Origin of the sequence: Roseitranquillus sediminis (assembly GCF_016918935.1) — a bacterium.
In the GTDB taxonomy this organism is placed as follows: Bacteria; Pseudomonadota; Alphaproteobacteria; order Rhodobacterales; family Rhodobacteraceae; genus Roseitranquillus; species Roseitranquillus sediminis.
This window is the reverse complement of sequence record NZ_JAFFOB010000018.1, coordinates 197,915-310,496: the sequence shown is the minus strand read 5'-3', so window position 1 is coordinate 310,496 and position 112,582 is coordinate 197,915. Positions and strand designations below refer to the sequence as shown.

Here is a 112,582-nt window from a genome sequence, read left to right as displayed (position 1 = left end):
CGCGGTTCGGCGGAACGCTTGCGGAGCGGGACGCGCAGCTGGCAGAAGAGCTGGCCGCAGCGCTCGCGGAGATGGCAGAGGCGGCAGAGGAGGGGGAGGATCCAAGCGCCGCGGCGGCCGAGGCTGCCTCCTTGCTAGCGCGCGCGCGCGAGGTGGTCCTCGACCAGGAGGTCCGCGAGGCGCCGGCGTTCAAGGCCGCGGTTCTGGTGGATCTGCTGTTGGCCGAAGGTGGCGTAGCGGAAGGCTACGAGGAAGCCGTCGAAGAGGTCTGGGAGTATCCATCCGGCTGGACGACCTTGCAGCGGGTCGACCTGCTCTGGGCGGAGATCCAGTCGCTGGCGACGGAGGAGCATCGCGGCGACGCCGAGGAGATGCTGGCAGCTCTTCACGCACTCTATCCCGATGCCGGGCCTCCGGGCTCCGTGGTGGGGTGGAACCCAGAGGAGGCGGAGGCGCCGGCTCAGCGTCTGGCCGGCATAGTCGAGAGCGTCGTCGGTGCCGACCTCTTTCCTGGCCGAGATTTCGCGCGACTGGCCGCGCACCTTGCCGAGACCACCGGCGCATCTTGCGCGGCATACGAGGTCGGAGACGACGCTATCGGCGTGGAGGCCATAATTGCCGTCCACGATCTCTACGAGGGCGAGCTCGCGGCGACCGCTGGTCTGTTTGCGCCAGAGGCGCACGCGGAGGCGCAGGAGCTTTTCCCAACCCTCGCTGAACTCGGCGAAGACGACGACGACGAGGGGGAAGAGGAAGGCGAGGACGACGAGGCCGAGGACGGAGAACAGACAGAGGAGTCGGACACGGCCCCGGCGGACCCGAGCGCGCACGCCGCCGCCTGCGCAGCCCTCTCGGAAACGCTTTCCGACATCGGGAGCGCCTTGGGGGGCTGATTGTCGATATGACACGAAAGAACGCGGTCGAGACAGCAGGTCTGTCTCACCGCTACGGGGACGTTCAGGCCCTCAGTGAGGTCTCACTCGAGATCTACGAAGGAGAGTTCTTCGCCCTCCTTGGCCCGAACGGTGCGGGCAAGACCACCTTGGTCAACCTGCTGATGACGCTGCTGCCACCCGACGGCGGCCAAGCGTGGGTGCTTGGGCACGACGTGGCCAAGCAGCCCGAGGCCGTTCGCCGCCTTCTGGGGGTCGTGTTCCAGGACCCCGCGCTCGACGATCGCCTCACGGCGGTCGAAAACCTCGAGATCCATGCCGTGCTCTATGGGCTGCCGCGCCGTCGCAGAGCCGAAGCGGTGCAGAGGGCAGTTGCCTGGGCCGCGCTCGAAGAGGCGGCAAAGCGGCTCGTGAGGACATACTCCGGCGGCATGAAGCGGCGGCTCGAACTCGCGCGCGCGCTCCTCCACGATCCGAGGCTGTTGATCCTGGACGAGCCAACGATCGGGCTCGACCCACAGGGCCGGCTGAACCTCTGGGAACGCATCTCGAGCCTGCGAGCCAATGGGATGACGGTCCTGATGACCACGCACAACCTGCCCGAAGCTGAAACTTGCGACCGTGTCGGTATCCTCGACAGGGGAAAGCTGATCGCCGTGGGCAGCCCCGGAGAGCTTATCGCCGCGAACGGCGGCGAAGGGGCGACGCTGGAGGATGTGTTCATCGCCCTGACGGGTCGGCAGCTGCGCGACGAGAATGCGACTGCGCGCGACCTCATGGTGAGTTTCGCTCGTCGAGGCGGAGAGCACACGCGATGAATCTACTGCCCGGAATTGCACCTGCGGTCATCCTCGTGATGTGGCGGCGCGAGGTGCTGCGCTACGTACGCGACACGTCGCAACTGTTCGGCGGCATCTCCCGCACCATCCTTTGGCTGGTGATCCTGGGACTTGGCCTCGGCGCCGCGCTGCGGGAAATCGAGGGTTACACATACGCGCAGTTCATTCTGCCGGGCGTGATTACGCTGAACGTGCTCTTCGCATCGATGCAATGCGCGATCGCCCTGATCTGGGACCGGCAGGTGGGCTTGCTGCGCGAAGTGGTGATCTCTCCGGCGCCGATGCTTTCCGTGGCGCTGGGCAAGCTCCTCGGCGGTGCGACCATCGCGCTGGTGCAGGGGATCATCCCATTCCTGTTCACGCCGCTGATCGGCGTTGAGGTGACGCTGGCGGCCTTCCTCCTGGCACTGGTCGTGATCTTCTCGATGGGGATCACGTTGACCGGAGCGGGCATCGTCCTCGCTTCGCGACTCAGGACGTTCGAGGGTTTCGGCGCCATCTCGAACGGCGTGATTCAGCCGCTCTACTTCTTGTCGGGCTCGATCTTTCCGCTCCGCGGCGTGGTCGGTGGCGTCGGTTTCCTCGATATCCCCGAGCATCTGCGGGTCGAGCTACGTCAACTCGGGATCTACGCGATTGGCGGCGGCTGGGTGGTGCAGCTGCCAGTTTGGCTGCAGGTTCTCGTCTATGCGAATCCGGTCAGCTACATGCTCGACACATTGCGGTTCGTCCTGCTGGATTTTCGGCAACTGCCCCTGGCCCTGGATCTCGGCGTAATTCTGCTGTCGCCGCCCCTCGCGGTAATTGCGTCCGCCCACGCCATGAAACGGATGACCACCAGCAGGTGACGTTCCCGCCGGATCAGAACGTGCAGGCGGAGGTCTCGGCCGTGTCGCCCAACAGATCGAGTCGCGCGACGGGATCGACGCCAGGAACAGCCGGGGGCAGGACAGCCGGATTGCCGGCGATCGCGATGCGCGTTGGCAGCGACATCCGCTCCCACACCACCTCCCTGTCCACGGTAACCGCATAGAGCGGCTGCCGCAGTTGGTGGTCCCACTTGCGGAAGGACGTTCCCGGACCCTTCAGCACTTCGAACCCGACCTCGCCTTCGAGCGCGGCTACGAGTTCTTCGCCTTCAAAGTCTCCGGACGACTTGGCCGCGTCGAGGATGATCTTGATCGCGTGGTAGGCGCTCCATGCGGTGGGGTCCGTAGGCTCACCCCACCGAGAACGGAAGATGTCGTTGTAAGGCTCGTCCAGCGTCGTCTCCCAGAGCGCCAGGCGCTGGCGCGGGTTTGCTTTCGGCGCGACGTGTCGTGCGGCGGCGATGTAGTCGCGTGTCTGGGTCAAGGTGTGCGGGAAGCTGAGCGTCGGCAGATCCGAGTTCTCTTCTTCCTTCTGCGTCAGGAATACCATCTGGTCCATCGGGTCGAGCAGAAGCACGATGGCATCGGCCCCCAGGTTTCCGGCAGCGGCGATCTCGGCGTGGTAGGACGGAAGCCCCGCGGGCACTGCCGCGCTTCCGACGATCTCACCATTCGCGGCGATCTTCGCCAGCGACTGCTCCGCCCGTCGCATCAGTGCCGTTCCGCGTGCGTCGTTGGGGTGTACGACGAACCAGCGCGTGTTGCCCTCGACAACCGAGAGCGCCGCCATGGCATCGAGATACATCGCGTCGCTCGCCTCCACATGGAAGGTATAGCGGCTGCAGTCGCGACCCCGCAGGAGGTCATCTGTGGATCCGATGTTGAGGAAGGGGATGCGCGCATCCTCGGCCACCTGCATCAGCACCTCGGCCTGACCTTCGCCGATCCCGCCGACGAGCGCGTCGACGTCCTCGATCTCGACAAGCCGGCGCGCGGCGCGCTCCGCGGCGGCTGCCGTGGGAGAATTGGCGAGCAGCGGGTCGAGATGTATGCCGCTCTCCTCCGCCTCGCTTGCAAGCCGCGCTTCCGCCAGCCGCGCGCCCATCAGCGCGCCTTCGCCGACGTAATCGTTGACGGACGAGACGATGGGAATCTCGCCGGTCCGGGACGGGATGACGACTCCGATGCGCAGAGGGCGAAGGCCCGCATCCTGCGCGAGCGCAGGAGTCGTAACGGCGAGGAGCGCGAGGGCACCGATAGCGGATCCGAACTTGTTCATGGGGCGGCGCTCTCCAGGCTCTCGATCGGTCGGGCAAGCGGTATGGTCGGCACGTCGTACTCTTCGAGCACGGAAAGCACGTCGTCCCACCTGCTGGCGAGGGCGATGTCCAGGCGATCGCGCAGCGCCTCGTCCCCGCGGCGGACGCCGATCACGACGCTGATGAACATGGGCGTGAACGGCAGGTCGAAGTGAGGCGCTTGTGTCACCGTCAGCTCGACCGGCTGGCGTGCCGCATAGTAGCCGCCCACCGGCCCCCAGGGCACCGCGACGTCGATCTCGCCGCTGGCCACGGCCTCGACGAGTGGAGCGAAGGGTCCGTCCTCATCCTCGGGACGGGCGATGAACTGGAGCGCGACGTTGTCGTTGAGCCCGCGTTTGCCGAGCGCGGTGTGGGCGCGATCGTTCGTGGACTGAACGCCCAGTTTCAGGTGCTCCAGATCCGGGTCGTCGAAGCTCGAGATCTCGTAGTCGGCGTCTGCGCGATAGACGAAAACGTAAGGGCTCTGGTAATAGGCGAGGGACGGCAGCAACCCCTTCTGGCTGTCAGGGACGCCCATGATCATGTCGCACTCGCCCTCGCGCAGCATGTCGGTGACCATCGAAGGCACCTGCGGCCACCACTTGTAAGCAAGTTCGGCGCCCATCTCGTCGGCGAGAATGGTCGCGATCCGATTCTCCAGGCCCTCCAGGTCGCGGTTCGAGAAGGGCATGTAGTCCGGGTCGGAGCAGACCCGCATCTCCCAGGCGCTCGCTGCGCCCGCCGCTCCGAAGGCGATGTTGGCCAATGCCAGCAGGACCAGCTTGAGTGCGGAAACCTGCCGCCTCGACTTCAGGACTGTCATCGTCGCGCCTCGCTTCTGACGCCCGTTCGAGACGACGGCCCTCGATGGAACCGCCATGCAGGGCTCTTCTCAGAAAACGGAGCAGGGCCGGACAGCCCTGCTCCTTGATCGTTTGGTCCGAGGCCGCCGCTGAGGCGGCCCCGGCGTTTTTGAGCACTCAGTTCGCGGATGCCATGTCGCGCTGCAGTCCGAAGACGTAGAGCGTGCTGCCTTGCCGCTTGTAGCGGTTGGCGGCGTCCGGCTCGGCGTTCGCCTCGACCTTCTCGTCAGCGCCACGGTTGCTGCCGATGATGGCGACGTGCTGCTCACCCTCTGGAGAGATGTAGGTGACGGGCGTCACTCCGAATCCGGTGCCTGTGCGGAACTCCCACAGGATGTCGCCGTTCGTGGCGTCGATCGCGCGGAAGGTGCCCGCGTCCTCGCCTCCCTGGAACACCAGGTTACCCGCCGTCGCAAGGATCGGCGTACGGTTGCTCTCCATCCACTCGATGCGCCACACGGTCTCGCCGCTGACGGGATCATTGGCCTGGAGCTCCGACTTGTGCTCCGTCGGATTCCCGTTGACGTCGACGTTGTAGGGTTCGCCGACGTACTCCCGCAGACGGTAGCCCTCTGCGGTCTGAGGCACGGTGAACTCGCCTTCCGTCACGCGCATCGTGCGGCACTCGGTCTGCGTCGCAGTGTAGAGCAGGCCGGTTTGCGGCGAATACGCGTCGTTCTCCCAGTTCCTGGCTGCGATGCCGGGGCACCAGGACACGTCCGTGCCCCCGCGGGCGACCTGCTCGGCCTCCTCCTCGGTGCCGTAGAGCGCCGCCTCTTCCTCCTGCAGTGCGATCTCCTCCTCGCTGAGAACGCCGGCCTGAGTGTACTGGCGACGATCCTCCTCGTTGGTGAACATCATCTTGCCGATGTCGTAGAGGGCGCGGCCCGTCTCCTTGTCTACGCCCGTCATGAAGTCGACGTACTGGAACGGCCAGGGGTCGTTGACAATCTCGCCCGTCTCGCGATCCCAGACGTAGAAGTAGCCGTTGCGTGCGGCTTTCAGCGCAACCTTCCGGGTCTCGCCGTTCATTTCGAGATCCACGAGCGGCGTGATCAGGGGCTCGTCGAGGTCCCACTGGTCCTGCGGCGTGATGTTGTACGCCCAGATCAGCTCGCCGGTGGTTGCGTCCCGCGCCAGCTGCGATGCGCAGTAGTTGTTCCGGTAGGTCTCGAGTCCGCCGGCGTCGTCCAGGTCAACCTGACCCCACTCCCGACGATAGTCGGGGTTCCAGGGGCCGCAGTTCCCGGTCGAGTAGTAGAACATGTTCAGGTCGGGGTCGTAGGTGAAGTATCCCCACGATGTGCCGCCGCCGCGCTTCCACGAGTCACCTTTCCACGAGGCCAGGGCCGGGTTCTCGATCTGGTCATCCGCGTAGAACGGCTGGAAGCGGTCCGTGATGCCGACCTCGTTGTTCGGCCCCATGTTGTAGTACTTCCACTGGATGTCGCCGGTGTTGATGTCGAACGCCGTGACCGCACCGCGCGCGCCGTACTCACCTCCGGCGTTACCGGCGATGTAAAGATCACCAATGACGATCCCGTTGCCGACCATCGTCTCGCCGTAGATCTGGTCCGCAGCCTCGGTCAGCCAGAGCTCCTCGCCGGTCTCGGCGTCGAGCGCGATGACCTTGCCGCCGAGCGTCTGCATGAAGAGCTTGCCCTCGGCGTAGTTGAGGCCCCGGGTCTGCGAGCCACAGCAGGCCACTTCCAGCGCAGCGCTCAGCTCCTCGTCCGAGAACGGCGGGCGATACTCCCAGAGGATCTTCCCGTTATCCGTCAGGTCGAGGGCATAGACGTGGTTCGGCTCGGGCGTGATGATGTACATCGTGTCGTTCACGATGAGCGGCGGCGCCTCGAATTCGTCGGTAATGCCGAGCTGGACCGTCCACTTCATGACCAGGTCGTCGACGTTGTCGGTGTTGATCTGGTCCAGCGGGCTGTAGTTCCAGCCGTTATAGGTGATGCTGGGCATCACGACGACGCCCTCTTCCTCCTGAAGGCGCAATACGTCTTCGTTCGCGAGGGCAGAGCCCGCGACGACGCACATGGCCAGCGCCGATGCCGATGCGCACCAACGATTTCTTCTCTTTGTCATGATCTTCTCCTCCCGCGGACCAACGTGGCTTTGTCACGTTTCCCTCCGCCAACGATGTTATCGTAGGGTCAGCGTGAGCCTGCGGTCAAGTTCGCTCGGTGTCAGAAGTCGCGCGCGCTCGTTCGTGTCTGGCTTGCGAGCGCGAAGTGCGCTGCAGCTTCGGGATCGATGGCTGCAGCGCAGGGCGTTTTGCGGTTCGGGGCCGCTCAGCGCCTCAATTCGACGGAGCGCGGGAACACGATCCCGAACTCGTTCTCCCAAGCGTTCCTCACGAAGCTGGTCACGGCAGCGATCTCCCGGTCGGTCATCACGTCCGCAAACGGCGGCATGCCGTGCTCGGAGGAGCCCCACAGCACCTGGTTGATGATGAGCGGCCGCGACTCCAGGTTGACATTGCCGTCGAGCGCCGGAGCGGTGCCGGTGCCTTGCCCTCTGTCGCCGTGACATGCGGCGCAGTTGTCCTGGTAGAGGGGGCGTCCCTCGGCCATGAGCTCGGACAATGACTCATCCTGAGCGAGCGCCGGATTGATGGTGCCAAGGCTCGCCAGCAGCGCCGCCACCAGCGTGGCCGCGGTTGTCTTCGCCCGAACGACTGTTCGCATTTGCTTGTTTCCTCCATGAGTTTAACGCCCGTAGGCCAGCAGTACCCGACTTCGCGTTGCCGCGTCGTAGAGCTCGAAGCGCTTCCGCACGGAGCGCATGTTGCACGCCGATGAGAGTGAAGGAAAGCGGCTCGTCGCTCCACGACAAGTGCGGGCCGCAGTGCTTGACTCAACCCTTGGGATCGGCCCCATCTTCCACCGCCGACTTCATGCCGCCGTGATCCAGCGGCCGAGCGGAAGTGCCCTGCGCGATCTCCTTGAGCAGTTTCCTTCTCATCGCCGACGCATAGTCCGCATAGGACTGCGCAACGACGACGAACGCTCCGGGACCACTTGCCACATTTTCGCGAAGGTAAGCGCTGACGTCCTCAAGCTCCGCTTCGGCGCGAGCGCCGGCGGTGGAGCCCACCACCAGCGCGTTCACCGTCACCTCTTCGAGAGCGCCCGACTGATGCACCGAAATCGGCGACGGGCCATCGTTGTTCTTTCCGTCGGCGGAGATGTCGATCGTGTGCTCCCAGCAGTCGGGCGCCTTGGCCAATAGATCCGCCGCGACGCGCAGGCCCGTACCCAATCCCGTCTCTGTAGGGGCGTGATGCCGGTTCCAGCCGCTGAGCCGGGTCGCGACCTGCGTCACGTCGGCCTCGCTCCTCAGCAGCGTCCAATCCACGATCAGCGACGAGTACTCCCGGCTCGACCACTCGAAGGCGGCAACGGCCATCGGCGCCTCGGGATCGAACAGGATCGCATCCAGAACGTCCGGTTCCTGAAGCGCCCCCGCAAGGCCTTCCAGTTGCTGGCGATATTCCTCGGTGTCCACCGATGAGGAAACGTCGAGGGCGAAAACGAGAGCCTGCCGGCAAGCTGCGTCGGCGGCACTGCCGAGCACGATAGCTGGCGCCATCATCGCCGCGACCCCCGTCAGCCACGGTGTCCGCCGCCGCACCTCGGCATTGGCCCGTGGGTCTTGACCGGCCTGAGACTCGGAGGCCGGAGCCGACGTGCCGGAGCACCCCGCTGCGTCATGCGACACATCATTCCGGTGGTGGCGCCGAGGCGCTCGTGGATTGTTACTCAGCATCGGTCTCCCCCCGAACCTTCCGCAACGTAGCGGCTGTCGCGCCATGACATGACGTTTTCCAAGCGAGAGCAAGCTTTCTTGCCAGATTATCCGGAAGCGCCATTGTATGTTCGCTTCCGCCGGCGCTGCAGTCGCGGGCGGGCGGCAGTCGCCGCGCAGGCGCGACGACGGCACCCGCCAGATGGCGGGCGGAGCAGGCCCCGCGACCGACGCCGCCCCGCAGGATCTAGTAACCAGAGCGCTGTGTGCACCGCCTAGCAGATCAGCCCGAACCGGCACGGCCTCCACCGCATTCGCCAAGACCCAAGCCACCAGACCCGGTAACACTCCACAGACGCACCGGGCGCTTCTTGCAAGTTTCAGAGCGCCTGGCCGGAACGCGAGCGCAGCCAACTGGAGGACGTCGCGGATGGACCTGCCCTGATCCTGCAGCGCAGCCCTTGTTCTGGTGCGTCATGTGCTCAGATCATCAGGCATGCCGTCAGGGGTCTTCGCCCTCGGTGTTGACGGCGGTCCGGCCCTGCTCCGGCAGCGCCCAGGCGATGACGTAGTCTCCCTTGGGCGTCTCCATGAACTCATGACCCCCGGCCATGAGGACGAGGTATTGGCGGCCATCCTCCTCGTAGGTAATTGGCGTGGCCTGCCCTCCGGCCGGCAGGGTGTCGCTCCACAATTCCTCGCCCGTCTCGATATCGAAGGCGCGGATCATGTCGTCAGTCGTCGCGGCAATGAAGATGAGGCCGCCTGCCGTCACGATCGGGCCGCCGTTGTTCGGCGTACCGATGGTGAGAGGCAGGTAGGTCGGGATGCCGAAGGGGCCGTTCTTGCGCGCCGAGCCAAAGGGCTGATCCCAGATCGTCTCGCCGGTCGCGAGGTCGACGCCGCGGATGCCTCCATAGGGCGGCTCCTTGCAAAGGAGACCGGTGAAGAGGCGCCAGCCGGCGTTCACCGATATGCCGTATGGCGCGCCGAGCTGCGGGTCGCCCACGTCGCCCTCGGGGTCGGTTACGGCGAGCATGCCCTCCTCGTCGACTTCGTCGCGACCGAGCAGCCGGTTGAAGTTCGGAACGTCGTTGTAGTTGGCGACGAGGATGCCGCGCTGCTCGTCCACCGCAAGCGAGCCCCAGTCCTGCCCGCCATTGTAGCCCGGATATTGGATCCAACGGGTCTCATGGGTCGGCGGCGTGTAGATGCCTTGGTACGTGGCGCGGTGGTACTGGATGCGGCACCAGAGCTGGTCGAGGGGGCTCATGCCCCACATGTCCTCCGGCTCAATCGGGTCGAAGGCGAGGCTGTGATAGCCCGAAAAGGGCTGCACCGGCGAGAGGTAGTCGGGCTCGACCCCGCCCTGCGGCACCTCTCGCTCATCGACCTCGTGCAGAGGCTCGCCGGTTTCGCGGTTCAGGACGTAGATGTCACCCTGCTTCGACGAGACGATGATGGCGGGCACCGTGCCGCCCTCCATTGGAAAGTCCACGAGCGCCGGCTGGCTGCCGAGGTCGTAGTCCCAGACGTCGCGGTAGACCGTCTGGAAATGCCATACGTCTTCGCCGGTGGTGACGTCGACCGCGACGAGGGACGTGGCATACTCGTTCTCCGCCTCGCTCCGGTTCGACCCGTAATAGTCGACCGCCGAATTACCGAGAGGCAGGTAGACGAGGCCCAACTCCTCGTCGGCGGCGGCGGTTGTCCACATGTTGGGAGTGCCGCGCGTGTAGGTCTCGCCTTCAGGCGGTTCGCCGTTCAGGTCCGGCTGGCCGAGATCCCAGGCCCAGGCGAGTTCGCCCGTCACCGCATCGTAGCCGCGCACGACGCCCGACGGTGAGTCCTCGGCCTCGTTGTCGTTCACCTGGTGACCGACAACCGCGATGCCGCGCACGATGGTCGGCGGCGACGTGACGGCGACCCAGCCGGGCACTGTATCGCCCAGTCCTTCCTCCAGGTCGACCTCGCCGTTCAGGCCGAACCCGGTACACGGCTGCCCCAGACCGGCGTCGACCGCGATCAGCCGCGCGTCGAGCGTTGCCACCAGGACGCGTTCGGCGCAGAGGGCATCGGGATCATCGGCGTCCGGATCGGCGTAGTAGGCGACGCCGCGGCAAGCGGCCGCGTGAGGTATCGCGTCGTACGAGACCTGCGGGTCGAAGCGCCATTCCTCCCGCCCGGTCCGGGCATCGACGGCCAGCACGATGTTCGTGGGCGTGCAGAGGTAGAGGTCATCGCCGACCTTGAGTGGCGTCGTCTCGGGCGACCATGCTACGTCGCCCTCCTCGGGTGGCATGTCGCCGGTGCGGTAGGTCCAGACCCGCTCGAGATCCTCCACGTTCTCGCGGGTGATCTGGTCGAGCGGCGAATGGCGGGTGCCGTGATAGGTGCCGCCATAAGCCGGCCAGTTCTCTCCGGTGGCGAACGCCTCGGCGGCGGCGCGAACGGGTAGGCCGGTAGGCGTCAGTCGCCCTGCGTTCGCTGGGGCTTCCTCGGCGGGCGTACCTGCGGGCGCCGTCAGTCGGTCTGGCTCGCTTTCCGCCGCCTGCTCCTCCGGCGACGGCGCGAGCTGGGCGTCAGGAGCCTCACGCGGTTCCTGCGCGACGAGGGCGGTGGAGTTCAGCGCCAGAAGCGCGGTTCCGCCGATGAGAGCGGTCACCGCAGCGGCCACCGGACCGACGCTCCCGCGCGGGCTGTCCTGAACCTGGCGACGACGGATCGGCGGAATGCAGAGCAGCACCAGGACGAGCAGGACTGTGGGTGCAACGACGCGCGGCACCAGCGGCCAGAGGTCCAGCCCGACCTCCCAAACCGCCCAGATGAGGGTAAGCAGCCAAGTGACGAGATAGACCCAGAGGCCTGCAATCGCGGGCCGGATCAGCAGCACGCCGGCCACCAACAGGCCGCCCCCGGCAAGCGCGTAGTACCAGGAGCCGCCAAGGAGGATGAGCCATATGCCGCCCGCCACGAGTGCCATCCCGATGACCGCGAGGAGGATGCCCACGCCGACGATGTACCAGTATCCAAGCCCGCTTCGAGCGGGCCGCGCGTCTTTGTCCTTCACCTCGGACCTCCGGTCTTGCCTGGCGGTCAGTCGCGCCCGTTCGCACCAAGGCAATCGCACGCCAACGGCCGCATCTTTCTGAAGGAAGAAGCAGACGATCGGCCGAGAGTTCCACGGCAGGCGCTGGTCGTGCGTCGGGAGGGCTGGCCCGCGGCGCGTTGGCCCGCGGGCGGGCCGCGTCGGAAAATTTCCTCCGCAGATTGCTCGACCGATGCTAGCCTGACCCGCGCAACAGTCTGGAGGAGGCGTTGATATGAAGACGACCACGGTTCTGGCGGTTATCGGACTTGCATGCTCGTTGGGAGCCGCCCATGCGCAGGACAGCGCCATGAGCTTCTTCGTGACAAGCGCCAATCCGGGGCAGGGTGGTGACCTGGGCGGCCTCGAAGGCGCAGACGCTCATTGTGCTGCTCTGGCCGAAGCAGCCGGCGTCACGGGCAAGACGTGGCGCGCCTACCTCTCCACCAGCAGCGAGGACGCGCGGGACCGGATCGGCGAAGGCCCATGGTACAACGCCGCCGGAACCGAAATCGCCGCTGATGTCGGATCGCTGCACAGCGCCGACAACGCCATAGGCAAGGAGACCGGGCTCGATGAGACCGGCGCGATAGTCAACGGCCGCGGCGACGACCCGAACCGGCATGACATCCTGACCGGCTCGGCCTCGGACGGCACGGCTGCCGAGCAGACCTGCGAGGACTGGACGAGCAGCAGCGACGACTCGTCCGGGATGGTGGGGCACCACGACCGCATGGGCCTCGACGACTCGGCCGCGTCCCGGTCGTGGAACTCCTCGCACCCGTCGCGCGGATGTAGCCTCGCCGCCTTGCAGGGAACCGGAGGGGACGGCCTCTTCTACTGCTTCGCCACGGACTGAGTCAGGGCCGCAAGTGCGAAGAACCGTGCCGGGCGGCCGCTGGTCTGGAAGGCGGCGGTCACCGGCGCGGCGAGCCGGGTCTCTGAACGTCACGATGGATCGACGTTATGAGGGGGAGAGCGAAGACCGACGTGCTGGCACCCCGGCTCCGGCCTGCCGGTCCGCGGAGAAGGGGCGGCATCGCCCTTTCTCCACGGGGCCGGAAGCGTCCCCCGGCACATTTGCGCCAGAGCTTCTCAGCAGGTCAGCCGTCGTTGGCCGGACGGGCCGCGGTGACCACGACCTCGATCAGCCGGCGGGGGTCGCCCAGATCGGCCACGCCGATCGTGGCGCGGCAGGGCAGGTCCTCGGCATCAAGCCAGTCGAGCCACGCCGCGTCCATTCGGGGTTTCGCCGCCATGTCGGTGATGAAGATCTGCGCCCGGATGATGTGCCGGCGATCGGTGCCGGCCATGCCGAGGATCGTGTCGATCTTGGCGCAGACCTGGCGCGTCTGCCCCTCCATGTCGGTGTCGATGTCGTCGGCGGCGAGGCCTGCGGTGTAGACCGTGTCGCCGTGAATGGTGACCCCGTGCAGCGACTTCCCACGGCGCATCCGTTCCAGCATTGCTTTCTCTCCTTCTTCAGAATCCGACGGCGCAGCCGTCCTTGCGGTGATCCGAGCCGGCGACGTAGCCGGCTTCGGTGCGGGCGATCAGCTGTGCTCCGCCAAAGCCGAAGGCGTTGTCGGGCGCCTCGCGCTTGATGCTGTGGCCGAGGGCGCCCAGGCCGTCGACCGTCTCCGACGGCATTTCCCACTCGATGGCCAGCTCGCGCCCTTCGGTGACGCGCCAACGCGGCGCGTCGCTTGCGGCCTGCGGGTTCTGGCCGTGGAGCGCGGTTCGCACCATCATCTGCACGTGGCCCTGCGCCTGCATCGGTCCGCCCATCACGCCGAAGCTCATGGCGGGGGCGCCGTCGCGCATCACGAAGCCGGGGATGATCGTGTGGAAGGGCCGCTTGCGCGGGCCCACCTCGTTCGGGTGCCCTGGCTCGAGCGTGAAGCCGCTGCCGCGGTTCTGCAGGTGGATGCCGGTGCCCGGCACCACGACACCCGAGCCGAAGCCCGAGTAGTTGGACTGAATGAACGAGATCATGCGCCCCGCCTCGTCGGCCGCGGTCAGGAAGACCGTGCCACCGGCCTTGGGCGCTCCTGCTCCGGGATCGCCGGCGGTGGTCCCTATCAGCGCTGCGCGGCTGGCAAGGTAGTCATCCTCAAGCAGCGCATCGTAGCTCACCTGCATCGTCGCCGGGTCGGACACGTACCGGTCGAGGTCGGCGAGAGCGAGCTTCGTCGCCTCGATCTGCAGGTGCATGCTCTGCACGCTGTCAGGCGCGTGGTCCGCAAGTTGCGTGTGGCGCAGGATGCCCAGCGCCATCAGCGCGGCGATGCCCTGACCGTTGGGCGGGATCTCGTGCAGCTCTGCGCCCGCGAACGAAGTCGAAAGCGTGCCGCACCAATCCGCCTGGTGCGCCGCGAGGTCATCCAACGTCAGCGCCGCGCCGTGCTGCGTCGCGTTGGCCACGAGTGCCTCCGCCAGCGCACCTTCGTAGAGCGCGCGGCCCCGGCTCTCGGCGATGGCCTCCAGGGTGCGGGCGAGATCGGGGTTCCGGAAGAGCTCACCGGCGCGCGGCGCGCGGCCGTCCGGCATGAAGTGATCCGCGAAACCGGGCTGGTCCTTGAGGGCCTCGGCGCCCTTGGCCCAGACGGTGGCGACGGTGGGCGACAGAGCGAAGCCGTCGCGCGCGTAGCGGATCGCCGGGGCGAACAGCGCCTCGAAGGGCAGGGTGCCGAAGCGCTCGGAGAGCTCGATCCAGGCTGCTACGGCGCCGGGCACGGTGACGCTTTCCCAGCCGCGCTGCGGCATGGCTGATCCGCCGGCGAAGCGCGCGGGCGTCCAGCCTGCGGGAGAGCGGCCCGATGAGTTGAGACCGTGGAGCTCCGAGCCGTCCCAGATGATGGCGAAGGCGTCCGAGCCGACGCCGTTGCCGGTGGGCTCCACGACGGTGAGCGTGATCGCTGCCGCGAGAGCGGCGTCGACGGCGTTGCCGCCGGCGTGGAGCATAGACAGCCCCGCCTGCGCGGCCAGCGGTTGCGACGTTGCCACCACGTTGCGCGCCAGCAGCGGCACCCGCCGCACTGGGTAGAAGGTCGAAAAGTCCATTGTCACCATCCCGCTACTGCTCCCGGACGGCGCGGGTCCGCGCCGCCCTCCATGCGTCCGTTCCGCTCGCGCCTGATCGTGCAGACACCGCCGGCGGCGAAGTCCCAGTCCGGCCAGTCGCGCGCGTCATGCCCCAGCGCCCGCAGCGCCTCCCGCGTTTCCACGCCGATCCGCTCCTCGAGACGAAGGAGCCCGGCGAGGAAGGGGTGCGGCACCGACGAGCGCGGATAGCTGAAGGTGGCGAAGCGGGGCGCCTCGACCGCCTCCTGCGGCGTCATTCCGAAGACCTCCATGTTCAGGAAGGCCTGCAGGATCGCCTGCGGCTGCACGTCGTTGCCGGGGCTGCCGATCGGCATGATCCAGTCGCCGTCGCGATGCCGGAAGAGGGCCGGGCTGGGGGTGAGGCGCGGCCTGCGGCCCGGTCCGACGCGCGCCGGCGCGGCCGGGTCGGTGAAGGACTGGACGCCGCGGCCGGACACGACGAAGCCGAGGCCGGGCACCACGGGCCCGCCGGCGGGTCCGTCGCTCGGCGTGGCGGAGAAGACGTTGCCCTGCCGGTCCACCACGCAGACATAGGAGGTGTCGAGTTCGCCCGGATCGCGTTTCTCCGGCTCTCGGTCCGTTCCCAGGCCCCAGTTGCTCGCGAGACCCGGGTCGGGCATCCCCGGATGCGCGCGGTGCGGGTCGATCCGCCCGGCTCGCGCGCGGGCATAGCTGGCCGACAAGAGCGTTTCCGTCGGCACATCGACGAACGTCGGATCGCCGTAGAGCGCGTGGCGGTCGGCGTAGGAGAGCTTCAGCGCCTCGACGAGCCTGTGGACGTAGGCCGGCGTATTGTGGCCGAGCGCGGCGAGGTTGTCGCCGTCGAGCATGGCAAGCGTCTGGCCCAGAACCGGGCCTTGGCACCAGGGGGCGCACATGAAGACCTCGGCCGCGCCGAAGGAGGTGGAGAGCGCCGCCTCGACGTCGACGCGAAAGCCCGCGAGGTCCCCCTCGTCGAGCCATCCGCCTTCGTGGCGCTGGTGCGCGGCGATCCGCTGGGCGATTTCGCCGCGGTAGAAGGCGTCGCGTGCCGCGGCGAGGCCGGCGCTCCGGTCGCCCGCCGCCCGGCGCTCCGCCTCGATGAGAATCGAGAACGTCTCGGCCAAATCACTTTGCACGAAGATGTCGCCGGTCTTTGGCGCCGCCCCGCCCGGGTGCCAGATCGCGGCGGTGCCCGGGAACTGCGTCAGCTCGTCTCCGTAGTCGGCGAGGATCCTCGCCATGAGCTCCGGCACCGGGAAGCCATCGCGCGCGAAGCCGAGGGCAGGGGCGGCCGCGTCGGAGAAGCTCATCGTGCCGTGGAGTTCCAGCGCGGTGATCCAGGCGTCGGGCGCACCGGGGACGATCGAGCGAAGCACGCCCCGCGGGATGCGCCCGCCGTACTCGCGCAGGAAGAGTTCCGGGTCGGTCCGCGCGGGCCAGGTGCCCAGGCCGCTGATCGTCGTCGTCCGCCCGCTCGCCGCGTCGTGGATCATGATCGGAGCGACGCCGCCGAAGCTGACATACTCGCTCTGCACCACGCAGAGGGCGAGGCCCGCCGCCACGCCGGCATCGGTGGCGTTGCCGCCTGCCTCGAGCATCTGGAACCCTGCCTGCGCGGCCAGATAGTGGCCGGCGGCGACCATGTGCCGGGTGCCGATGATGCGCGCCCGCGTCGGGGACACGGCGTTCATGCGGCCACCGCGTAGTCGGCAAGGTCGAAGTCGGGCGACTGCCCCAGCGCCGCCTGCGCGAGAAGCCGGCCGGCAAGCGGACCCATCGTCAGGCCGCCAGCGCCCAGCCCGTTGCCGACGAAGAGGTTGTCGATGCCCGAGACGCCGCCGATCATCGGCAGAAGGCTCTCTGAGTGCGGGCGGAATCCGATCCGCGTCTCGATATGCGTCGCGCTCGCCAGACCCGGCGCGAGGCCCAGCGCGAAGTTCAGCACCTCCGCCTGACCCGCCGCCGTGAGACGGTAGTCAAAGCCTGCGCCGCTCTCGCGCGTCGCGCCGGCCACCACGCGCCCTGCGTCAAAGGCCAGCATGTAGTGGCTCCCTTGTGGCAGCAGCACCGGCCACCGCGACGTATCGGTGCCTTCCAGACGGAGATGTGCGATCTGCCCCCGCTGCGGCGCGACCGCAATCTCGCGGCCGAGCTTTCCCAGGATCGCGTTCGCCCATGCGCCGGCGGTGACGACGATGACGTCCGCCTCAACCGGCGTTCCGTCCACGAGCGCCTCCGCCCCGCTGCCGGCGAGCCGCAGGTCGACGAGGCCGCGGCGCACTTCGGCGCCCCTGCGCCACGCCGCCTCCAGGAGCGCGCTTGCCACCGTCCGCGCCTCGACCCGGGCGCCGCCCGCGATGCGGAGCGCCTGGTAGCCCTCGGCGAGTGGCGGGAACATCTCCCGTGCATCGGCCTCGGACACCCGTCGTACCTCTCCAGCCGTGCGCGAGCCCTGCACCCGCGGCAGGATCCGCGCTTCCGCGGCCTCGAGGCCAGCCGTGTCACGCGCGAGCACAAGGCAACCGACGCGCCGGTAGCCGCAGTCGTCAATGCCCGCTTCGGCCAACTCCTCCAGTAGGCCGGGATAGAACTCCGCCCCGGCGGTGTAGAAGCGCAGGAACCGCGGCTCCTCCTGCTTCGTGGCCCAGGGGCAGACGATGCCGGCGCCGGCCAGGGTAGCCTTGCCCTCGTGCTCCCGGTCCACCACGACCACCTCAGCCCCCGCCTGCGCGAGGGTGTAGGCCGCGCTCGCGCCGAAGATGCCGGCGCCCACAACGACTGCGCGCATGGGGAGGTCTCCTTTCAGGTTGATCCGCGGCGCGGGTCGAGCGCGTCGCGCAGCCCGTCGCCGAGCAGGTTGAAGCTGAGCACCGTGAGAAAGATTGCCATGCCGGGCCAGACGGCGATCCAGGGCGCCCGCGAGAGCGACCGCTGCGCGTCGTTCAGCATCGACCCCCACGAAGGATTCGGCGGCGTCTGGCCGAGGCCGAGGAACGACAGGCTCGCCTCGAAGACGATGGCCGCCGCGAGCGTTAGGGTGGCCTGCACGATGAGTGCCGGCAGGATGTTAGGCAGGATGTGGCGGAGCGCGATCCTCGGGTGCGAGTTCCCAACCGCCCGCGCGGCCTCGACGTAATCCTCGGCCTTGGCGCCGAGCACCTGCCCGCGGGTAAGGCGCACGAAGAGCGGTGCGGCGGAGACGCCGATCGCGATCATCGCGTTTTGCAGGCTCGGGCCCAGCGCCGCCGCCAGCACGATGGCGAGGATCAGGAACGGGATCGCAAGGATCGCGTCGACGAAGCGGCTGACGATGCGGTCGGTCCAGCCGCCGAGATACCCGGCGGCAAGGCCGATGGGCACGCCGATCAGCATGGCGATCATCACCGACAGCGTCCCCGCAAGGAGCGACGCGCGCGCGCCCCAGATGATGCGCGAGAGGATGTCGCGCCCGAGCGCATCCGTCCCGAACGGGTGGGTCCAGCCCGGCGGCTGGCGGATGGCGGTGTAGTCCTGCGCCAGCGGGTCGTACGGCGCCGTCCACGGCGCGAAGACCGCAAGCACGATCATCAGAACGACGAACCCAAGGCCGATGGCCGCCGTCCGTCGGCGCACGATCCGCCAGATCAGTCCGGTGCGGCTGCGCGCCTTCCGCGGCGCACCGGCGCCCGGCGACTGCGAGAGCGCGGTGCTCACTCGCGGAGCCTCGGGTTCGCGAGGATGTAGCCGATGTCGGCGAGCAGGTTGACGAAAACGAAGATCAGCGCCGTCACCAGCACCACGCCCTGCACCACCTCGTAGTCGCGATTGTAGACCGCGTCGACGATCAACTTGCCGAAACCGGGCAGATTGAAGATCGACTCCGTCAGGATCGCCCCGGACATCAGCGCCCCGAATTCCAGCGCGGTGAGGGTGATGACCGGCGTCAGCGCGTTGCGCATCGCGTGGCGGATCACGACTCGGCGCTCGGTCAGGCCCTTCGCGCGGGCGGTGCGCACGTAGTCGCTGTCGAGCGTCTGGAGCATCGCGCTGCGGGTGTGGCGCATGATGATCGCGGCGATCGCGGTGCCGAGCACGATCGCCGGCATCAGCGTGGAGCGGAGCCCGGGCCAGAGCCCTTCGCTGAGCGGCGTGAAGCCCGATGCGGGAAGCCAGCCGAGCCCGACGGAGAAGACGAGGATCATCATGATCCCGAGCCAGAAGTTCGGCACCGAGATGCCGATGAGCGCCGAGACGTTGGCCGCATGGTCCCATCTCGTGTCGCGCTTGACGGCCGAGATGACACCCGTGGTCAGGCCGATGGCGAGCGCGAAGAGCATCGACATCAGCGCGAGCTGAAGCGTCACCGGCAGCCGGTCGATCAGCAGCTGGCCCACGGGCGCGTTGAGCCGCAGCGAGCGACCGAGATCACCCTGCAGGACGCTGCCGAGCCAGTCGAGGTACTGCACCGGCAGAGGGCGGTCGAGCCCGTACTGAGCACGGAGCGACGCGATCAGCTCAGGCGTGGCGTCCTCGCCCGCCATGGCGAGCGCCGCGTCACCCGGCAGGAGCCGCTGCAGGCCGAAGATCACCACCGAGAGGATCAGGAGGGTCGGCACCAGCTCCATCAGACGGCGCAGGATGATGCGGCTCATGGGACGCTCCCGGCATGGAAAGCCGTCATGAGCCGCGCGAGCGCCGGGCTTGGCGTCGCGGCGGGACGAGGGGGCTCTGCGGGAGGCAGACTGTCGCGAAAGTGGCAGGCCGCGGCGGCACCGCCCGCCTCACCGGAAATGAGCGCCGGCACCTCGCGGCGGCAGATGTCTTCGGCGAAGGGGCAGCGCGTGTGGAAGTGGCAGCCGGGCGGCGGCGCCACCGGGCTCGGCAGGTCGCCCTCCACCGGCGGCGAGCCGCGGCGCTTTCCCGGACGCGCCACCGGCGCCGAGGCCACCAGTGCGCGTGTATAGGGATGGCGCGGCGCGTCCAGCACCTCGGCCGCGGTGCCGATCTCGACGATCCGGCCGAGGTACATCACCGCGACGCGGTCGGCCATCTGCTGCACCACGCCGAGATCGTGCGAGATGAAGAGGTAGCTGAGGCCGAGCCGCTCCTGCAGGTCGACGAGCAGGTTCAGGATCTGGGACTGCACCGAGACGTCGAGCGCGGAGACCGGCTCGTCGCAGACGATGATTTCGGGCTCGGCGGCGAGCGCGCGGGCGATAACGATCCGCTGACGCTGGCCGCCGGAGAATTCGTGCGGGTACCGGTCCGCCTGCGGGGCGGCGAGGCCCACCGCCTCCATCAGCTCCGCCACACGGGCGGCGCGGTCCGCCCGCGGCACGAGATCGTGGAGCATCAGCGGCTCGCCGATGAGCTGTCCTGCCGTCATGCGCGGGTTGAGGGCCGAATACGGATCCTGGAACACGAGCTGCGCCTTGCGTCGCACCTGGCGCAGGTCGCGCTCGGAGCGGTGTGAGACCGGCTGGCCGTGCATCTCGACGGTGCCATGATCGGGTGGGATCAGGCACATCACCATCCGGCCGAGCGTGGACTTGCCGCAACCGGACTCGCCCACGAGCGCCAAGGTCTCGCGTGCGCCGACCGAGAGGCTCACATCGTCCACTGCGCGCACGCGGCGTGTCGGGCGGCCGAGAAGGTCCCGGCCGACGACGAAGGACTTCGACAGGCCCTCCGCTCGGATCACCTGCGGGGCGCTCATGCCGCGAGCGCCTCGAGCGGAGTGCGCCAGCAGCGGCTCTCGCGGCCCGGACCGACGGGTTCCATCGGCGGCGGCTCGGCGCAGCGGGCGATGCGGAACGGGCAGCGCCCTTGGAAGCGGCAGCCGCGCGGCATCTCGTGCAGCTGCGGCACCGTGCCCGGGATCACCGGCAGTCGCTGCCGTGCGCCGCCGGCCCGCGCCCGGCGTGCGGGCAGCGCGCCGAGGAGGCCCAGCGTGTAGGGATGCTCCGGCGCCTCGAAGATCGCCGCCACCGGCGCCCGCTCGACCACCTGGCCGGCATACATTACCGCCACCTCGTCGCAGGTCTCGGCAATGACGCTGAGGTCGTGGCTCACGAGGATGATGCCGGTGCCCGCCTCGCGCTGAAGCTCGCCCATCAGGTGCAGGATCTGCGCCTGGATCGTCACGTCGAGCGCGGTGGTGGGCTCGTCCGCGATGAGCAGGTCCGGGTCGCAGGCGAGGGCCATGGCGATCATCACCCGCTGGCGCATGCCGCCCGAAAGGCGGTGGGGGTAGTCGCGGGCGCGCAGCTCGGGCGAGGGCACGCCGACGCGGCGCAGCATCTCGACCGCCCGCGTCCAGGCCGCGGCGGCGTTTCCACCGCGATGGCGTTCCACCGCCTCGGCGATCTGGTCGCCCACCCGATAGGCCGGGTTCAGCGACGTCATCGGCTCCTGAAAGATCATCGAGATCACATCGCCGCGCAGGTCGCGCAGCGCCGTCTCGGGCAGGTCGAGGAGCTCGCGGCCATCCAGACGGACCGAGCCGGAGACCCGCGCGCTGCGCCGGGGCAGGAGCCCCATCAGCGCCAGCGACGTGACGCTCTTGCCGCTGCCGGACTCGCCCACGATGCCGAGGGTGCGGCCGCGCTCGACTGACAGGCTGACGTCATCCACGGCACGCAGCGGACCCTCTGCGGAGAGGAAGTCGACGGCGAGGTTCTGCACCTCGATGAGCGGCTCGGCCATGTCGGGTTCCGGCAGGAAGTCGGGCGGCGGTAGTACCGCCGCCCGTGGCATCATCAATCGGCGGGCCGAACGTCGTCGAGCCGGATGATGGCGTCGGGATAGGTCCGGAAGCCCTCGATATCGGCGTCGTGTGCGTAGGCGGAGCGGGCGTTGTGGATGTAGACCACCGGCTGCTCCTCCATGACCATCGAGATGATCTGGTCGTAGATCGGCTTGCGAGCCGCGTCGTCCGACAGGCTCTTCGCCTCGTCGAGGAGCGCGTCGAGCTCCTCGTTGCAGTAGCCGCCCACGTTGTTGGCGGTGCCGCAGCGGAGCGTGAGCGAGATGTTGAGGTCGGGGTCGACCCGGCCCGAGGAGCCGATCACGTAGGCCTCAAAGTTGCCGTCGGCGGCCTGCTGGCGCATCGAGATGAACTCGGTCGGCAGCACGTTCAGCGTGATGCCGACCTCGCCCACCATCGCCTGCATCATCTCGGCCACGGCAAGACGCTCCGGCGAGGTGGAGATCAGCAGGTCGAGTTCCGGATTCTCGACGCCCGCCTCGGCGAGCAGCGCGCGCGCCGCCTCGACGTCGCGCGCGGGCACCGGATATTCCTCGTTGTACCAGGGGTTGGTTGGCGGGAACATCTGGTTGCCGGCGCTGTAGCGCCCATCAAACACCACCTGATTGATGGCCTCGCGGTCGAGCGCGAGCGAGAAGGCCTTACGGACCTCCGGGTGCTCGGCGAAGTCGGGGTCGGCGCCGGACCCTTCGAGGTTGAACATGATCATCTCGTAAGCCGGCTGCTCGGCGAACGCGATCTCGATGTCGCCATCGGCCTCGAGCGCGGGGAGGTCGGCGGGCGGCACGTTCTCCACCAGATCAAGGTCACCCGACCGCAGGTTCAGCAAGCGCACGTTGCTGTCGGGCAGCGCGACGAAGCGGACCGTGCCGAAGTGGAAGGCATCGGCGTTCCAGTGGTCCTCGAACTTCTCGAGGATCACCACCTCCTGCGGACGGTATTCGGCAACGCTGTAGGGACCGGCGCAGACAGGTGCGCTTTCGAAGGCCTCCTGCGTGCTGTCCTCATAGGCGGCGGGGCTGACCATCATGCCCGCCCGGTCTGTCATCTGCGTGAGCAGCGCGACGTTCGGCTCGGCGAGGCGCAGGACGACCGTGTGGTCATCTACCACCTCCACCGCATCGATCGACTCGAGCTCCGCAGCGCGGCGCGAGCCCTCCATCGTCTTGAAGCGCTCGATGTTCCACTTCACCGCGTCCGCATCGAAGGTCGTACCGTCCTGGAAGGTCACGCCCTGGCGCAGGTTCAGCGTGACGGAGAGCTTGTCGTCGGCCCACTCCCAGCTCTCGACCAGCATCGGGACCAGCGTGCCCTGCGGATCGATGTCGAACAGCTTGTCGCAAACCGACTGCAGCGAGACGCGGCCGACGAAGCTGGCATTGGTTGCCGGGTCGAGCGAGCCCGGATCGTCCCGCATGCCGATGCGAAGCTCCTGCGCGGAGGCGGCCGTGGCAGCGAGCGCCAGCGTCAGGCCGAGTGCGATGGGTGCCTTGATCATGTCATTCTCCTGTTGCCGCGCCCGGTACAGCAGGTGGAACCAAAGCGCCGTTTGGTCCGCCCTCTGCGGCCACTCGAGTGGAATGGAGCCAAAGCTTGTTGACACGTCAAGTGCGATCAGGACCAATGCTCGAGATTTCATCGCGATTGGTTTGGCATCCACGTGCTGGACACGCCGCGATCAATCGAGGCAAGAGAGCTCGATGTGCGGTAGCTCTGATCTTTCCGCGCCACGCGGCAATGGAACGGAAGGCGACGGCGAGGCGAACTCGTTGACCCAGCGTCTCCGCGGCGCCATCGACTCCGGTGAGGTCGTGGAGGGCGGCCGGCTCCTGCCCGAGCGGGAGCTCGCGCAGGCGATGGCGACCGGACGGCGCTCGCTCCGCCACGTGCTTGCGCGCCTTGAGGACGAAGGCATCATCTGGAGGCGGCAGGGCAAGGGCACCTTCGTCTCCGCGCTGCACCCGCCGCATGCCGACCACCTTTCGGACGTGGCGGCGAACACGAGTCCCGCGGAAGTCACCGAGGTCCGGCTCGAGCTCGAGCCGGTCATCGCCCGCTTCTGCGCCCTGCGCGCGACCAAGCCGCAGTTGCAGCGCATCCGCGAGGCCGCCGAGCATGCCGCCGCCGCCGACAGCGCATATGCTTTCGAGAGCACCGATGCCGCCTTCCACCGCAGCATCTCGCAGGGGGCGAACAACTCGCTGTTCCTCGCCATGTTCGAGACGCTGATGTCGGTGCTGCGTCAGGCTGAATGGCGCGCCTTTCGCCGCAACGCGTTCTCTGAGGCGCGGCGGGCGGAGGTGGCGAATGAGCATGACCTCATCGTGCAGGCGATACTGGAGCGGGATGCCCGCGGTGCCGAGACCGCGATGCGCACACACCTCACCTCGGTATATCGGCATCTGCAGTCGCCCGCCGGAATCTGACGGGCGACTGTCAGGGCGACCGTTCCGGCGGGTCAAATCGAACGCCATTTTCGCCGATGCCGGGCCGACTGAAGGAAAGCGAGCGGCCGTGACGCGGACTGCATCTGCCTGCCGACGCGGCGCGGGACTTTTGGCATCACATGGCGCGGCTGCGCCGTCGGAATTCGCTGGGCGACAATCCTGCGCGACTTCGGAACCATCGGGAGAAGTAGTAGACGTCGGTGAAGCCGAGCTCCTCCGCAATCCGGCCGACATGCGCCGAGGTCGAGATGAGGCGCGACTGTGCCAGTCCGAACCGGCAACTCTGCCAGTAGCTCTTCGGCGTCACGCCCCAGCAGGCGCGGAAGCGGCGGTCGAACTCCCGCGGACCCAATCCGGCCTTCGCCGCCAGGGCGGATGCCGTGATGAATCGATCGGCGTGCGCCTCGACGATGCGACGGGCACGGATCATCTCCGGGTCATTGCGCCTCACCGCCGCGTCCACCTGCCCGGCGCTGCGGACGTGCCGCACGGCAAGAGCTACCGCCTCGGCCGCGGCTTCAAGGCGTAGCAGCTCCGAATCTGCATTCCAGCGATGGTAAAGGTCTGTGAGCTCCCGCGGGCCGCCGTCCGGCAGAGGGAATGCGATCGGCAGCAAGTCCCGTTCGTGCAGCGGGACGCCGGCGGGCGAGGTGATGCCGACGTGCAGGTTGACCATCTCCCACCCCACGCCCGCGAGCTTTTCCCAGCGGCACCTCACGAACGGCGGCGGCACGACCACAACGCCCGGTCGCGCCTCCACCCGCACGCTGCCGATGTTCAGCCACCCCGCTCCCGCGATGGTGTGGACAAGATGCAAATCCTGTGTCCACTGCGGCACCGCGTCGAAAGCGTCCCGAGGTCCGTAGGCTACGTGCCGGATCGAGTGCAGGGAGAAGGCCCAGCCATGTCCGATGTCGATCAAGCTCTCCGCCCACTCTGAAGTTGAGGAGAAAAAGTACAAATCTGGAGTGAGCGCGTCCATGGCCCGTCCGGCAGGCTCGTGACAGGAATGGCGGCAGGAGCGAGAACGGGGGGCAGGTGATGCACAGGACGGTCGCGAACTGGACGGACTTTCGCAAGCATTGGGCGGGGCCGACGAACTTCCGGCTGACGGGTGAGGTCGCGGCGTGGGAGTGGCAGCCACCTCCGCTCAACCGGATCGTGGACGAGCTTCGGCACGACGAGGGGGTCACGATAAAGCGCGGAACCCGCTCGGATCGGCTCGACCTGGAGGTCCTGTCGCCGGACGTCTTCCGAGCCATGCCGATTGAGCGGGCGATGGAGGTGCCCTTCGCGCTGGCCCACTTCGACCTTGGCCGCTTCGATGCGCCAGGTCGCTTCCTCCACGGCTTCGGGGAGGCGGTGCTCGATCCCTGGGAGGCGGCGCTCGCCGACGCCGGCTTCACCTGGGAGCGCTGCTACCCCATCGCCTTCGTCAGCGGGCGCGGATGCGCCACGAATTACCACATGGACGTCTCGCACGTGCTCGCATGGCAGGTCTACGGGACCAAGCGCTTCTGTGGCTTGCGCGACCCTGATCGCTGGGCCGACCGGGGGGCGCGGGTGGCGTACGACCCGAAGTCCTTCTCCCGCCCGGACGGGATCCGCGAGGAGGATGCGCTCTGCTACGACATGCGTCCAGGCGAGCGGCTGTGGAACGTGCTGCTGACCCCGCACTGGGTGGAAGCCGGGGACGAGGTCGCGCTCAGCTTCAACATCTCGCACGGAGGGCTGAGACTGAACGGCCGTCTGTCGCGGAACGAGGCCGAGCTGGAAGAGGCGCGCGAGTCCGCGCCGGAGCGCGCCCCCGCGCGGGTCGAGCGCCGCTACCGCTGAGGCGCAGGGCCCGTCGTCCCGCGCAGGACGAGCCTCGTGGAGATCGTCCGCAGTGTCCCCTGCGGGACCGCCCCCGCGATTAGTGCCAGGAGCATTGCAATGGCGCACCTGCCGGCTTCTTCCGAGGAGGTGGTGACGGTCGTCATCGGCGGGTTGGTCCGCGCGCCCAGCACGTCGTCGCACCCCACGAGCGAGAAATCTTTCGGGATCGCGACGCCGCGATGGGACAGGCCCGTCATCAGCCCGTGGGCGGTGATGTCGTCGAAGGCGACAGCGGCGGTCGCGCCGCTGTCCAGCACGGGCGGTGCCAGTTCCAGCCCGGTCTCGTAGGCGGGCTTCGTCACCGGCACCACCGTGAGTGACATCCCGAGCCGCTCAGCCTCCGCCTTCGCCGCCGCGCGGCGCTCCTGTTCCGACCAGGACTTGGGCGGTCCGCTCACGTAGATGATGCGTTCGTGGCCGAGGGAATGGAGGTGGCGGACGGCTTCGGCGACGGCCGGGCCGCTGTCGATCAGGATCCGCGGGATGCCCGCCACGTCGCGGTTGACGAGCACCAGCGGGCAAAGGTCCGCATAGGCGCGTATCCGGTCCTCGTCGAGCCGCGAGGCGATGAGAAGCAGCCCGGAAACCTGGCTCAGAAAATGGCTGACGAGCCGGTCCTCCTGTTCCGGATCCTCGTCGGAGTTGCCGAGGAAGACGCAGAAGTCGGAGCGGTCGGCCTCGACCTGACCCGCGCGGATCAGCGGTGGAAAGAACGGGTTGGCGATGTCGGGCACGACCATGCCGATGTTGCCGTGGCGCCCGGTGCTGAGCGCCCGCGCGGCGCGGTTCGGCCGGTAGCCGATCCGGGCCGCCACCTCGGCGATCCGGTCGACGGTCTCGGGGTTCAACATGTCGGGGCGCGAGAAGGCGCGCGACACGGTGGATTTGGAGACGCCGACGGCCCGGGCCAGGTCCGCCATCGTCGGCCGCTCGCGAGCGAGCGGGAGAGGAGCCGGTGGAGCGTCGTCGCGACTCGTCATCCCGTTTGCCTTCGTCGGAGCCATCCATGCAGTCGCCGCAAGCGAGGCGGGCGTCAAGCAGACGGCTGATGCCGAGCCGCATAGGGTTGACGTGCAACCGGTTGCGCGAGACTGTTCCCCACGTTCGCCGGAGGCAGCGCTCTGGCTGCGGATCAGTGGCAACGAGGTGGGTGGGACAGGAGTGGTACGGTGGAAGTGAAGAGGCGCCAGGTCGACCGACTCGAGATCATCAGCTTCCCCAGCCGTGCCGCAATGGCCGAGACGGCGGCCGCGGACATGGCGGCAGAGCTGCGGCAGCGCCTGGCCGCGAAGCCCGCGGTCCGGATGGTCTTCGCCGCGGCGCCCAGCCAGGAGGATACGCTGGAGGCCCTGATGAACGCACCGGGCATCGACTGGAGCCGGGTGACGGCCTTCCACATGGACGACTACATTGGCCTGCCGTCCGACGCCCCGCAACGCTTCGCCAACTGGCTCGAGCCGCGGGTCTTTTCTCGCCAGCCGTTCGCGGCCGTTCACCGGCTGGATCCAGGGGCGGAACCCGAGCGTGCGGCAAGGGACTACGCAGCTCTGCTGAACGAGGCGCCGATCGACGTCATCGGCCTCGGTATAGGCACCAATGGTCACATCGCCTTCAACGATCCGCCGGCGGACCTGGATGACCCGCTGGACGTCAGGGTCGTCGAACTGGACCGGACCTGCCGCCAGCAGCAGGTCGACGACGCGTGCTTCGCGCGGATCGAGGACGTGCCGCGCCAGGCGCTGACCCTGACGGTGCCATGCATGATGCGCGCCGAGCGGCTCTTCTGCATCGTCCCGACCAAGGCCAAGCGCGCCGCCACGCACGCGGCCCTGCACGGGCCGATCACCGGCGACTGCCCCGCGTCGGTTTTGCGCCGGCACCCGGCCTGCACCCTTTACCTCGAGCCGGAGTCGGACCCCGATGCGTGACGGCGAGGATCTATCGGCCGAATACTTCGACCAAGTCACTGCGCTGATGCGGCGGATCCGGGACGAGGAGGCTGAGCCGTTGGCCAGAGCGGCATCGCGTCTGGCCGACCAGATCGCCGCCGACCGTCTGATCCACGTCTACGGTCCCGGCGGGCATTCGAACCTTGCGGCGCAGGAGATCTTTTTCCGTGCCGGCGGCCTGATGCATGTCAGCGCCATCCTGGACGAAGGAACGCTCTTGTCGAACGGCGCGCTTCGCTCGATGCAGGTGGAGCGGCTGCCGGGCTACGGGAGGATCGTCATCGCCGACCAGGGACTTGGCGAGGGCGACGTCCTCCTCCTCGTGAATGCCTACGGTATCAACGCCGCGCTGATCGATGCGGCGATGACGGCGCGGGAGCGGGGCGTCTTCCTGATCGGCGTCAGCAGCCGTTCGCATGCCGAGAGCACTTCGCCGGATCACCCGGCCCGGCATCCGAGCAAGGCGAACCTGCACGACCTCGTCGACATCGCCATCGACTGCAAGGTGCCAGTCGGCGACGCGCTGGTGGAGATCGATGGGGTAGGCGAAAGGATCGGCGCGGTCTCGACCTTCGCCAACGCTTTTGCGCTGAACAACCTCGTCATCCGGACGGTGGCCGAGTTGAAGACGCGGGGCATCGAGTCTCCTGTCTGGCGCAGCGGCAACGCGCCCGGCGGGGACGAGGCGAACGCCCGCTTCCTCGACCGCTTCCAAGGCAGGGTGCCGCGGCTTTGACCGGACATCTCTTCGGATGCGATCCGGCAACCGGACGTGGCCTTGCGGTCGATGTCGCGGACGGCGTGATCGTCGCGGTGAACGAGACGGCGGAGGCACCAAAGAACTACCTGTCCGCGGGACTTGTCGACCTTCAGGTCAACGGCCACAGCGGGATCGATCTGGCCGGCGATAAGCTTTCGGCCGATGACGTGGCGCGGCTGACGCGCTTGCTCTGGTCACGGGGCACCACGACCTACCTCCCCACGCTGATCACCGCCGCCGAACCGACCTTGATCCGCGCATTGAAGGCTATCGCCGCCGCGCGCGAGCAAGATGCGCTGGTCGCCCATACGATTCTAGGCGTCCATGTCGAGGGGCCGGCGATCTCACCCGATGACGGCCCGCGCGGTGCCCATCCACGCGCCCATGTCCGCCCGCCCGACCTCGACGAGGTGGCGCGCTGGCAGGAGGCCAGCGGCGGGCTGGTCAGCATGATCACCATGTCGCCGCACTGGGACGGCGCGGCGGAGTTCGTCCGCGGCGTCACGGACCAGGGGATCGTCGTGGCCCTCGGCCATACCCATGCGACGCCCGAGCAGATCCGTGCCGCGGTGGACGCCGGCGCGACGTTCTCGACTCACCTCGGCAACGGTGCGGCGGCGATGCTGCCGCGCCACCCGAACATGATCTGGACGCAGCTCGCAGAGGACAGGCTTTCGGCGAGCTTCATTGCCGACGGTCACCATCTGCCGGCCGACGTCCTGACCGCGATGATCCGAGCGAAGGGGCTCGCGCGCAGCATCCTCGTCTCGGACAGCGCGGCGCTCGCGGGGATGCCGCCGGGCCTCTACGAACAGCCGATCGGCGGTCGCGTGGAGCTGCGCGCGGACGGTTGGCTCGGCACGTCCGGGACCGTCTATCTGGCCGGTGCCTCGCGTTCGCTCGACGAGGACGTGGCGATCGCGGCAGACCTCGCCGGCCTGACGCTGGCGCAAGCGCTGAGCCTCGCCACCGTTAACCCCGGCCGGTATGTCGGCCATCGCGGCTGCCTCGCGGTCGGAGCGTCCGCGGACCTCATCCTGTTTGACTGGTCGTCCGGGGCGCGCACGCTGAAGATTCGGGAAACCTGGGTCAAAGGGCAACGGCAATGAGCAAGCTCGTGGCCGGCGCAATGGAGGTCGAGATCACGCCTACGCCCGAGCTGCTGGGTCGTGGCCTGTGCCTCGCCGGCTTCGCCGCCCGCACCGAGCCCGCGACCGGCGTCCATGACCCGCTCGCCGCACGAGCCGTCGTGGTCGAAGACACCGCCATCGTGGTCGTCGACGTGATCGGCCTGCACGAGGAGACCAGCGCCCGCATCCGCGCCCGGTGCGCTTTGCCAGACGCGAACGTCGTCGTGACGTCGACACACACGCATGGCGCCCCAGCCTCGGTCCAGGGGCGGCTGGGCGCGGAGCCGGAAGCCGAATTCCTCCGTTCGATCGAGGACGCCTGCGTCGCCGCCCTCGACGGCGCCTGTGCCGCAAGGCAGCCTGTCACGCTGACCGTGGGGCAGGGGGTCGACCCCGGCGTCGCCCGCAATCGCCGGCATCGAGGCGGAGACGTGGACGGCGCCGTGCCGATACTGCGGCTGCGGAGCGACGACGGCACCGTGGTGGCGGTCATCGTCGCATACGCCTGCCACCCGGTGGTCCTGGGCCCGGACAACCGGCGCATCACCGCCGACTACCCACACTACGTCCGCGAGCGGGTGCGTGCTGCACACCCCGAAGCGGTTGCTCTGTTCCTCACCGGCTGTGCGGGAGATGCCAACACGGGGCACAGCGCGCAGGACTCGCTGTCGCTTCGCGCGACCGACGCCCGCAGCTTTCGCGCCGCCGAGAAGGCGGGTGTGGCGATCGCGGAGGCCGCCCTCGCCGCCTCGGAGAGACCCGCCGAAGGACCGACCGAGGCACTGGACGCCCTTGTCACCCTCGACCTCGCCCGGCGCGAGGCGGACCTTCCGAACCTTGCGCGCAAGTGGCGGGCCGAAGCCGAGACCGCCGACGAGGTTCGGCGCGTCGTGCTGGAGCATTGGATCCGCTGGGCCGAGACCTACGCCGACACTCCTCCGGGTTCCTGGACCGCGCGCGTCTCGGCCCTGCGATGGGCCGGCGTACCCATCGTCGCGTTGCCGGGTGAGATTTTCGCTCAGACGGGTCTTTCCATCCGGGCGGCGTGCGGAGACACGGCGGCTTTCGTGCTCGGCTATGCCGACTCCTTTCCGGGCTACATCCCGCCCGCGGACGAGTTTTCCTTCGGGGGGTACGAGGTCGAAGAGGCGCATCGCTTCATCGGCATGCCAGCCGCCTTTGCGCGAGGCTCGGCCGAGCGGCTCGCGGCGACCGCCCTCGACCTCCTGTCGAGCGGCGGAGCGGTGGCTTCCAAGGAGACGGCAGGATGAAGCCCGATGCGAGGTCAGAGACGGCTACGCAACCGGTTGCGGAAAGGCCGGAATTCCGCCAGCATCCTTCAAACAAATTATAACACAGGAGAGGTCCCGATGAAGTTTCTTGCCAATGGACTGGCCGTGCCACTCAGGAAGACGGCGCTCTTTGCTACCGTGTCCGGGCTCGGGCTCACGGCCGCCAGCGATGACGCGGGCGCGCAGTCGATCCAGGTCTGGAGCGGGTATCCGGAACTCGCTCCGTTCTACGAGCACGTGGCCGAGGGGATGGCGGATGAATACCCTGATCTCGAGGTCACGGTGGAGGCAATCAACCTGCGCGACCACGAGCGCCGCGTCGCCCTCGGCCTGACGTCTGGCGAGGCGGCCGAGGTGATCGAGCTCGCCAGCGCGCTCGCCAGCCGCTACCTCGCCGCCGGACTGCTGAACCAGGCACCCGACGAGGTGAGCGAGTTTGTCACCAACCCAGAGAACTTCAGCGAGTTCTTCCTCGAAGGCGTCACCTGGGACGGCGAGATCTACGGCGTGCCGCTGTTCCGCGGCCAGAGCGCGCTCTACTACAACACCGACATGCTTGCCGAGGCCGGGCTGGACGGCCCGCCGCAGACCATGGAGGAGTTCGATACCTACGCCGAGCAGCTGACGCAGCGGAACGAGGCGGGCGACCCGGTCGTTTCGGGATGGACGCTGCGCCTGTCGGGCGGTGGCGCGGGCATCGCCGAGAAGTTCTGGATCAACATGTTCCAGCACGGCGAATTCCCACTGGTCGAGACGTCCGAGGGCAAGTGGGTCTCGCGCCTCAACACCGAGGCCGGGCGCGCGGCGCTGCAGCAGTACCTGCACAACCTCTACGAAACCGAGACGGTGACGATCGACCTGCCGGCCGACGCCGAGGCGTTCGAGCGCGAGCAGAGCGCGATGCTGATCCGGGAGTCGTGGGTTATCGGCGACATCGCCGCAAAGGCGCCGGACCTGAACTACGCCACCGCAACGCTGCCGGAAGGATCGATTGTCTCGGCAGTGAACCTCTACATCTCGGGCGACGGCGAGGAAGAGCAGGCCGCGTGGGACTTTGCGCTGGCCGCGCAGCAGCCCGAGAACCTGCTCTGGCTGCTCGACAATGTAGGCTGGCTGCCGAACCGTGCCGGCCTCGACTATTCCGAGATCGTTGCCGCAAAACCCGCCTTCGGCGCGTTCGTGGACTATCCGGAGGACTACGCCTTCTTCACCACGCCGGCCATTGGTCCGATCGAAGAGGTGATGGCCCGCATGGCATCCAAGCTGGAACAGGCCTTCGCCGATCCGTCGCTCGCGGGCGACGACGAGGCGATCGGCGCCTTCCTCCAGGAGACGGACGACGAGATCAACGCGCTCCTCGATCGCGAGGGCATCCTCGGCGAGCGGTAACATCAGCGTCCCCGGGCCACGGCCCGGGGACTGCGAGAGGGGGCGAGCGTGCAGCGTCGTCGGTGGCTATTCTCGATCGTGGCGATTTTGCCCGTGCTGGCGATCTTCGCCTATGTGCGGGTCTTTCCCATCGTCGAGATCCTGCGGCTGAGCGTCCACAAGTGGGACATCCTCTCGGTCGCCAAGCCCTTCATCGGCCTCGCGAACTTTCGCGAGTTGATGGGGGACCGCCTGTTTCACGAGGCGCTGCTGAACACCTCCATCATCGCCTTCGGCGTGCTGGCGATCACGGTGCCGCTGTCTATGACGCTGGCCGCCCTGATCTACCATCGCACCCGCAGCCGCTTTGCCGGGTTCTACGAGACCACCGTCTTCATCCCGCATGTCGTCTCGCTCGTGCCGGCGGCGATGGCGTGGAAGTGGATCTTCGACGCCCAGCTCGGCCCGCTGAACGCGCTCCTCTCCGTCTTCGGGGTCGAGCCCAAGGCCTGGCTCTTCGACCCCGTCCTGTCGCTGGTCTGCGTGATCGTACTCTGTTCATGGCAGGCGCTGGGCTACTGCGTTCTAATCTACCTCGTCGGGTTCAAAAACCTGCCGAACTCGCTCTTCGAGGCGGCCAAGCTCGACGGGGCGTCGGGCCTGCAGTCCTTCTGGAACATCTCGGTGCCGATGTTGAAGCCGATCACGCTCTACGTCTCGGTGATCACGCTGGTCACGTCGTTCAACGTCTATGCGCAGGTCTACGTCCTCGCTTCCGACGCGCAGGGAGCGCCGGGCCGGCAGGTGCGGGTGCTGGTCCTCGACATGCTCGAGAACAGCTTCCGCAACTACCGCATCGGATACGCGGCCTCTGAGGCAGTGATCCTGCTGCTCATCGTTCTCCTGCTCACCCTGGTCCAGTTCCGCCTGCTGCGGGAACGCCGGAGCCGCGCATGACGTCGCGTCCAGACATACACGGCGTCAAGGTCGAGGCGCCTGCCACCGGCACCGGCGGCGTGCTGCCCGACCTGCCGCACCGGCGGAAGAAGACGCCGCTGGCCGACCGTGCCATCGACGTGTTCCTGTTGCTCTTCGGCTTCTTCATGGTGCTGCCGCTGCTCCTGCTGATCGCGAACGCCTTCAAGACGCCGGAGGAGATGCTCGCCTGGCCGCCGACTCTGGTGCCGCGCGAGCCGACGATCTCGAATTTCACGTCGGTGCTCTCGTCAACGCCGCTGCTGCGCTGGATCTTCAACAGCCTCGCCTTCGCGCTCTCGTCGGCCATTGCGATCTCGGTCACTTCGGCAATCGCGGGCTACCTCATGGCGAAGTTCCCGTCGCGCACGATGAGCGTCCTCTTCGCGGTGATCCTGGCGACGGCTATCGTGCCGTTCGAGGTCTACATGATCCCGCTCTACTTTCAGGCGCAGGCGCTCGGCATCCTGAACTCGCTGCCCGGGCTGCTGCTGGGCTACCTGGTAATGAGCTTCGGCATCTTCCTTATCCGGCAGAACGTGATCCACTCGATCCCGGACGAGCTGCTCGAGGCCGCGCGCATCGACGGAGCGGGCGAGATCTGGATCTTCGTCCGGGTCGTCGTGCCGCTGCTGCGCGGGGCTCTCGGCGCCCTCTTCGTGCTCGCGTTCTTCCAGGCGTGGACCGCATTCGCGTGGCCGATCATCGTGGCCACGACCAAGGAAAGCTACACGATCGAGGTCGGCCTAGCGCTCTTCCAGACGGGCTTCACCATCGATCTCGGCCGGCTCAGCGCGGCCTCCGCACTGGTCCTGGTCCCCTCAGTCACGATCTTCATCTTCCTGCGTCGCAACCTTGTGCAGGGCGTGGCGAGCACTGGCCTGAAGGAGTGACGCGATGAACGATGCGGGGCCGGGAACGGCCGACGATTTCCTGGCGCGAGTGACAAGTCGCTACCTCACGTCGAATGCGGCGACGCTGAACTGGATGCTGGAGCGGCCGCGGCTGCACGGGCGTTTTCTAAACACCAAGCTGAACCCGCTGACCCTGTTGGACTATGGGCCGAGCGACGGCATGCGCGGGCCGGACTGGCTCTACGGCTGGATCCAGGGGCGTGGGCTGGAAGCGGTGACGACACATGCCCGCCGCTATGAGGAGACGGACCCGGACTTCGCCGCCAGGCTCGATGAGGCCGGGCGCTCGCTCTACACCGCGCTCGACGAGCTCTGGTCGCGGGATGGGCACGGCTACTTCTGCTACGATCGCGACCTGCGGCCCGTCTACCCGACCAACGACGGCGTGGCGCCGCAGACGCTGTGCGGCGACGTCTACACCTATTCCGACGCCTTCTTCGCCAAGGGACTGATCTGCGGCGCGGCACGCTATGCGCCGGACGATGTGCCGCGACATCTCCGCTCGCTCGCGAAGGTGATCGAGGCGATTGACGACGACCGCTTCCAGATGGCCGAAAAGGTCGCTTTGGATCCGGCCACCGCCCACGCGGAGCCTGCAGACTTCGGACCGCGCATGATCCTGCTGGGCGCCGCCGGAATGCTGGCGCGGCTAGGCCTTGGCGGCGAGACGAAATACGCTGACCGCTTCATCGGACACATCCTCGACCGCCACCACGACCCCGCGACGAGCCTGCTCCGCAATGTCCCCGGCGAAGACGACTGCAACGTGGGTCACGGCATCGAGTTCGTAGGATTTGCGCTCGATCACCTGCCGCCGGATGCGGACCCGGAGACCGTCGCGAGACTGGAGGCAATCCTCGTCGCCTCGTTCGACATGGGCTTCCAGGGCCCCGGCATCCGGCTGACCGTCTCGGCCGGGACGGGCCGGCCAGTCAGCCCCTACTGCCCCTGGTGGTCTCTGCCCGAGACGATCCGCAGCGCCGCGCTGGCGCACGCACGAAGCGGCAGCGCAGACACCTTGCGTCTCTGGCAGAAGGCGGACCGGACCTTCTTTAAGGATTACTGGCGCGGCACGCCGCCGATCGCGGTCCAGTGCCTCACGCCCGACGGCCCCATCGACTACGTTCCCGCAACACCGTGTCTAGATCCGGGATATCATACCGGGCTGAGCCTTCTGGCCGCGGCCGACGTGGCAGAGCGGCTCGCCTCCAGAACGACGAAAGCAAACTGACGCCATGTCTTCGGTAGAAATCGAGAACGTCCACAAGATCTTCGGAACGACGCACGTCATCAGGGATGTCTCGATCGACGTGCCGGACGGGTCATTCGTCGTGCTCGTCGGCCCGTCCGGCTGTGGGAAGTCGACCCTGCTGCGAATGATTGCAGGGCTCGAGGAAATCTCGGCGGGCGAGATCAAGATCGGCGCGAGGGTGATCAACGAGGTTCAGCCCAAGCACCGGAACATCGCAATGGTGTTCCAGAACTACGCCCTCTATCCGCACATGACGGTGGCTGAGAACATGGGCTTCTCGCTGCGCCTGGCGCGGCATTCGAAGGACGAGATCGCGACCAAGGTGCGTGACGCCGCGCAGATCCTGGGTCTCTCGAACTACCTCGAGCGCTTTCCGCGCGAACTCTCGGGCGGCCAGCGCCAGCGGGTGGCCATGGGCCGCGCCATCGTCCGCGACCCGGAGGTATTTCTCTTCGACGAGCCGCTCTCCAACCTCGACGCCAAGCTGCGGGTCCAGATGCGTGCCGAGCTGAAGGAGATCCACGGCCGCCTGAAGACCACCACGATCTATGTCACTCATGACCAGATCGAGGCGATGACGATGGCCGACAAGATCGTCGTCATGCGCGACGGCGTGGTCGAGCAGCTGGGCGACCCGCTCACTCTCTACGACCGGCCGGTCAACATGTTCGTCGCGGGGTTCATCGGGTCGCCGTCGATCAACTTCGTCGGCGGGCGCATCGCGCGCACGGATGGCGCCGCAAAGTTCCTGTCGCACAGCGGCGTGCGCTGGCAGGTCGATCCGCGCGTGGCCGAGGTGGCCGGCGGCACACCCGTGACCTACGGCATACGTCCCGAGCACTTCGCCCTCGCGACGGACGGCGAGAGCGGCACGCTGCCCGCTGTGGTCGTGACCGTGGAACCGACCGGCGCCGAGACGCACGTAGTCGCCGATATCGGCGAGGATCGCATCACGGCGGTCCTGCGGGAGCGGGTTTCCGCACGCCCCGGGGAGAAGATCCATCTCCGCCCGGATCCAGCACAGGCACATCTTTTCGAGAGCGAAAGCACCCTGCGCATACAGCCGTCCGGCGAGGCGCACTGAAAAGCGCCTCACAAGGTCGGCTTAGCTCCAGAACGAATGCCTTGGCATGGGCTAGCGACTAGCGGCTTCGCAAGCCAAGCGCCGGCTGTCTGCCGGGCTGACGCCATTCCAGCAGCCCGTCGCCGAGAAATTTATTTCGCAGCGCGAGTTGGGTATTCAGTTCTTCCAGACAATTAGTATCGTGAAAATCAGCACTTCGCTGCCCGGTGCGCGTCGTGCACGAACACATCGTAACAACATGAGGGAACCATGGGATCCAGATCAGAGGCCTGCGCTCGAGCCGAAGCGTCCATCGAGGACGGTACTTTCCTGGAGGATCTTGCCCGGCGCGTCGCGATCCCCACTGAGAGCCAGATCCTGTCCCGCCGCCCGGAGCTCTATCGCTACGTGACCGACGAGATCGGACCCTCGTTCGACAGGATGGGCTACACGTGGCGCGTCTTCGACAACCCGGTCGATGAGCGCGGACCCGTCCTGCTTGCGGAGCGCCAGGTCGATCCGTCACTGCCGACTGCGCTCGTCTACGGCCACGGCGACGTGGTCCGCGGGCTGGAAGAGACCTGGGACGAGGGGCTCAATCCCTGGAACCTCACCGAGGACGGCGATCGCGTCTACGGCCGCGGCACTGTCGACAACAAGGGCCAGCACACCGTCGCCATGCGCGCGGCGCAGGCCGTCGCCGAGGAGAACGGCGGCGAGCCTCGCTGCAACATGAAGTTCATCATCGAGACGGGCGAGGAGCAGGGCTCGCCCGGGCTGCAGCAGGTCCTCCACGAGAACCGCGAGGCCTTCGCGTCCGACGTCTTCATCGGCCTTGACGGGCCGCGGATGTCGTTCGACCGTATGGACCTGACGCTCGGCTGCCGGGGCGGCTACCGCTTCGACCTGGTCGTCGACCTCGACCGTTCGGGCGGGCTGCATTCGGGGCACTGGGGCGGCGTGCTGCCGGACGCGGGCATCATCCTGGCACACGCGATCTCGACCCTGACCACGCCGCAGGGCCGCATCCTAGTCGAGGACTGGCTGCCGAAGTCGGTGCCGGATTCCGTCATGGAGGCCGCCAAGGCGCTGAAGGTCGACCACGTCGAAGGAATGCCCGAGCCGGATCCAGAGTGGGGCGAGACCAGCCTCAGTCGGGCGCAGAAGGTCTTTGCCTGGACCAGCTTCATCATCCTCGCCTTCAAGACCGGAAACCCCGAAAACCCGGTCAACTCTGTGCCGAGCCGCGCCGTTGCCACCTGCCAGATCCGCCACACCGTCGACGTGCCGGCAGATGTCCTGATGCCTGCGCTGCGGCGCCATCTGGACGAGCGCGGCTTCGGCGGGGTCCAGATCGTGCCGACCGTCGAGCGCGAGCAATTCGCGCCTTCGCGCACGGACCCGAACGATCCGTGGGTCAGGTTCGTGGCGGACTCGGTCGAGCGCACCACCGGTACGGCACCGAACGTCAAGCCGTGCTCGGCCGGCAGCAACCCGAGCCAGATGTTCATCGACGAGCTCGGCACGCCGGTCATCTGGATCCCGCACTCCTACAGCGGATGCAAGCAGCACGGCCCGAACGAGCACGGGCTCAAGTCGCTCTTCGGCGAGGGGCTGGGCGTGATGGCCGGCGTCTTCTGGGACCTGGCGGATCGCCCGGCGACCTGACGTGCATCTCCCGGCGCGACGGCATGCCCGCCGCGCCGGCTCAGTCGCGGAGCGTGGTCAGGAACTCTTTCAGGACGGCGTTAAACGCCTCTGGCGTCTCCCAGTAGGGCGAATGGCCCACGCCCGGCATCCGGTGGAGCCGCGCACCGGGAATCGCATCCCGAACGGCCTCGAGGATCGCCGGCGGGTAGAGCACGTCCTCTTCGCCCGAAAGGATCAGGGTCGGTGTACCGTAGCCCGCCAGCGTCTCCGGCGTCGTGCCGCCTTCCAGCGTCTCGAGACTCTTGCGGAAGAGCGGCCCCGGCGGCTCGGTCAAGGCGCGGAGCTGCTCGTAGAGGAACGTCAGGTCCGGACGCCCCTCGCGAAAGGCGGGTGCGAGTGCCGCGGTGGGCGCCTCGACGCCGCGCGGGATCTTCCGCCGCGCCTCCTGCGTCTCGAGCACCGCCGGAATCATCAGCCCGCCCGGAGTGCTCGACAGGACCAGCCCGCGGACCCTCTCGGGATGACGCGCGGTGAAGCCCAGGCAGGTGCGCCCGCCCATGGACTGGCCCACGAGCACCGCACGCTCGATCCCCTCGGCGTCGAGCAGCGCCTCGAGGTCGTCGACAAAGAAGCGCAGGTGCGGACCGTCCTCGGCGCAGGTCGAACGGGCGAAGCCGCGATGGTCGAAGACCACCACCCGGTGATCGGCTGCGAAGACCGGCACTTGGTTGAACCAGCTCGCCGCGCAGCCGCCGCGGCCGTGGGCGAAGACCAGCGCCGGCCCCTCGCGGCCATGAATCTCGTAGTAGAGGCGGCAGCCGTCCCGTTGCAGCCGTGCCATGGCGCTACGCCCTCCGCTCGCCGATGTCCCACCAGACGCCGGCCATCATCGCCATCCCCTCCTCGGCGACGCTCGCCAGCATGTGCTCGTTCGGCGCGTGCTGCGAGCAGGCGGGGTGCGAGTGCGGCACCCAGACGGTCGGCATCCCGAGCGTCTCGGCGAAGACCTCGTTCGGCAACGAGCCGCCGAGGTTCGGCAGCAGGCTGACCGGCTTGCCCGTCGTCTCCTCGACCGAGGCGCGGACGAGGCGGACCCAGTCGTTGTCGGGGTCCGTACGCGTCGCGCTGAAGAAGCCGCGCTTCATGCGCTCGACCTTGATGTCGCTGAAGCCGTGCGCGTCGAGATGCTCGCGGAGCGCGGGGAGGATCTGTTCGCCGTCGACGCCGACGACGTAGCGCAGCTGGCAGGTCGCGCGGGCCCAGCCGGGCACGGCGTTCACCGGCGCCTCCGGCCGCCCGCAGAGGAAGGCCAGCACCTCAAAGCTGCTGAAGCCCATCACCTGCGCAGGTCCCTGCAGGCCGGGCTCGCCCCAGTCGGGGTTGAGCTGGGGGTCGTTCGGACCGGGTTCGAAGGCCAGCTGGTCGAGTGCCGCCCGCACGTTCTCCGGAATCGAGGGCGGACGCCACGCATCGATCTGGATCCGCCCGTTCGCATCCGTCAGCGTCGCCAGCGCATGGGCGAGGCGGATACCGGGGTTCGTCAGCACGCCGCCCCAATTGCCTGAATGGTGCGCGCCTTCGCGGCATTCGCAGATGAGGTGGAAGTTCAGCGAGCCGCGCGCGCCGAGGAAGACGGTCGGCCTGTCCGCCCCGATGCGCGGACCGTCCGAGGCGATCAGCACGTCAGCCGAGAGGAGGTCGCGGTGCGTCTCGGCGAGCTCCTGCAGGCCCGGCGAGCCCGACTCCTCGCCCATCTCGATGATCACCTTCACGTTGAAGCCGAGCCGGCCGCGCGCCTCCAGCACCGCCGACAGCGCCGCCAGGTTGATCGCGTGCTGCCCCTTGTTGTCGACGGTGCCGCGCCCGTAGAGCCGCCCGTCGCGCTCGACCAGCTTCCAGGGGTCGAGGCCCTCGTCCCAGTCGCCTGCCATGCCCCAGAGCACGTCGCCATGGCCGTAGGTCAGCACGGTCGGCAGGTCGTCGCCCTCGTGCCGCTCGGCGAAGAGGGCCGGCAGGCGGTCGATGGACGGGTTCTCGAGGATGCGGCATGAGAAGCCCATACTCTCGAGCCAGGGGCGCATCTCGTCCTCGAGGTAGCGCCGGTGGTCGGCACCGCTGTCCTCGCGCGGGCTCTCGGACGGGATGGCGACGCGCCGCGCCAGCTCGGAGGCGAAGTGCCCGTCGGTGACGTGGCGGCGAGCTGCGGCGATGGCGTCGGCACGGGACATAGGGTCAGAACTCCATCTCAGGCGTCAGGGGACGAGCGTTTCTTTCATTGCTTCGCGGTTCAGCGTCACGCCGAAGCCGGGGCGGTCGGGGACATGCAGTCGCCCCGCTTCGGGTTCGGGCGCGTCGAGGTAGATCATGCGCTCCCACGCGTCGGTGCCGAGGTGGCATTCGGCAAGCGTGCCGCCGCGCAGGCCGGCGACGTGGTGCATGGAGTAGACCCCGCCGCCGCCCGCGTCCGAGATCGGCCGCTCGTAGATCTGGGCGATGGCGCCGACACGGCGGACCTCAGTCATGCCGCCGGCGTAGAGGCTGTTGGGCATGAAGATGTCAATGGCGTCCGCCTCAACCCACTCGCGAAAGCGGGTCGCGTGCCCGTCCATCTGTCCGGCCGAGAGCGGGATCGAGGTGCCGCGCCTCAAAGCCGCCAGGTCGCGCGGATCGTTGCCGCGCACCGGGTCCTCGAACCAAGCAATGTCGCACTCCTCGATCCGGCGGCAGAGGCGGCGCGCATAGTCGAGGGTGATGCTCTCGTTGGCGTCGATGGCGAGCAGGATGTCGTCGCCGAGCGCGTCGCGCACGTGATGGACGCGGCGGACGTCGCCGGGCAGGCCATCCTTTGCCACACCCACCAGCATCTTCAGGCGTGTGTGGCCTTGCGCGATCAGCATCCGCGCCACCTCGACCAGCTCGTCCGGCTCGTAGTCGCCAAAGCCGAAGGTGACGTAGACGTCGGCATGGTCGCGATGGCCGCCGAGCAGACCCGCGACCGGGCGACCGCTCACCTGACCGATCAGGTCCCACAGGGCGAGGTCGACCGCGCTGAGCGCCCAGAGGTTGACGCCGGACTGCCGACCGCGCTCGGACAGCACCTTGCGCAGGCGGCCGTGGATTGCTTCAAGGTCGCGGATGTCCATGCCCTTGATGGCCGGCAGGATGTGGCGGGTAATGGCGGTCACGGTGGCATGGCAGAGGAACCTGCCCGTCATGCCGACCCCCACGCGCCCGTCATCGGTCTCGACCTCGCAGATGACGCGGGTTGAGCCGCGCGCCGAGCCGGGCTTGAGCGGCAGGTCGGCGACATGCCGGTGCACGCTGGCGCGGATGTCGCCGATACGCGTTGTCATCGCTGGACTCCTTCCCGCCGTCAGGCCGGTTGCGGCTCTCGCGCCGCCTGCGCCGCGGCTTCGTCGTAGAGGTGGCATTCCACCATCCGGTCGCCGTCGCTGAGCGGACGCGGGTGCAGGGTCGAGCAGTGCGGCATCGCGTGCGGGCATCGCGGGTGAAAGCTGCAACCCGGCGGCGGGTCCATCGGGTTCGGGAACGCCGCGCCCAGGTGCGTGTCCGGAATGCCGAGCTCCGGCTCGGGCGTCAGCACCGAGCTCAGCAGCGCCTCCGTGTAGGGATGGCGCGGGTTGGCGAAGAGCTGCTCCGTCGGCTGCTCCTCGACGATCCGGCCGAGATACATCACCGCGACCCTCGTCGCGATGTGCTGGACCACCGCGAGGTTGTGGCTGATCAGGACATAGCTGACGTTCAGCTCGTCCTTGATGTCGAGCAGCAGGTTCAGGATCTGGGACTGCACCGAGACGTCGAGGGCCGAGGTCGGCTCGTCGCAGATGACCACCTCCGGGCGCATGATGAGCGCGCGCGCGATCGCGACGCGCTGCCGCTGCCCGCCCGAGAGCTGGTTGGGATAGCTGTCGAGGTAGCGCCGCGAGAGGCCAACCATGTCGAGCATCTCGGCAACCTTCGCGCGCCGCTCGGACGCCGACCCGACATTATGGATGCGGAGCGGCAGCGAGACGATGTCCTCGACCGACTTGCGCGGGTTGAGCGAGGAGTACGGGTTCTGAAAGATCGGCTGGATGCGCCGCGCCCGCTCGAGCGGGCTCGACCGCGAGATCGCCTTGCCGCCGACGAGCACCTCGCCCTCGCTCGGGTCGAGCAGGCCGAGCAGCATGTTGGCCAGTGTGGACTTGCCGCAGCCGGACTCGCCGACAAGTCCCAGCACCTCGCCCTGCCGCAGGCTGAGCGACACCCCCTTGACCGCCGAGAAGGTGGTCGCCCGCTTGAAGAGGCTCGCGCCGATCGTGAAGCGGCGGGTGACGTCCCGCGCCTCCAGCACCATTTCGTTCATGTCAGACGTCCTCCAGCTCGTCGGCGCGGCTCAGGCTCTCGGCCTCGTCCATGATGCAGCGCCATTCGTGCCCGGTCTCGTTGTGGCGCAGGCGGTCGAAGTCGGCGCAGGCGGATCGCGCGTGCCCGCAGCGGTCACGGAAGGCACAGCCCCGGATCTCGCCGATGAGGCTCGGCACGATGCCGGGGATGGAGCCCAGTCGCTCGCCTGGCCGCGTCCGCCCCGGGATGGGCATGCAGCGCAGCAGGCCCCGCGTATAGGGATGCAGCGGCGCGCCGAAGACTTGGCGCGCGCTGCCGTTCTCGACGACCTGACCGGCATACATAACGAGCACACGGTCGGCGATGCGGGCCACGACGCCCAGATCGTGGGTGATCAGCACCAGCCCCATGCCGAACTCGGCCTGAAGTTCCGACAGCAGGAGGAGGATCTGCGCTTGGATCGTCACGTCGAGCGCAGTTGTCGGCTCGTCGGCGATGATGACGGCGGGGCCGCACATCAGGCTCATGGCGATCATCACCCGCTGGCGCAGACCGCCAGAGAGCTGGTGCGGGTACTGGCCGAGCCGCTTCGCCGCGCCGGTGATCCCGACCTTCTCCAGCAGGAAGATCGCGCGCTCGCGCGCCTCAGCCCGCGAGACGCGCTTGTGCCACAGCATCGCCTCCATCAGCTGGTCGCCGATTGTGTAGGCGGGATTGAGGCTCGTCATCGGCTCCTGGAAGATCATGCTCAGCCGATCGCCGCGGATCGTCTGCATCTGACGCCGCGAGGCGCTTTGGAGGTCGATGCCGTCGAAGATGAGCTTGTCGGCCGTGCGGCGCGCCGCACGCGGCAGCAGGCCCATCAAGGCGAGGGAAGTCAGAGACTTGCCGCACCCCGACTCGCCGACGATGCAGAGCGTTTCTCCCTTCTCGAGCGAGAAGGAGACGCCGCGCACCGCATGAAGGACGCCTCCGGCGACGGGGATGTCGACGCGCAGGTTCTCGACTTCAAGCACTTTGCTCAACTGCGGTTCTCCGGTGTCAGGATGTCGCGAAGCCCGTCGCCGAGGAGGTTGATCGCCAGCACAAGGGCGAAGATCGCCGCGCCGGGCACCATGATCAGCCAGGGCTCGAACAGGAGGTACTGGCGGCCCTCGGCAACCATCAGGCCCCAAGACGGCGTCGGCGGCTGCACCCCGAGTCCGAGGAACGACAGCGCGGCCTCGAGCAGGATGGCGTTGGCCATCTCGAACGTGCCGATCACGACGAGACTGCCAAAGATGTTGGGGAGGATTTCGCGGATGATGATGTAGGGCGTCGAACAGCCCACCGCACGCGCCGCGAGCACGTATTCCTGCGACCTGACCTGCATCGTCGCGCTGCGCATGACGACGGCGAAGCGGTCCCAGAGCAGCAGGCCGAGCACGAGGATGACCACGATCAGGCTGCCGCCGACGATCGAGACGATCGCCAGCGCCACCATGATGACGGGCAGCGTGAGGCGCGTCATCACCACGAAGTTGACCACGAGGTCGACCCGCCCGCCGAAGTAGCCGGCCAGCACGCCGAGCGTGGTGCCGATGAGGCCGGAGGTGATGACGGTGAAGATGCCGATGATCAGCGAGATGCGCGCGCCATAGAGGATGCGGCTGAGGTAGTCGCGCCCGAGTCCGTCGGTGCCGAGCGGATGCTCCCACGTGCCGTTTTCCATCCAGATCGGCGGGACGAGGCGGTTCGTCATGCTCTGCACGTAGGGATCGTGCGGCGCGAGCAGCGGTGCCGCCAGCGCCATCAGCACGATCAGGACGAATATGACCACGCCGACCATGAAGGCCGAGTGCTTGAATGCGCGGCGCAGGAATTGGCCGTCGCGCCATCTTGGCTTGGCCGGTGCCGGTGGCGTGGCGGCGTCTTCGGGTGAGGAGAGTTCCTTGAAGGTCATCGCCGGATCCTCGGGTCGAGCCACGCATTGAGGAAGTCGGAGAGCAGCACGAGCACGATGTAGAAGACCGCCACGATCAGCAGGATCGCCTGCACGACCGGCACATCGAGGCGCGAGATCGATTCCCAGGCGAGGTAGCCCACGCCCTGTATGCCGAAGACGGTCTCGATGACGACGGAGCCGCCGAGCATGTTGCCGAACTGAACCGCCGTCAGCGCCACCACAGGAATGACCGCGTTGCGGAGCGCGTGCTTGAAGAGCACGACGCGGGTGCTGAGTCCCTTCGCGTAGGCGGTGCGGATGTAGTCGGACTCGAGCACTTCGATCATGCCGGCGCGGGTCAGGCGCATGACCGGCGGGGTGGCGTAGTAGCCGAGCGCGATCGCGGGCAAGATGAAGTGCCCGATCGTCTCCGAGCCCGAGGGCGGCGCGATGCCGAGGCGAAGCGCGAAGATCACGATCAGGATGAGGCCGAACCAGAAGTTCGGCATCGCCTGCCCGAGGACCGCCAGGCTCAGCGCCGCGCGGTCGAGCCAGGTGTTCGGGCGGAACGCGGCGAGGATGCCGAGCGGAATGGAGAGGCTGAGCATCACCAGCAGCGACATGGACGCGAGCGTCAGCGTGTTGGGCAGGCGGTGCATGATCAGGTCGGCCACGGTCTCGCGGAAGAAGAGCGAGCGGCCGAAGTCACCCTGCGCCGCGTCGGTGATCCAGGCCAGGTAGCGGACCGGCCATGGTCGGTCGAGCCCCAGGCTCGCGCGCAGCTCGGCGACCTGTTCGGGCGTCGCCTCCTCGCCTGCGATGGCCGAGACCACGTCGCCCGACGAGTTGAGAAGGAAGAAGGTGAGCAGCGACACGGCGAGGCACACCAGCAGCGCCAGCGCCAGTCGTTGCAGAAGGTAGCGGAACATGGACCGTCGCCTTTCCGTCGGGCCGGAGGTGCGGGCGCCTTCGGTGCGAAGGCGCCCGCGGATCGAATGTTACTCGGCCCAGCTCGCGTTGTAGAAGCGCGGGACCTCGTCCGGCGACGGCGTGAAGTTCAGCTCGTCATTGTAGGCGTAGATCAGTGCGTATGTGAACATCGGCACGATGTAGGCCTGCTCGGAGATGATCCCGAGGAGTTCTGCGTAGGCCTCGCGGCGCACGTCCTCGTCCATCGTGTCGCCCTTCTCGAAGAGCGCGAGGACCTCGTCGTCGCGGGCATAGTCGTTCACCGAGTGGCGGAACCAGTGCCCGGTGCTGGCCAGGATGTCGCCGATCGACGTCGAACCCCACGCCTGGTACCACATCGGCAGCTGGCCCTCCTCGCGGAGCGGCGAGAGCGCCGAGATCTGCAGGTAGTTCAGGTTCACGTCGATGCCGACTGCCGCCAGATCGCCGATGATCGCCTCTACGATCGGACGCTCGCGATAGCCGTAGATCTCCGTCGAGAAGCCGTCGGGATAGCCCGCCTCGGCGAGGAGCTGCCGCGCCTTCTCGGGGTCGTACTCGTAGGTGACGGTCTGGTCGGCGATGCAACCGAACTGCGACGGCGCGCAGGCGGTGTCGATCAGGTTCGCGCCGGGGCCCATCATCGCGTCGCGGATCCCCTCGCGGTTGATCGCGTGGTTGATCGCCCTGCGGACGCGCACGTCGGTCATCGGATTGTCGCCGCTGCGGCCGGCGGCGTCGAGCCCGATGAAGCCGAAGCGGATGAGTTCGCCCGCGTCGACCTGGATCCCGGGCGCCGCTTCAAGCCGCTCCGCGGCGTCGGGCGGCACGCGCCAGATCCAGTCGAGGCCGCCGGTCATCAGCTCGATGGCCTGCGTGTTGAACTCGCCGATGCGCCTGAATTCGAGCGTGCCGATGCTGGGCTGTCCCTTCGCGCCGCCGAAATAGTCGTCGAACTTCTCCATCACGATCCGGTCGCCCGCGGCGAGCTCGGTGACGCGATAGGGGCCAGTGCCGACGGGCTCGCGCGACATGCCGTCCGGCCCGACCTCGGCGTAGTACTCGTCCGGGTAGATCGGCAGCATGTTCACGAGATAGTCGAGAATCGGCGGGAACGGCTCCGTCAGGTTCAGGCGGACCGTGTAGTCGTCGATCTTCTCGGCTCCGGAGAGGAAGAAGATGTCGCGGGGAAGCGTCTCCGTCGTGACGTAGTCGACGGTGAAGACGACGTCGTCGGCGTTGAACGGCTCACCGTTGTGGAAGACCACGTCCTCGCGAAGCTTGAGCTCGATCGTCGTGTCGTCGACGATCTCCCACGACTCGGCCAGGTGCGGCACGTACTCGCCGGTCTGAGGATCCTTGTAGATGAGCGAGTCCCAGATGTGGAACATCATCACGATGCCTTCGCGCACCGTGTGCTGGTAGTAGTCGATGCTTGACGGAAGGCTGTCGGACGCCCACCGGACGGTATCGTCCTCCTTGCCGGCATGTGCCGCTCCGCTCAGCCCGAGTGCCACGGCCAGAGAGGCCGCTCCGTAGATGCCTTGCTTCATGAAGTTCTCCCAGTTGCGCTCATTATTAGGGCCGCAGATCAGCGGCCCTTGTGGTGCTGGCAGCGGCAATGCCTGCCGCACGTCGCCGGGCGAGTAGAGGCCGCGAGAACCGTGACGTCAACCCGTCAGGCGTGGTGAAAACCTGTCCTGGTGGCGGGTGGGGCGACGCAGCCTGGCGAAGGCCCCCCGCTGCGCGGGGGGGGGGGGACCGCATCGCTTTAGGGGGCGGGCTCGATGAGGTGGACGCGGGTTGCGCGTCTGGGGCTTCTCCGAGGTGGTGATCCGACGCATCGAGGGCGCACGCGGACGGCTTCGAGATCTGGGTCGACCAGTACCCTTACGACGCCTCGGCAACCAGCATCTGCTCGGCGCTTATCCCGAGCTTGATCCGAGCGAGACCACGGTCAAGATGCGAGGGCGTCCTGCCGGTGTCGACGACGATCCATTCCATGACCGGCCTGTCCGGCCCCCCATCTACCGGATGTGCGACCGCCGCTTCATCCGCGAGGAGCTGATTGCCGACATCATGGTCTTCGATCTCAAGGGCCTGCGCGAAGTCGGCACGTTCAGTTATCCGCATCACCTGGCAGAAGGCGTGACCTACGGCATGGTCAACGGTGAACTTGCGATCGACGACGGCGCGTTCACCACGTGCGGAGCGGTCGCGTCCTCGCGCGCACTGGCGAGAACATGCGCGAAGCGCGTGAGCGGCGGCGCTGCGGCTGCCGATCCCGGCGCTCCCGGGATCGGGCGCTGAGGAGACGGGCTGGCGGGCGAGGCACCGGCGGACAGTCGGATCAAACCACGGCGGAACGCGAGAGCGCGCCGGCCCAGACTTTTGGCCAGCCATCTGACCCCGGGTGTCCCCTCAGCCAGCTTCGCTCCACCGCCCAATGCCATACCAGAACCGGTTGAGCTCGGACTGCGCGCCGGCAAGTTGGGTGGAGCGGCAGAGGTCCAGCGCCGCGTTCTCGATGGCGGCTTCGCCGCCTTGAACGGCGATCTGCACGCCCGCCCTGTGCAGCGTGCGGTAGTCTGCATCTCGCGCGAGGTCGCGGTCGGAGCGGCCCTGGCCCTTTTCGAGGAGCCGGGCGAAGGCGGAGCGGGCGTCCTCGAGGGCGCGCACGCTGCTGAATGTCTGATACGTCGTCATGCGAGGTACCTGCCGGATCTTCGCGGCAAAACATGGGCGGCAATGCGGCAGGAGGCTTGTCAGGACGTCCCAGCACATCAATTTGCGGATGTCACGTAATGCCCCACGGCGGCTCCGAGTTCCGATGCATCGATGTCCCGGGCGCCTCGATCCAACTCGCGCGTGCGCAGGCCCGCGGTCGTTTAGGCCTCCTCTGAAGCCACCTTCCGGGTCTCGCCGGTCGCAACCAGGGTGCGCGTCGCGTCGGCTGAGGCGTATGTCCAGAAGATCGCCATCGGAGCGTCTGTCTCGTTCAGGAACCGGTGCGGCACGCCCGGCGGCACCCAGGTGACGTCGCCGGTGCGCATCTCGTGGCGGGTGCCGTCGATCTCGACCGTTCCGGTCCCCTCGATCACCATGACGCTTTCTTCGCAGTCGTGAAAGTGCAGGCCGATGGAGGCGCCTGGGTCGAAGGCGGTGATCCCGTTGATCATCGCCTCCGATCCGATTTTGCGCGTGACCAGCTGCGTGGTGCGGGCACCGTTGCCCCGATCCTTGGTGGGGCGTTCGTCCGGGCGCAGGATCGCGGGGGTGCGGGTCATGAGATCATCCCTTCCTTCGTGGTCAGCCGGTCAATCCAGTCCAGGCCATCGCTTGTGGCGCGAGCAGGTTCGTATTCGCAGCCGAGCGCACCGGAATAGCCGATGGCACTCAGCGAGGCACAGAGCGCGACGAAGTCGACGCCGCCGGTGCCGGGTTCATGCCGGCCGGGGTAGTCGGACAGGTGGACGTGGGCGATCCTCGAGCCAAGGTCGCGGATCGTCGCGGACGGATCCAGCCCTTCGGCGGCGGTGTGGTAGACGTCCAGCAGCAGCCCGATCCCATCTACGCCCGCGGCGTCTATGACTGCGGTGGCTTCTGCCGGCGTAGCGATCAGGTAGTCCGGCACGGCCTCCCGGCACATCGGCTCGACGATCACCCTCAGGCCGCGCCTCGCCGCCTGCGTCTGAGCGTGGGCGAGGTTCTCGGCCAGGCATTCCAGATGCGCGCTTCCGCGGCTCGCCCGCGGGACGATGCCGGCCATGACATGGACCAGCGGCGATCCGACCGCGGCGGCGAAATCAAGCCCTTCATCGAACGTATCGCGGAACTCGGCGCGGCGGTCGGGCAGGCCGGCGATTCCCTTCTCGCCTTTGGCGCGGTCGCCGCCGTAGATGCCCACCTGCGCAAGCCCCAGCTCAGCGGCGGATAGGCGCGCGCGCCAGTCCTCGGCCGGAATGCGCCACGCCTCCGGGTCCTCGACCGCGCCGAACCCTGCACGCGCGGCGGCCTCCACGCGCTCCTCGAACGGCAGCTCGGTGAAAAGCCAGCGGACATGCGCGCTGATCGTCCATCGTTGAGTCACGAGGGGAAGACCCTCTCCAGCTCTGCGATCTTCTCGGCGTCCAGCAGGCGCGTCCTTTGGCCGGAGAGCAGGAAGAAGAGCTTCGCGCTCTCCTCCAGCTCCTCGCTGGTCCAGACCGCGTCCTCCAGCGACTTGCCGGCGACGACGGGACCGTGGTTCGCCAGCAGCATGGCGTGATGGCCGCGGGCCGCGGCGCGCACCGCCTCCGCGAGCCCCTTGTCGCCGGGGCGGAAGTAGGGGACCAGCGGCAGCTTGCCGACCTTCATCACGTGATAGGCGGTGACCGGCGGCAGCACGTCCGCCTCGTTCTCATGGTCGAGGCAGGAGACGCCGACCGCATGGGTGCAGTGCAGATGCACCACCGAGCGGGCGCTCTCGCGTTCGGCGTACATGGCGAGGTGAAAGAAGGTCTCCTTCGACGGTTTGTCCCCGGAGAGCAGCGTGCCGTCCGGCGCGACATGGGAGATACGGGCAGGATCCAGCATCCCGAGGCAGGTGTTTGTCGGCGTCACGAGGAGCGAACCGTCATCCAGGCGGAGCGAGATGTTCCCCGCGCTCCCGTGCGCAAGCCCGCGCCCGTAGAGAAGCTGTCCCATCCGGGCGATGCGGTCTCGGTGGCGCGTCAGTTCTCCTGTCACGACGCATCTCCTGCAAGCCGTCTTGCGGCGCGGGCGAAGAAGTCGGGGCCGCCGAAGTTGCCGGACTTGAGCGCCAGCGCGACTTCGGGGTCGTTCGAGACGAGCACCGGCACGCCCGCATCGATCTCCGGGCCGATGCGCAGCGCGCTGGGCGCGATCGCCTGCGCCACAGCACCAGAGGTTTCGCCCCCGGCGACGACGATCCGCGAGAAGCCGGCCTCGACGAGGCGGCGCGCGGCTTCGGCAAAGAGCCTCTCCAGCGCGTCCGATGCCACCTCGCGTCCGTGCCGCTCCTGCGCGGCGCGCACCACTTCGGGCGAGGCGGAGGAATAAACGAGCGGCAGGGCGTCGGCGTGGCCGAGCGCGAAGTCCACCACGTCTTCTGCGGTGATGTCGCCCGCCACTGCATCGTCGACCGAAACTTCCAGCGCCGGCGCGCCGGTGGCGAGATGCGTCTCGATCTGCGCCCGGGTCGCGCGTGAGCAGGAGCCCGACAGGATCACCGCACGGCCGGCGACGGTCGGCAGTTCCGGTGCGCCGCCGGTTGCACGCCCGACCTCGATGAAGCTCGCCGGCAGACCCAGCGCGATGCCCGAGCCGCCGGTGATCAGCCGCGCGCCGCGGGCGGCGCGGCCCAGCGTCACGAGATCGTCGTCGGTCGCGGCGTCGGCGACGACCAGCGTCTCGACCCGCTCCGCCGCCTCGGCGAGCGCGGCGGCGATTGCTTCGCTGCCCTTCCGCACCACCGGCGCCGCCACGAGCCCGACAGGCGTCGCGCACTGGCGACCGAGCCAGCGGCGGATGTCGGGGTCCGTCATCGGGGTCAGCGGATGATCCTCCATCCCGCTCTCGCTCAAGAGCCTGTCGCCGACGAAGAGATGTCCCTGATGGATGCTGCGCCCAGTGGCCGGAAAGGCGGGGCAGACGATCACGCCCCGCACGCCCAGCCGGTCCGCGAGTGCTTCGGCCACGGGGCCGATGTTGCCTTCGGGCGTGGAGTCGAAGGTGGAGCAGTACTTGAACACGATCTGCTCGGCGCCCTGCGACAGCAGCCAGTCCAGCGCCTCGAGCGAGAGCGAGACGGCCTCCGCCACGGGGATGGAGCGGGACTTGAGCGAGATCACCCCCGCCTCGACGTCCTGGGGCGCCGGTCCGCTCGGGATGCCGATGAATTGCGAGGTCCGCAGGCCGCCCTGACCAGGCAGGCCCCGCGTCAGCGTGTTGGCGATGTCGCTCGCCCCGGTGAAGTCGTCTGCGATGACGCCGATCAGCATCACGCGGACCGCTCGCTTCGGGGCGCCTCGAGCAGCTCGCGCATCCGCTCGACCGCCGCCTCCGGTGCCGTCAGCACCGGGACGTCGACGACGGCGCGAACCGCGTCGGCCGCGCGCGAGGTCGAGAAATGCGCCAGCATGATCGCGTCCCTGTCCACGAGGTCCGTAGCCTTTTCGGCCACTAGCCGGTTGTGCGTCTCGGCGTCGCCGGCCCTCAAGAGGTCGATTGCCCGCTCCACGACGACCGTCTCGAGTTCCGCCTCGGCGCCCGTCTCGGCCTTGAAGGTCGCCCACTCGTCTTCCATCGTCCGGACCGCGGGAGCGAAGGTCGCGAGCATGCCGATCTTGCGGCCCTGTGCGATGGCGGCGCGGAACATCGCCTCGTTCGGGCGCGTCACCGGGATCGGGAGTTCCGCCTGCATCCGGTCGATGGCGGGACCGAAGGCGGAGCAGGTGATGAGGATGCCGTCGGCGCCGCGCCGATGCGCGTAGCGGCCGAGGTCCACGAAGCGCTCGATCAGCGCTTCGCTCAGATCGTCGCCCTCGTCGGCCCGGTCCAGCGTGAGCCCGTCGTCGAGCAGGTTCATCGCGCGTGCCTGGGGCCAGAGCGCCTTCATGGCATCGGTCACCGGCTGCATGGCGACGGGGGTGGCGTGGAAGAGAACGATGGTTGGCGCTGGCCTCATGCTTTCGCGTTTCCTTCCTCGGCGAGTCGCGAAACCAGCCCGCCCTTGCGATAGGCTTCCGCCGCCTCCGGTGTGGTCAGGTGGTCCAGGAAGCGGCGGCCGGCGGCGGGATCGCTTGCCTCGGCGAAGAGCGCGACGGAAAAGTCGGTGTCCTTCTGCAGCTCCGGCGGGAGCGGGCCGGCGATGTCGACCCCGTCCACCGTCATCAGTTCACTAATCTGCTGGATGGCCAGGTCGGCACGTCCCGCCACGATCTCGCGCGCGGTGAAGCCCTCGGGGATGATCGACGCCTTGGCGGTCACTTCGTCGGCGATCCCCAGCCGTTCCAGAAGGCCCACGAAGAACTGACCGGAAGCGCCGGCTTGCGAGAAGGCGACCGAGCGTGCGGCGAGGAGCGTCTCGCGCACCGCGTCGGCATTCGAAAGGTCCGGTTTCGGCGCCCCGGGCGCGACGGCGAACCCCATCCGCGCGGTGGCAATCGGCGTGATCGTCGCGCTATCGACGATGCCCTCGTTGGCAAGCTCGGCCATCGAGTCGTCGATCAGGATCGTGACGTCGCCCCGCGCTCCGCCGCGGATCCGGTCCATCATCACCTTGGTCGGATTCCACTCCACGTCGGGCGCGCTTCCCTCGGCCGCCTCGAACGAGGGGAGAAGGTGAAGCGTCAGGGCGCGCTCGACCGCGAGCGAGCTCAGCACTTTCAGAGGCATAGGTTCAGGCTCCTGTGGAAACTGGTGCGGCGCAGGCTGCGACCCGCCGCAGGTAATCTGGCGAAAGATCGGTGAGGCGCCGGACGCCCACCAGCGCGAGGTCGCGGTCGATCTCGGACTGCAGCACGCGAACTGCGTGACGCACCGTCTCCGCGCCGCCGATGACGGCGGCGTAGATGAACGGTCGGCCGAGGAAGACGAAATCGGCGCCGAGCGCGTAGGCCTTCAGCACGTCGGTGCCGCGGCGGAACCCGCTGTCTATCATGACCTTCATGTCACCCTTGAGCGCGATAGTCTCCGCGAGCAGCTCGAACGGCGAGACGGCCGCGTCGAGCTGCCGCCCGCCGTGGTTCGACATCAGGACGCCATCGGCGCCGCACTCGCGGGCGATCCGCGCGTCCTCGGGCGCAATGATGCCCTTGATGACCAGGTTGCCCTTCCACCGCTTGCGGATCGCCTCCACATGCTTCCAAGCCAGCTCGTCCCGCCGAGCGGTGTTGCGCTTGAGCTTCGACATCATCGGAGGTCCACGCTCAGCGTCGGTGTTCTCAAAATAAGGGGCGCCATGCAGAGCGAAGGTGCGCGCGACCACACCGAGTGTCCAGCGCGGCGCAATTGCGCACTGCCAGACCACCTTCGGCGTTATCTTGATCGGCATCGAGAAGCCCGACCGCTCGTTGTGTTCCCGGTTGCCCAGCATCGGCGTATCACCGGTCACGACGAGGGTCTCGAAGCCGGCGTCGGCGACACGATCGGTCAGCTTGTCGATGCGCGGCTGGTCCCCGGCTAGATAGGCCTGGAACCAGGCGTCCGGGTTGATGGCATGGATGTCCTCAAGCCGGATCAGAGACGAGGCGGACAGGATCATAGGCACCCTCTCAGAGGCCGCCGCCCGCGCCAGCTCCGCGTCACCGCGGTAGGCGACGAAAGCCGCGCCGCCGATCGGGCCGATGCCGAAGGGAGCGTTCCAGCGCTTGCCGAACAGTTCGACCGACTGGTTCCGGTCCGACACGTCGCGGAACATTCGCGGGAGAAGCTGCAGGTTGTCGAGAGCGGTTCGGCTGGCCTGCATCGAGCTGCCGGTTTCGACTGCGCCGGCGACGTACTGGTGGATCATCCTTGGCAGCCGCCGGCGCGCATGACGCTCGAAGTCGTCGAGCGCGAGCAGGTCGCGATGGCGCCGCAACCCTCGGCGCGTTGCAGCGCCGCCGTGCCCCGAGGGCGCGTTCGCGCCGCGCTCCGCCGGCTGCTGTCCGGTAAGGCTTTCCCCCATCGTCGACACGTCAGCCATGCCTCCTTCAATGCCGCTCCCCCGGAAAACCGGGGGAGACAAGATCGTCGCGGCCGTGGAAACCACAGGCGGATGGCCGTCGTCAATATTGTTGACAAAATTATCGGCCTGCATGTAGCCGTGATACGAGCCTCGGGCGTCGGAGTGTCACGAGGTCGGAAAAGAAACTGGGGGAGGAGACCCATATGCCCTTGAAGTCAACGATGACCGCCGTCGCGACCATTGCGCTGTCGGCAACCTTTGCGCAGGCACAGGACCATGCGAACGTCGAACTTCCGGGAACGATTCGCGTGATCGTGGCCTACAGCGCCGGCGGTTCGTCGGACACGCTTGCGCGCGTAACGATCCCCGCCTGGGAGGCCGAGCTCGAGGAGCTGACCGGGCAGTCCGTCTCCACCGTGATTGCGAACATGCCTGGCGCGGGCGGCGAGATCGGCTGGACCAATCTCGCCAACGCCGAGCCAGACGGATCCACCATCGGAATCATCAACCTGCCGGCGGTCCCGATCGTGGGCAAGGCGCGGGACGCGGCCTACTCGCCGTGGATCGAAAGCTTCGCACCGATCGGCGTCAACGTCATCGATCCGAACGTCGTCATGCTCGCGAACAGCTCGGAATACGAGACGCTCGACGAGGCGATCGCGGCGGCCAAGGAAGATCCGGGCTCCGTCACGGTCGGCGCAGACGGTCCGCTTTCTGACGACCATGTGGCGATGTACCAGCTGCAGCGCGCGACCGATGCGGAATTCGCCTTCATTCCCTTCTCCGGCACCGCGCCGGCGATGCGCGCCTTCCTGTCGGGTGAGGTCGACATCGCCATCGGCAACACCTTCGATTACCTGACCAACGAACAGGGCGCGAAGGATGCCTTCGTGCTCCGCGCGGAACGCTACGACTTCATTCCCGACGTGCCGACGATCGAAGAGGCGATGGGAGTCGGGCCGATTCCGGGCGGTTCGACGCGGGGCTTCGCGGCGCCGGCCGGTACACCCGGTGACATTCTCGCCGTCTACCGCGAGGCGCTGGCCAACGCGTACGCTGACGAAGAGGTCGTGGCCGAGATGCGGGAGGCAAACATCACGACGGTGGAGCCGCTGATCGGCGAGGAATTCGGCGCCGAGATGCAGTCAGTCGACCAGCTGGCGGAGGAGCTCATCCCGCTGTTCCGCGATGGCGGCTACCTCGACAACTGACGAAATAGTCGCGGGCCGGCCCCCCCCTGCGCCGGCCCGCGCACTCCAGGGAGGAAGAAGCGATGCTGGCGCGCTTCAGAAGGAATCCGCTCGAGACGATCGTTCTGGTCGTGCTTTTGGTGCTTGGAATCGCGGGCTGGATGATGTCGCAGAACTTCCGCGGCGATGCCGGAACCTGGCCGGGTGTCATCATGATCATGATGAGCGTAGGGGCCTTGCTCGTTCTCGGCGCGCAATTCCTCGGCCCTGTCGACGAGACCGCCGAGACCCCCGCTGCCACGGAGATGAGCGGCAAGGTCAGGATCGCGATCAACGTGGCGATCCTCGTCGTCTACATCCTCGCGGTGACGAGCGTCGGCCTCTATGCGTCGACCGCCATCTACCTCTTCGGCCACATGCTCTATCTTGGCATCCGCCCCGTCTGGCTCGCCATCGCGACGAGCGTCGCCGTGGCGGCGGTGCTGTGGATGTTCTTCGGCTACGTTCTCGGGATCTCGATCTCGAACACCCTCCTGTTCTGAGTATTGCAGATGACCAGTCTCATCGACGGCCTCCTGATCGCGCTCGAGCCGGCGAACCTGCTCTATGCCATGGCCGGTGCGGTCCTCGGCATCGTCTTCGGTTCGCTGCCCGGCGTCTCCGCCACGCTCGGGATTGCGCTCCTGGTTCCGCTGACGTTCGGGTTCGACCCTGTTCCGGCGCTCATCTTCCTCGGCGCCGTCTACTGTGGCGCGATCTATGGCGGCTCGATCTCCGCGATCCTTCTGAACGTCCCGGGCACGCCGGCGGCGGTCGCGACGATGATCGACGGCTACGAGATGACAAAGCAGGGTCGCGGTGGGCTGGCGCTGGGGCTTGCAACCATCGCCTCGATGATCGGCGGGCAGGTCTCGGCACTGGTGCTGCTCTTCGCTGCGCCCCTCGTTTCGGCGTGGGCCCTCGAAATTCGCTCCGCCGAGTTCTTCTGGATCGTCCTATTCGCGATGTCGACTGTGGGCGCGATCGGCACGGGCTCGCCGCTCAAGGGTCTCTTGGCGGCCATCGTCGGACTGGCCATCGGCACCATCGGAGCGCATCCGCTGACCGGCGAGGTGCGGTATACCTTTGGCGAGCTCGCTCTCTACGAAGGCGTGCCCGTGGTATCCGCCCTCGTCGGCCTCTTCTCCATCAGCCAGGTCCTGGCACTGGCCGAGGGGCGGGGCATGGAGAAGCAGGTCGAGATTCCAACCGTCGGCCGGCTCTGGCCCGGAGGGGCGCTCCTGTGGCGGCTCAAGAAGCACTTGGCCCGCTCCTCGCTGATCGGGGTCTTCGTCGGACTCATCCCGGGTGCCGGCGCCGACATCGCGTCCTTCATCGGCCGGTCCGAGGCGCATCGCTACGCGCGTGAGCCAAAAAGGTTCGGCCACGGCTCGGAAGAGGCGATCGTCGGGGCCGAAGCCGCGAACAACGGCGTCGTGGGCGGCAGCCTGATCCCGATGCTGACGCTCGGCATCCCCGGCAACGCGGTTACGGCGGCGCTCCTTGGAGGGCTTCTGATCCACGGCCTCATTCCGGGGCCGACGCTCTTCCAGCAGGCGCCCGACGTCCTCTACCCGTTCATCTTCTCGCTCTTCATCGCCAACGCGATGTTCGCGCTGATCGCCTTCGGCGCACTGCGCTACATCGCCAAGATCGTCCTGGTCCCGCAGGGTGTGGTCGCGCCGGTCGTCGCCGCGCTCGCCGTGGTCGGCGCCTACTCGTTCCGCTCGATCCCCTTCGACATCTGGATCATGTTCGCGATGGGGATCTTCGGCTACATCCTGCGGCGCGCCGACTTCCCGCTCGCTCCGATCATCCTCGGGCTGATCCTCGGGCCGCTGGCGGAGAGCAATCTCGACCGCGTGCAGACGCTTGCCGGAGCGGCGGATCTCAGCGTGATGGGCTTCTTCATGCAGCGCTGGATCACGATAATCCTCATGGTCCTGACAGTGGCTACCGTCGCCTTCTCGTTCTGGCGCGACATCCGCGTGCGGCGCGTGGAGGACACGCGGCCGGAAGGCCCGGAGTGAGCGATGGGTGCGACGCCACGCTCTGACGATGCGACCCGTGCGGTGCGCCAGGCGCTGGAGATCGACATTGTCGTGGGCCGCATCTATCCGCGAGAGCGGCTGGTCGAGGAACAGCTCGTCGAGCGCTTCTCCATCAGCCGCCATGTCGTGCGCCGGGTACTGGCCGACCTGGAGAGCGACGGCCTCGTCGTCCGTTCGGCCGGGCGCGGCGTGGTGGTGGCCGAGTACAGCTCGGCCGAGGTGCGGGAGCTCTACGACATGCGCGCCTTCCTCGAGCGCGAGGCTGCCCTGCGTATTCCCGCCAAGGTGCCGGACGATGCGCTGGCCGAGATCGGCGCGGTGCTTGCCGCCTGGACCGAGGCGGCCGAGGCCGGAGACCTGCTGGGCATCGTCTCGAACAACAAGACGTACCACGAGAAGATCTACGCGCTGTGCGGCAACCGCTTTCTCGCGATGGGCATCCATCAGTTCGCGAAGCGCGCGAACCTCGTGCGCTTTTCGGCTTCGACCGAACCGGATTTCGTGGCGCGCACCCGCCGGGAGCATGATGAGCTCTTCGAGCTGCTCCAGTCCTCCGACCGGCAGCGGCTGGCCGAGCTCTGCGTCGCCCACATCATGCCGGCGGCCGAGCTCTACATCGCTCGCCGCCGCCAGATCGAGGGAGTTGCCGCCCGAGGGCTCGGTCTCGGTCCCCAACCGGATTGAGGAGCGCAACCGGCATAGCCAAACCGAACAGAGGAGGCGCCACGCGTGAATCGACACGGCAGCGGCCCCCGCTCCTCTGGACGATGAGGTTTGGCATTTCGGCTAGCGCGCGTTGAGCAAGCCGCCTCAGCGCACCAGCGAGCGATCCATCTCCTCGAGCGAGGCGATGCCGAGCAGCGTCATCGTCCGGTCCACCTCGTCGGCAAGGAGTTCGATGCCGTGCCGGACGCCTGCTTCGCCGGCGATGGCGGCGGCAAACAGAAACGGCCGTCCTACGAACACGAACCGAGCGCCGTAGGCGAGCGCCTTCATCACGTCGGTGCCCCTCCTGACGCCACTGTCGAGCATGACGGTCATCGGCTGCGACACCTCGACGATCTCCGGAAGGACCGCCATGGGGGACAGGGCTCCGTCGAGCTGTCGCCCTCCGTGGTTGGAGACAACGATGCCGTCCGCTCCGGCCTCGCGTGCCCGCTCCGCGTCCGCGACCGCTAGCACGCCCTTGAGGACGAGGTTGCCGGACCAGCGCTTGCGGATCATGTCGATGTGGCGCCAGGCCAGCCTCTCGCGTCCCTTGAACGAGCGCTCGACGTGGCGCGACACGATCGGAGGCCCGCGCCTCACGTCGAGGTTCTCGAAATGCGGCATGCCGTGGTTGCGAAGCGTCCGGAACGCCGTGCCGAAGAGCCAGGACGGATGGGTAATGCCCTGCCATGCCAGGCGCGGCGTCGGCTTCATCGGCGTGGAGAAGCCGTTGCGGATGTTGTGCTCGCGGTTGCCGTTCGTCGGCACGTCGACAGTGACGACGAGCGTCTCGTAGCCTGCCGCCGCCACGCGATCAACCATCTGCATCAGGCTGTCGTCGTCGCCGGGGAGGTAGCCTTGAAACCAGCGGCTGCCTTCCTCGGCGACCCTTTCGAGGCGCGTGAGCGATGTCGCGCTCATCATCGCAGGGATGCCCGACGCATTCGCCGCCCGCGCGAGCGTCACGTCACCGTCGTAGGCCGCGAGCGCGGAGAGGCCCATCGGCGCTATGCCGAAGGGGTGGGCATACTCGCGGCCGAAGATGGTGACCCGCTGGTTCCGCTCGGTGTGCCCGGCGAGCACGCGGGGCGCGAAGCGGACCTTGGCGAAGTCCTCACGGTTGGCGGCGAAGCTGACGCCGCTCTCGGTCGCCCCGGCGACATAGGCGAAGATCGGGCGGGGCAGGTGGCGCCGCGCCGCCGGCTCGAAGTCCTCCAGAGATAGGATCGATCGCAGCCGCCGGTTCGGCCGTCCCTGCGCGGGGCGGATCTCCTCGGGCGCGGGCTCGGTCGGAGCAACCTTGGTCGTGGGAGTGCCGCTCGTCATTGCGACTACGCGCCTTCCGACGCGAACTCGCAGCCGCGCTTCCGCAGCGTCTCGTCGACCCAAGAGCGATCATAGGTGCCGTCGGCGATCTGCGAGAACTCCCGCTGCTCGGCGGCCTGTTTCGCCTCGGCGGCGGCGAGAATGCTCTCCGCCATGGCAAGGGGCACGCAGAGGATCCCGTCGCCATCGCCGATGATGAGGTCGCCCGGCTCGACCACCATTCCGTCGATCGCGACCGGCACGTTGATCTCGCCCGGGCCGTCCTTGTAGGGGCCGCGGTGCGTCACGCCCGCGGCAAAGACCGGCATGCCTGCCTTTTCGCGGATGTCGTCGACGTCACGGATGGCGCCGTTGATCACGAAGCCGGCGATCTCCCGGCGCTTTGCCATCGTCGTCATGATGTCGCCGATGATCGCGTTGCTGAGGTCGCCGCCGGCATCCACCACGATCACGTCGCCGGGTTCGGCGATGTCGATCGCCTTGTGCACCATGAGGTTGTCGCCCGGGCGGCTCTTCACCGTGAGCGCGGGGCCGACCAGGCGCAGGCCGCGCTCGTGGTACGGGCGCAGCCGTGCCCCGCCGGCCGTCATGCGGCTCATCGAGTCGCTGACATTTGCGACGGGAAGGGCGGAGAAGCGCTGAGCGATGTCGCTGGACACGGCGCGTGTTCGCGGCAGGACGCGGAAACCTACGGTCATCTCATTTCTTCCTTTCGGTGTTCGTTTTCGGTGTCGGCGAGCGCGTCGAGCACCTTCTGCGCGATTGCCACGCCCACGCGCTCAAGACCGCCGTTGGTCGATGCGCCGAGGTGCGGTGTCGCCAAAAAGTTGGCGCAGGCAAGCAGCGGGTGATCCGCCGCCGGCGGCTCGACGCTGAAGACGTCCGAGGCTGCGCCGGCGAGATGGCCTTCCCGGAGACACTGCGCCAGCGCCTCCTCGTCGACGATCCCGCCGCGCGCGCAGTTCACGAGGTAGGCGCCCCGTGGCATCTTGCCGAGCATCTTTGCGTCGATCATCCCGCGCGTGATCTCGTCGAGCGGAACGTGGATGAAGAGCAGCCGGCTGCCGGCTAGCAGCGTGGACAGGTCGTCGTGCCGGCCGATGCCCTCGGGCCAGTCGTGCTCGGCGATCCCGGGATCTACGGCCGAAACGGTGCAGCCGAAGCCATACTTCAGCCTGTGAGCGACCGCCGATCCGATGGCGCCGAGGCCGAGGATGCCGCACGGCAACTCGGCGAGCTCGTATCCGATCAGGTCGCTTCCGGTGGGCAACCGGCCGGCGCGCAAGGCGGCATCGTGGCCGCCGATGTTGCGGATGAGATTGAGGGCAAAGGCAACCGCCAGATCGGCGACCGACGGCGCGTTCACGCCCGGCGTCGACAGGACGCGGATGCCAGCGGCTTCGGCCGCAGAGACATCGATGTTGTCTGTACCGGCGCCGTGCTTGCCGATCACCTTGAGAAGCGGTGCGCTCGCGACGTCGTCGGCAGTCACACGCGCCCCGCGTACGATGAGCGCGTGGCAGCGCTGCCGTGCGGCATCGGCTTCTCCAGGCGCGATGACATCCGCCGACTGCGCAAGCAGCTCCATGGCGGCGGGATGAATTCTCTCGAGGACCCCGATCGTATGGCGGGCTCTGCTCATGCCGGAATGCGCTCCGAAAGCTTGGCGGCTTCGAGCGAAGCGGACCAAGCATAGCGCGACGAATCGAGACGGGGCAGGGTGGACGGACGCGACGCCCATCCAGTGCTTGCGCCTGCTGGCGCCGCAGTTAGCACGATGCTCACGCTCCCGGGCGATTCCGTGGGGGTTGCCGATGCGGTCTGCGGGCACGAACGGGAGCCTGCCGAGGGCTGCGCGACGCGCGCCATTCCGGCAGCTTGCCAGCGCGTGGCGCGAGCACGATCGGCCTCGCCAGGGCGGAGCAGCCGGGCCGACGGCGCCCAAGGAAGCTCGTTCGTCTCGCTCGCCATGTCTCCTCCGACTTTCGCAATCGGTACAGAAAAAAGACAAAGTCGCGCAGCTGTGCAAGCTCAATATTTCTTCGCAGGCTCGCAGAGCGGCTGCCGCATGGTGAAATAGCCATATCTTACACACGCTTGCCAGATCACCTGTCGACGCCGTGTTCATGGGCTTTGACCAAGCAGATCTTCTGCCTTAAGCAGTCTGTGTCCAAACGGCCGGAAGCGTCGGCCGAAACTCAGGGAGGATCTCGTGACGAAGTGTCTGACATGGATCGCAACCGCTGCGCTTGGTGCATTTTCGGCCACGGCGGCCGTTGCCGAGTACCCGGAACGCCCGATCACAATGATCGTGGCCTACAGCGCCGGCGGGGGAACCGACATCGCCGCCCGTACCCTCGCCCCGTTTCTCGAGAAGTATCTCGGTAATGACGCCAGCATCACCGTCGTGAATCGCCCCGGCGCGGGCGGCGAGGTTGGCTTCACCGCACTCGCGAACGCCGAGGCCGATGGCTACACAATCGGGTTCATCAACACGCCGAATCTCCTCACCATCCCGATCCAGCGCGACACCCGCTACACGCTGGAGGACATCCAGCCCGTCGCGAACATCGTCTACGATCCCGGCGCCTTCAGCGTCCTGCCCGATGCTGGCATCGAAAACCTCGACCAGCTCGTCGAGTACGCCAGGGTGAACCCGGGCAAGGTGACCTACGGCACCACCGGCATCGGCTCGGACGATCACCTCGCCGCGCTGGCATTCGAGCGCCAGGCCGGCGTCGAGTTCCAGCATGTCCCGTTCGACGGCAACGCCGACGTCCGCGCCGCAGTGCTCGGCGGGCACATCATGATGGCCTCGATGAACGTGAGTGAGACCATACCGGATGCCGATGAAGGCACCCTCGTACTCCTCGGGCAGATGGCGGAGGAGCGCTGGGAGGGCGCGCCCGAGACCCCGACCTTCCAGGAGCAGGGCTACGACATCGTCATGGGCTCGAACCGCAGCCTCGGCGCGCCCGCCGGCATCCCGGACGAGGCGTTGCAGAAGCTGTCCGCCGCGGCCGAGGCCACGATGCAGGACCCGGAATTCATCGCCGCCGCCGAAGAGCAGGACCTGGCGCTGTCCTTCCGCAATGCGGATCAGTTCTCGCAGGACCTGCAGAACCTTCAGCAGCGGTACGAGGAGCTCTGGGAAGAACAGCCCTGGATCGACGAATAATCAATCTGGCCGGGCCGGCCGCAGCGCCGGCCCAAGCTTCCACCCGGCGAGAGAGAACGTCATGAGCCGAACCAGAGTTGAATTCGTCGTGTCGCTCCTGGTCGCGGTCGTCTTCGCGTACCTGTTCGTCGAATCGACGAACTTCAGCGCGCAGTCGAAGCGGATGCCGATGTGGGTCACCGGGTTCGCTGTCGCGCTCTGCCTGGTCTGGGCGCTCCAGAGCGGTCTGGCCCTCGCGCGGCACGGCGCAGGCGAGCCGCTGGCGCAGGAGGAGGGCGAGCTGGCCCGACTGGCGGGCGTCGTCGCGGCCGTTGTCGGCTACGTGCTTGCGATCGGGTATGTCGGATTTTTCAGTGCCACCCTCGTCATGATGCCGCTTCTCGCCTGGTCGCTCGGCTATCGGCGGTGGTTGACCTCGCTCCTCGTCACGGCCGGTTTCGCGATCGTCCTCTACGCGGTCTTCCGCCTGCTGCTTTCCGTTCCGCTGCCTCCGGAAGCTCTGCTCGAACTCCTCACGGGTTGACCAATGGACATTCTGGCGAACATCGCGGCCGCGGCGCCGCTCGTCTTCTCGCTCGACGTGATCGTGGCGATGATCCTTGGGACCGCCGTGGGCATCGGCGTCGGCGCGCTTCCCGGCCTGTCCGCGACGATGGGTATCGCCGTGCTGATCCCGCTGACCTTCACGATGTCGCCGCTCGTCGCGCTCGGGATGATCGCCGGGATCTACAACGGTGCGATGTATGGCGGGTCGATTCCCGCCATCCTCCTGCGCATTCCCGGCACGCCTGCGGGCATCGCCACCGTCTTCGATGGCCACGAGATGGCCAAGCAGGGGCGCGCCCGCACCGCGCTCCGCATCTCGCTGGTATCGTCCGCGATCGGAAGCGGGGTGAGCGCTGTCGCGCTCCTCCTCGTGGCACCGCCGCTCGCGGCGGTCGCGCTGAAGTTCAGTCCTGCCGACTACTTCTGGCTGGCGCTCTTCGGAATGACCACGATCGCGGTTCTGCTCAGCGACAACCCGGCGAAAGGTTTCATCAGCGCCTGCTTCGGCCTCGTCGTCGGCATGGTCGGCATCGACTCGATGACTGGGACGGAGCGCTTCACCTTCGACCAGATCAACCTCCTGAGCGGCGTCAACATCATCGTCCTCCTCACGGGGCTCTACGCGATCCCGCCGGCGATTGACCTACTGCTCGGGCGAGCGAACCTCGACACCTCCGGCCTCACCTTCGGCGGCAAGAAAGAGCGGATCGACTGGTCCAGCTTCATCCCCGTCTGGATCCGGGCTTCCGTGATCGGCCTCTTCATCGGCCTCATCCCGGCGCTCGGGGGGAATGTCGCCGCCCTCCTGGCATGGAACGAGCAGCGGCGCGTCAGCCGTAGCGAAAACTACAGCAAGGGCGCGCCGGACGGGCTCGCGGCGCCCGAATGCGCCAACAACGCGGACACTGCGGCGACGCTGATCCCCGCGCTCACCCTCGGCGTCCCGGGCAACGCGGTCGCGGCCGTGATCCTCGGGGCGATGCTGGTGCACGGGCTGCGGCCTGGTCCTGAGCTTTTCCGTGACAACGCGCCCACGGTTTACGGCTTCATGCTCACGATGCTGATCACTTCGGGGCTGATGTACGTGATCGGCAGCCTCGGTGCCCGCGCCTTCATCAATGTGCTGCGCCTGCCGCCGCTGCTCCTCGGGCCGATGATCCTCGCGCTGACGACGGTCGGGGTCTACGCGGTCCAGAACAGCATGTTCGACGTGTGGCTGATGCTCGGCTTCGGTCTGATCGGCTTCGGGATGGAGCGTCTCAATATCCCCACGGCACCGGCGGTGCTCGCCGTGATCCTCGGTCCGATGGCCGAGGCGTCTCTCCGCCGCGCGCTGCGGATCAGCGGCGGAGACTACGAGTACCTCTTCTCGAGCCCGATCTCCCTGATCCTCGTGGGTCTTATCATCCTGGCGCTGCTGACGCCGATCATCAGGCGCCTCATGGCCCGGCGGCGCGCGCAGGGCGCAGACAGCCGGTCGGCACCCTGACGGCGAGCGCATGAGCATCAGCGAGACCGTCTACCTCGAGTTGCGCCGCCGCCTGATGGCGGGGCACTACGAGCCCGGGCTCCAGCTGCGCGAGGAAGCGGTCGCGCAGGAGCTTGGCGTCAGTCGCACGCCCGTCCGCTCGGCGATCGAGCGTCTCATGGCCGAGGGCCTGCTCGAGCCTGGCCCTAAACGCGGCGCCAGGATCACCGAGTGGCGCAAGGAAGAGGCGGAAGACATCTTCCGCCTGAGGAGCCTCATCGAGGGCTACGCCGCCAGCCTCGCCGCCGAAAAGATCGAACGCGAGAGCATCGACGAGATGGACAGCCTCAATCGCAGGATTGCCGATGCCGTTGCGGGCAAGCGGAAGGGCTACCTGGACGTGGTGCACGAAGCCAACCTGCGGTTCCACCAGATCATCTATGAAAGCTGCGGCAACGCGCAGCTCCGCCAGTTCGGCTGGAAGCTCCTCGAGTTCCCGATGGTTATCGGCGGCTTCTACATATACTCTGACGCGGACATGGCCGAGAGCGTGCGCCAGCACGAGGAAATCGTCGCCGGACTTCGCGCGCGCAGTCCCGATTGGGCGAAGGCGGCCATGACGTGTCACCTCACCGCAGCTGTCGAGCGCTTCCGCCGGTCCCAGAAGACCGATGGCAGCGTGGAAGCGCGCGGCACTGGGGAGGACGGCGTCGCACATGCATCCGGTTCCGCAGACGCCGAACATCCACAGAGTCCAAAATATTGATAGGAGCGGTCGACATGGTTGAAGAGATCAGGAAGTCATGGTCCCGCAACCGCGCCGGCGATCTTCGAGGCGCAGATTAGAAGGGGAGTGATGGAATGAGCGAGGCTGGAACTTCGAAGATCGTATTTCTCGACCGCGACACGCTCTCTCCAGAGACGCAGCTGCGCGCGCCGGCCTTCGAGCATCGCATGGAGGTGTTCGACCGAACGTCCTCGTCCGAGGTGGCCGAGCGCATCAGGGATGCGGATGTCGTCATCACCAACAAGGTGCCGCTCCGTCGCGAGGCGATCGAGGCCGCGACCCGGCTCCGGCTGGTCGCGGTGGCCGCGACCGGCACCGACAACGTCGACCTTGAGGCGTGCGCGCAGCGCGGCGTCACCGTGTCCAACATCCGCAACTACGCGATCAACACGGTGCCCGAGCACACCTTCGCGCTGATCTTCGCGCTGCGGCGGAGCATCGCCGCCTATCGCGAGGCGGTGATCGCCGGCCGCTGGCAAGAGGCCGGACAGTTCTGCTTCTTCGACTATCCGATCCGCGACCTGGCCGGCTCGACGCTCGGCATCGTTGGTGACGGCGTGCTTGGTCGTGCCGTCGCCGATGTCGGCCGCGCCTTCGGGATGCGAATCCTCTTCGCGTCCTACAAGGGCGTCAGCGGCATGGGCCCGCTCTACACGGACTTCGACGAGGTGATGCGGCGAGCCGACGTGCTGACGCTGCACTGCCCGCTGCTGCCCTCGACTCGAAACATGATCTCGCGGCGAGAGTTCGCCCTCATGGAACGCAAGCCCCTCGTCATCAACACGGCCCGCGGCGGGCTGGTGGATGAGGATGCGCTTGCCGAAGCGCTCGATCGCGGCGAGATCGGCGGTGCCGGCTTCGACGTCGCGACGGCCGAACCGCCGCCAGCCGACCACGTGATGATGCGGCTCGCGAACCGGCCGAACGTGATTGTAACGCCGCACGTCGCCTGGGCGAGTCAGGAAGCGATCCAGAGCCTCGCCGATCAGCTCGTCGACAATATCGACGCGTTCTGGTCCGGCAGCCCGAGGAACGTGGTCAGCGCCTGACAAGATTCTTCGCGCCTGCCCGGTTGCCATCGTCTTTCGGGACCAGGGCGGTCTCGCGGCGTCAACCACGCGTCCAGCCGTCCGATGCTCCCTTCGGCGTGTGGAGGGCCAACAACAGTGACAACGGAGATCACGACATGAAACTGCTGCGGTATGGCGAGGCTGGGCGCGAGGCGCCGGGCATGATCGGTCCGGAAGGAGAGATCCGCGACCTTTCCCGGCACGTGGCGGACCTGACCCCCGGCACGGTTTCCGCGGAAGCGCTGGATCGCCTACGCGATCTCGATGCCGCCAGCCTGCCGCGGATCGAGAGCGACGTGCGCCTCGGCGCCTGCATCGGCGGGATCGGCAAGATCGTCTGCGTCGGGCTGAACTACACGGATCATGCCGACGAGTCCGGCATGCCGCACCCGAAAGAGCCCATCCTCTTCATGAAGGCGACCAGCGCCGTCTCCGGCCCGAACGACCCGATCCGCATTCCGCGTGGGGCCGAGAAGACGGACTGGGAGGTCGAGCTTGGCGTGATCATCGGCCGTGAGGCGCGCTATGTCCCGGAAGAGGATGCCCTGGATCATGTCGCCGGCTATTGCGTCGCCAACGATGTCTCCGAGCGATCGTTCCAGATCGAGCGCGGCGGACAATGGGTCAAGGGCAAGTCGGCGGACACCTTCGGTCCGCTCGGCCCTTGGCTCGTGACGAGGGACGAGGTTGCTGATCCCAACGATCTTGCACTGTGGCTGGAGGTCGACGGGCGGAGGTACCAGAGCGGCCAGACGGCGAAGATGATCTTCAGCGTGCCGTTCCTGATCTCCTACATCAGCCGCTTCATGTCGCTGCAGGCGGGCGACGTCATCCTCACCGGCACCCCGGCCGGCGTGGGAATGGGACAGACGCCGCCGGTCTACCTCCGGCCCGGCCAGCGCGTGACACTCGAGGTCGATGGCCTCGGCCAGCAGAGCCAGATGGTTGAAGCTGCTGAATAGCCGCTTGATTGCAGTCCGGCGCCCGTCCACATGGGCAACATTGTCGGTAGGATCCGCCGGATCCTCTGCGTCGCTGAAGGTGCGGCGCGGCGAGACGACTTGAGACTGGCACGCGCCGACACCGCCACCGTCCGACCGCGCCACCCGCTGGTCGGTGCGGCGCTGGTCGCCACCATGCTGGCGGTAACTCTCTTCGAGTGGACTGGGCGCCAAGGCTTTGCCTTGATCTCGGCGGGACTCCTGATCGTGGCGCTGTCACTGCTCTCGGTGCGCGTCAGATGGGTGCATCGCGCCTTCCTCGCCGTCGGGATGATCCTGGCGGTGCTCGCGGTCGCGACGCTTCCCGACTGGCCGGACACACTGCATCGGGCGTTCGGCAGCGCCGGCTTTATCGTCGCCTACTTCGTCGCGCTGCTGTCGTTGCGTGTCGCGGCATCGGGGTCGGGCGCCATCGCTGAGTGCGGGCGGTTCATGGGAGAACAGCCGCCGGGGCGACGATACCTCGCCCTGACCGTCGGCGGACAGCTCTTCGGCCTCGTCATCATCTACGGCGCCATCTCCCTCCTGGGGACGATGGTGCAGACGAGCGTCATGCGCGAGCCAGACCCGCGGATCCGGTCAATCCGGCTCCGGCGGATGCTGCTGGCGATCCAGCGCGGCCTCGTCTCGATCCTGCCCTGGTCACCCGTCGCGTTCACGCTGGCCGTCACGATCCCGCTCGTGCCGGGGGCCACGTGGGCCGGCGTGGTCCTTCCCTGCTTCGTCACCGGCATGGTGATCATGCTGGTCGGCTGGTTCGTGGATACGCTTTTCGAGCGCAGGCCCGGCGCCCGACAAGGGGGTGTCGGCGCTGCGGCGCCTGGCTGGCGCGATTGGGCGGAAAAGGTGGCGCCACTGCTCATGCTGCTCGCCGGGCTCGGCGTCGTCTCGGCCTGCCTGATGGCAGTCTCGGATGTGCGCTTTCAGGGCATCGTGATGGTCACCGTGCCGTCCATCGCGCTCTGCTGGGTGGCGGGCCAGATCATCGTCGAGAGCGGTCGGCTGGACCCCGACAGCCTCGGCCGGAGGTGCATGAGCTTCATTGAGACCGACCTGCCGGAGGCGCGCGGCGAAGTGGTCCTCCTCGCCATGGCCGGGTTCATCGGAACGCTGGGGTCCGGCCTGCTCGGTCCGGTCGTGGCGGAGGCGGGGCTGGATCTTTCCGCGGTGCCGCCCGCGCTTCTGCTGATTTGCGTGTTCCTCGTCGTCCCTGTCACCGGACAGATCGGGATGAACCCGATACTGGCGGTGTCGCTCATCGCGCCGCTCCTGCCTTCGCCGGATGCCATGGGCATCTCCCCGGTCGCCGTCGTCGTGGCCATAACGGCTGGGTGGGCGCTCAGTGGCGCGACGTCGCCGTATACTGCCTCGACGCTGCTCGTCGCCTACTTCGGCAAGGTCAGCGCCACGCGCGTCGGGCTGCAATGGAACGGCCTCTTCGTGGCCTTCTCGATGATCGCGCTGGGCGCGTGGATCCTGACGGTGACCCATTTCTGGACATGACGGGCGACGAGGGGTGCTGCGACGGCGGCAATTCTTGTAAAGGCCCGGCTGCCTCAAAGCACGAGCGCGGGGAATGAAACGAGCAAGGTCAGCCGCAGGATATCGGCCAGGATGAAGGGGGTGATGCCCCGAACTACGGTTCCCAGTCGCAGACCGGGGATGCTGGCCTGGACGACGAAGAGGTTCATGCCGATCGGCGGCGTGATGAGACCGATCTCGGCCACCGTGACCACGATGATCCCGAACCAGACGAGATCAAAGCCGAGGCCCAGCGCCACCGGCGCGACGAGCGGCACCGTCAGCAGGATCATCGACATCGAGTCCATGAAGCAGCCGAGCACCACGTAGAAGACCAGGATCAGCACCATCACTGCCGTGGCCGAAAGGCCGGACGCTTCGATGGAGGCGATCAGGTACTGCGGCAGGCCTGTCCCCTCGAGCAGGAAGTTGAAGAAGCCCGCGCCGATCAGGATGAAGAAGATCATTCCGGTCAGTCCTGCGGTCTCGGCCACCGAAGCGCGGAGCATGGGCAGCGACACCTGCCGCGCGAAGGCGGCAAGGGCGAAGGCGCCGACCGCGCCGACCGCCGCGGCCTCGGTCGGAGAGAACCAGCCCACATAGATCCCGCCGATGACGAGCGCGAAGAGGGCGACCACGGACCAGACGCGCGCGAGGTGCCGCAGCCGGACCGGCCATGACGAGGCGGGGAGGCGTGGCGCGTTCTCTGGCGCGAAGCGGAGCCGCACGACGATGGCGAGGGCGTAGAGGGTCGCCCCGAGGAGGCCAGGGATCAGTGCCCCGACGAACAGCGCCCCGATCGAGACCTGGGTGAGCAGGCCGTAGATCACCAACAGGATCGAGGGCGGGATCAGGACTCCGAGCGTGCCGCCCGCCGCGACCGTCGCGGCCGACAGGCTGTCGTCGTAGCCGTGCCGCCGCATCTCGGGCAGCGCCACGCGCCCGATCGTGGCGACGGTCGCGAGGGATGAGCCGCAGATCGCCCCAAACGCGGCGCAGGCGCCGATGGTGGTAACCGCAAGGCCGCCGCGCAGATGGCCGAGGAAGCTGTTGATCGCGTCGAAGAGCGACCGAGAGAGGCCCGCGTGGCTGGCGAAGACGCCCATCATCACGAAGAGCGGGATCACCGAGAACGAGTAGGGAAAGATCTGCTCGAAGGGTGCGCTGCCCAACGCGAAGACGGCCGCGCCCCAACCGGTCATCCACCAGGTGCCGGCGATGCCGATCGCCGCCATGGCCACCGCCACCGGCATCCCGAAGACGATCAGCGCGAGCGCGGCGGCGAATGCCGCGATACCGAATACCGGATCGCTCATCGCGCGGTGTGGGGCCGCAGGACGGCGACGAAGCTAAGCGCGGCGCCTAGGATCGAGACGGCGAGGCCCAGCACCAGCGGCGCCCAGTACCACACGATCGGGATGCCGAGCTGTTGCGAGCGGTCGCCGAACATCATCCGCATCCCCATCGTCTGGTAGCCGTACCAGAACATCAGGCCGAGCAGCACAACCGCCACGGAAATCGCGAGCGCCCGAAGCAGGACCGCGGCCGCACGCGGCACCCGGTCCACGAGGAAGTCGACGCCCACATGAGCGCCGGTCATGAAGGCGAACGGCATGACAAGCCAGGCGCCGCCCATGACGAAAAGCTGCACGAGGTCGACGACACCGTCGATCGGGAGGCCGAAGCGTCGGCCGATCACGTCGGCAACCGTGACGAGCGCCGCGGCGCCGTAGGCTGCGACTCCGAGGGAGGCGAGCGCCACGATGAGGCGGCGAAGCGCCCGGATCGTCCTGATCATGTCGCGCTCCCTCAGCCGTAAACGGCGGCGACCACAGGCGCCGCCGACAGTGTTACTGGTTCGACTCGAATTCGGCGACCTTGTCCTGCATAGCCCGATAGATTTCCTCGGCGTTGTCGACGCCCTCGGATTTCACCGTCTCGAGATAGCTCTGGATCATCGGCTGCAGCGCCTCGCGCCAGCGGGCGCGCTCCTCGTCCGAAAGCGTGATGATCTCGTGCCCCGCCGCCTCGGCCTCCTCGCGTCCCGGCGCGTCCCACGCATCCCACCAGTCGCCGAACTTGCCGACCAGCGCGTCGCCCGAAAGCTCGTCGATGCAGGCCTGCGCCTCGGGGCTCAGGCTGTCATAGGAGTTCTCGTTCATCACGAAGAAGAACGAGACGGTGTAGGCGCCGAAGTCGAGGTGGTTGGTCAGCACCTCGTTCAGGCCGAACGACTTCACGGGGTCCCACGGGAACACGGTCCCGTCGATCACGCCGCGCTGCAGGTTCTCGTAGACCTCGCCCGGCGGCAGGCCCTGCGGGGTGGCGCCGAGCGTCGAGAGCATCTCCGAGACGGCGGGCGAGGGGGTGCGGATCCGCAGGCCCTGCATGTCTTCCATCGTCTCGACCCGGGCGCCGTTGGTGTGCAGCAGTCCGCCGTTGTGGGCGTGTAGCGCCAGCACCTTCAGGCCCTGATACTCCTCAGCCAGGTACTCCGGCAGCAGCTCCCAGAGCGCATAGGTCGCCGCGCCCGCGTCGTCGGTCAGGAACGGCATGTCGATGATCGAGGTGCGCGGGAAGCGGCCGCGCGGGATGCCGTGCAGGCCGTGGGCGATGTCCACGACGCCCGCCATCACTTGCTCCTGCTGGCGCGCGACGTTGCCGAGCTGGCTGCCGGCGGCCGAGATCTCGAACTGCACCTCGCCGCCTGTGCACTCGGTGATCGCCTCGGTCCAGGGCACGATGAAGTCGGTGTGGATGCCGTGCACCGTGGGCAGGTAGTGGCTGACCTTCAGCGTCGTCTCCTGCGCCGCCGCCGGCAGCGCCAGCGCGGCGAGGGCAGCACCCGCCAGCAGCCTCGTCGTGATCTTCATGTCATTCCTCCCTGGGTTCTCGTTTTTTCGGATCAGACGGCGATCCTGAGCATTTGGCCATCCCTCGAACGCGAGCAGCAGGTCATCATCCGGTCCCCCGCCGCACGCTCGGCGGCGCTCAGCACCTTGTCGCGATGGTCGACTTCACCGGTGACGACGGCGCATTCGCAGGTGCCGCAGAGCCCCTCCTCGCAGTCCGAGGGCAGGTCGATCCCCGCGCCGCGCAGCACCGACAACAGCGTCCGGTCCGGCGGGACGTGCAGGCTGAGGCCCGAGTCCACCAGCTCGACGTCGAAGCCCTGTTCCTTCGCCGGGTCCAGCGCCACGTCGCCGCCGGTGAAGTGCTCGAAGGCGAAGGCGCCGGGCGGCAGGTCGGCCGTCAGCTCCTTGAGCGCCTCGATCATCCGGTCGGGGCCACAGGCGCAGATTTGTCCGCCGTCGCCTCGACTGGAAATCAGCGCCGCGAGATCCGCACGACGCCCTTCGTCGCTGGGGTACAACGTCGCCCTCTCCCCATGATCCCGCGCGATCCGGTAGAGGAACGCCATCGTCCCCCTGGACCGCCCCGCATAGTGCAGCTCATAGTCCCGCCCCAGCGCCTTCAGCCGGTCAGCCATCGCGAGGACCGGCGTGATGCCGATGCCGCCCGCGATCAGGACATGTCGCGTCACCCCCTCGTCGAGGCGGAAGTGGTTGCGCGGCCCGCGCAGCTTGATCTCCACCCCCGGCCTCAGCCGCTCGTGGAAGAGGCGCGAGCCGCCGCGCCCGCCCTCCTCGCGCAGGATCGCCACCGTTGCACGCCCGTCGCCCGCCGGACCGCAGAGCGAATAGTACCGCGCCGTTCCGTCAATCTCGATCTCGACATGCGCGCCTGCACTCCAGTCCGGCAGTCGCCCGGCCCGGTCCTCCAGCACGACACCAAGAACGCCCTCGGCTTCCTGCCTGACTTCGACCACCCGCACCGTCCGCGCGATGTCCTTGCGCAGCGGCGCGCCGATCGGGAACGACCGCCCGCCCTCGCGCAGCGACGGGTCGCGCCGCTCCGGGTTCTCAGCCGGGTCCCATTCGACCCAGACGTGGTCCGGGCCGCGAAACGAGGTGTTGGGCAGATAGGTGAACGCCTGCTCGGCCAGCCGCATGTGCGGCAGGCGGCGCGTGAACTCCTCGACGAAGATGCGCATCTCCATCCGGGCGATGTTCTTGCCCATGCACTGGTGCGCGCCGTAACCGAACGTCAGGTGGTCGACCGCGTTGTCGCGCCAAATGTCCAGCGTCTCGCCGTCCTCGAAGTGGCGCGGGTCGCGGTTGGCCGACGCCTGCACCAGCAGGAGCTTCGCCCCCTTGGGGATGTCCACGCCCCCGACGCGCGCCGGCGCCGTCGTCTGCCGCCGCCATGCCACGACCGACCCCACCGCGCGCAGGCACTCCTCCACCGCGTTCGGGATCAATGCGGGGTCGGCGCAGAGCCGGTCCCAGGCCGCCCGGTCCGCCAGTAGCGCCTTCATCGCATTGGCCGAGGCCAGCGCCGTCGTCTCGTGCGCCGCCACGATGATCGCCATCATCATCGAGTGCAGGTAGCTGTCGGTCACGACCTCCGGCATCTCGGCATTGCGGCGGATCGCGTAGTGCATCCAGCCGGGGCCGTCGGGGTTGGCCCGCATCCGCTCCAGCACCTCGCCCGCGAAGCGCCAGAACCGGCCCACCGCGTGCGCGACCTCCACCTGCTGCTCCGGCGTCGGGCGGCCCCAGGTGTTGACGGTGTGAGCCACTGAGAACGCGCGCAGGCGCGCCATGTCCTCTTCCGGCACGCCGAGGAAGTCGAGCGCCACCGTCAGCGGGATCTCCCACAGCATCTCGTCCATCAGGTCGGCGCGGCCGCGGTCGATGAAGGCATCGACCTTCTCGCGCGTCAGCCGCCGGATCGTGGCCTCGCGCCGGGCTAGGTTCTCGGGGATGAAGTGCTCCATCAGCGCCCGCCGGCGCTCCATGTGCGCGGGCTCGTCCTCGTTCACCAGCGTCCGGTTCATCGCGTAGCCGTAGGAGGCGAGCACGTCTTGCGCCTCCTGACCGACCGGCGTGATCTTCTCGAGCGCGATGCGGGGCGAGAAGAGGATCGGGTCGCGGAAGATTGCCTTCACATCGTCGTAGCGCGTGACGACCCAGTAGCCGAGTCTTGGTGCGTAGAAGACCGGCTCCTCCTCCCGCGCCCAGACGAGCGCGGCGGCCGGGTCTGTCTGGTAGGCGGCGTCGAACGGATCGAAGGCGGCCGCGCGATCGGAGACCGGGCATCCAGCGGCCGCGGGCGCTGAAGAAGCGGCTGTCGCTGTCACTCCACCCTCCCCGTTGACGGCGCTGTCCGATTATCGGACTCTCATGTCCGGATAACGAGGCTAGAGTGGAACGGCTGCGCCTGTCAACGGAGGTGGTTTGGACCCGTCCCGACTTCAGACGCTCGACCGCGGCCTTGCCGCGCTGACTCTCGTGGCCGAGAGCGGCGGCGGCCTGACGGTGGCGGAAATCGCCGCGCGGCTGGGGGTGGCGCGGGCCATAGCGTATCGCATCGTTGCGACGCTCGGCGACTACGCCATGGTCCATCGGGGTGAAGACGGGCTGGTGCGGCTGGGCAGCGGGCCGATGGTGCTCGCGGCGCGGTTCGACAGCAACCTCAGGGCGCTGGCACGACCGGTGATCGAATGGCTGAGCGCCGAGACGGCGGCGACCGCCTTCCTCTCGGTGGCGCAGGGCGATGACTGCGTGGCGATCGCGACGGCGGAGTCCGACCGCCCCTTTGTCAATGTCGGCTATCGCACGGGCCGCCGGCATCCGATCGGCGTAGGTGCGGCTGGCGTGGCCATACTCGCGGCACGGCCGGAGCGTACGGACGAACCGCCCTCGGTGCAGGAGGCGCGGAGCAGGGGCTACAGCGTGACGCGCGGCCAGCTTCAGCCCGGAGCGGTCGGGGTTGCGGCGGCCCTGCGCCTCTCCCCGCGGCTGCATCCGGGGCTGGAGGCCAGCATCGGCGTCGTGGCGATGGAGGATCTGGACGTGGAGCGCGCCGTCACTGCGACGATGGCCGCGGCCGAGCGGCTGTCGCGCCAGATGCACGAGGGCGACGCGGCAGACGAGTGAGGCGCCGACGCGGATCTGCCGCTATCGCTGCAGCGCGCCTTTGCAAGAGCTTTCGGCTTCAGATCTGCTTTTCGGGCATCTGCACGATGAGGCCGTCGAGCGCGTCCGAGACCTTGAGCTGGCACGTCAGGCGCGAGCGCTCGAGGTCGGGCTCGTATGCGAAGTCGAGCATGTCCTGCTCCATCTCGTCCTTCTCGGGCAGCTTCTCGACCCAGTCGGGGTGAACGTAGACGTGGCAGGTCGAGCACGCGCAGGCGCCGCCGCAGTCCGCCTCGATGCCAGGGATGCCGTTGTCGCGCGCACCCTCCATGACGGTCATGCCGTTCTGGACCTCGACGACGTGCTCCTTGCCGCCGTGCTCGATGTAAGTGATCCTGGCCATGCTCGCTTCCTTCCGGTCGTCGCGGAGCGGGATTAGCCCAGCCTGCCCCGGATGGCCAGTGCTGAGGCGCTTGCGCGCAGGGCTATACGTTCTACGTTCGTTCACATGTCTCGACCCGCGCCCCCGGACTGGCCGCGCCCGCCGTCCTGCCTGACCTGCGACCAGCTGGAGCTGCCGCCGCAGAACGCGCGCGTGACGGTGGCCGGGCTGGTCCTGATCCGGCAGCGTCCCGGCACCGCCAAAGGCGTGATCTTCGTCACGCTCGAGGATGAGACCGGGATCTGCAACGTCATCGTCTGGCGCAGGGTCTACGAGACCTTCCGGCGGGCGGTCATCGCGGGCCGGGCGCTTCGCGTCACGGGGCGCATCCAGCGCGGTGGCGGGGTGACGCACCTGATCGCCGAGCGGATCGAGGACATCTCGCCCATGCTCGACGAACTCATCCGCCCGCAGCCGTGCAGGGGCGCGGCGCAGCCTGCGAACGGCCGTCCGTGAAAGCGCCGTGGCAGATGGCCTGAATGTGCGGCTGGCGCAACGTCTTCGAGCTGGCGGACGGCAGCCTAGCGACCTGCCGGATTGTCTGCCGCCTGACAAATGTGCGAGAACTGGTGGGCAGTTGCAGCCGGCGGGGCCGGATGTGGACCGGGACCAAGAGGGAGGACCTTGCCCGATGTCGATCAAGAGCATTCTGGCTGCCTATTCGGGCGACGCGAGCGGATCGAGCGGCCTCAAGATGGCCCTGCTGATGGCGCGCAAGTACGACGCCCACATCACCGCCGCCGTCTGGCACGGGCCGAGCCTGCTTGAGAGCCGCTACAGGTCATACATGAACCGCGAGGTGCTCGACATCCTGTCGAACCGCGACGCCGAGGCGGTGGCCGAGATCCGCAGGGACTTCGAGGCACGCATGGCCGCCGACGGCGAGGGGGTCCAGGCGGATTTTCTCGACCTCGCCGGCGTCAGCGACTTCAGCCTCGCCGACTGCGCGCGCGGCTACGACATCGTGGTGATGGGTGCCAGGGCGGCCGAAGTGGGGCGCGAGCACTTCGCCGCCAGGCCCGACGTCGTCGCCCTGCGGAGCGGCCGACCGCTGATCCTGGTGCCGCACGAATGGTCGGCGCCGCACCTCAACGACCATGCGCTCGTCGCCTGGGACGGCAAGCGCGCTGCCGCACGCGCCCTCGGCGACGCCATGCACATCCTAGAGACCAAGTCGCGCATCACCGTCCTGACCATCGGCGATCACGAGCCGCGCGAGAAACCGGGCGACGACGTGATCCGCCTGCTCGAGCGGCACGGACTGGAGGCCGAGCGGCTGATCCGGCCCGCCGGGCGCGACGGGATCGCGCGCACCATCCTCGACTCCTGTCGCGAGGTGGGCGCGGGGCTGCTGGTGATGGGCGCCTACGAGCACAGCAAGTTCAGCGAGGATCTGCTGGGCGGCGTCACCAACGACATCTTTCGCGAGGCCGACGTACCCGTCCTGATGTCGCACTAGGGTGGGGCCGCGCCCGTCAATGGGCCATGAACACCGGCACGGTGGCGTGGGCAAGCGTGTGCTTGGTCGCGCCGCCGAAGATCATCTGGCGGATGCGGCTCTGGGTGTAGGCGCCCTTGACCAGCAGGTCGCAGTTCAGCCCGGCGGCGCGGTCGAGGATGGTCTCGCCCGAGCGGATGCGACCGCCCTCCAGAAGCTGCAGATCCGCCGCGATGCCCTGACGCGCCAGCCGGCGACGCACCATCTGACCGGAGGGGGCATGACCGAGCTCGCCGTCGTCGGCGAGGATCGTCACCCGCTCGGCCCGGCGAAGTATCGGAAGTGCGAAGGCGATGGTGCGGGCAGTTTCGCTGCTGCCGTTCCAGACGACGACGACATCGCGGCCGAAATCCCCGATCGGAGCGGTCGGCGCGATCAGGATGGGTCCGCCGCTGTCAAAGAGCGCGGCTTCAAGCGTGGTGATCGAGCTGCCGTTCTGCCGCGGCTGGCCCACCACTGTCAGGTCGAACGCGCGGCCCCGGCTGCCGAGGAAGTTGTCGCCCGCGAGCGGCTGCTCGTTCCAGACCCAACCAGGCGCCTCGCCGTCCGCCACCGTTTCCTTGAGGCCCACGTCGGCCATGATGCCGGCAAGAACCGCGTACGCCTCCGCGCGATTGCGGTCGTCGTCGCGGCGCGAATCCTCGAGCATCGCCGCGCTGGCAGGATCCCAGTCGAGCGCAGGCCGCGGCGGCGGCCGGAGCGCGAAGGCCTCCACGAGGCTCTCGTAGCGCAGGGCCGTCATCGCGGCGAGCCGGGGTCCGACGTCCGCCTGCTCGTGCTGTTCAACCGGGACGAGTATCGTCTTCATCGCTCTGCCTCCGTGGCGTCATGCGTTGCGCAAGCTAGATCGTGCCGCACCTGTCACGAGCATAGCCGATCCGGCGGTTACCGATAATGTTCTTGCACCTCATGCCCTCCCTGCCCCCAATGTCGAGCGTCGGGAGATGAGCGCGGGCAACACCGAGGCGCGCCGCGGTTTCTTCGCGATCTTTCCATCGATCATGCTGCCGATGTTCCTTGCGGTCATCGATCAGACGATCGTGGCGACCGCCCTGCCCGCGATCGCGGGGTCCCTCGGCGGCGTGGACCGGCTGAGCTGGGTGGTCGTCGCCTACCTCGTCTCGACCACCATCGCGGCGCCGATCTACGGCCGGCTCGGCGACGCGTTCGGCCGGCGCCGCCTGATCTTCGTGGCGCTCGGGCTCTACATGGGCGCCTCGGTCCTCTGCGCGGCGGCGCAGTCGATCGACATGCTGACCGCGGCGCGGGTGCTGCAGGGGCTCGGCGGAGGCGGCCTGATGACGCTGTCGCAGGCGATGATAGGCGAGACGGTCGCGCCGCGCGAGCGGGCCCGCTACCAGGGCTATCTTTCGGCCGTGGCGGTGACCGCGAGCGCTTTCGGTCCTGTCGCGGGCGGCTTCCTGACCGAGCATCTGGGCTGGCGGTCGGTGTTCCTGGTGAACCTGCCGCTCGGCGTTCTCGCCGCCATTCTGGCGCTGCGCCTGCCGCGCCGCGCGGGCAATGGCGAGGCGTTCCGCTTCGACTTCCAGGGCGTCATCCTCTTCGCGACCTTCATCACCACGACGCTGGTCATGCTCCAGCGCATGCAGGAGGCGGTGACGGGGCAGTGGGTGCTGCCGGCAGTGTTGGGCGCGTCGGCCGTCGCGGCGCTGCTCCTGCTCATCCGGCGGGAGGGGCGCGCGCCATCGCCACTGCTGCCGCTGCCGCTCTTGCGCGACCCGGCGATCTGGCGCTGCGATGCGCTGGCGATGTGCCACGGCGCGACGCTCGTGTCGCTCATCACCTTTCTGCCGCTCTTCTTCAGGATGGCGCACGGACTCTCGGCGGCGGAGATCGGCTTCCTGTTGCTGCCACTGACCGCCGGCATCGGGGCGGGATCGATCGTCACCGGCCGGATCGTGAGCCGGACCGGGCGGAGCGCGATCTTCCCTTCCTGGGGACTGACGGTGGCGGCGGTGCTGCTCGCCGCTCTCGCATTCGCATCGCCGATGCTCAGTCCCGGCGCCGTTTCGCTCAGCTTCGGCGCGGTCTCGATCTTCATGGGCACCGTGATGGGCGTCGTGCAGCTGACGGTGCAGCTCGCCGCCGGCGCGCATCAGCTGGGCGCCGGCGCGGCGACGGTACAGTTCTCGCGCTCGCTGGGGGCGGCCCTCGGAACGGCGCTGGTCGGGATGACCCTGTTCCTGACACTGGCGCTGGCGAGCCCGATGGCGGGCGAGGCGTTCGCGCTGATCCTGCAGGGCGGTCCGGACGCGGTGGCGAGCCTGACCGAGGCTCAGCGTGCGGCCGTCGAGTCGGGTCTCGACCGCGCTTTCCGCAACGCGTTCCTCTGCACGGCGGCCTTTTCGGCCATCGGCGCTGTGCTGGCGTGGTCGCTGCCTGTCAGGCGGATATGAGCGGGATCAGGCGACGTTCTCGAGCGCGGCCGGCGGGGCGAGGCCCAGCGCATGGACAACGTCGCGGGTCAGGAAGGGCTTGTTGAGCGTGTAGAAGTGCAGGTGCTCGACCCCGCCCTCCAGAAGCTCGGTGCAGAGATCCGTGCAGAGCGCCGTGGCAAGAACGTCGGCGGAGCCGTCCCGCTCCGCCGTCTCGAAGGCCCGCGGCACCCACTCGGGAACATGCGCGCCGCAGCGGGCGGCGAAGCGGGCGGTCCCGGCCCAGTTCTCGATCGGCAGGATCCCGGGGAGGATTGGCGCGTCGATGCCGGCCGCAACGCAGGCATCGCGGAAGCGGAAGAAGGTCTCGGGCTCGAAGAAGAACTGTGTGATCGCCGAAGTCGCGCCCGCGTCGATCTTGCGCTTGAGCCACTCGACGTCGGCGCCGTCGTGCGCGGCATCGGGATGCGGGTCCGGATAGGCGCCGACGCGGATCTCGAAGTCGCCCGCCTCGGCGAGGGCCGAGACCAGCTCGCAGCTGTCCGCGAATCCCTCCGGGTGCGGCCGGAATCCGGTCGAGGCGTCCGACGGATCGCCCCGCAGTGCCACCAGCTGGCGCACGCCGGCGTCGGCATAGCTGCGAGCGATGGCAAGCGTCTCCTCGCGCGAGGCATCGACGCAGGTCAGGTGCGCCGCAACCTCGAGGCCGTAGTGCTTACCGATCGTCGTCACTGCCTCGTGCGTCAGCTCGCGCGTTGTGCCACCCGCGCCGTAGGTGACCGACACGAACGACGGGTCGAGCGGGGCGAGCGTCCGGATCGTGTCCCACAGGCGAAACGACGCCGGCAGGGACTTCGGCGGAAAGAACTCGAACGAGACGGTGGTCATCGGTCAACTCCGGGGCTGTTGTCCCCCTTGTGTCACGTGTGGATGAGTGAAACAAATTCATAATTCTCAAGATCGACATGAGGCGCGCCGATGCATATCGAGTTCCGCCATCTCCGCACCATCAAGGCGATCCACGACGCGGGCGGCATGTCGCGCGCCGCCGACCTGCTCAACACGACGCAGTCCGCACTGAGCCACCAGGTCAAGGGGATCGAGGCGCAGGCGGGGGTGGAGCTCTTCGTGCGGCGGTCGAAGCCGCTCAAGCTCTCCGCGGCGGGTCACCGCCTGCTGAGGCTGGCAGAGCGGATCCTGCCCGAGATCGAGGCGCTGGAGCAGGACTTCGCGGGCCTCCGTTCGGGCAACGTGGGGCGAATGCACATCGCGATCGAATGCCACGCCTGCTTCGAATGGCTGTTCCCGGTGCTGGAACGGTTCCGCAAGAGCTGGCCCGAGGTCGATGTCGACATCCGCCCGGGACTCGCCTTCGGGGCGCTGCCGGCGCTCCAGCGCGAGGAGGTGGACCTCGTCGTCTCGTCCGACCCCGAGAACCTGCCCGGCGTCACCTTCACGCCGCTCTTCGACTACGAGGCGGTTTTCGTCGCGGCCGCGTCGCATCCGCTGGCGGCGAAGCCGTTCGTCGAGGCCGAAGACTTCCGCGACCAGACGCTCATCACCTATCCGGTTGAGCGTCCGCGGCTCGACGTCTTCAGCCAGCTCCTGATCCCCGCGCGGGTGGAGCCGGCGGGGGTGCGGCAGGTGGAGCTGACCGCGGTCATCCTGCTGCTGGTCGCGTCGCAGCGAGGGGTCTCGGTCCTGCCGGACTGGGTGGTGCGCGAGGTGCGTTACTCCTCCGACTACGTGACCCGGCCCCTGACCCGGAACGGGATCGTGCGGCGGCTTTACGCTGCGACCCGCACCGCGGACGTGGGCAAGCCCTACATGGCCGACCTCCTGGCGCTCGCCAACGAGATCCCCTCCGCCATGCGCGGCGCGGCGCAGGAGCCTGCACCGGCAGACCTCGTCTGAGGGACTCCCGACGGCAGGTCCCTAGCGCCGGCGGCGCAGCGAGAATGCGATGCTGTTCGCCGACGTCAGCCTCCACGCGCCGCTTTCCATCCCGGCGCGGCGTCGCTATACGGCGCCCTCGCTTGCTGGGGAGACGACGGTATGCAGGGCAGCGCCAACCTCAACGTGATGATCAAGGCCGCGCGCAAGGCCGGGCGCAGCCTCGTCAAGGACTTCCGCGAGGTCGAGAACCTGCAGGTCAGTGCCAAGGGCGCCGGCGACTTCGTCAGCCGCGCCGACTTCGCCTCGGAGAAGATCATCCGCGACGAGCTGACCGGCGCCCGACCAAACTACGGCTGGGTCGGCGAGGAGAGCGAGCCGGTGGCGGGCGAGGATCCGACCCGCCGCTGGATCGTCGACCCGCTCGACGGCACGACGAACTTTCTCCACGGCCTGCCGCACTGGTGCATCTCGATCGGGCTCGAGCACAAGGGCGAGGTCGTGGCGGGCGTCATCTTCGACCCGGCCAAGGACGAGATGTTCGTCGCCGAGAAGGGGCAGGGCGCCTGGCTCAACGAGACGCGGCTCCGGGTCTCGAAGCGCAACCGCATGACCGAGGCGGTCTTCGGCGCGAGCCTCCCGGCCTCCAACCGCCACAACCTCCCGCAGACGCTGCAGGAGACGGCGCGCCTGCTGCCCGCCTGCGCCGGCATCCGGCAGTGGGGCGCGGCGGCCCTCGACCTCGCCTATGTGGCGGCGGGCCGCTTCGACGGCTTCTGGCAACGCGGGCTTAGCGCGTGGGACGTGGCCGCGGGCATCGTCATCATCCGCGAGGCCGGCGGCTTCGTCGAGACGATCTCCCCCGACGGCAACCCTGTCGAGGACCGCGAGATCGTTGCGGGCAGCTCTGCGATCTTCGACGGCTTCACGCGGACGATCCGGGGCTGAACCCTCAGCGGCGGCGGCCCGTGCGCGGGACCGATGTGCGGACCATCCGATAGGGCGCCTCGGGATGCGGCGGGTGCCCATGCGTGCGCGCCCAGTAGGCCGGGCCGCCGCGCCTGAGCCAGAGCGGCAGCGCCAGCACCACGCCCGCGACGAAGCCGCCGGCATGGGCCCAATAGGCCACCCCGCCTACTCCCGGCGGACTTGCGGTGCCAGCGGCGAGCTGCAGTGCGAACCAGAGGCCGAGCATCAGCCAGGCCGGCACCGGCACGATGCGGAAGATGAAGACGAGGATCACCAGCACGTCGACCCGCGCCCGCGGAAACATCAGCACGTAGGCGCCCATGACCGCTGCGATCGCGCCCGACGCGCCCACCATCGGGATCTGCGACGCGGGCTCGCTCACCACTTGCGCCAGCCCCGCGCCGATGCCGCCGGCGAGGTAGAACAGCAGATAGCGCAGATGGCCCATCTCGTCCTCGAGGTTGTCGCCGAAGATCCACAGGAACAACATGTTTCCCCCCAGGTGCATCAGCCCGCCGTGGAGGAACATCGAGGTCAGGAGCCGTGGCGCCGACGCGTCGGCCGGAATCAGGGCCCAGCGATCGAAAAAGACCAGCGTGGCCCGCGGATCGGCCAGCAGCGGCGCATAGGAAATGAAGATCGAGACATTGGCCGCGATCAGCAGGTAGGTCACGAACGGCGTGCGCTGCGACGGGTTGTGATCGCGGATCGGGAACATCTCCCGCAAGCTGTGGCCGCTGTCCCCCATGGTCAAGGCGCGCTTGACAGCCGGCCTCGGAGCCGCACTCTCGGCCGCATGCTTCTGCGGCCAATCGCCCTGCTACTCGCACTCGCCGGTCCCGCTGCGGCGGACTGCAGGCTCGCGCCAGACTTCGGCACCCGCCAGACGGCGCTTCTGACCGAAGCCAGGAGCGCGCCCGACGCGGAGGCGGGGCGAGCGGTGAACGAGCGCCTGCGGCACCTGCGACTGTCTGCTCCCGACGCCCGGGCGCAGGAGCTGCTGGACCAGGGTATCGAGCGACGGGAGGTATTCGACCTTCACGGGGCCCGCGCATCTTTCGATGCGCTCGTGGACTATTGTTCAGACTACGGCGAAGGCTTCCACCAGCGTGCGCAGGTCTTCATGCTGCTGCGCGACCCTGCGGCCGCGCTCGCCGATTTCGAACGGGCGCTGGAGGTCGAGCGTCTTCACGCAGCGGCGCGAGCGGGCAGGGCGCTGGCACTGATGGACCTGGGGCGCATGCGCGACGCGCAGGCGGAGCTGCGCGCAGCGCTGGCGCTGAACCCTTGGCTGCCCGAGCGCTCCCTGATCGTTGAGCCGCGCTGAACCACGGTTGCCCCGGCCGGAGCCGGCTGTATGGTCGGCCGGGGCCCGCGTGGTGGAATGGTAGACACCGGGGACTTAAAATCCCCTGGCTTCGGCCGTGCCGGTTCGAATCCGGCCGCGGGCACCAGACGACGCAACTACTCCTGCTGCTCCCTCAGTTTCGACGCGAGGAAGCGGTGCGTGTCATGCCCGTAGATGCCGTCTACCGGAGAGATTCCGTTTTGTTTCTGAAACGCAGCGACGGAATCCGCGAAATCCGCGGTGAACGAGACGTCTAGTGGGCCGTCATAGGCACCCGCTCTCTGCAGGGCATTCTTTACCGACGTGATCGGCAGGCCAAGCTGAAAGAGCACGTTGCGGGTTGCCGTCTCCTGCCTCGACAGGCGCTCCGCCTCGGGGAGTTCCCACAATTCCTTGGCATTTGCGTCGTTTTCCCTTTGCCGGTCGGCCCGCTCCCACTCGCTGAGCAGCTTCTCCTGCTCGGTCCACAAGTCGGCGCCCCTGAAGAAGCTCTCCTCGATGCCGTAGACCTTCTTCTTTACCTCGTGGATCTCCTTTTCGATCTTCTTGAAGCTGACCTCGAGATCTCTGTACTTCAGCTGAGAGATCGAGGGCAGCAAAGCGCAGACGATCGCGAGGACGAACCAGTAGATGGCCTAGTCGCGCAGTTCCTCCGACGGCGCGAATAGAAAGAGATAGACGAAGACGCCGAACGCGATCGCCGAGAACCCATAGCCTATCCAGGTGATCTTGTTCAGCGGGACGCCTCCGCGGCAACGGCGGGCCTGTCAAGGTCCAACCGGCCCGCCATCCTAACAGCTTCCTTCGCAGATCCGGCTCCGGTCAAGGCCGGCACCGCCTGCGTCAGGCAAACTGCTCGCTGGCGTAGACGGCGAGCACCGCCCGCTCGAGCCGGGCAACACCGGCGTAGAGAGTGCATGCCGTGAGCGAAACGACGGCGACGGCGCTCCACAACATGCCGTAGTCGGACAGCGACGCCGAGAGCGCCATGAGGCTTCCGACACCGATGCCGGTCGCCAGCCACTCGACCACCGTGGCGGCGAGGATCGCGGCGGGCACGGCCATCCGCGCGGCGGCAAAGAAGGCGGGCAGCATCGCCGGAACCTGCGCCAGCATCAGGCGCTGCAGGCGGCTCGACGCATAGCTGTCGAACACGTCGATCACCTGGCCTGGCGCCTGCCTCAGCCCGTGCAGGCAGGCGACGAAGGTGGGAAAGAAGATCATCACCGCGACCAGCGTGATCGTGCCAAGCGCACCGCGTCCGAGCAGCAGGATGATGAGCGGTGCGGTGGTGACGATCGGCACCGACCGCAGTGCAACCGCCACCGGCATGGCCACGGCGGCAATCGGCGGAACCAGCACGATCGCGGCCGCAATCAGTGCGCCGAGGGCGAGCCCGGCGAAATAGCCCGGCAGCGTCACGGCCATCGTCTCGGCCAACGCCCAGAAGAGCGTCGCCCGATGCTCCGCCGCCTGCGGTGCGGTGACGAGAAAGCGCCAGACGTCGTCGGGCCGCTTGGCGAAGAACGGGTTGAGGCCGAAAAGGTCCATCAGGCCGGTCCAGAGCGCCAGGACAAGCACCGCGATCAGCGCGAGATGGGCGAATCCGCCGGCTACACGGCGTGGTCCCACCGCGCCGCCCGGCGAGACGGGCGCGGCGAGGATTACCGGCGGCGGGCCCGACGAGAGCTGCCGACCAATCCAGCCCACGCCCGCGTAGGCGGCGACCGATACGCCTGCGGCGAGCGTCGCCAGCGACCAGGTTCCCGGAACGTCGAGTCCCCGCATGGCGCGGATGGTGAGCACGCCGAGGCCGCGCTCGGCGCCGGTGAACTCACCCACCATCGCGCCGAGGATCGCCGCCGGCGCCGCGATCTGCAGGCCCGCCACGAGGTAGGGCAGGGCGGCCGCCGCGCGGACCTGAACCAGCTCGGTCCAGCGGCCGCGGCCATAGCTGCGGATGACGTCGAACCAGGTCGCGGGTGCGGCGCGGAGCCCGACGAGGAGCGGCACGAACGTGGTGTAGTAGACGGCGAGCGCCGCCAGCGTGACCTGCGGCCCCACGCCCGGCCCGAAGAGCACGCGCAGGATCGGCCCGGTGGCGACCAGCGGCAGGCAGAAGACCAGCAGCGCGAGCGCCGCGATCGTCCGCTCCAGTCGTGGCGTGAGGATCACGATCAGGGCGAGCGCCATTGCCGCGAGGTTGCCGATGACGAAGCCCGCCGCCGCCTCCGCCAGCGTGGCGGCAAGCGCGCGACCCATCAGGCCGGGATTCTGCGCCAGGTAAGCGAGCACCTCCGTCGGACTCGCCAGCAGGAACGCGCCGGACAACGCCCGCGCCGACAGCTCCCACCCCGCGAAGACCAGCAGGATTCCGTTCACGCTTCCGAGACGGCCCGAAGCCGTTAAACGCGCGAGTGTCGCGTCGATCATTCGGCGGCGAGCGGTCGTTCCGCGGCGGCGAACCCGGCGGAGAGCGCGGCGGACACCCGCTCGGTCAGCGCGCGGAACGCGTCGCTCAGCGCGATGTCGGCGCGGCGCGGGCGCGGCAGGTCCACCGTCACGTCCTCGACCACGTCGGCCGGGCGGGGCGAGAAGACGAGGACCCGGTCGGCGATCATCACCGCCTCGGTCACCGAATGCGTGACGAAGAGCGTCGTGGTGCCGCGCGCCTCCCAAAGCCGGGGCAGATCCTGCGCCAGGCGCTGCCGCGTAAGCTCGTCCACCGCCCCGAACGGCTCGTCGAGCAGCAGGAGGCCCGGCCGCGTCACGAGGCACCGGGCGATGGCGGCGCGCTGGCGCATGCCGCCGGAAAGTGCGGCGGGCCGGCTGCCGGCGAACCCGTCGAGCCCCACCAGCCCGATGAGCCGCGCCACCGCCTCCTCGTCGGCAGGTTGCCGCGCGAGGCGCAGCGCCAGCGCCACGTTGCCGCGCACCGTGCGCCAGGGCAGCAGCGACGGGTCCTGGAAGCCGACCGCGAGCCCCGCGCGACGCCGGACAGCGAGGGGCGTCTCGCCACCGATCTCGACCCTGCCGGTGGTCGGAGCCTCCAGCCCCGCGATGAGGCGCAGCAACGTCGACTTGCCGCAGCCCGACGGGCCGACAAGCGCCGTCGTCTCACCCGCCGCGAAAGTCAGGTCGAGCGGCCGAACCGCCTCGACCGCGCCGCCGCGCCCGTAGAACGTCCGGGAGAGACCGCGGCACGTGACCTCGGGCGGTGCCGCGGGGTGCCGCTCAGCTGCCATGGACCTCTTCGAGGATCGACCTGTCCCAGAGGTCCGGCGTCACCTGCCGTCCAAGAAGCGCCAGCGTCTCGACGTTGGCCTCCACCGTCTCGTCCGTCCACCAGCCAAAGCCGTGCTGCTCGGTCAGGTCCGAGAACATCAGCGGCACCTGAAGCTCGGCCTGCAACCGCTGCGTCTCGATGTCGAGGCCGGCGTCCGGGAACTTGGCCACCGTCAGCGCCGCGGCGGCGTCGGTGTCCTGTCGGTACGCATTCCACCCCTCCACCTCGCCGCGGATCAGGCCCACCAACTCGTTGCGGCGGTTGGCGAGGCTGTCCTCGGTCGCGATGTAGGTCTGCGAATGCACCGCGTAGCCGTAGTCCGCCATCAGCATCGTCACGCTGTCGACACCCTGTATCGCCATCGCCACCGGCAGGTCGGTCAGCCAGCAGAGCAGGCAGTCGACCTCGCCCGCCAGCAGCGGCGCGGCGGAGTACTGGGTCGGGACGATCTCGATCTCCTCGATCGGCACGCCGTTCAGCGTGCAAAGCGCCTGCAGCACGGGCGTGTTCGCCAGCGCCATACCGATCCGCTTGCCGACGAGGTCGGCCGGCTCGCGCACCGGGTTGCCGGGCAGGGAGGCGATGGTGAAGGGGTTCTTCTGCATCGCCACGAGAATGATCTTGAAAGGCGCGCCGTTCTCGACCGCGGCCGCGGTGTAGTCGGCCGCCGAAATCCCCACCAGCGCCTGACCCGCGACCACCGGCGGCTCGACTGGCGCGTTGGGTCCGCCGGGGGTGAGGGCGACCTCCAGCCCCTCGTCCGCCCAGAGACCCTGTTCCTGCGCGATGTAGCTGCCCGCGAACTGCACCGAGTGCAGCCACGAAAGCTGGAGCGTGACTGGCGTCTGCGCGAAAAGCGGCGCCGGTCGCATCAGTCCCGCCGCTGCTCCGGCGCCGCCAAGCGCCAGCAGGTGGCGCCGTGTGAGGCCGATCTTCGTCATGTGATGCTCCCTCATCCCTCTTTCGAACTTACTCTGACGACCGCGTTCGGCAAGCGCCGCTCACCTGGCGGCTCCGCGGCCGGTCGCGGCCACGGCCAGCCCCGGCAGGCTCGCCGCCACCAGCGTCAGGCCAAAGGCGACGCTGGCGGCGATGCCGGCCGCGGGCGTGGCGCCGACGAGGGGCCAGAGCGCGGCGGTGGCGCCCTCTCTCAGGCCCCAGCCGCCGATCGACACCGGCAGCAGCATCGTCGCGAGGATCAGCGGCACCACCGCCGTCGCCGCCGCGAACGAGAGGTTGGTGCCCGTCGCCTCGGCGCAGAAGGCGAAGGCGGCAAGGTTGCACGCCACCGTGCCGGCGCTGAGAGCAAGCTGGCGCGGCCAGACCCCGTGCGCGAGCAGCGCGTGCCCCGCGAGACGCGAGAGATTGGCCGGCGGCCCCGGAATCCTTCCGAAGACCGCCGCCACCAGCGCCAGCGCGAGGACGGCGCCCACTGCCGCCAGCGCGACGTGTCCCGCCGATCCCGGCCAGGACAGGCCGCCGCCGACAGCAACGGTCGTCGCCACGGCCACGATCATGACGGCGAAGAGCGCCGCCTGTCCCGCCAGCCGCTCGAGCACCACGGCCTGACCGGCCCGCGCCAACCCGGCCTCGTGGCGCGCCCGCACCGCCCGGCCGGCATCGCCGAGGACGCCGCCAGGCAGCGTCTGGTTAACGAACTGCGCGAGGTAATACTCCGAAACCGCCCGCATCACGCCGATCCGCTGGCCGAGCTGCGCTGCCGTCAATCGCCAGCGGAGAGCGGAGAGCAGGGTCTGGATGTTGAGCATGACGAAGGCCGCCACCAGCCAGCGCAAATCCGCCTGCCTCAGCCGGGCGAGGGCGTCCGCGCCGTCCACCGCCGCCCAGAGCAGCACCAGCAGACCCACGCTGATCGCGAGCCGCGGCAGCCAGCGCACCAACGGGTGCGGCCTTGCGGCCACGGGTGCGGCAGGCGTGCTCAAGGCGCGGCCGAACTGAAGGCCGCAAGAAACCTGTCGCGAAAGGCGTCCATCCGCCAGACGGGCGCGTCGGCCGCGGGGATGAGGCCCGGCGTCCATCCCCAGTCATCCACACGTTCGACCAGATCAGGCGGCCCGATGACGTGGATCGGGACATCTAGGCTGTCGGACTGTGCGACGAAGCCCGCCGGCTGGTGGTCGCCCAGCACGACCATCAGCGCCGCCCGGTCTGCCTGGCGCAGGGCATAGGACGTGACGGCCTGCAGCGAGTAATCGATCGCCTGCCGGTACTGGTCGCGCACCCGGTCGCGGTCGCGCCACACCACAGCAGGCGGGTCGCCGGAGGTCGCCCACGCATCGAAGATGCGGCCGTCGCCCACATCATCCCACGGAATCATCGGCGGGATCGGCACCCATGGCGCGTGCGACGAGATGAGCGCCGCCTGCGCGAAGACCGGGCGCGGGTCCGGCACGTTGCGCACGAGCCGGTCGAGCATCGTGAGCGTGTACTGGTCTGGCATCGTCACCCAGTTGAACGGCTGCCCGAGGTAGCCGAGCTCCGTCGCCGGCAAAACGGTTTCGAAGCCCATCCGTTCGACCTCGGGCCAATCGAGCGTGATCGCCGGCATCACCACGGCGGTTCGATACCCGGACTCGGCCGCGACGTGGGCGAGGGTGCGGCGAGGGCTGGCCAGCATCGCGCGATAGCGGGTCTGGTCCGAGATCCAGAGGCCCGAGCCGACTGTGGCATGAGCCAGCCAGCTCTGCCCGCCCGACATCGGCGCCGTGAGCCAGCCGGACCGCATCGCGAGACCGGCCTCGCGCAGCTCCCGCTCGGCGGTGGCGAGCGTCTGCCGGTGCGTCGGCGCGTAGAGCGGGTTCTCCAGGCTGGACCGGCCATAGCTCTCGATGAAGAGGAGAAGGATGTCGCGGTCGCCGACGCGGTCGAGGAGCGGTCCGGCGTCGGCGAACGGATCACGCCGCGCCGCCGCCGCGAAGTCGCGTAGCTCGGCCAGCGTGTCGACCGCGCGCGTCACGCGCTCCCACGCCACGCGCGCGGTGAAGGCAGTGCCCGGCGGATCGAACGGCAGCCGCCAATGCCGCGCGACGTGGCCGACCTCCGCCGCCGCGAAGAGCGTCGCCGTCAGGCCGAAGACCGCCGCTCCGGCTCGCACCCGGCGCGACGGCGTCAGCGCCGCCCACCGTCCCGTCGACCACCAGAGCGCGGCAGTCGCCAGCAGGATCATCGCCAGCAGTGCCGCCACCGCGACTGCCGCCCGCAGCGTACCGACCGCGCCCGAGGCGAGACGCCAGCCGGCCTCGGCCAGGTGCAGGTCGACGATGATGTTGAAGCGCCGGTTGTACGCGACGTAGGTGCCGAAATCGGCGAGCTTGTGCAGTGCGATCGCCATCAGCACGGCCACGAGCGCCAGCCGCACGCCCCGGGCCACGCGCGTGTCCGCGGGAACGGCGATGAGCAGGGCCAGGATCGCCGGCAACTCAAGCGGAAAGAGGAAGAGCGCCTGCCACGTCATCGCGGCCGGGTGGTTCGGCTGGATCAGCACGAGGTGAAGCGTCAGCGCCGCCAGCGCCAGCGCCCCCGCATTCCGCGCCGGCCTCGCCGTCAGCTCGGGTTGCGTCGACGCCAGAGCCACGCGATGTCCATGGAGAACGACCAGACGAGAAGCAGCGCCGCGACGCTCGCGAGCAGCTGCGCGAACGGCGGCTGCACCGGCGGCGCCAGCAGCGCGATCAGCGCGCCGAGCTGCACGACGCAGATCACCTTGCGCCTCAGCCGCGGCGGCAGCGGGGCGCGCAACCAGGTTACGAGCCCGACGCCGGCGACGAAGGCATAACGCGCCAGTCCCAGCACCATGATCCAAGGTCCGACCTTGTCCGCCTGCCATACGAGTAACGCGAGGATCAGCGCCAGCGCCGCGTCGACCTCGACGTCGAAGCGGGCGCCGAAGTCGGAGGAGAGGCCGCTGCGCCGGGCGAGCCAGCCGTCGAACCCGTCGAGCGCGAGCGCGACGACCGCGATCGACAGCGCGGTCCAGGCGAGCCGCTCCTGCGCGTGGAATGCGGCGGGTACGGCCAGCGGTGCGGCCGCCAGCGCCACCAGTGTCGAGCGGAAGTGGGTCACGACATTGCAGAGGCCGAGACGCTCATGCGGATAGCGCAGCCAGAGCCCGAGTAGGGCGCCTCCGGTCAGCAGCGCGAAGACTGCCAGCGGCAGCGCCTGCGCCGCACCGCGCGGCCAGATCGCGCCGGCGGCGACGATCAGAAAGACGAGGTTGAACGCCGCAACGAGCGCGAAGCGGCCGACGATCACATGCTGCGGCGGCCCGAAGCTCGGGCGCCGAAGAAAGCCATGAGATCCCTCGATCTGGGTCATCAGCCGTCACCTAGCGTCGCGCCAGCGCGGTCAATGGCGCGACACGAACGTTGCAGACCTAGATGCAGGAGCTAGGGTTGTGCAACGGTTATCGGAGGCCACCCAATGAGCGCAGCCGCCACGGGGTATCGGACGACTGCCCGCCTGCTGCACTGGCTGGTGGCGCTGCTCATCCTGTCGACGCTTCCCGTGGGACAGGCGATGGTGCAGGAGGGGCTGTCGCGGCCGGTGCAGGATGCGCTCTTCATCTATCACAAGAATGTGGGCGTCATCATCCTGCTGCTGATGCTGCTGCGCTTGGGGTACCGCCTCACCCATCGCGCGCCGCCGCTGCCGCCGCACATGCCCGACTGGCAGCGGATCGTCGCGCGAACTACCCACGTGGCGCTCTACGTCCTCGTCTTCGTGCAGGCGATCAGCGGCTATGTCAGAGTCGAGGCCGGCGGCTTTCCGATCGAGATGCTGGACGCGCTGGGCGTGCCGCCGCTGGTTCCTCGCTCGGAACCGCTTGCCGACGCGGCGAAGGCGACTCATGCGGTCACGCGGCTGTTGCTCGTTCCGGTAATCCTCCTGCACATCGGCGCGGCGCTCCAGCACGCGCTCTGGCAGCGCGACGGCGTCTTCTCCCGCATGTGGCCGCCTATCGCGCGCTAGCGCGGCGGCAGGCGGACGCGGGCGCGCAGCGGGCAATGGTCCGATGTGGCGCGGATCGCCTGCGTGTCGGGAACTTCAGGTGTCTCCACGACCGCGCCACCGCTGGCGAGGATGCGATCGAGCGGCAGGATGGGCCGCACCGCGGGAAAGGTGGCGCGCGCCGGGCCGCGTAGGTCGAGCCCAGTCACCCGGCGCGAGAAGGCGAGGCCGAGCCACGGGCGCCACTCGTTAAGGTCGCCGATGAGCAACGTCGGCAGCGGGTCGCGGCGCCGCAGATACTGGCCTATGGTGCGCATCTGCGCCAGGCGCAGCGGTTGCGACAGCGACAGGTGCGTCGCGATCACGCGGAACGCCGCCCTCCCGCGCCGCAGGTCCGCGACGAGCGCGCCGCGCGGATACTGGCCCGGCAGGTCGAGCACCTGCCGCTCGCCCGGCTCGATCGCCGGATGGAGCATCAGGATTGTGCCGAGAAAGCCGTGGCTCTCACGTCCCCAGCGCAGGTCCGGCCGGTCGTGCGCGCTGCCGAGGCCGGTTTCTTCGGCGACCCGCGCAAGGTCGAGGAAGCCGCGGTAGGGCGGCGCTTCCTCGTCGGCCTCGGTCAGGACGAGGATGTCCAGGTCCGGCCGCCATACATCGCGCACCAGCGTTTTCGTGGTGCGGGTGGCGTCGATCCTGCCGTCCCGCCCGCGACCGCGATGGACGTTCCAGGTGGCGCAGAGGAAAGTTTCACCGACCGCACTCATCGCGTTACACCTAAGTCGCGGGGCTCGCGGCGAAAGCCCGAACTCCGCCCGCCGCACAGGAGGATCGCGATGAAGATCACCGTCGATGTCGACTGCACGCCTGAGGAGGCCCGGACGTTCCTCGGCCTGCCGGACGTCAAGCCGATCCAGGACCAGATCATGAAGGAGATGCAGGAGAAGATGGCCGCCGCCACCCGCGCGATGAGCCCGGAGGAGGCCATGAAGATGTGGCTGCCCGCCGGAATGCAGGGCTTCGAGCAGATGCAGAAGCTCTTCTCCCAGATGACGGGCACGCGGCGCGAGTGAAGCGTCTGCCGGCTTGCCGAGAGGAAGTGCCTGCGCGCCCTCGCGACGCACGGCTGCCGTAACTGTGCCAGCAGGCGAGACAACCGGGCGCGCGAGCGCCGAAGTCCTGGACGGAGGCGGGCGAACTTGCGTGCGGCTGCGAGGCGACGTCATGGTAGAGGACATCGACCGCCTCAGCCGCGCGCTCGACGGAGTGGCGCCTGAGATGGTCGACATCTCCGCTGTGGACCGGCTCGACACGGCGGGCGCGTGGCTGGTGACGCGCCTGGGCGGCGAGGTTCATGGCGCATCCGCCTCGCAGCACGAGCTCCTCGAACTCGTCGGTCGGGCCCAGTGGGCGGAGGAACAGGGGCCGGCGGCGCGCCCTTCCGTCGCGGCATGGCTCGACCGCGTCGGGCGACGTACTGCCGGGGGCGCGGCAGAGGTGGCCGAGGTGGTGGGCTTCCTCGGCCTGACGCTGGCCCGGATCGGACGGCTGGCGCTGCGTCCGGGCCGGATCCGTCTGACGCCGCTGGTGGCGCACATGCAGTCGATCGGTGTCGATGCCGTGCCGATCGTGTCGCTGATGGCGTTCCTGATCGGCGTCGTGCTGGCGTTTCAGGGCGCGGCGCAGCTCCGGCAGTTCGGCGCCGAGGTCTTTGTCGTCGACCTGATCGCGATCTCGATCCTGCGCGAGCTCGGCATTCTCTTGACCGCAATCATCGTGGCCGGCCGCTCTGGCGCGGCCTTCACTGCCGCCATCGGCTCGATGAAGATGCGCGAGGAGGTGGACGCGATGCGGACGCTGGGCCTTGACCCGGTCGAGGTGCTGGTGGTGCCGAGGGTGCTGGCGCTGGTCCTGGTGCTGCCGATCCTCGGGCTGGTCGCGAACCTGATGGGCCTCGTCGGCGGCGCGATCATGTCGTGGATTGAGCTCGGCGTCTCGCCGGCCATGTTCCGCACCAGGCTGGGTGAGGGGGTGGACGTCTGGCACTATGCCGTCGGCCTCATCAAGGCGCCGTTCTTCGCGCTGATCGTGGGCATCGTGGGGTGCCACCAGGGCTTCGCCGTGGGCGGCAACGCGGAGTCGCTGGGCCGGCTGACGTCGCGGTCGGTGGTCATCTCGATCTTCATGGTGATCGTGGCGGACGCGCTCTTTTCGATCTTCTTCGCGCTGGTGGGGGTCTGATGGGCGACAACGTCGTCGAAGTCCGGGGCCTCAGGAACCAGTTTGGCAGCCACGTCGTGCACGACGGCCTCGACCTCGACGTGCGGCGGGGCGAGGTGCTGGGCGTGGTCGGAGGCTCGGGCACCGGCAAGTCGGTGCTCCTGCGCGCGATCGTTGGCCTGCTGCGGCCGGACGCGGGATCGGTGCGGGTGCTGGACGTCGACGTCCTGCGCGCGACGGATGCCGAGCGCGAGGCGGTGGGCCGCCGGTGGGGCGTGATGTTTCAGGACGGCGCGCTCTTCTCGTCGCTCACGGTGCGGCAGAACGTCGAGGCGCCGATGCGCGAGAAACTCGATCTCGAGCCTGAGACGATGCGCGCGCTCGCGGACCTCAAGCTCGGCATGGCCGGGCTGCCGGCGAAGGCCGCGGACCAGTACCCGTCCGAGCTGTCGGGTGGGATGCGCAAGCGCGCGGGCTTGGCGCGCGCGCTGGCGCTCGACCCCGAGATCGTCTTCCTCGACGAGCCGACGGCCGGCCTCGATCCGATCGGCGCCGCCGCCTTCGACGAACTGATCGCGCAGCTCCAGTCTGCGCTTGGCCTGACGGTCTTCTTCGTGACCCATGACCTCGACAGCCTGACGGCGATCTGTGACAGGATCGCGGTGCTGGCGGAAAAGCGGGTTCTGGTGACGGGGACGATGGAGGACATGCTGGAGGTCGACCACCCCTGGGTCCGCGCCTACTTCCACGGGCCGCGGGCGCGGGCGGCGAGGCGGGCCTGATGGAGATCAAGGCCAACTACGTCCTGATCGGCGCCTTCACGATCCTCGGCATCCTGGTGGGGCTCGGCTTCTTCGTCTGGCTCGCGCGGGTCCAGCTCGACCGGCAGTACGCGTTCTACGACATCTACTTTGAGAGCGTCTCCGGCCTGGGGCAGGCGAGCGAGGTGCGCTTCAACGGGTTGTCGGTCGGGCAGGTGGTGGACCTGGCGCTGGTTCCGGACGATCCGCGCGTGCGGGTCCGCATCGAGGTTGCCGCCGACACGCCGGTGCGCACCGACACGGTGGCGCAGCTGCAGGCGCAGGGCGTCACCGGCGTCTCCTTCGTCTCGCTGAGCGGCGGCAGCGCCGATGCGCCGCTGCTCGCGGCCGTCTCCGACCGGGCGGTGCCCGTCATCGAGTCCGAGCGGTCGGTCGTGCAGGCGCTGACCGAGGACGCTCCGGACCTCGTCACCGAGGCGACCGTCCTGCTCGCTCAGCTGCAGCAGTTCGCCGGACCGGAAAATCAGGCACGGGTGGTGAATATCCTGCAGAACCTGAGCGAGTCGTCCGGCGCCCTCGATCAGGCGCTGTCGGACTTCTCGACGATATCGCAGACGGTGGCGTCGGCGACGGCGGAGATCACGCAGTTCACCGACCGCCTCGACACGCTCGGAGGCAGCATTCAGACCACGCTCGGGACCCTCGACGAGACGCTGGTCGTGGCGCGGGAGACCATCGCCGAGGCCGAGACCACGATGCGTTCCGCGACCGGGGCGCTGAATTCTGTCGGCACCACGTTCGACACCGCAAACGTCGTGATCGAGACGGAGGTCCCGCGCGTCGCGGCAGAGCTGTCGAACGCCATCGAATCCGTCGACTACGCCGTGGCCGACGCGATGGGCGCGCTGGCCGAGGTCACGTCGCGTTTCGGCGCCACGGCAGACTTGGCGGACGCGCGGCTGGTCGAGCTCGGCCGGACGCTGGAGGCGGTCGACACGACGCTGATCGACGCGCAGGCGTCGTTCGATGCCGTCGAGAGCGCGTCGAATGACTTCGAGGCGCTGGTGGATGACGATGGCGCGGCGCTCGTGGCCGAAGCGCGCGGCACGCTTGACACCGTCAATACCGCGGCGGCGGCCTTGCGGGATGCCGTCGCGGACGAGGTGCCGGCCCTGGTCGAGGATGTGCGCGGCGCGGTGACGACCGCGGATCGGGTTATGACGTCGGTCGAGGCGGATCTCGCATCGCTCTCCGACGGGCTGGAGCCGCTGACCGCCTCGGCGCGTACCGCTCTCGCCTCGGCCACCGGGACACTGGAGCGGGCGCAGACGACGCTCGACCGCCTCGACGCGGCGCTTGAATCGGGAACGGGGACGCTCGACGCTGCCGAAGGCGCCTTCGCGGGCGCCGAACAGGTCATCGAGACGGATGTCGGCCCGGCGATGGCCGATGTCCGCGCCGCGGCCGCTCAGGTGGAGAGCACCATGGCCGCGCTTTCCGAGGACGTGCCCGCCATCGCCGCCGACCTGCGCACTACCGCGGCGCGGACGCGGACGCTGGTGGAGGAGATCGGCGGAGCAGTGAGTGGCAGTACCCCGCCGATCCGCGATTTCGCCGAGCGCGGCCTGCCCGAGATCACCCGCTTCGCGCGGGAGGCGCAGGACCTCGTTGCGCAACTGGAGCGTCTCGTGGGACGAATCGAACGAGACCCGGCGCGATTCTTCTTCGGCAACTCCGCGCCGGAGTTCGGGAGGTGAGCGCAATGGAGCGGCTGATCCGAGGTGTGGTGCTTTCGCTGGGGCTGTGCGCCGTCGGCGGCTGCGCCGCAGTCTCCACGATCACGGCGGCCGGCGAGCGGGCTGAGGTCTACGAGCTGACGCCGGTTGCACCGCGGAGCGGCGGCAGCGGTCGCGCCCATCTGCTGGTCGAGGTCCCGACCACCTCCGGCGCGCTCTCGACGGACCGCATCGTCATCAAGCCGGGGCCGCTGCAGGTCGAATACCTGCCCCAGGCGCGCTGGGCCGACGAGACTGGCGACCTGATCCAGTTGCTGCTGGCGCGCTCGCTCACGAACACCGGGCGGTACGCGCTCGTCTCAACCGGGAGCGTGCGGCCCGACCCGGACCTGTACCTGCTGGTCGACGTGCAGGCGTTCCAAGCAGAGGTGGACCCGGCGACCGAGGAGGTTCGGGTCGTCGTGCGAATGCGAGCCGCGCTGGTCGGGGACGACCGTCGCATCCTCTCCTCCCGAACCTTCGCGCAGAGTGTACCTGCCGCGGCCCCGACGGCGGCGGCCACGGTGCCTGCATTCGATGTCGCCATGACGGGGGTCCTGCAGGCGGTCGCGGACTGGGCCGGCGGCGTTTCGAGCTAGGCTCCGTTTGGCGACGCTGACGCGCTCGCCGCACCGCAAATGCAAAGAGGGCCGGCACGGCGGCCGGCCCCTCGTCATCCTTCCGATCAGCCGATTACCCGGCGCAGGCGCGGATCGCCTCGATGTCCGGCCCGTTTGGCGTGCGGCCCAGGTTGTAGGGCGCCGACGCGTCGCGCCAGCCAGAGTAGTCCTGCAGGTACTCGAGCATGCTGAGATAGACCTTCGCCGAATTCGGGTTCTCGCACGAGACTTCCTGGATCACGTTGTTGGCGATGTTCTGGATCTCGTCCAGCGTCTCGTCATCGTAGCGCGTGATCTCGATGCCCGCATCCTGGAACTGGGCGTAGGCTTCGCTCGCGCGCTTCTCGGTGAAGGCAAGCGACCATAGCAGCGTCGCGTCGGCGGCGATCTGAAGCTTTTCTTTTGTCTCGTCCAAGAGCTGGTCCCAGGCCTGCTGGTTGATCATCACGCCGAAGACGGAGGCGGACTGGTGCCAGCCCGGCAGCGCCCAGGCGTCAGTCACCTGCTGAAAGCCCGCGGACCAGTCGACGTTGGGCGTCGAGAACTCGGCGCCGTCGATGACGCCGCGCTCGAGCGCCTGGTAGATTTCGCCGCCGGCCATGGAGACCTGGCTGCCGCCCAGCTGCTCGAGAATGCGGCCCTGCTCCAGGCCCGAGAGGCGCAGGCGCTTGCCCTGCAGGTCTTCGAGACTCCGGATCGGTTCGCCGGTGCGGAAGCCCGACTCGTTGTTCGTCACGCCGTAGGGCAAGTAGACCATGCCGAACTGGCCGTAGATCTCGTCGTAGAGGTCGCCGCCGCCCCACTGCTGGATCCAGTTGACGTAGTCGACCGCGTTGAAGAGCGCGGGTGTGGTGGCGAGCGGCGAGAAGGCTGCGTCGCGACCGGCCCAGTAGCCGGGCCAGTCGGCGCCCGCCTGTATGGTGCCGGACTCGACCGCGCCGAAGACTTCGCCCGCGGGGACGAGCGCGCCGCCCTCGTAGAACTCGATCTGCAGGTCGTCGCCAGTCAGCTGGTTGGCCAGCTCGACGAAATGGCGGTCGATCTCGATGAGCTCGAGCGAGGACGGCCAGGTCGACGTCATCTGCCAGGTCTGCTGGGCGAGCGCCGGCCCGCTGAGGGTCACGGCGGCCGCGGCCGCTCCGGCCAGGGTCATTCGGGTGGTCATTCGCAATTCTCCCTTCATTGCGTGTAGAGGGCTGTCGGAAGCCATGTGACGAGGCCGGGAAACACCGCGACCAGGATGCACATGAGCACGATGAGGACGATGAACGGCATCACCCCCTTGATGATGCTGCTGGTGCGCACTGTGGGTGGCGCAATGGCGCGCAGGTAGAAGAGCGCGTAGCCGAACGGCGGCGTCAGGAAAGAGGTCTGCAGCACGACCGCCATCAGCACGACGAACCACAGGAGGCTCACGTCCATCTCCTGCACAATCGGCAGGAAGATAGGGAACGAGAGCAGTACGATGCCGGTCCAGTCGAGGAACGCGCCAAGGATGAAGACGATGAACATCATTGTCGCGATCAGCATCCACGGCTCCATCTCGAGGCCGCGGATCGCCTCCTGCGTCGCGCGCAGGCCGCCGGTGATGTTGAATACGCCGGTGAAGGCAGTGGCCCCGACCACGATGAAGAGGATCATCGCAGAGGTGCGCCCGGTCTCGATCATCGCGCCGTAGAAGGTCCGCCACTCGAACTTGCGCCGAATGACGACGATGAGGAGCGCGAGCGCCGCGCCGATGGCCGATGCCTCGGTCGCCGTGGCGATGCCGGCGAGCAGCGAGCCGAGGATGCCGAAGATCAGGACCAGCGGCGGCACCGCCTCCAGCGCGAGCATCTTCAGGAGCTCGCTTCGCGGCAGCTTCTCCTCGGGTTCGACCGAGGGAGCCATGTCCGGGCGAACCACCGCGACGATCGCGACCCAAGCCGCATAAAGCAGACCCAGCAGGACGCCCGGGATCATCGCGCCGGCGAAGAGTTCGCCCACCGACAGCGGCGAGTAGGACGCCATAAGGATCAGCATGATCGACGGCGGGATCAGGATGCCGAGGCATCCCGACGCGGCGATGACGCCGGTCGTCAGGGTGGGCGCGTAGCCGTAGCGCAGCATCGGCTTCAGTGCCATGACGCCCATCACCGTGATCGAGGCGCCGATGATGCCGGTCGTGGCAGCGAGCAGGATCGAGATGAAGACGACCGCCAGCGCCAGGCCACCGCGCACGTTCGACATCAACAGCCGTAGCGATTCGAACATCCGGTCCGTGACGCCGCTGTCCGACAGGAACCGCGCCATCAGGACGAAGAGCGGGATCGCGATGAGCGTGTAGTTGTCGAGCACGTCGCCGAAGATCCGGTTCACGACGATGCCGAGCACCATCGTCTTGCCGGCGATGACAGCGCCAAGCACCGCCGAACCGCCCAGCACGAAGGCGAGCGGGTGGCCCATGAAAAGGCCGAGCAGCAGCAGTCCGAACATGCAGAGAGCGATCGCCTCAGGACCCATTGCCGAACTCCTCACGCTTCTTGTTCAGGACAAGCTTCAGGAACTCGGAGATGCCCTGCAGGAGCAGCAGCGCCGCCGCCACGCAAAGCGCGATCTTGAGCGGATAGACCGGCAGCTGTACGGCACCGTAGGTCGTCTCGCGCTGGCTCCAAGACGTCATGGCAAAGTCATAGGACCGCACGAGAAAGACGTACGCGAAGGGAAAGAAGAATATGCCGTATCCCGCCGCCTCGACCCAGCGGCGCACGTTGCTGCCGAACCGTTCGATCAGCAGGTCCACCCGCACGTGCGCCTGGTGACGCAGCGCATAGCCGCCGAGCATGATGAAGTAAAAACCGTATAGCATTTTGGATACGTCGAAGGCCCAGCGCGTCGGCGCGTTGAACGCGTAGCGCATCACGACATCGAAGATGATGATCACGGCAAAGACGATGGCGAGAACCGACACGACGCGACCCACAGCCTCATTCAACGCGTCGATGGCGCGCATGGTCACTGCCCTCCCGAAGCCACGATGGCCGCGCAACGAATGACAAGGTGCGGCGCTTCAGTCAAACCGCCTCGGTGTTCGCGACGCTGGGTCATCCTCCAACGCGAGGTGCGGCGGCTACCGGAAGGAGCAGGCAGGAGAGCTTGCATATCGTGCCGCGCGAGCTGGCCCGAGTGGGCGTCAGCTACGGTCGCGCCGTGCCTCGGGAGGGTCCGCGATCCCATCATGGCTCTTACGGCGCAAGGACCTCCGGCTGCGGACGAGTGCCTTCTTCGGCTTCCCGGTCGCGAACATGCTGTTCGCCGGACCGGCGAACCGGGTGCTGGCGTTGTTGACGATATTCGCAGTTTTCGGCGAGCGGCATGGGGCAAGTTCCTGATCCCGCTCATCATCAAGCGCCGGCGCTGAACGCGCTGATCCTGATCTCACCGTGACGTGACCGTGACGCAGCGGAAATGGGCCGTGGAACCGGCTCCGGCGTTTTGACCGCCGCGCGACCGGGACGTATAGAGGGAGCTTGTCGGTCCAAGAGGGGCGGTGGCCTTGATCCGATTCATCCTTTCCTTCTTCGGCGGAATATTCAGCTGGCTGACCATCGGCGCTGTCATGGCCGCGCTGACGGTCGGCGCGGTCCTCTGGATGTACGGCCGCGACCTGCCGAATCATGAGCAGCTCGCAAACTATGCGCCGCCGACGATCAGCCGCATCTATGACCGTGAGGGCCGCATCATCGACGAGTTTGCGGAGGAACGGCGCCTCTTCGTTCCGTCCGAAGACATCCCTCCGCTGGTCAAGCAGGCGTTCATCTCGGCCGAGGACAAGAACTTCTACAGCCACAAGGGCTACGACCCGCGCGGCATGATCGCGGCGGCGGTCGACGCGGCGCAGGGCGGGCGATTGCGCGGCGCCTCGACCATCACGCAGCAGGTGATGAAGAACTTCCTGCTGTCGTCGGACCGTTCCGCCGAGCGCAAGGTCAAGGAGCTGATCTTGGCCGCACGCGTGGAGGAGGCGCTCGACAAGGAGGACATCCTCGAGCTCTACCTCAACGAGATCTACCTGGGGCAGAACTCCTACGGCGTGGCGGCGGCGGCGCAGACCTACTTCAACAAGGCGCTCTCGGAGCTCACGCTGGGTGAGGCGGCCTACCTCGGCGCGTTGCCGCAGAGGCCCGCGTCGTTGCATCCAGTGCGCGACAAGGAGGCAGCGATAACGCGGCGCAACTTCGTGCTGCGCGAGATGTACGAGAACGGCTATATCGACCGCGCGGATTACGACGAGGCGCGTGTCGCGCCGCTGCTGACCGTGCAGAACGAGGATTTCGAGGGCTACCGTGCCGAGCTGCCGCCGCGCGGCTACTTCACCGACGAGATCCGCCGCCAGCTCAGCCGCGACTTCGGCGAGGAGGAGTTCTTCGGCGGCGGCCTGACGATCCGCGCGACGGTCGACCCCGAGCTGCAGGCCGAAGCGGCGCGGGCGCTCCGCACCGGCCTAGAGCAGTACGATCGGGGCCGCGGCGTCTGGCGCGGCACCGGCGAGACAATTGCCGCGGAGGCGCTCGACGACTGGCGGCAGGCGCTGACCTCGGTGGACGTTGCGCGCGACATCGAGGACTGGCGGCCGGCTGTCGTCCTGGAGGTCGGCGAGGATGCGGCGCGCATTGGCGTCGAGGGAGTCGAGGAACCGCAGACGATCCTACGCTCGGACACCGACTGGGTGCGCGAGCCGATGGCTGAGATGCTGGACGTGGGCGACGTGGTCCACGTCGCCGAGACGGCAGAGGGCTGGTCGCTGCGCCAGGTGCCCGAGGTCGAAGGCGCGTTCATGGCGATGGACGTGCAGACTGGCCGCGTGCTGGCGATGCAGGGCGGATTTTCGTATCAGCACTCCGTCTTCAACCGCGCGACGCAGGCAACGCGCCAGCCCGGCTCGTCCTTCAAGCCGTTTGTCTATGCCGCTGCGCTCGACAGCGGGTTCACGCCGGCGACCATCATCGTTGACGCGCCGATCGAAGTGGAGACGGCGCAGGGGATCTGGCGGCCGCAGAACTCGTCGAACCGCTACTACGGCCCGACGCCGCTCCGCACCGGCATTGAGCAGTCGCGCAACCTTATGACCGTGCGCCTGGCGCAGGAGGTCGGGATGGACACCGTCGCCCGCTATGCCGAGCGCTTCGGCGTCTACGACCGGATGAGCCCCTACCTCGCCAACTCGCTCGGCTCCGAGGAGACGACGCTCTACCGGATGGTCGCCGCCTACGCGATGTTCGCCAACGGAGGAGAGCGGGTTGAGCCGACGCTCGTCGACCGTGTTCAGGACCGCTGGGGCACGACGATCTACCGTCACGACAAGCGCGAGTGCGTCGACTGTGAAAGCTCGATGCTCGAGCCGGGGCGGGCGCCGCAGGTCCGTTCCGAGCGCGAGCGCGTGATGGATGCCATCACGGCCTATCAGCTCACCTCGATGATGAAGGGCGTTGTGGACCGCGGCACGGCATCGGGCGCGGTGGATCTGCCGGTTCCGACCGCGGGCAAGACCGGCACCACGAACGACGCCAAGGACGTCTGGTTCATCGGGTTCACCTCGAACATCGTGGCGGGCTGCTACATCGGGCACGACCAGCCGCGCTCGCTGGGCGCCAGCGCCTACGGGTCGAGCATGTGCGGGCCGGTGTTCCAGAGCTTCATGGAGACGGCGGTGGAGAAGTACGGCGGCGGCCCGTTCGAAGTTCCGCCAGGCGGCCACTTCATCAATATCGACCGCTTCACCGGCGCGCGCCTGCCCGAAGGTGCGAGCGGCGACAACGTGGTGGCGGAGTTCTTCCGCGACGGCGAGGTCCCGCTCTTCGGAATCACCTTTGACGGCGGCTTCGCCATGGCCGCCGACCTGCCGCTCTTCGCGCCGGGCGAGAGCGACGATGGCGAGACCGTCAGGACCTCGACCGGCGAGGTCACGCGAATCCCCGGCCGGGCAAGCTTCGGCTCGCTCTCCTCGGGCGGGCTCTACTGACGGGGGCGCGGGCCGAGGGGGCATCGAATCCCCTCGGCCGGCCGCTTCGCGAGCGCGACCCCTACCTTGCCGCGACAGGGGGCCATTGATATCACCCGCGTCTGACAAGCCGGAGGACGGGAATGCGGGCGGAGACCCAGAACCACGTGCAGGCGATCCAGAAGTCGCTGAACCTGCTGCGGCAGCGGATGGACTGGGACACCGCGGCGCATCGGCTCGAGGAATTCGATGCGCGCGTCGAGGACCCGGACCTCTGGAACGACCCGGAGCGCGCGCAGAAGCTGATGCGCGAGCGGCAGGCGCTGGTCGACGCGATAACGCGCTACGAGACCTTTCAGCGCGAGCTCAGCGACAATGTCGAGTTGATCGAGCTGGGCGAGACGGAGGGCGACGCCGACATCGTGGCCGAGGCCGAGGCGGCGCTGAAGGGTCTTGTGGACCGGACGGCAGCGGCCGAGATCGAGGCGCTGCTCGACGGCGAGGCGGACGGCAACGACACCTTCCTCGAGATCAACGCGGGCGCCGGCGGCACCGAGAGCTGCGACTGGGCGGCGATGCTGGCGCGGATGTACGTCCGCTGGGCCGAAAAGCATGGCTACAAGGTCGAGCTGATCTCGGAAAGCGCGGGCGAGGAAGCGGGGATCAAGTCGGCCGCCTACAAGATCATCGGCCCCAACGCCTACGGCTGGCTCAAGAGCGAGTCGGGGGTGCACCGGCTGGTCCGGATCTCGCCCTACGACAGCGCGGCGCGGCGGCACACGTCGTTCAGCTCGGTCTGGGTCTATCCGGTGGTCGACGAAAACATTGAAATCGAGGTGCCGTCGAACGAGATCCGCATCGACACCTACCGATCGAGCGGTGCTGGAGGGCAGCACGTCAACACGACCGACTCGGCGGTCAGGATCACCCACATCCCGACCGGCATCGTGGTGACCTCGTCGGAAAAGTCGCAACACCAGAACCGCGCCAACGCCATGGCCGCGCTGAAATCGCGCCTCTACCAGATGGAACTCGACCGGCGGAACGCCTCGATCCAGGAAGCCCATGACGCAAAGGGCGACGCCGGCTGGGGCAACCAGATCCGCAGCTACGTCCTGCAGCCCTACCAGATGGTGAAGGACCTCAGGACCAGTGTCGAAACCTCGGACACGGGCGGCGTCCTCGACGGCGATCTCGACCGCTTCATGGCGGCGACGCTGGCGATGGACGTAGCAGGCAAAAGTCGCGCGGAGGCCCGTGCCGAGGAGTGAGGCGTAACGAGTATCCTCTCTTTAGTACTTCACTCACGGAGGGCGACCTGAGTCGCGAACGCGTCGCAGAATTGAAGGCGAATGTTCCGAAGGAGGCGCAAGCCTCGGCCGACGTGGCCAGCACGGCGTAAAGGCAGGTCCGGCGAGACGCCTCGGGGCGCGAAGATGATCCGTCGCTTGACGGCTCATGAGCTCTGGCCGTCGCCAGTACGACGCAGGCGCGAAGCACATACTCGACACGAAGACGGGAATCGCGGCCGTTCGGGTGGTCCCGCGACTGGCCCTCACCAGACGAGCCGCCGGTTTACACGGGGAAGACATCGCGCAGAGACGGGGATGTGGCCGTGCTCCGGGTCGCGCGTGGCGGCTTGTTGTCGTGGCCTGGAGCGACGTCGCTCTTTCGTAGCTCATCACCCGGGCGTCTGGAACGGCTCACGCGGCGCAGCGGGGCTGGGCGCATTCGCCATGTTCTGGACCGTGTCGGACTCTTCCCGACTCAGTATGCGGCCCCCAAGGAAGGATCGGGAGTTGGGACCTCGTCACCGGGACGATCGTGAGCGTCATCGCGGTCTTCGTGGATCGCTGGCTGATAACGCTCTGGTCGCTCGCTTTCGCGGTGTTTGCAGGCGCTGTCGATCTCCGCGGCGATCCTGAGAGCGTCCGGCGATCTGACGATGCACGCTCCATGCCGCGCCGCTTCTGGGTGCTCGATTCTGCAGCGGGCGCTACGAAAGAGCCGCCGGCGCCGGTGGCGCGGCGGCTCTTGCTTAACCCTTGGCAGCGGTGGCCGCTGCCGGCTGCGCGTTCGACTGGTCGGCCCGCGGCTGCGGCGCCGGCTGGGGCTGCTGCCCCGGCGGGCGCGCAGCCTGCTGGCCGTTGAGAGGATCATCACGCCGCTGGACGGAGCCTTCGAAATGCGCGCCACTTTCGATCGCGATGGTCTTGTGGATGATGTCGCCTTCAACACGTGCAGTAGAGGTCAGCCGTACCTTGAGACCGCGCACGCGGCCCACAACACGACCGTTCACCACGACGTCGTCGGCGACCACTTCGCCCTTGACAGTGGCGCCCTCGCCGACTGTCAGCAGGTGCGCGCGGATGTCGCCCTCGATCGTGCCCTCGACGGTGATGTCGCCGCTCGTCTTGATGTTGCCCTTGATCGTCAGGTCGGACGACAGGACCGAGGCCGGAGGCTTCGGCTTGGGTGCGGAGGTTGGAGCGAAGTCCTGAGACGACTTCGGTGCCTCGGGCGCGCGGCCTTCGACTTCGCCCGGCTTGGCGCCGGTCTCGTTGATCCTGCTCTTAGAGAACATCGCGTGCAGCCTTGATATAGGTCATCGGGTCGATCGGGGTGCCGTTGACCCGCACCTCGTAGTGCAGATGAGTGCCGGTCGATCGTCCCGTGTTCCCCATATCACCGATCTGATCGCCGCGCGAGACCCTTTGCCCGACCTCCACTTTGAGACGCGAGAGATGGGCGTAGCGCGTCTCGATCCCGAATTCGTGGCGGATCTTCACGATGTTGCCGTAGCCGGACTGCCGGCCCGCGAAGGTGACGACGCCGTCCGCAGTGGCGAGGATGGGGCTGCCGTGGGCGCCGGCGAAGTCGGTACCCTCGTGCTGGCGGCCCCAGCGCGGGCCGAATCCGCTGGTGTGACGGTAGGCGGTCTTGAGCGGCACGGCGAAGGGCGCCTTCTCGGTCGCCTCGCGGTAGGCGTCCATCTCGGACAGGCGGTTGAGGATGCCGTTGGCACGCGTCGCGTCGGCGTGCGGCTCGCCGCCCTTGGTCGAGAGGCGGATCGAGCCAAGTTGCTGCGGTTCGCGGCCGCTGCGAACCTTCTCGAGAAGCGTATCGGGCTCCAGCCCAACCGATCGGAACATCTCGTCGAGTGGCTCCATCGAGACGCTCACCGCCTCCTCGAGCTGGGCGAAGATGCGGTCGTTGCGCTCCGCCGCGAGCTGCGAGTCGAGGACCAGTTCCTCGACGTAGGCCTGCGACTCGGCTGCGACGCCGGCCAGAGTGTCGCGTTCCACCGCGGTCTGCGTCAGTGCCTGGGCCAGCATGTCGAGAGTACCTTCGGCCTCGGCTAGGCGGACGCCGTCGCTGTCGTTCTCCGCGCTGCTCTCGTCGAGTCGCGCCTGCAGGATCTCGGCCTCGGCCGACGCACCGTCGCGCTCGTTCATCGTGCGCCGCAGCGTGTCCTGGACGACGCCGAGGCCGATCCTGAGCTCCTTGCGGCGCTCTTCCGACGACAGCAGTTCGCTTTGCATCTGCGAGATCCGATCCATCGCTGCGGCGAAACGGTCCTGTGCCCGGTGCGCCTCACCCGTCCGGGCGTCGCGCTCGGCGGCCAGCGCAGCGAGCCGCTCCTCGTAGACCGCGCGCTCACGCTGAGCCTGATCCCTCAGGCTGCCCGAACCGATCGCGTCCATCGCGATGATGGACGCCGACAGGATCGACCAGCCGACGACGAGCGTAACGCCAGTCAGAGCGGTCAGCTGAGGAATCGGCCCCAGCCTGACCAGCCTGGTTCGGTCGTCCGATTTGAGAAAGAGCCGTTGCTCTGGAATGACGCGCCCAACGGCGCTGCTCAGTCTGCTAAAGCCCCCGGTCGCCACGATCTCGACTGTCCTACACTGCCCCTGACGTTGGCCCGTGTCCGTTCCCCATCGGTACAGGCCTTCGGCATCGCTAGACCGGATAGCGGCGTCGAGGCAACGCCCGTGGCCGGCGCGCCTCCAGGATCGGCGGGAAGCCGAGCATCTGGGCGGGTTTCCGCCGACGACGCTGCGTCACGATCGCGTCGACCGCACCGCCTCAAGCACATCCTCCGCGTGTCCCGGCACCTTTACCTTGTGCCAGACACGCTCGACCCGGCCGTCACCGTCGATCAGGAAGGTCGTCCGTTCGATGCCCATGTAACTCTTTCCATACATGCTCTTTTCTACCCAGACGCCGTAGCTCTCGCACACCTGACCGACTTCGTCCGAGAGCAGGACAACCTTCAACCCGTGCTTGTCGCGGAACTTGTCGTGCTTGGCGACGCTGTCGCGGCTGACGCCCACCACGACGGCGCCTGCCTCGGCTAGCGCGTCGATGTGGTCGCTGAACGCGATCGCCTGCTTCGTGCAGCCGGACGTGTCGTCCTTGGGGTAGAAGTAGAGCACGACCTTTTGTGGCCGCAGCGTCGAGAGCGTCGTATCGCCGCCGCCGTCGCGCGGCAGCGTGAAGTCCGGCGCAATGTCTCCGGGCTCGGGCATGAGGGATCCTCCTGTTGCATTGGGGGCTGTTCTAGTGCGAGCGGTCCGGCCGCACAGGGCCTTTCGCTCGCGGGTCGGCGGGAGTAGCCAAGGGATGCCATGCGCCTCTCAGACTTTGACTTCGACCTGCCCGACAAGCTGATTGCCGTGAGGCCGGCGCGTCCGCGGTCGTCGGCGCGGATGCTGATCGTTGACCCCGCCGGCCTGACCGACGCCGTCGTCTCGGACCTCGGGGCCTTTCTACGGCCCGGCGACCGGCTGGTCCTGAACGACACGCGGGTGATCCCGGCTCGTCTGGACGGACTGCGCCGACGCGCGGGCGCGGAGGGGCCGAGCGTGGCGCGGGTCGAGGCGACGCTCCTCGCGCCCGACCCGGACGGTGGCTGGCGGGCGTTGCTCAAGCCGCTCCGCAAGGTGCGGGATGGCGAGCAGATCGAGTTCGGTTCCGGGCTGACGGCGGTGATGGCGGGGCGCGACGGGGCCGAGGCACGCCTCCTCTTCGATCTGGAGGGCGAGGCGTTCGACCGGGCGCTGGCGAAGGCCGGGGCGATGCCGCTGCCGCCCTATATTGCCGCGCGGCGAGCGGCGGACGCGGCCGATCGAGAGGATTACCAGACCATCTGGGCCCGCCGCGCCGGCGCCGTCGCCGCGCCCACGGCCTCGCTCCATTTCGACGATTCGCTGCTGGCCTCGCTCGAGGCGCGGGGTGTGTCGTTCACCCATGTCACGCTGCATGTCGGGGCGGGGACGTTTCTGCCGGTCAAGGTCGACGACGTGCGCGACCACAGGATGCATGCGGAGTGGGGCGAGGTGAGCGAGACGGCCGCCGACGAGATTGCCGCGACACGGGCAGCGGGCGGCCGCGTCATTCCGGTCGGTACCACCGCGTTGCGCCTGATAGAGACCGCGGCGCGGGACGGCACCATCGGGCCCTTTCGCGGCGATACCGATATCTTCATAACCCCGGGCTTCCGGTTCCGCGTGACGGACGGGCTGATGACCAACTTTCATCTGCCAAAGTCCACCTTGATGATGCTGGTTTCGGCGCTGATGGGGGTGGAGCGGATGCGCGAGGTCTACGCCCATGCAATCGCGCAGCGTTACCGCTTTTTCAGCTACGGCGATGCATCGCTGCTCCTGCCGCGAGGCTGAGGGCGTCGCTGCAGCGCGGCGACTAAATCGGATGGACACTGCCTGCGATCGTCTGCATCGCTCGGCAATGTTCAGAAAGCGCAGCCACGGGCTCAGTATGACGAGAAGAGACAGCAACTGGCGCATCCGACGCGGACATTGGGCGCGAACATGATCGGCGCGCTCGGCTCTTCATGGCCGCTCTTTCTGGGGATGCTCCTGCTGATGATCGGCAACGGGCTGCAGGGCACGTTGCTCGGCATCCGCGGCGGGATAGAGGGCTTCTCGACCATCGAGATGTCGGTGGTCATGTCGGCATATTTCGTGGGCTTCCTCGGCGGCTCGCGCCTTGCGCCGATCCTGATCCAGCGGGTGGGGCACATCCGTGTCTTCGCGGCGCTGGGCTCGTTCATCTCGGCGATCCTCATCCTCTATCCGACGCTCACTGAGCCGTGGGCCTGGATTCTCCTGAGGATCCTGATCGGCTTCTGCTTCTGCGGCGTCTATGTCACGGCGGAGAGCTGGCTCAACGACCAGGCGACGAATCAGACGCGGGGGATGCTGCTGTCGATCTACATGATCGTGCAGATGCTCGGGATCGTGACCGCGCAGTACGTGCTGATCTTCGGCGACCCGTCGGGCTTCATCCTATTCATCGTGCCGAGCGTGCTGGTCTCGATCTCGTTCGCGCCGATCCTGCTGACGGTGGCGCCGTCGCCCGCCTTCGGGACGACGACGCCCATGGGCTTCCGCCGGCTGTTCCGGAGTTCGCCCACAGGCTGCGTCGGCATGTTCCTCTCGGGCGGCGTCTTCGCGGCGATGTTCGGGATGTCCGCCGTCTACGGCACGCTCAAGGGACTGAGCGTGACGCAGATCTCAACCTTCGTCGCCTCGTTCTATGTCGGCGGGCTGATCCTGCAGTTCCCGATCGGATGGATCAGCGACCGGGTGGACCGCCGGAGGGTCATCATGATCGTCTCGGCTCTCGGCGGCCTCTCGGCGGCGCTGGCCGTGGTCTTCGCCGGCAGCTTCACCGCGCTCTTGATCGGCGGGTTCATGGTCGGCGGGCTGACCAACCCGCTCTACGCGCTGCTGTTGGCCTACACCAACGACTACCTCCAGCCCGAGGACATGGCGGGTGCCTCGGGCGGACTGCTCTTCATCAACGGACTTGGAGCCATTCTGGGCCCGCTCGCACTCGGCGTTGCGATGGAGGCGATCGGCCCGCGCGGATTTTTCCTCACCATCTCCTTGTTGCTGCTGGCGCTCGCGGCCTATGCTTCGTGGCGTGCGACGCGGCGGGCGTCGATCTCGTCCGACGAGACGGCGCCTTACGCGAATGTCTGGGCCGCGGCGACGCCCGTGGTCCTCGAAGTGGCGCAGGAGGTCTATGCGGAAAATGTCGAGGAGGTGGGCGAACGTCCAGCCGCGGAGGCCACGCCATGATCGCTCCTGACGAGGTGCTGACCTTCTGGCTTGACGAGGTGGGGCCTGCGGGCTGGTACAAGCAGTCCGAAGAGCTGGACGAGAAGGTGCAGGAACGTTTCCTCGCGGCATGGGAGAAGGGGCAGGAGGGCGGCTACTCGCTCTGGCTCACCTACGCCACGGGAACGCTCGCCTACTGCATCCTGATGGATCAGTTCCCGCGCAACATGTTCCGCGGCGACAGGCGTTCCTTCGCTTCCGACGCCGCCGCGCTGGCCGCGGCCAAGATGGCCATCTCGCGCGACTGGGACATGAAGATCGACGAGCCGGCGCGGCAGTTCTTCTACATGCCGCTGATGCACTCGGAGAACCTCAGCGACCAGGATCGCTGCGTGCGACTGATGCTGACTCGGATGAAGGAGACGGGCGCGGACAACCTCCATCACGCTAAGGTGCACCGTGAGATCGTGAGGCGCTTCGGCCGCTTTCCCTATCGGAACGAGGCGCTCGGCCGCAACACCACCAAGGCCGAGGCCGCGTTCATCGAAAAAGGCGGCTATGGTGCTCTGCTCAGAACGATGAGCGCCGAGGGTGCTGAGTAAGACGCCTGATCGCGGCCTTCGTGGCGCGGGTAACGGGCCGCGGGTGACGGAGGTGGGGGTGTCGCGGGCGGCGCTCGCGCGCTAGTTGGATCAAAGTACGCACAGGAAGGGGAGGGGCGGGCTCATGGCCGACCAGCAATTCGACATGATCGTCATCGGCGCGGGGCCGGGCGGCTACGTCTGCGCGATCCGCGGTGCTCAGCTTGGCCTGAAGGTGGCGATCGTCGAGCGCGAACACATGGGCGGCATCTGCCTCAATTGGGGCTGCATTCCGACGAAGGCGATGCTGCGCTCGGCCGAGGTCTTCCACCTGATGCATCGGGCGAAGGAATTCGGGCTGAAGGCCGACGGGATCGGCTACGATCTCGACGCGGTGGTGAAGCGCTCGCGCGCGGTGGCCAAGCAGCTCAACTCGGGTGTCAAGGGCCTGATGAAGAAGAACAAGGTGACGGTCTTCATGGGCGAGGCGAGCCTGCCGTCGAAGGACCGCGTGAGCGTGAAGACCGACAAAGGCACCGAGGAGCTCGGCGCAAAGAACATCGTGCTCGCGACGGGTGCGCGGGCGCGCGAACTGCCGGGCCTGGAGCCTGATGGCAAGCGGGTCTGGAATTACAAGCACGCGCTGCAGCCGCCGCACATGCCGAAAAAGCTGCTGGTGATCGGCTCGGGTGCCATCGGGATCGAGTTCGCGAGCTTCTACAACACGCTCGGCGCGGAGACAACGGTGGTCGAGGTTATGGACCGCATCCTGCCGGTGGAGGACGCCGAGATTTCGGCCTTCGCGAAGAAGCAGTTCGAGAAGCAGGGCATGAAGATCATGCAGAAGGCGATCGTGCAGAAGCTCGACCGCTCGGAAGACAAGGTGACGGCCGAGATCGAGACCGGCGGCAAGACCGAGAGGATGGAATTCGACACCGTCATCTCCGCCGTGGGCATCGTCGGCAACACCGAGGGTCTGGGCCTTGAGAAGCTTGGCGTGAAGGTCGAGAAGGCTCACGTGGTGACGGACGAGTACTGCCGTGCTGGAGAGGGGCTCTACGCCATCGGAGATCTCGCCGGCGCACCGTGGCTGGCGCACAAGGCGAGCCACGAGGGCGTGATGGTGGCCGAGCTCGTGGCAGGGCGGAACGATGTGCACCAGGTGAAGGCCGAGACGATCGCAGGCTGCACCTACTGCCAGCCTCAGGTGGCGAGCGTCGGTTGGACCGAAGCGAAGGCGAAGGAGCTGGGCTACGAGGTCAAGGTTGGCCATTTCCCCTTCATCGGCAACGGGAAGGCGATCGCGCTGGGCGAGCAGGAGGGGCTGGTCAAGACCATCTTCGACGCCAAGACGGGCGAGCTGCTGGGCGCGCACATGATAGGGGCCGAGGTGACCGAGCTGATCCAGGGCTACGTCGTCGGCCGGCAGCTCGAGACCACGGAGGAGGACCTGATGAACACGGTCTTCCCGCACCCGACGCTCAGCGAGATGATGCACGAGGCGGTGCTCGACGCTTACGATCGGGTGGTTCACATCTGAGGTTGCGAAGCGGAGCGGCTTCGCCGCGCGCCTTCTGGCTCGGCCTTTAGGGGCCGAGCGCTGTTACGCAGGATGGAGTTCCGCTTTCCCGCGACCAGAGCGCGGCGCGTCACCTGGAATCGGCCGGCCGAACTCTGGGGATGCAAATGGTTCAGCCTGAACAATCCGGCAGCCGCCGGCGGCGCCCATTTCGGGAGGGCTGTCGGGCCTGAATGCGCCGAGGATGGCGGCGATCAGGAGAGCCAAGAGCGCCCTGAGGTGGGCGAGGATCTTGCGGAGGTTGTGGCCGCAGGCGCAGAGGACGGCGAAGAGGGCGTCGCCGGTGGTTCCCTTGAGCGGACA

At 68.0% G+C, this 112,582-nt stretch carries 105 protein-coding genes, 1 tRNA gene and 1 pseudogene (1 of these 107 only partly in view); 48 read left to right on the top strand and 59 right to left on the bottom strand.

The annotated features are described in order from the left end of the window. The 3 genes in view from JM664_RS13355 to JM664_RS13345 are tightly spaced (at most 38 nt apart) and all read left to right on the top strand, a layout consistent with a single transcriptional unit that may run on beyond the window. On the top strand, positions 1–893 hold the 3' portion of the coding sequence (locus tag JM664_RS13355; protein ID WP_227420416.1) for a hypothetical protein. It extends 235 nt beyond the left edge of the window; only the last 893 of its 1,128 coding nucleotides appear in the window; its start codon lies beyond the left edge, outside the window; the stop codon is at positions 891–893. 8 nt (positions 894–901) lie between these two features. Next, the gene (locus JM664_RS13350; RefSeq protein ID WP_227420415.1) at positions 902–1,711 is read left to right on the top strand and encodes an ABC transporter ATP-binding protein; all 810 of its coding nucleotides are present in this window, start codon (positions 902–904) and stop codon (positions 1,709–1,711) included. A gap of 38 nt (positions 1,712–1,749) precedes the next feature. Next, positions 1,750–2,580 (top strand): ABC transporter permease, encoded by an 831-nt coding sequence (locus JM664_RS13345; RefSeq protein WP_264465684.1) that lies wholly within the window; start codon positions 1,750–1,752, stop codon positions 2,578–2,580. Positions 2,581–2,593: 13 nt separating this feature from the next. Here the strand turns inward: JM664_RS13345 and JM664_RS13340 are convergent, their stop codons facing one another. From JM664_RS13340 to JM664_RS13315, 6 genes are all read right to left on the bottom strand, one after another. Continuing rightward, a complete protein-coding gene (locus JM664_RS13340) occupies positions 2,594–3,880 on the bottom strand; it encodes an ABC transporter substrate-binding protein (protein WP_227420413.1) in 1,287 nt (428 codons plus the stop codon). Further along, the gene (locus JM664_RS13335) at positions 3,877–4,725 is read right to left on the bottom strand and encodes a quinoprotein dehydrogenase-associated putative ABC transporter substrate-binding protein (protein WP_227420412.1); all 849 of its coding nucleotides are present in this window, start codon (positions 4,723–4,725) and stop codon (positions 3,877–3,879) included. The genes JM664_RS13340 and JM664_RS13335 overlap by 4 nt, the downstream gene beginning before the upstream one ends. 157 nt (positions 4,726–4,882) lie before the next feature. After that, positions 4,883–6,862 carry an outer membrane protein assembly factor BamB family protein gene (locus JM664_RS13330; protein ID WP_227420411.1) on the bottom strand — a complete coding sequence of 660 codons (1,980 nt, stop codon included), beginning with the start codon at positions 6,860–6,862 and terminating at the stop codon, positions 4,883–4,885. A gap of 206 nt (positions 6,863–7,068) precedes the next feature. Beyond that, complete coding sequence (locus JM664_RS13325) at positions 7,069–7,464, bottom strand: c-type cytochrome (RefSeq protein WP_227420410.1); 396 nt, start codon at positions 7,462–7,464, stop codon at positions 7,069–7,071. 169 nt (positions 7,465–7,633) lie between these two features. Continuing rightward, entirely contained in the window at positions 7,634–8,353 is a 720-nt protein-coding gene (locus JM664_RS13320; RefSeq protein WP_227420409.1) for a DUF1194 domain-containing protein, read from the bottom strand. Between the two features lie 673 nt (positions 8,354–9,026). Next, a complete protein-coding gene (locus JM664_RS13315; RefSeq protein WP_227420408.1) occupies positions 9,027–11,594 on the bottom strand; it encodes a membrane-bound PQQ-dependent dehydrogenase, glucose/quinate/shikimate family in 2,568 nt (855 codons plus the stop codon). Positions 11,595–11,847: 253 nt separating this feature from the next. Between JM664_RS13315 and JM664_RS13310 the strand changes: the two genes are divergently transcribed. Continuing rightward, positions 11,848–12,471 (top strand): hypothetical protein, encoded by a 624-nt coding sequence (locus JM664_RS13310; RefSeq protein ID WP_227420407.1) that lies wholly within the window; start codon positions 11,848–11,850, stop codon positions 12,469–12,471. Between the two features lie 244 nt (positions 12,472–12,715). Here JM664_RS13310 and JM664_RS13305 read toward each other — a convergent pair whose 3' ends face one another. From JM664_RS13305 to JM664_RS13265, 9 genes are read right to left on the bottom strand one after another with little or no spacing between them, the layout of a single operon-like run. Then, the gene (locus JM664_RS13305) at positions 12,716–13,078 is read right to left on the bottom strand and encodes a RidA family protein (protein WP_227420406.1); all 363 of its coding nucleotides are present in this window, start codon (positions 13,076–13,078) and stop codon (positions 12,716–12,718) included. 16 nt (positions 13,079–13,094) lie between these two features. Then, complete coding sequence (locus JM664_RS13300) at positions 13,095–14,675, bottom strand: gamma-glutamyltransferase family protein (protein WP_227420405.1); 1,581 nt, start codon at positions 14,673–14,675, stop codon at positions 13,095–13,097. Between the two features lie 2 nt (positions 14,676–14,677). Next, positions 14,678–16,390: a gamma-glutamyltransferase family protein gene (locus tag JM664_RS13295; protein ID WP_227420404.1), complete on the bottom strand. Its 1,713-nt coding sequence runs from the start codon at positions 16,388–16,390 to the stop codon at positions 14,678–14,680. After that, positions 16,387–17,487, bottom strand: coding sequence for an NAD(P)/FAD-dependent oxidoreductase (locus JM664_RS13290; protein ID WP_227420403.1), 1,101 nt, complete (start codon positions 17,485–17,487; stop codon positions 16,387–16,389). The genes JM664_RS13295 and JM664_RS13290 overlap by 4 nt, the downstream gene beginning before the upstream one ends. Before the next feature lie 14 nt (positions 17,488–17,501). Continuing rightward, the gene (locus JM664_RS13285) at positions 17,502–18,392 is read right to left on the bottom strand and encodes an ABC transporter permease (RefSeq protein WP_227420402.1); all 891 of its coding nucleotides are present in this window, start codon (positions 18,390–18,392) and stop codon (positions 17,502–17,504) included. Then, the gene (locus tag JM664_RS13280; protein WP_227420401.1) at positions 18,389–19,330 is read right to left on the bottom strand and encodes an ABC transporter permease; all 942 of its coding nucleotides are present in this window, start codon (positions 19,328–19,330) and stop codon (positions 18,389–18,391) included. The genes JM664_RS13285 and JM664_RS13280 overlap by 4 nt, the downstream gene beginning before the upstream one ends. After that, entirely contained in the window at positions 19,327–20,394 is a 1,068-nt protein-coding gene (locus JM664_RS13275) for an ABC transporter ATP-binding protein (protein ID WP_227420400.1), read from the bottom strand. Before JM664_RS13275 ends, JM664_RS13280 begins: the two co-directional genes overlap by 4 nt. After that, complete coding sequence (locus tag JM664_RS13270) at positions 20,391–21,437, bottom strand: ABC transporter ATP-binding protein (RefSeq protein ID WP_227420399.1); 1,047 nt, start codon at positions 21,435–21,437, stop codon at positions 20,391–20,393. The genes JM664_RS13275 and JM664_RS13270 overlap by 4 nt, the downstream gene beginning before the upstream one ends. Continuing rightward, on the bottom strand, positions 21,437–22,942 hold the full coding sequence (locus JM664_RS13265; protein ID WP_227420398.1) for an ABC transporter substrate-binding protein: 1,506 nt from the start codon (positions 22,940–22,942) through the stop codon (positions 21,437–21,439). Before JM664_RS13265 ends, JM664_RS13270 begins: the two co-directional genes overlap by 1 nt. 271 nt (positions 22,943–23,213) lie before the next feature. Here JM664_RS13265 and JM664_RS13260 point away from each other — a divergent pair, with 271 nt between their 5' ends. After that, a complete protein-coding gene (locus JM664_RS13260) occupies positions 23,214–23,870 on the top strand; it encodes a FadR/GntR family transcriptional regulator (RefSeq protein WP_264465683.1) in 657 nt (218 codons plus the stop codon). Positions 23,871–24,006: 136 nt separating this feature from the next. On the opposite strand, the gene JM664_RS13255 is transcribed toward JM664_RS13260, so the two are convergent. Next, on the bottom strand, positions 24,007–24,813 hold the full coding sequence (locus JM664_RS13255; RefSeq protein WP_227420396.1) for a helix-turn-helix domain-containing protein: 807 nt from the start codon (positions 24,811–24,813) through the stop codon (positions 24,007–24,009). 119 nt (positions 24,814–24,932) lie between these two features. Between JM664_RS13255 and JM664_RS13250 the strand changes: the two genes are divergently transcribed. Next, the gene (locus tag JM664_RS13250) at positions 24,933–25,727 is read left to right on the top strand and encodes a hypothetical protein (RefSeq protein WP_227420395.1); all 795 of its coding nucleotides are present in this window, start codon (positions 24,933–24,935) and stop codon (positions 25,725–25,727) included. Here the strand turns inward: JM664_RS13250 and JM664_RS13245 are convergent. Next, positions 25,718–26,689, bottom strand: a complete 972-nt coding sequence (locus JM664_RS13245) for a LacI family DNA-binding transcriptional regulator (protein WP_227420394.1) — start codon at positions 26,687–26,689, stop codon at positions 25,718–25,720. The genes JM664_RS13250 and JM664_RS13245 overlap by 10 nt on opposite strands. A gap of 249 nt (positions 26,690–26,938) precedes the next feature. Here JM664_RS13245 and JM664_RS13240 point away from each other — a divergent pair, with 249 nt between their 5' ends. From JM664_RS13240 to JM664_RS13195, 10 genes are all read left to right on the top strand, one after another. Continuing rightward, complete coding sequence (locus JM664_RS13240; RefSeq protein WP_227420393.1) at positions 26,939–27,697, top strand: 6-phosphogluconolactonase; 759 nt, start codon at positions 26,939–26,941, stop codon at positions 27,695–27,697. Then, the gene (locus JM664_RS13235) at positions 27,690–28,454 is read left to right on the top strand and encodes a sugar isomerase domain-containing protein (protein WP_227420392.1); all 765 of its coding nucleotides are present in this window, start codon (positions 27,690–27,692) and stop codon (positions 28,452–28,454) included. Before JM664_RS13240 ends, JM664_RS13235 begins: the two co-directional genes overlap by 8 nt. After that, complete coding sequence (locus JM664_RS13230) at positions 28,451–29,587, top strand: N-acetylglucosamine-6-phosphate deacetylase (protein WP_227420391.1); 1,137 nt, start codon at positions 28,451–28,453, stop codon at positions 29,585–29,587. Before JM664_RS13235 ends, JM664_RS13230 begins: the two co-directional genes overlap by 4 nt. Continuing rightward, positions 29,584–30,879, top strand: a complete 1,296-nt coding sequence (locus JM664_RS13225; protein WP_227420390.1) for a neutral/alkaline non-lysosomal ceramidase N-terminal domain-containing protein — start codon at positions 29,584–29,586, stop codon at positions 30,877–30,879. The genes JM664_RS13230 and JM664_RS13225 overlap by 4 nt, the downstream gene beginning before the upstream one ends. A gap of 99 nt (positions 30,880–30,978) precedes the next feature. Beyond that, the gene (locus JM664_RS13220; protein WP_227420389.1) at positions 30,979–32,289 is read left to right on the top strand and encodes an ABC transporter substrate-binding protein; all 1,311 of its coding nucleotides are present in this window, start codon (positions 30,979–30,981) and stop codon (positions 32,287–32,289) included. Between the two features lie 78 nt (positions 32,290–32,367). After that, a complete protein-coding gene (locus JM664_RS13215; protein WP_227420388.1) occupies positions 32,368–33,225 on the top strand; it encodes a carbohydrate ABC transporter permease in 858 nt (285 codons plus the stop codon). Next, positions 33,222–34,136: a carbohydrate ABC transporter permease gene (locus JM664_RS13210; protein ID WP_227420387.1), complete on the top strand. Its 915-nt coding sequence runs from the start codon at positions 33,222–33,224 to the stop codon at positions 34,134–34,136. Before JM664_RS13215 ends, JM664_RS13210 begins: the two co-directional genes overlap by 4 nt. A gap of 4 nt (positions 34,137–34,140) precedes the next feature. Continuing rightward, positions 34,141–35,388 carry an AGE family epimerase/isomerase gene (locus JM664_RS13205; protein ID WP_227420386.1) on the top strand — a complete coding sequence of 416 codons (1,248 nt, stop codon included), beginning with the start codon at positions 34,141–34,143 and terminating at the stop codon, positions 35,386–35,388. Between the two features lie 4 nt (positions 35,389–35,392). Continuing rightward, positions 35,393–36,493, top strand: coding sequence for an ABC transporter ATP-binding protein (locus JM664_RS13200; RefSeq protein WP_227420385.1), 1,101 nt, complete (start codon positions 35,393–35,395; stop codon positions 36,491–36,493). A 249-nt stretch (positions 36,494–36,742) separates the two neighbouring features. Beyond that, positions 36,743–38,140 (top strand): M20/M25/M40 family metallo-hydrolase, encoded by a 1,398-nt coding sequence (locus JM664_RS13195; protein ID WP_227420384.1) that lies wholly within the window; start codon positions 36,743–36,745, stop codon positions 38,138–38,140. Between the two features lie 40 nt (positions 38,141–38,180). On the opposite strand, the gene JM664_RS13190 is transcribed toward JM664_RS13195, so the two are convergent. The 8 genes from JM664_RS13190 to JM664_RS13155 all read right to left on the bottom strand — a co-directional run bounded on the left by JM664_RS13190 (position 38,181) and on the right by JM664_RS13155 (position 46,894). Next, positions 38,181–38,963, bottom strand: a complete 783-nt coding sequence (locus JM664_RS13190; protein WP_227420383.1) for an alpha/beta fold hydrolase — start codon at positions 38,961–38,963, stop codon at positions 38,181–38,183. 4 nt (positions 38,964–38,967) lie between these two features. Further along, a complete protein-coding gene (locus tag JM664_RS13185) occupies positions 38,968–40,350 on the bottom strand; it encodes a M20 family metallopeptidase (RefSeq protein WP_227420382.1) in 1,383 nt (460 codons plus the stop codon). A 24-nt stretch (positions 40,351–40,374) separates the two neighbouring features. Further along, on the bottom strand, positions 40,375–41,475 hold the full coding sequence (locus JM664_RS13180; protein WP_227420381.1) for a mandelate racemase/muconate lactonizing enzyme family protein: 1,101 nt from the start codon (positions 41,473–41,475) through the stop codon (positions 40,375–40,377). Positions 41,476–41,495: 20 nt separating this feature from the next. After that, positions 41,496–42,488 (bottom strand): ABC transporter ATP-binding protein, encoded by a 993-nt coding sequence (locus tag JM664_RS13175; protein WP_227420380.1) that lies wholly within the window; start codon positions 42,486–42,488, stop codon positions 41,496–41,498. Between the two features lies 1 nt (position 42,489). Further along, positions 42,490–43,494 (bottom strand): ABC transporter ATP-binding protein, encoded by a 1,005-nt coding sequence (locus JM664_RS13170; protein WP_227420379.1) that lies wholly within the window; start codon positions 43,492–43,494, stop codon positions 42,490–42,492. Continuing rightward, entirely contained in the window at positions 43,491–44,411 is a 921-nt protein-coding gene (locus JM664_RS13165; RefSeq protein WP_227420378.1) for an ABC transporter permease, read from the bottom strand. The genes JM664_RS13170 and JM664_RS13165 overlap by 4 nt, the downstream gene beginning before the upstream one ends. Beyond that, positions 44,408–45,322: an ABC transporter permease gene (locus JM664_RS13160; protein ID WP_227420377.1), complete on the bottom strand. Its 915-nt coding sequence runs from the start codon at positions 45,320–45,322 to the stop codon at positions 44,408–44,410. The genes JM664_RS13165 and JM664_RS13160 overlap by 4 nt, the downstream gene beginning before the upstream one ends. A gap of 69 nt (positions 45,323–45,391) precedes the next feature. After that, positions 45,392–46,894: an ABC transporter substrate-binding protein gene (locus JM664_RS13155; RefSeq protein WP_227420376.1), complete on the bottom strand. Its 1,503-nt coding sequence runs from the start codon at positions 46,892–46,894 to the stop codon at positions 45,392–45,394. A gap of 481 nt (positions 46,895–47,375) precedes the next feature. Here JM664_RS13155 and JM664_RS13150 point away from each other — a divergent pair, with 481 nt between their 5' ends. Next, a complete protein-coding gene (locus JM664_RS13150; RefSeq protein WP_227420375.1) occupies positions 47,376–47,651 on the top strand; it encodes a hypothetical protein in 276 nt (91 codons plus the stop codon). A gap of 111 nt (positions 47,652–47,762) precedes the next feature. On the opposite strand, the gene JM664_RS13145 is transcribed toward JM664_RS13150, so the two are convergent. The 8 genes from JM664_RS13145 to JM664_RS13110 all read right to left on the bottom strand — a co-directional run bounded on the left by JM664_RS13145 (position 47,763) and on the right by JM664_RS13110 (position 54,030). Beyond that, positions 47,763–48,047, bottom strand: a complete 285-nt coding sequence (locus tag JM664_RS13145) for a hypothetical protein (protein WP_227420374.1) — start codon at positions 48,045–48,047, stop codon at positions 47,763–47,765. 182 nt (positions 48,048–48,229) lie between these two features. Next, complete coding sequence (locus JM664_RS13140) at positions 48,230–48,628, bottom strand: cupin domain-containing protein (RefSeq protein ID WP_227420373.1); 399 nt, start codon at positions 48,626–48,628, stop codon at positions 48,230–48,232. Then, positions 48,625–49,362, bottom strand: coding sequence for a hydroxypyruvate isomerase family protein (locus JM664_RS13135; RefSeq protein ID WP_227420372.1), 738 nt, complete (start codon positions 49,360–49,362; stop codon positions 48,625–48,627). The genes JM664_RS13140 and JM664_RS13135 overlap by 4 nt, the downstream gene beginning before the upstream one ends. 65 nt (positions 49,363–49,427) lie before the next feature. Then, entirely contained in the window at positions 49,428–50,069 is a 642-nt protein-coding gene (gene otnC / locus JM664_RS13130) for a 3-oxo-tetronate 4-phosphate decarboxylase (RefSeq protein WP_227420371.1), read from the bottom strand. Next, positions 50,066–51,343: a 3-oxo-tetronate kinase gene (gene otnK, locus JM664_RS13125; RefSeq protein ID WP_227420459.1), complete on the bottom strand. Its 1,278-nt coding sequence runs from the start codon at positions 51,341–51,343 to the stop codon at positions 50,066–50,068. Before otnK ends, otnC begins: the two co-directional genes overlap by 4 nt. Further along, positions 51,343–52,029: an aspartate/glutamate racemase family protein gene (locus JM664_RS13120; RefSeq protein ID WP_227420370.1), complete on the bottom strand. Its 687-nt coding sequence runs from the start codon at positions 52,027–52,029 to the stop codon at positions 51,343–51,345. The genes otnK and JM664_RS13120 overlap by 1 nt, the downstream gene beginning before the upstream one ends. Then, positions 52,026–52,739 (bottom strand): substrate-binding domain-containing protein, encoded by a 714-nt coding sequence (locus JM664_RS13115; RefSeq protein ID WP_227420369.1) that lies wholly within the window; start codon positions 52,737–52,739, stop codon positions 52,026–52,028. The genes JM664_RS13120 and JM664_RS13115 overlap by 4 nt, the downstream gene beginning before the upstream one ends. A gap of 4 nt (positions 52,740–52,743) precedes the next feature. Then, entirely contained in the window at positions 52,744–54,030 is a 1,287-nt protein-coding gene (locus JM664_RS13110; protein WP_227420368.1) for an alpha-hydroxy acid oxidase, read from the bottom strand. 185 nt (positions 54,031–54,215) lie between these two features. On the opposite strand from JM664_RS13110, the gene JM664_RS13105 reads away from it, so the two are divergent. The 4 genes from JM664_RS13105 (at position 54,216) to JM664_RS13090 (ending at position 57,976) form a co-directional block, all read left to right on the top strand. After that, positions 54,216–55,223: a Bug family tripartite tricarboxylate transporter substrate binding protein gene (locus tag JM664_RS13105; protein WP_227420367.1), complete on the top strand. Its 1,008-nt coding sequence runs from the start codon at positions 54,216–54,218 to the stop codon at positions 55,221–55,223. A gap of 62 nt (positions 55,224–55,285) precedes the next feature. After that, positions 55,286–55,744, top strand: coding sequence for a tripartite tricarboxylate transporter TctB family protein (locus JM664_RS13100; protein WP_227420366.1), 459 nt, complete (start codon positions 55,286–55,288; stop codon positions 55,742–55,744). Positions 55,745–55,753: 9 nt separating this feature from the next. Then, complete coding sequence (locus tag JM664_RS13095) at positions 55,754–57,271, top strand: tripartite tricarboxylate transporter permease (RefSeq protein ID WP_227420365.1); 1,518 nt, start codon at positions 55,754–55,756, stop codon at positions 57,269–57,271. 3 nt (positions 57,272–57,274) lie between these two features. Further along, positions 57,275–57,976: a GntR family transcriptional regulator gene (locus tag JM664_RS13090; protein ID WP_227420364.1), complete on the top strand. Its 702-nt coding sequence runs from the start codon at positions 57,275–57,277 to the stop codon at positions 57,974–57,976. A 126-nt stretch (positions 57,977–58,102) separates the two neighbouring features. Here JM664_RS13090 and JM664_RS13085 read toward each other — a convergent pair whose 3' ends face one another. From JM664_RS13085 to JM664_RS13075, 3 genes are read right to left on the bottom strand one after another with little or no spacing between them, the layout of a single operon-like run. Beyond that, complete coding sequence (locus JM664_RS13085) at positions 58,103–59,326, bottom strand: alpha-hydroxy acid oxidase (protein ID WP_227420363.1); 1,224 nt, start codon at positions 59,324–59,326, stop codon at positions 58,103–58,105. 5 nt (positions 59,327–59,331) lie between these two features. After that, positions 59,332–60,024, bottom strand: coding sequence for an RraA family protein (locus tag JM664_RS13080; RefSeq protein ID WP_227420362.1), 693 nt, complete (start codon positions 60,022–60,024; stop codon positions 59,332–59,334). Beyond that, positions 60,021–61,454, bottom strand: coding sequence for an NAD(P)-dependent oxidoreductase (locus tag JM664_RS13075; RefSeq protein WP_227420361.1), 1,434 nt, complete (start codon positions 61,452–61,454; stop codon positions 60,021–60,023). The genes JM664_RS13080 and JM664_RS13075 overlap by 4 nt, the downstream gene beginning before the upstream one ends. 84 nt (positions 61,455–61,538) lie before the next feature. Here JM664_RS13075 and JM664_RS13070 point away from each other — a divergent pair, with 84 nt between their 5' ends. The 7 genes from JM664_RS13070 (at position 61,539) to JM664_RS13040 (ending at position 68,879) form a co-directional block, all read left to right on the top strand. After that, positions 61,539–62,504 carry a tripartite tricarboxylate transporter substrate binding protein gene (locus JM664_RS13070; RefSeq protein WP_227420360.1) on the top strand — a complete coding sequence of 322 codons (966 nt, stop codon included), beginning with the start codon at positions 61,539–61,541 and terminating at the stop codon, positions 62,502–62,504. A 61-nt stretch (positions 62,505–62,565) separates the two neighbouring features. Beyond that, on the top strand, positions 62,566–63,027 hold the full coding sequence (locus JM664_RS13065) for a tripartite tricarboxylate transporter TctB family protein (RefSeq protein ID WP_227420359.1): 462 nt from the start codon (positions 62,566–62,568) through the stop codon (positions 63,025–63,027). A gap of 3 nt (positions 63,028–63,030) precedes the next feature. Then, positions 63,031–64,539 (top strand): tripartite tricarboxylate transporter permease, encoded by a 1,509-nt coding sequence (locus JM664_RS13060; protein WP_227420358.1) that lies wholly within the window; start codon positions 63,031–63,033, stop codon positions 64,537–64,539. 10 nt (positions 64,540–64,549) lie between these two features. After that, positions 64,550–65,284 (top strand): GntR family transcriptional regulator, encoded by a 735-nt coding sequence (locus JM664_RS13055; RefSeq protein WP_227420357.1) that lies wholly within the window; start codon positions 64,550–64,552, stop codon positions 65,282–65,284. Positions 65,285–65,379: 95 nt separating this feature from the next. Next, a complete protein-coding gene (locus JM664_RS13050) occupies positions 65,380–66,354 on the top strand; it encodes a D-2-hydroxyacid dehydrogenase (RefSeq protein WP_227420356.1) in 975 nt (324 codons plus the stop codon). A 137-nt stretch (positions 66,355–66,491) separates the two neighbouring features. Next, positions 66,492–67,337, top strand: coding sequence for a fumarylacetoacetate hydrolase family protein (locus JM664_RS13045; protein ID WP_227420355.1), 846 nt, complete (start codon positions 66,492–66,494; stop codon positions 67,335–67,337). Between the two features lie 99 nt (positions 67,338–67,436). Beyond that, positions 67,437–68,879 (top strand): hypothetical protein, encoded by a 1,443-nt coding sequence (locus JM664_RS13040; RefSeq protein ID WP_227420354.1) that lies wholly within the window; start codon positions 67,437–67,439, stop codon positions 68,877–68,879. Between the two features lie 53 nt (positions 68,880–68,932). Here JM664_RS13040 and JM664_RS13035 read toward each other — a convergent pair whose 3' ends face one another. Genes JM664_RS13035 through JM664_RS18890 form a run of 4 tightly spaced genes read right to left on the bottom strand, consistent with a single transcriptional unit; the run spans position 68,933 to position 74,100 of the window. Continuing rightward, a complete protein-coding gene (locus JM664_RS13035) occupies positions 68,933–70,213 on the bottom strand; it encodes a TRAP transporter large permease (RefSeq protein WP_227420353.1) in 1,281 nt (426 codons plus the stop codon). Then, positions 70,210–70,695: a TRAP transporter small permease gene (locus tag JM664_RS13030; RefSeq protein ID WP_227420352.1), complete on the bottom strand. Its 486-nt coding sequence runs from the start codon at positions 70,693–70,695 to the stop codon at positions 70,210–70,212. The genes JM664_RS13035 and JM664_RS13030 overlap by 4 nt, the downstream gene beginning before the upstream one ends. 52 nt (positions 70,696–70,747) lie before the next feature. After that, positions 70,748–71,770, bottom strand: coding sequence for a TRAP transporter substrate-binding protein (locus tag JM664_RS13025; RefSeq protein ID WP_227420351.1), 1,023 nt, complete (start codon positions 71,768–71,770; stop codon positions 70,748–70,750). A gap of 32 nt (positions 71,771–71,802) precedes the next feature. Then, a complete protein-coding gene (locus JM664_RS18890) occupies positions 71,803–74,100 on the bottom strand; it encodes a cytochrome P450/oxidoreductase (RefSeq protein WP_227420350.1) in 2,298 nt (765 codons plus the stop codon). A gap of 97 nt (positions 74,101–74,197) precedes the next feature. On the opposite strand from JM664_RS18890, the gene JM664_RS13015 reads away from it, so the two are divergent. Then, positions 74,198–74,899, top strand: coding sequence for an IclR family transcriptional regulator (locus JM664_RS13015; RefSeq protein ID WP_227420349.1), 702 nt, complete (start codon positions 74,198–74,200; stop codon positions 74,897–74,899). 58 nt (positions 74,900–74,957) lie between these two features. On the opposite strand, the gene JM664_RS13010 is transcribed toward JM664_RS13015, so the two are convergent. Continuing rightward, the gene (locus JM664_RS13010) at positions 74,958–75,281 is read right to left on the bottom strand and encodes a 2Fe-2S iron-sulfur cluster-binding protein (RefSeq protein ID WP_227420348.1); all 324 of its coding nucleotides are present in this window, start codon (positions 75,279–75,281) and stop codon (positions 74,958–74,960) included. 105 nt (positions 75,282–75,386) lie between these two features. Between JM664_RS13010 and JM664_RS13005 the strand changes: the two genes are divergently transcribed. Both JM664_RS13005 and JM664_RS13000 read left to right on the top strand, forming a co-directional pair. Then, positions 75,387–75,776: an OB-fold nucleic acid binding domain-containing protein gene (locus tag JM664_RS13005; RefSeq protein ID WP_227420347.1), complete on the top strand. Its 390-nt coding sequence runs from the start codon at positions 75,387–75,389 to the stop codon at positions 75,774–75,776. A gap of 175 nt (positions 75,777–75,951) precedes the next feature. Further along, positions 75,952–76,779 (top strand): universal stress protein, encoded by an 828-nt coding sequence (locus JM664_RS13000; RefSeq protein ID WP_227420346.1) that lies wholly within the window; start codon positions 75,952–75,954, stop codon positions 76,777–76,779. Between the two features lie 16 nt (positions 76,780–76,795). Here JM664_RS13000 and JM664_RS12995 read toward each other — a convergent pair whose 3' ends face one another. Next, entirely contained in the window at positions 76,796–77,626 is an 831-nt protein-coding gene (locus JM664_RS12995; RefSeq protein ID WP_227420345.1) for a universal stress protein, read from the bottom strand. A 136-nt stretch (positions 77,627–77,762) separates the two neighbouring features. Here JM664_RS12995 and JM664_RS12990 point away from each other — a divergent pair, with 136 nt between their 5' ends. Continuing rightward, positions 77,763–79,235 carry an MFS transporter gene (locus tag JM664_RS12990; RefSeq protein ID WP_227420344.1) on the top strand — a complete coding sequence of 491 codons (1,473 nt, stop codon included), beginning with the start codon at positions 77,763–77,765 and terminating at the stop codon, positions 79,233–79,235. A gap of 6 nt (positions 79,236–79,241) precedes the next feature. Here the strand turns inward: JM664_RS12990 and metF are convergent, their stop codons facing one another. Beyond that, the gene (gene metF / locus JM664_RS12985) at positions 79,242–80,102 is read right to left on the bottom strand and encodes a methylenetetrahydrofolate reductase [NAD(P)H] (protein ID WP_227420343.1); all 861 of its coding nucleotides are present in this window, start codon (positions 80,100–80,102) and stop codon (positions 79,242–79,244) included. A 90-nt stretch (positions 80,103–80,192) separates the two neighbouring features. Between metF and JM664_RS12980 the strand changes: the two genes are divergently transcribed. Then, on the top strand, positions 80,193–81,128 hold the full coding sequence (locus JM664_RS12980) for a LysR family transcriptional regulator (protein WP_227420342.1): 936 nt from the start codon (positions 80,193–80,195) through the stop codon (positions 81,126–81,128). 141 nt (positions 81,129–81,269) lie between these two features. After that, complete coding sequence (locus tag JM664_RS12975) at positions 81,270–82,055, top strand: inositol monophosphatase family protein (RefSeq protein WP_227420341.1); 786 nt, start codon at positions 81,270–81,272, stop codon at positions 82,053–82,055. 4 nt (positions 82,056–82,059) lie between these two features. Here the strand turns inward: JM664_RS12975 and JM664_RS12970 are convergent, their stop codons facing one another. After that, positions 82,060–82,794 (bottom strand): rhomboid family intramembrane serine protease, encoded by a 735-nt coding sequence (locus JM664_RS12970; protein WP_227420340.1) that lies wholly within the window; start codon positions 82,792–82,794, stop codon positions 82,060–82,062. A 78-nt stretch (positions 82,795–82,872) separates the two neighbouring features. Between JM664_RS12970 and JM664_RS12965 the strand changes: the two genes are divergently transcribed. Beyond that, on the top strand, positions 82,873–83,403 hold the full coding sequence (locus JM664_RS12965; protein ID WP_227420339.1) for a tetratricopeptide repeat protein: 531 nt from the start codon (positions 82,873–82,875) through the stop codon (positions 83,401–83,403). A gap of 43 nt (positions 83,404–83,446) precedes the next feature. After that, positions 83,447–83,530: transfer RNA gene (locus tag JM664_RS12960), tRNA-Leu, on the top strand. Between the two features lie 10 nt (positions 83,531–83,540). On the opposite strand, the gene JM664_RS12955 is transcribed toward JM664_RS12960, so the two are convergent. The 7 genes from JM664_RS12955 to JM664_RS12925 form a co-directional block, all read right to left on the bottom strand. Continuing rightward, positions 83,541–84,023 carry a peptidoglycan-binding domain-containing protein gene (locus JM664_RS12955; RefSeq protein WP_227420338.1) on the bottom strand — a complete coding sequence of 161 codons (483 nt, stop codon included), beginning with the start codon at positions 84,021–84,023 and terminating at the stop codon, positions 83,541–83,543. Between the two features lie 244 nt (positions 84,024–84,267). Continuing rightward, positions 84,268–85,857, bottom strand: coding sequence for an ABC transporter permease (locus JM664_RS12950; RefSeq protein ID WP_227420337.1), 1,590 nt, complete (start codon positions 85,855–85,857; stop codon positions 84,268–84,270). Beyond that, positions 85,854–86,669: an ABC transporter ATP-binding protein gene (locus JM664_RS12945; protein WP_227420336.1), complete on the bottom strand. Its 816-nt coding sequence runs from the start codon at positions 86,667–86,669 to the stop codon at positions 85,854–85,856. Before JM664_RS12945 ends, JM664_RS12950 begins: the two co-directional genes overlap by 4 nt. Then, complete coding sequence (locus JM664_RS12940; RefSeq protein WP_227420335.1) at positions 86,659–87,651, bottom strand: ABC transporter substrate-binding protein; 993 nt, start codon at positions 87,649–87,651, stop codon at positions 86,659–86,661. The genes JM664_RS12945 and JM664_RS12940 overlap by 11 nt, the downstream gene beginning before the upstream one ends. A gap of 60 nt (positions 87,652–87,711) precedes the next feature. After that, positions 87,712–88,608, bottom strand: a complete 897-nt coding sequence (locus JM664_RS12935; protein WP_227420334.1) for a lysylphosphatidylglycerol synthase transmembrane domain-containing protein — start codon at positions 88,606–88,608, stop codon at positions 87,712–87,714. Between the two features lie 41 nt (positions 88,609–88,649). Then, positions 88,650–90,305, bottom strand: a complete 1,656-nt coding sequence (locus tag JM664_RS12930) for a sulfatase (protein WP_319637535.1) — start codon at positions 90,303–90,305, stop codon at positions 88,650–88,652. Continuing rightward, positions 90,275–91,045 carry a CDP-alcohol phosphatidyltransferase family protein gene (locus tag JM664_RS12925; protein ID WP_227420333.1) on the bottom strand — a complete coding sequence of 257 codons (771 nt, stop codon included), beginning with the start codon at positions 91,043–91,045 and terminating at the stop codon, positions 90,275–90,277. The genes JM664_RS12930 and JM664_RS12925 overlap by 31 nt, the downstream gene beginning before the upstream one ends. Positions 91,046–91,150: 105 nt before the next feature. Here JM664_RS12925 and JM664_RS12920 point away from each other — a divergent pair, with 105 nt between their 5' ends. Then, positions 91,151–91,699 carry a cytochrome b gene (locus tag JM664_RS12920; protein WP_227420332.1) on the top strand — a complete coding sequence of 183 codons (549 nt, stop codon included), beginning with the start codon at positions 91,151–91,153 and terminating at the stop codon, positions 91,697–91,699. Here JM664_RS12920 and JM664_RS12915 read toward each other — a convergent pair. Further along, positions 91,696–92,442, bottom strand: a complete 747-nt coding sequence (locus tag JM664_RS12915) for an endonuclease/exonuclease/phosphatase family protein (protein WP_227420331.1) — start codon at positions 92,440–92,442, stop codon at positions 91,696–91,698. The two genes, JM664_RS12920 and JM664_RS12915, sit on opposite strands and share 4 nt — an antisense overlap. Positions 92,443–92,511: 69 nt before the next feature. Between JM664_RS12915 and JM664_RS12910 the strand changes: the two genes are divergently transcribed. The 5 genes from JM664_RS12910 to JM664_RS12890 all read left to right on the top strand — a co-directional run bounded on the left by JM664_RS12910 (position 92,512) and on the right by JM664_RS12890 (position 97,030). Then, on the top strand, positions 92,512–92,748 hold the full coding sequence (locus JM664_RS12910) for a DUF6489 family protein (protein ID WP_227420330.1): 237 nt from the start codon (positions 92,512–92,514) through the stop codon (positions 92,746–92,748). A 151-nt stretch (positions 92,749–92,899) separates the two neighbouring features. Next, complete coding sequence (locus JM664_RS12905) at positions 92,900–93,916, top strand: MlaE family ABC transporter permease (RefSeq protein WP_227420329.1); 1,017 nt, start codon at positions 92,900–92,902, stop codon at positions 93,914–93,916. Further along, positions 93,916–94,677 carry an ABC transporter ATP-binding protein gene (locus JM664_RS12900; RefSeq protein WP_227420328.1) on the top strand — a complete coding sequence of 254 codons (762 nt, stop codon included), beginning with the start codon at positions 93,916–93,918 and terminating at the stop codon, positions 94,675–94,677. The genes JM664_RS12905 and JM664_RS12900 overlap by 1 nt, the downstream gene beginning before the upstream one ends. Continuing rightward, on the top strand, positions 94,677–96,413 hold the full coding sequence (locus tag JM664_RS12895) for an MlaD family protein (RefSeq protein ID WP_227420327.1): 1,737 nt from the start codon (positions 94,677–94,679) through the stop codon (positions 96,411–96,413). The genes JM664_RS12900 and JM664_RS12895 overlap by 1 nt, the downstream gene beginning before the upstream one ends. 5 nt (positions 96,414–96,418) lie before the next feature. Next, the gene (locus JM664_RS12890; RefSeq protein WP_227420457.1) at positions 96,419–97,030 is read left to right on the top strand and encodes an ABC-type transport auxiliary lipoprotein family protein; all 612 of its coding nucleotides are present in this window, start codon (positions 96,419–96,421) and stop codon (positions 97,028–97,030) included. Between the two features lie 94 nt (positions 97,031–97,124). Here the strand turns inward: JM664_RS12890 and dctP are convergent, their stop codons facing one another. Genes dctP through JM664_RS12875 form a run of 3 tightly spaced genes read right to left on the bottom strand, consistent with a single transcriptional unit; the run spans position 97,125 to position 100,043 of the window. Then, a complete protein-coding gene (dctP, locus tag JM664_RS12885) occupies positions 97,125–98,216 on the bottom strand; it encodes a TRAP transporter substrate-binding protein DctP (RefSeq protein WP_227420326.1) in 1,092 nt (363 codons plus the stop codon). A 14-nt stretch (positions 98,217–98,230) separates the two neighbouring features. Continuing rightward, the gene (locus JM664_RS12880) at positions 98,231–99,553 is read right to left on the bottom strand and encodes a TRAP transporter large permease (protein WP_227420325.1); all 1,323 of its coding nucleotides are present in this window, start codon (positions 99,551–99,553) and stop codon (positions 98,231–98,233) included. Further along, positions 99,543–100,043, bottom strand: a complete 501-nt coding sequence (locus JM664_RS12875; protein ID WP_227420324.1) for a TRAP transporter small permease subunit — start codon at positions 100,041–100,043, stop codon at positions 99,543–99,545. The genes JM664_RS12880 and JM664_RS12875 overlap by 11 nt, the downstream gene beginning before the upstream one ends. A 543-nt stretch (positions 100,044–100,586) precedes the next feature. Between JM664_RS12875 and JM664_RS12870 the strand changes: the two genes are divergently transcribed. Both JM664_RS12870 and prfB read left to right on the top strand, forming a co-directional pair. Beyond that, positions 100,587–103,052 carry a penicillin-binding protein 1A gene (locus JM664_RS12870; RefSeq protein ID WP_227420323.1) on the top strand — a complete coding sequence of 822 codons (2,466 nt, stop codon included), beginning with the start codon at positions 100,587–100,589 and terminating at the stop codon, positions 103,050–103,052. A 122-nt stretch (positions 103,053–103,174) separates the two neighbouring features. After that, complete coding sequence (gene prfB, locus JM664_RS12865; RefSeq protein WP_227420322.1) at positions 103,175–104,302, top strand: peptide chain release factor 2; 1,128 nt, start codon at positions 103,175–103,177, stop codon at positions 104,300–104,302. Positions 104,303–105,069: 767 nt separating this feature from the next. Here the strand turns inward: prfB and JM664_RS12860 are convergent. The 3 genes from JM664_RS12860 to bcp all read right to left on the bottom strand — a co-directional run bounded on the left by JM664_RS12860 (position 105,070) and on the right by bcp (position 107,563). Beyond that, complete coding sequence (locus JM664_RS12860) at positions 105,070–105,615, bottom strand: bactofilin family protein (RefSeq protein WP_227420321.1); 546 nt, start codon at positions 105,613–105,615, stop codon at positions 105,070–105,072. Further along, entirely contained in the window at positions 105,605–106,921 is a 1,317-nt protein-coding gene (locus JM664_RS12855) for a DUF5930 domain-containing protein (RefSeq protein WP_227420320.1), read from the bottom strand. The genes JM664_RS12860 and JM664_RS12855 overlap by 11 nt, the downstream gene beginning before the upstream one ends. Positions 106,922–107,095: 174 nt before the next feature. Beyond that, positions 107,096–107,563, bottom strand: coding sequence for a thioredoxin-dependent thiol peroxidase (bcp, locus tag JM664_RS12850; protein WP_227420319.1), 468 nt, complete (start codon positions 107,561–107,563; stop codon positions 107,096–107,098). A 99-nt stretch (positions 107,564–107,662) separates the two neighbouring features. Between bcp and queA the strand changes: the two genes are divergently transcribed. From queA to lpdA, 4 genes are all read left to right on the top strand, one after another. After that, a complete protein-coding gene (queA, locus tag JM664_RS12845; protein ID WP_227420318.1) occupies positions 107,663–108,715 on the top strand; it encodes a tRNA preQ1(34) S-adenosylmethionine ribosyltransferase-isomerase QueA in 1,053 nt (350 codons plus the stop codon). 150 nt (positions 108,716–108,865) lie between these two features. Then, entirely contained in the window at positions 108,866–110,140 is a 1,275-nt protein-coding gene (locus JM664_RS12840; protein WP_406675799.1) for an MFS transporter, read from the top strand. Further along, positions 110,137–110,721: a DUF924 family protein gene (locus tag JM664_RS12835; RefSeq protein ID WP_227420316.1), complete on the top strand. Its 585-nt coding sequence runs from the start codon at positions 110,137–110,139 to the stop codon at positions 110,719–110,721. Before JM664_RS12840 ends, JM664_RS12835 begins: the two co-directional genes overlap by 4 nt. Positions 110,722–110,845: 124 nt before the next feature. Next, a complete protein-coding gene (lpdA, locus tag JM664_RS12830) occupies positions 110,846–112,240 on the top strand; it encodes a dihydrolipoyl dehydrogenase (protein ID WP_227420315.1) in 1,395 nt (464 codons plus the stop codon). Positions 112,241–112,441: 201 nt separating this feature from the next. Here the strand turns inward: lpdA and JM664_RS19030 are convergent. Next, positions 112,442–112,582: pseudogene (locus JM664_RS19030) on the bottom strand (IS5/IS1182 family transposase); the annotation flags it as partial.

Excerpts from the sequence above, each read along its gene's own strand:
- JM664_RS12900 (WP_227420328.1), top strand. The coding sequence starts at position 93,916 with ATGGGCGACAACGTCGTCGAAGTCCGGGGCCTCAGGAACCAGTTTGGC.
- JM664_RS12860 (WP_227420321.1), bottom strand. The coding sequence starts at position 105,615 with ATGTTCTCTAAGAGCAGGATCAACGAGACCGGCGCCAAGCCGGGCGAA.
- JM664_RS13075 (WP_227420361.1), bottom strand. The coding sequence starts at position 61,454 with ATGAACACGGCGTCGACAGGTGATCTGGCAAGCGTGTGTAAGATATGG.
- JM664_RS13115 (WP_227420369.1), bottom strand. The coding sequence starts at position 52,739 with ATGCCTCTGAAAGTGCTGAGCTCGCTCGCGGTCGAGCGCGCCCTGACG.
- JM664_RS12990 (WP_227420344.1), top strand. The coding sequence starts at position 77,763 with ATGAGCGCGGGCAACACCGAGGCGCGCCGCGGTTTCTTCGCGATCTTT.
- JM664_RS13345 (WP_264465684.1), top strand. The coding sequence starts at position 1,750 with ATGTGGCGGCGCGAGGTGCTGCGCTACGTACGCGACACGTCGCAACTG.
- JM664_RS13290 (WP_227420403.1), bottom strand. The coding sequence starts at position 17,487 with ATGCGCGCAGTCGTTGTGGGCGCCGGCATCTTCGGCGCGAGCGCGGCC.
- JM664_RS12890 (WP_227420457.1), top strand. The coding sequence starts at position 96,419 with ATGGAGCGGCTGATCCGAGGTGTGGTGCTTTCGCTGGGGCTGTGCGCC.
- JM664_RS13055 (WP_227420357.1), top strand. The coding sequence starts at position 64,550 with ATGAGCATCAGCGAGACCGTCTACCTCGAGTTGCGCCGCCGCCTGATG.
- JM664_RS12910 (WP_227420330.1), top strand. The coding sequence starts at position 92,512 with ATGAAGATCACCGTCGATGTCGACTGCACGCCTGAGGAGGCCCGGACG.
- JM664_RS13155 (WP_227420376.1), bottom strand. The coding sequence starts at position 46,894 with ATGAAGCAAGGCATCTACGGAGCGGCCTCTCTGGCCGTGGCACTCGGG.
- JM664_RS13105 (WP_227420367.1), top strand. The coding sequence starts at position 54,216 with ATGCCCTTGAAGTCAACGATGACCGCCGTCGCGACCATTGCGCTGTCG.
- JM664_RS13100 (WP_227420366.1), top strand. The coding sequence starts at position 55,286 with ATGCTGGCGCGCTTCAGAAGGAATCCGCTCGAGACGATCGTTCTGGTC.
- JM664_RS13030 (WP_227420352.1), bottom strand. The coding sequence starts at position 70,695 with ATGATCAGGACGATCCGGGCGCTTCGCCGCCTCATCGTGGCGCTCGCC.
- JM664_RS13280 (WP_227420401.1), bottom strand. The coding sequence starts at position 19,330 with ATGAGCCGCATCATCCTGCGCCGTCTGATGGAGCTGGTGCCGACCCTC.
- metF (WP_227420343.1), bottom strand. The coding sequence starts at position 80,102 with ATGACCACCGTCTCGTTCGAGTTCTTTCCGCCGAAGTCCCTGCCGGCG.
- JM664_RS12840 (WP_406675799.1), top strand. The coding sequence starts at position 108,866 with ATGATCGGCGCGCTCGGCTCTTCATGGCCGCTCTTTCTGGGGATGCTC.
- JM664_RS13065 (WP_227420359.1), top strand. The coding sequence starts at position 62,566 with ATGAGCCGAACCAGAGTTGAATTCGTCGTGTCGCTCCTGGTCGCGGTC.
- JM664_RS13000 (WP_227420346.1), top strand. The coding sequence starts at position 75,952 with ATGTCGATCAAGAGCATTCTGGCTGCCTATTCGGGCGACGCGAGCGGA.
- JM664_RS12895 (WP_227420327.1), top strand. The coding sequence starts at position 94,677 with ATGGAGATCAAGGCCAACTACGTCCTGATCGGCGCCTTCACGATCCTC.
- JM664_RS12945 (WP_227420336.1), bottom strand. The coding sequence starts at position 86,669 with ATGGCAGCTGAGCGGCACCCCGCGGCACCGCCCGAGGTCACGTGCCGC.
- JM664_RS13120 (WP_227420370.1), bottom strand. The coding sequence starts at position 52,029 with ATGAGGCCAGCGCCAACCATCGTTCTCTTCCACGCCACCCCCGTCGCC.
- JM664_RS12880 (WP_227420325.1), bottom strand. The coding sequence starts at position 99,553 with ATGGGTCCTGAGGCGATCGCTCTCTGCATGTTCGGACTGCTGCTGCTC.
- lpdA (WP_227420315.1), top strand. The coding sequence starts at position 110,846 with ATGGCCGACCAGCAATTCGACATGATCGTCATCGGCGCGGGGCCGGGC.
- JM664_RS13245 (WP_227420394.1), bottom strand. The coding sequence starts at position 26,689 with ATGGCGGACCTGGCCCGGGCCGTCGGCGTCTCCAAATCCACCGTGTCG.
- JM664_RS12995 (WP_227420345.1), bottom strand. The coding sequence starts at position 77,626 with ATGAAGACGATACTCGTCCCGGTTGAACAGCACGAGCAGGCGGACGTC.
- JM664_RS13185 (WP_227420382.1), bottom strand. The coding sequence starts at position 40,350 with ATGTCCCGTGCCGACGCCATCGCCGCAGCTCGCCGCCACGTCACCGAC.
- JM664_RS12950 (WP_227420337.1), bottom strand. The coding sequence starts at position 85,857 with ATGATCGACGCGACACTCGCGCGTTTAACGGCTTCGGGCCGTCTCGGA.
- JM664_RS13195 (WP_227420384.1), top strand. The coding sequence starts at position 36,743 with ATGGGATCCAGATCAGAGGCCTGCGCTCGAGCCGAAGCGTCCATCGAG.
- JM664_RS13175 (WP_227420380.1), bottom strand. The coding sequence starts at position 42,488 with ATGAACGAAATGGTGCTGGAGGCGCGGGACGTCACCCGCCGCTTCACG.
- JM664_RS13060 (WP_227420358.1), top strand. The coding sequence starts at position 63,031 with ATGGACATTCTGGCGAACATCGCGGCCGCGGCGCCGCTCGTCTTCTCG.
- JM664_RS12905 (WP_227420329.1), top strand. The coding sequence starts at position 92,900 with ATGGTAGAGGACATCGACCGCCTCAGCCGCGCGCTCGACGGAGTGGCG.
- JM664_RS13165 (WP_227420378.1), bottom strand. The coding sequence starts at position 44,411 with ATGACCTTCAAGGAACTCTCCTCACCCGAAGACGCCGCCACGCCACCG.
- JM664_RS13160 (WP_227420377.1), bottom strand. The coding sequence starts at position 45,322 with ATGTTCCGCTACCTTCTGCAACGACTGGCGCTGGCGCTGCTGGTGTGC.
- JM664_RS13180 (WP_227420381.1), bottom strand. The coding sequence starts at position 41,475 with ATGACAACGCGTATCGGCGACATCCGCGCCAGCGTGCACCGGCATGTC.
- JM664_RS12965 (WP_227420339.1), top strand. The coding sequence starts at position 82,873 with ATGCTTCTGCGGCCAATCGCCCTGCTACTCGCACTCGCCGGTCCCGCT.
- JM664_RS13340 (WP_227420413.1), bottom strand. The coding sequence starts at position 3,880 with ATGAACAAGTTCGGATCCGCTATCGGTGCCCTCGCGCTCCTCGCCGTT.
- JM664_RS13200 (WP_227420385.1), top strand. The coding sequence starts at position 35,393 with ATGTCTTCGGTAGAAATCGAGAACGTCCACAAGATCTTCGGAACGACG.
- JM664_RS13270 (WP_227420399.1), bottom strand. The coding sequence starts at position 21,437 with ATGATGCCACGGGCGGCGGTACTACCGCCGCCCGACTTCCTGCCGGAA.
- JM664_RS13275 (WP_227420400.1), bottom strand. The coding sequence starts at position 20,394 with ATGAGCGCCCCGCAGGTGATCCGAGCGGAGGGCCTGTCGAAGTCCTTC.
- JM664_RS12975 (WP_227420341.1), top strand. The coding sequence starts at position 81,270 with ATGCAGGGCAGCGCCAACCTCAACGTGATGATCAAGGCCGCGCGCAAG.
- JM664_RS12940 (WP_227420335.1), bottom strand. The coding sequence starts at position 87,651 with ATGACGAAGATCGGCCTCACACGGCGCCACCTGCTGGCGCTTGGCGGC.
- JM664_RS13045 (WP_227420355.1), top strand. The coding sequence starts at position 66,492 with ATGAAACTGCTGCGGTATGGCGAGGCTGGGCGCGAGGCGCCGGGCATG.
- JM664_RS13310 (WP_227420407.1), top strand. The coding sequence starts at position 11,848 with ATGAAGACGACCACGGTTCTGGCGGTTATCGGACTTGCATGCTCGTTG.
- JM664_RS13110 (WP_227420368.1), bottom strand. The coding sequence starts at position 54,030 with ATGGCTGACGTGTCGACGATGGGGGAAAGCCTTACCGGACAGCAGCCG.
- dctP (WP_227420326.1), bottom strand. The coding sequence starts at position 98,216 with ATGACCACCCGAATGACCCTGGCCGGAGCGGCCGCGGCCGCCGTGACC.
- JM664_RS13335 (WP_227420412.1), bottom strand. The coding sequence starts at position 4,725 with ATGACAGTCCTGAAGTCGAGGCGGCAGGTTTCCGCACTCAAGCTGGTC.
- JM664_RS13190 (WP_227420383.1), bottom strand. The coding sequence starts at position 38,963 with ATGGCACGGCTGCAACGGGACGGCTGCCGCCTCTACTACGAGATTCAT.
- JM664_RS13220 (WP_227420389.1), top strand. The coding sequence starts at position 30,979 with ATGAAGTTTCTTGCCAATGGACTGGCCGTGCCACTCAGGAAGACGGCG.
- JM664_RS13095 (WP_227420365.1), top strand. The coding sequence starts at position 55,754 with ATGACCAGTCTCATCGACGGCCTCCTGATCGCGCTCGAGCCGGCGAAC.
- JM664_RS13005 (WP_227420347.1), top strand. The coding sequence starts at position 75,387 with ATGTCTCGACCCGCGCCCCCGGACTGGCCGCGCCCGCCGTCCTGCCTG.
- JM664_RS12915 (WP_227420331.1), bottom strand. The coding sequence starts at position 92,442 with ATGAGTGCGGTCGGTGAAACTTTCCTCTGCGCCACCTGGAACGTCCAT.
- JM664_RS12970 (WP_227420340.1), bottom strand. The coding sequence starts at position 82,794 with ATGTTCCCGATCCGCGATCACAACCCGTCGCAGCGCACGCCGTTCGTG.
- JM664_RS13295 (WP_227420404.1), bottom strand. The coding sequence starts at position 16,390 with ATGAACGCCGTGTCCCCGACGCGGGCGCGCATCATCGGCACCCGGCAC.
- JM664_RS13235 (WP_227420392.1), top strand. The coding sequence starts at position 27,690 with ATGCGTGACGGCGAGGATCTATCGGCCGAATACTTCGACCAAGTCACT.
- JM664_RS13325 (WP_227420410.1), bottom strand. The coding sequence starts at position 7,464 with ATGCGAACAGTCGTTCGGGCGAAGACAACCGCGGCCACGCTGGTGGCG.
- prfB (WP_227420322.1), top strand. The coding sequence starts at position 103,175 with ATGCGGGCGGAGACCCAGAACCACGTGCAGGCGATCCAGAAGTCGCTG.
- JM664_RS13305 (WP_227420406.1), bottom strand. The coding sequence starts at position 13,078 with ATGCTGGAACGGATGCGCCGTGGGAAGTCGCTGCACGGGGTCACCATT.
- JM664_RS12920 (WP_227420332.1), top strand. The coding sequence starts at position 91,151 with ATGAGCGCAGCCGCCACGGGGTATCGGACGACTGCCCGCCTGCTGCAC.
- JM664_RS13035 (WP_227420353.1), bottom strand. The coding sequence starts at position 70,213 with ATGAGCGATCCGGTATTCGGTATCGCGGCATTCGCCGCCGCGCTCGCG.
- JM664_RS13265 (WP_227420398.1), bottom strand. The coding sequence starts at position 22,942 with ATGATCAAGGCACCCATCGCACTCGGCCTGACGCTGGCGCTCGCTGCC.
- JM664_RS13350 (WP_227420415.1), top strand. The coding sequence starts at position 902 with ATGACACGAAAGAACGCGGTCGAGACAGCAGGTCTGTCTCACCGCTAC.
- JM664_RS13330 (WP_227420411.1), bottom strand. The coding sequence starts at position 6,862 with ATGACAAAGAGAAGAAATCGTTGGTGCGCATCGGCATCGGCGCTGGCC.
- bcp (WP_227420319.1), bottom strand. The coding sequence starts at position 107,563 with ATGCCCGAGCCCGGAGACATTGCGCCGGACTTCACGCTGCCGCGCGAC.
- JM664_RS13050 (WP_227420356.1), top strand. The coding sequence starts at position 65,380 with ATGAGCGAGGCTGGAACTTCGAAGATCGTATTTCTCGACCGCGACACG.
- JM664_RS13140 (WP_227420373.1), bottom strand. The coding sequence starts at position 48,628 with ATGACCCGCACCCCCGCGATCCTGCGCCCGGACGAACGCCCCACCAAG.
- JM664_RS12835 (WP_227420316.1), top strand. The coding sequence starts at position 110,137 with ATGATCGCTCCTGACGAGGTGCTGACCTTCTGGCTTGACGAGGTGGGG.
- queA (WP_227420318.1), top strand. The coding sequence starts at position 107,663 with ATGCGCCTCTCAGACTTTGACTTCGACCTGCCCGACAAGCTGATTGCC.
- JM664_RS13225 (WP_227420390.1), top strand. The coding sequence starts at position 29,584 with ATGAGCAAGCTCGTGGCCGGCGCAATGGAGGTCGAGATCACGCCTACG.
- JM664_RS13300 (WP_227420405.1), bottom strand. The coding sequence starts at position 14,675 with ATGGACTTTTCGACCTTCTACCCAGTGCGGCGGGTGCCGCTGCTGGCG.
- JM664_RS13025 (WP_227420351.1), bottom strand. The coding sequence starts at position 71,770 with ATGAAGATCACGACGAGGCTGCTGGCGGGTGCTGCCCTCGCCGCGCTG.
- JM664_RS13250 (WP_227420395.1), top strand. The coding sequence starts at position 24,933 with ATGCACAGGACGGTCGCGAACTGGACGGACTTTCGCAAGCATTGGGCG.
- JM664_RS12925 (WP_227420333.1), bottom strand. The coding sequence starts at position 91,045 with ATGACCCAGATCGAGGGATCTCATGGCTTTCTTCGGCGCCCGAGCTTC.
- JM664_RS13210 (WP_227420387.1), top strand. The coding sequence starts at position 33,222 with ATGACGTCGCGTCCAGACATACACGGCGTCAAGGTCGAGGCGCCTGCC.
- JM664_RS13145 (WP_227420374.1), bottom strand. The coding sequence starts at position 48,047 with ATGACGACGTATCAGACATTCAGCAGCGTGCGCGCCCTCGAGGACGCC.
- JM664_RS13010 (WP_227420348.1), bottom strand. The coding sequence starts at position 75,281 with ATGGCCAGGATCACTTACATCGAGCACGGCGGCAAGGAGCACGTCGTC.
- JM664_RS13085 (WP_227420363.1), bottom strand. The coding sequence starts at position 59,326 with ATGACGAGCGGCACTCCCACGACCAAGGTTGCTCCGACCGAGCCCGCG.
- JM664_RS12875 (WP_227420324.1), bottom strand. The coding sequence starts at position 100,043 with ATGCGCGCCATCGACGCGTTGAATGAGGCTGTGGGTCGCGTCGTGTCG.
- JM664_RS12980 (WP_227420342.1), top strand. The coding sequence starts at position 80,193 with ATGCATATCGAGTTCCGCCATCTCCGCACCATCAAGGCGATCCACGAC.
- JM664_RS13150 (WP_227420375.1), top strand. The coding sequence starts at position 47,376 with ATGTGCGACCGCCGCTTCATCCGCGAGGAGCTGATTGCCGACATCATG.
- JM664_RS13090 (WP_227420364.1), top strand. The coding sequence starts at position 57,275 with ATGGGTGCGACGCCACGCTCTGACGATGCGACCCGTGCGGTGCGCCAG.
- JM664_RS13080 (WP_227420362.1), bottom strand. The coding sequence starts at position 60,024 with ATGACCGTAGGTTTCCGCGTCCTGCCGCGAACACGCGCCGTGTCCAGC.
- JM664_RS13205 (WP_227420386.1), top strand. The coding sequence starts at position 34,141 with ATGAACGATGCGGGGCCGGGAACGGCCGACGATTTCCTGGCGCGAGTG.
- otnK (WP_227420459.1), bottom strand. The coding sequence starts at position 51,343 with ATGCTGATCGGCGTCATCGCAGACGACTTCACCGGGGCGAGCGACATC.